We start from the raw sequence: 113,159 nt of genomic DNA, 5'->3' as shown, positions 1-113,159 counted from the left end.
GTCTGCGGCAGGATGCGCAGCAGATCCCCCATGGAAATCTTGCCGGTCTTCACCCCGAAGGTGAGGAACATGGTGTGGCCGGTGTAGAGCTCGGAGCCGGCGATGATGACCAGGGTCAGGGCGATGCCGAAGGTGGCCCCCATCACCAGCGGACGGATGCTCGGATCCACCAGGTTGCCCAGGGTGAAGATGAGGATGATGCCCAGGCCCACATAGGCCCCCGCCATGGCGGAGCTGAGCCAGAAGCCGAGCTTGTCGCTGCGCTCGAAACGGTTGATGCGGGCCGCGTTGACGGCGCACTTGTTGATGGTTTCGGTATACATCTTTGTTTCCTTCAAGAGGGCCGCCCGCGGGCAGCCCTGATATGCATGGTGTTAGACGGCAACCCAGACCTGCTGGTCGCGCACTTCAACGGGATAGCTCTGCACCGACATCGCAGGGTTGTCGAAACAGTGGCCGTCCCTCAGGCGAAAGCGCTGCTTCTTGAGCGGGCTGGCCACCCAGAGATCACCGTCGTGTTCGCAGATCAGGCCCCGCGACAGTACGTTGGCGGCGAAGAAGGGATCCCGGTTGTCGATGGCGAACACCTCGGCCGCCGCGCTCGGGCGGAACAGGGCGATCTGGCGCCCTTCAATGAGTGCGCACACACCGGTTCCCGGCATGATGTCGTTGAGTTGGCAGGCAAGTTTCATCATTTGGTTTCCACCTCGATCTGGTAGACGGGGATGCGCTCGGCCGGAGTGGCGGGTCTGTGCTGCGCGCGCTCGGCGACGAACTGGACGTCCGGGTCGCGCTTGTCGCTGTTGATGAAGTGGCTGAAGCGCTGCAACGCCTGCTCTTCGTTGAGGGTGCGCGACCATTCGCACTCGTAGCTGTCGATGAGGGTCTGGATATCGCGCTCCAGCGTCTCGGCCAGTCCCAGCTTGTCGTCGACGATCACTTCGCGCAGGTAGTCGACGCCCCCTTCCAGGTTGCCGAGCCAGACCGAGGTGCGCTGCAGTTTGTCGGCGCTGGTGACGTAAAACATCATAAAGCGGTCGATCAGCTTGATCAGGGTCTCGCGGTCGAGGTCAGACGCCAGCAGGTCGGCGTGGCGCGGTTTCATGCCGCCGTTGCCGCCGACATAGAGGTTCCAGCCCGCGTCGGTGGCGATGATGCCGACATCCTTGCCCTGTGCTTCCGCACATTCGCGGGTACAGCCGGAGACACCGAACTTCATCTTGTGGGGGGTGCGAATGCCCTTGTAGCGGTTCTCGAGGAAGACCCCGAGGCCGACGCTGTCCTGCACGCCGAAGCGGCACCAGGTGCTGCCAACGCAGGTCTTGGCCATGCGCAGCGCCTTGGCGTAGGCCTGACCGGTCTCGAAGCCCGCCGCCAGCAGCTTGCGCCAGATGGCGGGCAGATCATCCTTCTGGGCCCCGAACAGGCCGATGCGCTGGGCGCCGGTGATCTTGGTGTAGAGCTTGTAGTCGCGAGCCACTTCGGCCACCGCCAGCAGCCCTTCCGGGGTCACCTCGCCACCGGCCATGCGCGGGATGACGGAGTAGGTACCGTCCTTTTGCATGTTGCCGAGGAAGATGTCGTTGGTGTCCTGCAGTTGGGTGTTGAGCGGGCTCAGCACGTAGTCGTTCCAGCAGGAGGCGAGGATGGAGCCGACCGTCGGTTTGCACACCTCGCAGCCATGGCCCTGGCCATGTTTGGCCAGCAGCTCATCGAAGCTCTTGATCCCCTCCACCTTGACCAGGTGGAACAGCTCCTGACGGGAGTGGGGGAAGTGGGCGCAGAGGTGGTTGTTGACCTCGATGCCCTGTTTCACCAGTTCGGCGTTGAGCACCTGGCTGATGAGGGGCACGCAGCCGCCGCAGCCGGTACCGGCCTTGGTGTGCTGCTTGATGGCGGCGAGGGTGGTGTGACCCTCGGCGACGGCCTTGGCGATGTCGCCCTTGGAGACGTCGAAGCAGGAGCAGATCTGGGCGCTCTCTGGCAGGGCATCCACCCCCAGGGTCGGTTTGGCGCCGGCGTAGGCGGGCAGGATCAGGGTATCCGGGTGGCTCGGCAGCGGCAGGGCATTGAGCATCATCTGCAGCAGGTTGCCGTAATCCTCCACGTCACCCACCAGCACGGCACCGAGCAATCGGCTGTTGTCTTCGCTCACCACGATCTTCTTGTAGACGCCGGCCTGATCGTCCTGAAACACATAGCTGTGGCTGCCCGGGGTGCGCCCGTGGGCATCGCCGATGGAGCCGACGGAGACGCCGAGCAGCTTGAGCTTGGCGCTCATGTCAGCCCCTTCGAAGCGGCTATCGCCGCCCAGCAGATGGTCGACGGTGATCTGGGCCATCTTGTAGCCCGGTGCCACCAGGCCGAAGAAGCGGCCCTGCCAGGCGGCGCACTCGCCGATGGCGTAGATGTCGGGGTCGGAGGTGAGGCAGTGATCGTCGATGACGATGCCGCCGCGCTCGGCGATGGCCAGATCGCCGTAGCGGCCCAAAGTATCCTGTGGGCGGATGCCGGTGGAGAAGACCACCACGTCCACTTCCAGCTGGCTGCCGTCGGCGAAGGCGAGGCGGTGTTTCGCCTGTTCGCCGCCATGCATCAGGATCTCGCTGGTGCTCTTGCTGGTGTGCACCTGCACGCCCATGGATTCGATCTTGCGGCGCAGCAGCTGGCCGCCCTGGCCGTCGAGCTGCTCGGCCATCAGTACCGGGGCAAACTCCACCACATGGGTCTCGAGACCCAGTGCCTTGAGGGCGCCGGCGGCTTCCAGGCCAAGCAGGCCGCCCCCGATCACCACCCCGCTCTTGCCGCTCTTGGCCGCGCTGCGGATGGCTTTGAGATCCTCGATGGTGCGATAGACGAAGCATTCGTGGTGCTGACTGCCCTGAATGGGCGGCACCCAGGGGTAGGAGCCGGTGGCCAGCACCAGCTTGTCGTATTCGACCACGGTGCCCTTGTTGGAGTGCACTTCGCGGTTGGCCCTGTCGATTTTTTTCACCGCTTCGCCGAGCAGCAACCGGATGCCGTGCTTGTCGTAGAAACCGGGTTTGACGAGAGAGAGATCTTCGCTGGTGTGGTGGGAGAAGTAGGAGGAGAGATGGACGCGATCGTAGGCGGGGCGGGGTTCTGCACCGAAGACGGTGATCTCGTAGCGGCCCGGGTCGGCCCGCTCGATCAGCTCTTCGATGAAGCGGTGCCCCACCATGCCGTTGCCCACAACGACCAGTCTGACTTTGCTCATGATTGCCTCTAGTTTGGAGTAATAAAACATCATTCTGAGGCTAGGCTACCCAGTCAGCAGGGGCGGGCGATTGATGCAAATCAAGTGTCTATTTATATATCCCCTCAGGGGTAATTCCTGATAATTCAAAGCTATACATAAATAGGTATACCAGTGGTGCAATTGGTTATGGCGTGGGGATCGGAGCCACCGCTGCAGGGGCTGTCTGGCTGACTCTGCAAAGAAATGCCCGTACCGTCAAAAAGCGTGAAAAATTCCTTCATGGGATGACGGCAGCCATGGGTTGCCAGCAGAACCGGGGGGTCAGGGAAGGGGGCGGTAAGGCTCCTGGGCGCAGATATCGCGGATGAGGGTGCGCAGCCAGCGGTGGGCCGGGTCGGCATCCAGCCTGGGGTGCCAGAGCAGGGCGACCCGGATCGCTGGCAGCGCGAAGGGCAGGGGACGAACAACCAGATCCCCCAGCAGGGCGGCGCAGTGACGCTCAGGCACAGTGGCCACCAGATCGCTGCCGCGCACCAGCGCTAGCGCGGTGGCAAAGCCGGGCACCAGAGTGGCGACGGTGCGCGAGAGCCCCTGCTTGGCCAGCGCCTCATCGACCGGGCTGTGGGGTTGGCCACGGCGGGACACCAGCACGTGGCGCGCCCCGGCGTAGCGGCTGGCGGTCAGCGGGCTATCGCAGAGCGGATGACCGGGGGGCATTACGGCGACGAAGTGGTCCTGAAACAGGGCCTGGGTACGCAGCTCGGGCGCCGTGGTGGCGCTGATGACCCCGGTCTCGAAATCCAGCTCGCCGCTGCGCAAGGGGCCGCTCTCCTTGTCCGGCTTGGCCAGAAAGTGGAGCCGCACTCCGGGGGCCTCGGTGGCGAGTCGGTTCAGCAGGGCGGCGCCGAACAGTTCCACCAGCCCCTCGCTGGCGCGCAGGGTGAAGGTGCGCTCCAGCCGCGCCGGGTCGACCTCCTGCCGGGGGCTCAGCATGCTCTCTGCTTCCTGCACCAGCCGACCGACCTGCTCGCGCAGCAACTGGGCTCGAGGGGTCGGCACCAGGCCGCGGCCGGCCCGCACCAGCAGCGGGTCGCCGGTGGTCTCCCGCAATCTTGCCAGGGCCCGGCTCATGGCAGAGGGGCTCAAGCCCAGTCGTCTGGCGGCGCCCGCCACGCTACCTTCGTCCAGCAGGGCATCCAGGGTGATCAGCAGATTGAGGTCGGGAGTGCTCATGTGCATGCCTTCATCGGAGTGGGAGCAGAGGGGCCAGCTTCATCATACCCGAGAACGGGCACCCTCATATGGCGTCCGCTGCATTGATAAGCTGCAACTGGTGCGTCTTCCGCCTGCTCACCGGCCCCACTAGCCTTGTCGTCATCACCCCTATGTGGAGCCCGGCTCATGTCAACATCAACCCATTTCCCGCCCCTGGCGGCGCCTCGTCTCGGTCTGCTGGCGCTTGGCCTCGCCACCCTGTTGCCCATGCTGGCGGCCAGCATGGGCGGCATCTTGCTGCCGGCATTGGGGGCAGCCTTTCATCTGCCCTTCGCCGCCTTGCAATGGGTGTTGGTGGCTTACCTGCTGGGGCTCACCTGCCTGACGCTGGTGGCGGGCCGGCTGGGTGACAGGTTCGGTCGGCGTCGGTTGCTGCTCTGTGGCATGGGGGGCTTTGCGCTGGCCTCCCTGCTCTGCGCGCTGGCGCCGACCATCGGCTGGCTGATCGCCGCCCGGGCGCTGCAGGGGGCAAGTGCGGCCTGCATGCTGACGCTGTCGCTGGCCATGGTAGGGCAGCTGGTGTCACCGGCCAGACGGGGCTGGAGCATGGGATTGCTCGGCACCCTGTCTGCCTGCGGTACGGCGCTGGGACCCTCGCTTGGCGGCCTGCTGCTGGAGGTGGCGGGCTGGCAGGCTGCCTTCCTGGCGCTGCTATCCCTAGGCCTGCTGGCGCTGCTCTGTGCCCGTGCCGGCTTGCCCGATGACGGGGCGAGCGGGCAGGGGACACGACTCAACCTGGCCAGCCTGGGGTGGCTGCTGGTGACGCTGCTGGGCTACGGGCTGGCGCTCACTACGACAGGCGTCCCGGCCCTCTGGCTTGGGGGCGGGGCGCTGCTGGCCGCCGCCTGGCTGGTGCGCAGCGAACTGGGCTCCCCCGCTCCTCTGTTGCCGTTGGCGTTGCTGCGAACCCGGCGGCTGCGCGGCGCTCTGGCGGCCAGTGCGCTGGTGGCCGGGGTGATGGTGGCGACCCTGTTGATCGGCCCCTTCTATCTGCAGGGGGTATTCGGGCTCGGCCCGCTGACCAGCGGGCTGCTTATCTCGGGTGGACCCCTGCTGGCGGCATTGAGCGGGATGCCAGCCGGCTGGCTGGTGGACAGGACCGGCGCCATCACAGTGGTGCGACTGGGCTTGCTGGTGATGAGCGCTGCGGTGGTGCTGCTGGCCACCCTGGGCAGCGGCGGGGGCCCGGTGGGATACCTGCTGCCCGTGTTGCTGCTGACTGCTGGCTACGCCCTGTTCCAGACCGCCAACAACAGCCAGGTGATCGGTGCCGCTGACGAACAGACCCGTGGCGCCGTGGCCGGGTTGCTGACCCTGTCGCGCAATCTGGGCCAGCTGACGGGGGCGGCGGGGCTGGGGGCCCTGTTTGCCGCCCTGGCGGGAGGCGGCAATCCGACCGTCGCCAGTGCGAGCGAGCTGGCATTCGCCATGCGGGCCACCTTCGCCCTGACGGCTCTGCTGCTGATGAGCGCACTCTGGCTGGCGGGGAGAGGTGAAGGCTATGTGCCGGGCAATGCGACCCGGGAAGACTGCGAGCTGAGAGAGCGCTGAAAACGAAGACGCCTCCACAGGGGAGGCGTCTTGCTACGGGGTTGAGCAGGATATTAAACCGCTCAGATCCTCGTCTCCGATCAAGCTGTTACAGGATAAAGCGGCTCAGGTCCTCGTCTTCAATCAGCTTGCCGAGGTGGGCGTTGACGTAGTCGGTGTTGATGACAAAGGTCTCGCCGGACTTCTCGGAGGCGTCGTAGGAGATGTCTTCCATCAGTCGCTCCATCACGGTGTGCAGACGACGGGCGCCGATGTTCTCGGTGCGCTCGTTGACCTGCCAGGCCGCTTCGGCCAGACGGCGGATACCGTCCTGGGTGAACTCGATGTTGACCCCTTCGGTGGCCATCAGCGCCTTGTACTGATCGGTCAGGGAGGCGTTCGGCTCGGTCAGGATCCGCTCGAAGTCTTCGGTGGTCAGCGCGGTCAGCTCGACCCGGATCGGCAGACGACCCTGCAGCTCGGGGATGAGGTCGGACGGCTTGGCGATCTGGAAGGCGCCGGAGGCGACGAACAGGATGTGATCGGTCTTGACCATGCCGTGCTTGGTGTTGACGGTGCAGCCCTCGACCAGCGGCAGCAGGTCGCGCTGAACCCCTTCACGGGAAACGTCCGGGCCCGAGCTCTCGCCGCGCTTGCAGATCTTGTCGATCTCGTCGAGGAAGACGATGCCGTTGTTCTCGACCGAGGCGATGGCCTTCTGCTTCAGCTCTTCCGGGTTGACCAGGCGGGCCGCTTCCTCTTCGATCAGCGCCTTCATGGCCTCTTTGACCTTGATCTTGCGCTTCTTCTTCTGGTTCTGGCCCAGGTTCTGGAACAGCCCCTGCAGCTGGTTGGCCATCTCTTCCATGCCCGGCGGGGTCATGATCTCGACGCCCATCGGGGAGGCGGAGAGCTCCAGCTCGATCTCCTTGTCATCCAGCTGACCTTCCCGCAGTTTCTTGCGGAAGATCTGGCGGGTGTTGGAGTTGTCGGCTTTCTCTTCCTCGCCCCAGCTGTTGCGCGGGTTGGGCAGCAGGGCGTCGAGGATGCGCTCTTCGGCGGCCTCTTCGGCGCGGTATTTCATCTTCTCCATCTCGGTCTCGCGCACCAGCTTGATGGCGACATCGGTCAGGTCGCGGATGATGCTGTCCACTTCCTTGCCCACATAGCCCACTTCGGTGAACTTGGTCGCTTCGACCTTGATGAAGGGGGCGTTGGCCAGCTTGGCCAGACGACGGGCGATCTCGGTCTTGCCGACACCGGTCGGACCGATCATCAGGATGTTCTTCGGGGTCACCTCGTGGCGCATCTCCTCGGAGAGCTGCATCCGGCGCCAGCGGTTGCGCAGGGCCACGGCCACCGCACGCTTGGCATCGGCTTGACCAATGATGTGTCTGTCCAGCTCGTGGACGATTTCTCTCGGGGTCATCTCGGACATGATGGTGTTCCTGTATCCGGGGCGGGCAGGGCTCACCCCTTGGAAAATGGGGTTTGGCTGGCGGCCTTATTTGGCGGTGTAGTCCAGCACTTCGATGGTGTGGTTGCCGTTGGTGAACACACAGATGTCGCCCGCAATCTTGAGGGACTTCTCGACGATGCTCTTGGCATCCAGTTCGGTGTTCTCCAGCAGGGCGATGGCGGCGGACTGGGCGAAGTTGCCGCCGCTGCCGATGGCGATGAGATCGTGCTCCGGCTGCACCACGTCACCGTTGCCGGTGATGATGAAGGATTTGTGCTCGTCGGCGACGGCCAGCAGGGCCTCGAGGCGGCGCAGGGCGCGATCGGTGCGCCAGTCCTTGGCCAGCGCCACGGCGGCGCGCTCCAGGTTGCCCTGATGGGCCTGCAGTTTGGCTTCGAAGCGCTCGAGCAGGGTGAAGGCGTCGGCGGTGCCGCCGGCGAAACCAGCCAGTACCTTGCCGTTGTAGAGGCGATGAACCTTGCGGGCGTTGCCCTTCATGACGGTGTTGCCAAGGGAAACCTGGCCATCGCCACCGATGACGACCTGACCGTTGCGGCGAACTGAAACTATGGTAGTCACTTTACTTACCTCGCTTGAGCCGAATGACGGCCTGACTGTGCATGGCAAGAAAGATGGGGATGCCAAACCGGCTTTTCAAGCCTGCGGTGTGGCGAGACCAACGGGGCAGAAGAGGAGCGGTGGCAACTGGCACCAAAAGAAACAGGGCCGGGTGTTGCCACCCGGCCCTGTGGTATGAATGCTGCGATCACCCCTTCTTGGGGATGCAGCCGCTGATGCCTGAGCCCTGCAGCTTGCGGTTGGCCGCGTCGGCCGCCGCCTTGCCGCTGAAGGGGCCCACCATCACCTTGTAGACGGCGCCACCGGCCCCGTTGACCACCTGCAGGCTGGAGGAGAGCCCGGCGGTGAAGGCGATACGCGCCTTGAGGGATTCCGCGGAATCCTGCGAACGCAGGGCGGCGCACTGCATCATGTAGCGCCCGGTGTCGGCGGCCGCAGTCTGCGCAGACTGGGTCGCCGCCTGGGCCCTGGCGGCCTCGGCCCGTTCCCGCTCCAGTTCGGCGCGCAGCTCCCGTTCCATCCGATCCCGTTCTGCCTTGCGGTCGATCACCTGCTCCTGGGCACTGGCTACCGGCGCGCCGGTCGCCGGCTTGGCCGGTTGTACCGGTTGCGGCTTGTAGGGCTGCACCTGGCCGATGGGGGTTCCGGGCTGGGGAATATTGGTCGGCACCGGCTGCGGCAGCTTCTCCGGCTGCAGGGTCATGGTTTCCGCCGGCGGTGGCGGCAGCACGCCCGGCTGGGGGGGCGGCTCGACGATGTCGACCTGCTTGTTCTCCAGCCGTTCGATGTAGCTCCATTTCTCCTGCGGCAGGCCGTTGCTCTGGGCCTTGGGCTTGTTGGCTTTCACCTGCTCTTCAATGGTGGGGGCGTCGTTGCCCTTGCCACTGATCATGTAGAGGAAGCCGCCGAACCCCGCCAGCAACACCCCGGCCAGCAGGGCCGGGATAACAGGAAAGCGGCGAGGTGCCGCTTTCTTGGTGTTGCGACCACCCGCCCGACGTCGCGGGCGGCTGCCGACATAATCCCGGGTCGCCATCTATTACATGCGCTCCAGGGTGTGGATGCCCAGTACGCCCAGGCCCAGCTTGAGGACCTTGGCGGTGGCGGCGCACAGCAGCAGACGGCTCTGACGGGTCGCCTCGTCCACGCCATCCTTGTTGATCGGGCAGGCTTCGTAGAAGGTCATGAAGTTGCCGGACAGCTCGTACAGATAGGTACAGAGCAGGTGCGGCATGCCCTTGTCCGCCACGCCGTTGACCGCGTCGGAGAACTGGATCAGCTTCTGGGCCAGGGTCTCTTCCGCTTCTTCGTTCAGGACCACCTTGCCGCCCAGGGTGTCGGCATCGACGCCGGCCTTGCGGAAGATGGACTGGATACGGGTGTAGGCGTACTGCAGGTAGGGCGCGGTGTTGCCTTCAAAGGAGAGCATCAGATCCCAGTCGAAGATGTAGTCGGTAGTGCGGTTCTTGGAGAGATCCGCATACTTGACCGCACCCATGGCGATGGCGTGCACCACCTGGGCCTTCTCCTCGGCGGAGAGGTCGCTGTTGCGGCTCTCCAGCAGGGCGGCGGCGCGCTCTTCCGCCTCATTCAACAGATCGACCAGCTTGACGGTGCCGCCGGAGCGGGTCTTGTAGGGACGGCCATCCTTGCCCAGCATCATGCCGAAGGCGTGGTGCTCGAGGGGCACGGATTCCGGCACATAGCCCGCCTTGCGGGTGATGGTCCAGGCCTGCATCAGGTGCTGGTGCTGACGGGAGTCGATAAAGTACATCACCCGGTCGGCGCCCAGGGTCTCGTAACGATACTTGGCACAGGCGATGTCGGTGGTGGTATAGAGGAAGCCGCCATCGCTCTTCTGGATGATGACGCCCATGGGCTCGCCATCCTTGTTCTTGAACTCGTCCAGGAAGACGACGGTGGCGCCTTCACTCTCGACCGCCAGGCCGCGCGCTTTCAGATCGGCGACGATTTCCGGCAGCATGTCGTTGTACATGGACTCGCCCATGATGTCCTTGTTGGTCAGGGAGACATTCAGGCGGTCGTAGTTGCGCTGGTTCTGCTCCATGGTCATGTCGACCAGCTTCTTCCACATTGTGCGGCAGTACTCATCACCACCCTGCAGCTTGACCACGTAGTTGCGCGCGCGCTCGGCGAACGCTTCGTCTTCGTCGTAGTGACGCTTGGCCTGGGTGTAGAAGGCTTCCAGATCGCGCAGCTCCATGTCGGAGGCGTGCTCGTTGGCCATCTTCTCCAGATAGGCGATCAGCATGCCGAACTGGGTACCCCAGTCGCCGATGTGGTTGGCACGCACCACCTTGTGGCCCAGGAACTCGAGGGCACGGGCAGCCACGTCACCGAGGACGGTGGAGCGGATGTGATGCACCGCCATCTCTTTGGCCACGTTGGGGGCGGAGTAGTCCACCACCACTGTCTGCGGGGTTGGCAGCTTCACGTTGGCGTTGGCGGAGGTCACCATGGCCTCTACCTGACCGGCCAGCCAGCTCGGGTCGAAGAAGAAGTTGATGAAGCCGGGGCCGGCGATCTCGACCTTGGCGATCAGGTCGGAGGCGGGCAGGTGCTCGATGATGGCAGCGGCCAGCTCACGGGGATTCTTGCGGGCCGGTTTGGCCAGCAGCATGGCCAGGTTGGTGGCCAGGTCACCGTGAGCCTTCTCCTTGCATCGGTCTACTTGCACGCGGGCTTCCAGGTCCGCCGGCAGGATGCCCGCTGACTTGAGATTGGCTACCGTTTGTTCAAGTAGATGATGAATATGCTCTTTCATAACTGACCACCAAGGTTGCGCGTCGAAAAATGACTGATATATAAGGGCGTGAATTTTACCCGCATCGGCCCGAGAAAACTATAGGGATGACCCGCCGCTCGCGGTCGGGCGGATATTTCACTGCATTTGGCACCAGATCCCAGAATATTGGACGGAAATTACGGTGCTTATCCATTTCTACTGCATATTGAAGCGGCTTGTCCAGGCTATTTTCCCCTGATTGTTAAGGGGTTTTTTATTCCAACTCGTTCTGAATGATCTGCCCCGCCGCCCCGGTCGTATCAACAGGTACCTTTTACCGAGGAATCTGTCGATGAAACTGGCGCTGTTTCCCCTCTCGGCCCACCTGCTGCCCGGTGGCATCATGCCGCTGCGCATCTTCGAGCCCAGATATCAGCGCATGATCGCCGAGGCGGGAGAGCAGGGGTTTGCTATCTGCATGCTGGATCCCCGCCAGCCCGATGCGCTGCGCAACATGTACCCCATCGCCACCCGGGTACGGATCGTCGACTTCGATCAACTGCCGGACGGTCTGCTCGGCATCACGGTGCTCGGCATGGAACGGGTCAGGATCACCGATCTGTGGCAGGAGTCGGACGGCTTGCGGGTCGGGGATGTGCAGGTGCTCCCCCCCTGGCGCACCGGCCGGCTCAATGCCGACCAGCACTCGCTGGCCAGGGCGTTGCAGGAGGTGTTCAACGACTATCCGGAGTACGCGGCCCTCTACCGCAACCCGGACTGGGACGATGCCAGCTGGGTGGCCCAGCGCTGGCTGGAAGTGCTGCCCATCCCCGTTGAGCAGAAACAGTGGCTGGTGGCGGCGGAAGACAACCAGCCGGCGCTCTCCCTGCTGAGCGGATTGCTGGTCGCCAGCCACTGAGCCGTTTTTGATGGCTGCGCCGATGATCCTTTTGCCGCGCCGTACGTATTGGCACTCACCACCCTCTTCAAGGCATGGCGCAATGGCATATACTGGCCAATCACAATCGACCCCGTACAGGATATCGCCCCCCATGGATGACCCAGCCGGCGATCTCAAGTCCCTGCTCGTCAGGGTTGCCGAACATGGCGACAAGGCTGCCTTCGCCACCCTGTTCCAGCACTTCGCGCCGCGTATCCGCAGCTACGGGCTGCGCCACCTCGGCAGCGAGGCCAACGCCATGGAGCTGGTGCAGGAGACCATGCTGCTGGTCTGGCAGAAGGCCCGTCTCTACCACCCCGACAAGGGCGCCGCCACCACCTGGATCTACACCGTCATGCGCAACCAGGGCTTCGACATGCTGCGCCGGCGCCGCGCCAGCAAGGAAGAGCTCTGCGCCGAGGAGCTGTGGCCCATGCTGGAGTACAGGGCGGAAGAGGAGCACCTGAGCGGCGGCGAAGACGCGGTGCTGACCCGCCAGATGGCCCATTACCTCGGCACCCTGCCGGAACCACAGCAGCAGGTGGTGCGCGGCATCTACCTGCAGGAGCTCTCCCAGCAGGAGCTGGCAGACCGGCTCGGCGTGCCGCTCGGCACCATCAAATCCCGCCTCAGACTGGCGTTACAGAAATTGAAGGAACAAGTGGAGCAAGGCCATGATTAAAGCCCATCCCGTTCAGGCCATGTTGCGCGCCTTTGCCGCCGACGAACTGCCCCTGCCGCTGGCCGTCGGCGTCTCCGCCCACTGCGAGCTCTGCCCCGACTGTGCGGCCCGGCTGCGGGCCTGCGAAGAGGAGCTGGCCCGGCAATACCTGACCCCGGCCGAAGAGTGCGAGCCACTGCCGGCAGAGTTCGATGCCATGCTGGCCGGCATACTGCAACAGCCGATGGCCACTGCGGCCGCGTTGAGTCAGTCGGCGGTGGCCCGGCTCGAGCTGCAGGTGGCGGGCCAGTCGTATCGGTTGCCGCGGGTACTGGCCCGTCACCACGCCCCCAGCTGGCGCCACATCGGCGCCATCCGGCAGGTGAGCCTGCCGCTCGATGAGCAGGGGTCCCGTGCCAGCCTGCTGCACATAGAGGCGGGCGGCCGCATCCCTGAGCACACTCACAAGGGTTATGAGTTGACCCTGCTATTGGCCGGCACCATCGAAGATGGCGACACCCGCTATCAGGCGGGTGACTTCATCTGGCGCGATGCCAGCCACGCTCACAGTCCGCACACGCCGGACGGCTGCCTCTGCTACACGGTGCAGGATGCGCCGGTGCAGTTCACCAAGGGGTTGTCGCGGCTGCTCAACGGCATCAGCCATCGCCTCTACTGAGCCATGGCGGCAATAAAAAAGGGACCCTAGGGTCCCTTTTTGCATGGTGTCGCGGCCTGATCAGGCGACGAACACCAGATAGACGGCGAAGGCCACCACGAAGCGGTAGATGGCGAACGGGATGAAGTCGAGGCGACGGATCAGCGCCAGGAAGGTCTTGATGGCGATCATGGCCACCACGAAGGCGGTGATGAAGCCCACCGCGAACATGGGGAAGTCGGCCATGGAGAGCAGATCCCGGCTCTTGTAGAGATCCAGTCCGCTGGCCGCCACCATCATGGGCACCGCCAGGATGAAGGAGAACTCGGCCGCCGCCTGACGGCTGATCCCCATCAGCATGCCGCCGCTGATGGTGGCACCGGAGCGGGAGAAACCGGGCCAGAGCGCCAGGCACTGGAACAGACCGATGCCGAGCGCCTGCTTGTAGCTGATGTCGTCCAGGGTTTCGGAGCGCACTGCGGGGCGGAACTTCTCGGCGATGATCAGCAGGATGCCGCCGGCGACCAGGGCGTACATCACGGTCTGCGGGCCGAACAGATGAGCCTTGATCCAGCTGTGGATGGCGAGGCCGATGACGACGGCGGGCAGCATGCCGAGGATGATGTGCACCAGCGAGAGGGTGGCGTGTCCCTGCGCCGGCTTCTGGCCGAAGTGGATGCCGATGAGGCCAAACAGGCGGCGCCAGAACACGGCGACCACCGCCAGGATGGAGCCCATCTGGATCACTACTTCGAAGGTGGCAGCCTTGGGGCCGTCGAAGCCAAGCAGGTGGCCGACGATGATCATGTGGCCGGTGGAGGAGACGGGGAGGAACTCGGTCAGGCCCTCCACTATGCCCAGCACGAAGGCGACAAACAGGGCGTAAGACTCTGTCATGTTTCAGATCTCTTGATTATTGGTCCGGTTGAAGTCGGCCCCGAGCCGAGCCGGGGGCGACCAATGATGGAGGAAAATAGGGCAGGCAACCAGTGAATATTGTGTTGGCGCCAGGCCCCGCCGGCGGGATCGACGGCGAGGTCATTGGTTTTCATTCGGACCCTCATGGCGTTCGGCGCTCAGCGGCCCCGATCAGGCGGGACCCTGACCGGCCAGGATCCCCTCGATTTGCTGCAGCAGCGCCGCATCCAGCGGGGGCTGGGCCTGGGCCTCCACCGCGCTGACAATCTGCTGCGGGCTGCTGGCACCGATCAGGGCGCAGCTCACCACAGAGTCGCGCAGGACCCACTGCAGCGCCAGTTGTGACAGCGGTTGGCCCCGTTGCTGCGCCAGCGCATGCAGGGCCCGGATGGTGGCCAGCTTCTCGGCGGTGATCTGCTCGGGCTTGAGGAAGGGGCTGGCGCTGGCGGCGCGCGAATCCGCCGGAATGCCCGCCAGGTAGCGATCGCTCAGCAGTCCGCCCGCCAGCGGGGAGAAGGCGACCACCCCCATGCCGTGCTCGCGGCAGACCGGCAGGGTTTCAGCCTCGATGTCGCGCTGAAACAGGGAGTATTTGAGCTGGTTGACCAGACAGGGGGTGCCCAGCTCCGCCAGCCGGGCGGCGGCCTGCGCGGCGAGCGGGGCCGGGTAGTTGGAGAGACCGATGTAGAGCGCCTTGCCCTGACGCACCATCAGCGCCAGCGTCTGGCAGGTCTCCTCCAGCGGGGTGCGCGGATCCGGCCTGTGGTGATAGAAGATATCCACGTAGTCGAGGCCGAGCCGGCGCAGGCTCTGGTGCAGGCTGGCAAACAGGTATTTGGCGCTGCCGCCGTCGCCGTAGGGGCCATCCCACATGATGTATCCCGCCTTGCTAGCGATGATGAGCTCGTCCCGATAGGGCGCCAGGCTCCCTTTGAGCAGCTTGCCGAAGGTGAGCTCGGCCGACCCCGGCGGCGGCCCGTAGTTGTTGGCCAGATCGAAGTGGGTGATGCCCAGATCGAACGCCTGGTGCACCATGGCTTTTGCGGTGGCGGGATCGCACTCGGCGCCGAAGTTGTGCCAGAGCCCGAGAGCTATGCCGGGCAGGTGCAGGCCGTGGCGACCGGCGGGTCGATAGGGTTGGCGCTGATAGCGGTCGGGGGCGGCGAGGTAGTGATCATCCATAACGACTCCTTGCGTGGGATTGTTTGCGAGCAGAGGCGAGGGGTGACCCCGGTCCCTCTTCGCTCGGCATGTCTGCGCGGGAGAAGAGGGGGCCGGGGTCAGCTGGCGGCGATAAAGCGATAGCGGGTCTGGTGGCGATAGGTCTGCCCCGGCAGCAACCAGGGATCCCCCAGCTCGGGCCGGTTGGGGCTGTCCGGCAGTTGCTGGGCCTCCAGGCAGAAGCCGGCGTGATCCCGATGGAGCTGGCCATCGCGTGCCGGCGTATTGGCCAGCCAGTTGCCGCTGTAGAACTGCAGCGAGGGCTGGTTGGTGTAGACCTCCATGGCCAGCTGGCGATCCCCCGAGACCACCCGCGCCGCCCACTCGGCGCTCGGCCCGTTGAGCACAAAGGCGTGGTCATACCCCTTGGCCTGTTGCTGCTGGGGATGGCTCAGCCAATCTTGTCCGATCAGGCGCTCGTGGCGCAGATCGAACGGCCCCTCCACCGGTGCGATCGCGAGCGGCAGGCCGCTTTGGTCGGTGGGCAGGAAGCGGTCGGCGTTGAGGCGGATGAGGTGGTCACGCACATCGCCATCGCCGGCTTGTCCATCGAGATTGAAGTAGGTGTGGCTGGTGAGGCTGACCGGGGTCAATGCATCCGTGCTGGCGACGAAATCTACCACCAGATCGCACTGCTCCAGCCGGTACTCCAGCGTGACCCGCAGGTTGCCGGGAAAGCCCTGATCCCCCGCTCGGGAGAGCAGGGTCAGTCTGACCCGGTCCGCCTCCCGCTCCTTGATCTGCCAGTGCTGGCGATGAAACCCCGCCCGTCCGCCGTGCAGGCAGTGGGGGGGCTGGTTGGCATCCAGCGGCCAGCGCTGGCCATCGCGCAGCAGCTCCGCGTTGCCGATGCGGTTGGCAAAGCGTCCCGCCACCGCACCCAGCCACACCTGCTGAGCGGGATAGGCCTCATCGGCGCAGCCCAGCAGCACTTCACGGCGAGATCCCGCCACCGGCAGGGTGAGGGAGGTGAGGGTGGCGCCGAAGTCGAGGCCGCGCAGGCGCAGCCCCTCCTCGTTTTCCAGCTCGAACGGGATCATGGCGTCGTTCATAGTCTGCCTGCACCTGTGTTGCCGATCCGGCAGGCCTGCATCATAAATGGGCTCATAGTTTTCCCGCCCCCGCGCTGGCGCGGCAGACGTAGCTGTCGGCCTTGAGGCCGAAGCGGGCCGGGTACTCGGCATCGACCGCGGCGATCACCTCGGCCACTTTCTCTGGGCGCAGCAGGGCGACCACGCAGCCACCGAAGCCGCCGCCGGTCATCCGCACGCCGCCCTCGGTACCGATCCTGGCCTTGATGATCTCCACCAGACCGTCGATGGCGGGCACGGTGATTTCGAAGTCATCGCGCATGGCGGCGTGCGAGTCGGCCATCAGCTCGCCGAGGCGCATCAGATTCCCTTGCTCCAACGCATCGGCGGCGGCCAGGGTGCGGCTGTTGTCGCCCACCACGTGACGGGCGCGGCGGTAGCAGACCTCATCCAGCCCGGCCTTGCCCGCTTCCAGAGCCGCCAGATCGAGATCGCGCAGCGCCTTGACCCCGTAGTGACGGGCGGCTGCTTCGCACTGCTGGCGACGGGTGTTGTATTCGCTGTCCACCAGGCCGCGACGGACGTTGGAGTTGACGATCAGCACCGCCAGATCGGTGGGCATGGGGATGAGGCGGGTCTCCAGCGAACGGCAGTCGAGCAGCAGGGCGTGATCCTGTTTGCCGCTGGCGGAGATCATCTGGTCCATGATGCCGCAGTTGCAGCCGACGAACTGGTTCTCCGCCTGCTGGCCGTTGAGGGCAATCTCGGCCTGGCTGATGGTGAGCCCCAGCGCCTCCTTGAAGGCCTGGCCGATGGCCACCTCCAGCGAGGCGGAAGAGGAGAGGCCGGCCCCCTGCGGCACGTTGCCGGAGACCACCAGATTGAGGCCGCGCAGGGGATAGCCCCGCTCCTGCAGGTACTTCACCACCCCGCGGATGTAGTCGCTCCAGCGCTGGTCGGCATGATGATTGATGGGTTGGCCGAGATCGAACAGGTCGCGCTGGTTGCCGTAGTCGGCGGCGATCACGTGCACCAGGCTGTCATCGCGCAGGCCGATGGCGACGCAGGTCTCGTAGTCGATGGCGCAGGGCAGCACGAAGCCGTCGTTGTAGTCGGTGTGCTCGCCGATGAGGTTGACGCGGCCGGGGGCCCGCACCAGCAGGTCGGGTTGTTGCTCAAACTGCTCGGCAAACACGGCGCTGACGCGCTGGCTCGGGGTCATGGGGTCACCTCATTGGCTTTGTAATGAACGGGGGAAAGGGTACGCAGGCGCTCCGCGGCTTGCTCCGGAGTCAGGTCGCGCTGGGTCTCGGCCAGCATCTCGAAGCCCACCATGAATTTGCGCACCGTGGCGGAGCGCAGCAGGGGCGGATAGAAGTGGGCATGCAGTTGCCACGCCTCTGGGCAGTCGGAGCGGGGCGGTGCAAAGTGCCAGCCCATGGAGTAGGGGAAGCTGCACTCGAACAGGTTGTCGTAGCGGCTGGTGAGCTCCTTGAGCGCGATGGCCAGATCCTGCTGCAGCTCGGGGGTGAGGTCGAGCAGAGAGGGGACATGGCGTTTGGGCAGCAGCAGGGTTTCGAACGGCCAGGCCGCCCAGAAGGGCACTACCGCCAGCCAGTGTTCGGTCTCCACCACGATGCGGGAGCGATCCTGCAGCTCCCGCTCCACGTAGTCGACCAGCAGCGGGCGGCCGTGCTCCGCCAGCCAGGCGCGCTGGTGCTGCTCTTCGCGGGCAATCTCGTTGGGCAGGAAGTCGCTGCCCCACAGCTGACCGTGGGGATGCGGGTTGGAGCAGCCCATGACGGCGCCCTTGTTTTCAAACACCTGCACCCACTCCCACTGGGCCGATAGCTCGGCCACCTGCTCCATCCAGGTGGTGATCACCTTCTCGATGGCGGGCAGAGGCAGCTCGGGCAGGGTCTTGCCGTGATCCGGCGAGAAGCAGATGACCCGGCTGGTGCCGCGGGCGGCTTCCAGCTTGAGCAGGGGATCCTGCTCGCCACTGGCGGCCGGGGTGTCCTGCATCAGGGCAGCGAAGTCGTTGGTAAAGACGAAGGTGTCCCGATAGTCGGGATTCTGGTCGCCGGTGACGCGCTTGTTGCCGGCACAGAGGAAGCAGTCGGGGTCATGGGCCTGGCTCGGCGCCTGGCTCACCTTCTCGACCTGACCCTGCCAGGGGCGCTTGGCCCTGTGGGGGGAGACCAGCACGTATTGGCCGGTCAGCGGGTTGAAACGACGGTGGGGGTGATCAACCGGGTTGAACATCATCACTCCTCAAGCTCAATAAAAGAAACTGCGGGCAGTTGATGAGGGCGGGTGCGCCTCTCATCTGTGACCCTTCCCCCACAAGGGAGAAGGGAGCAAAACGGACATCACGCCTCGTACCCCTGCGGGTTGGCGGATTGCCAGCGCCAGCTGTCGGCGCACATGGCGGCCAGATCCCGCCGGGCACGCCAGCCCAGCTCGCGCTCGGCCCTGGCGGGATCGGCCCAGCATTCGGCGATGTCGCCGGGGCGTCTTGGTTCGATGCGGTAGGGCAAGGGGCGACCGCTGGCCGCCTCGAACGCTGCGACCATCTGCAGCACGCTCTGGCCCTGACCCGTGCCCAGGTTGTAGATGTGCACGCCACCCTTGCTGGCGCAGTGCTGCAGTGCCTTGACGTGACCCTCGGCAAGATCCATCACGTGGATGTAGTCGCGCACACCGGTGCCGTCGACGGTGGGGTAATCGTTACCAAAGATGGAAAGGCAGTCGCGCCGGCCGATGGCGACCTGGGTCAAAAACGGCATCAGGTTGTTGGGGATCCCCTGGGGATCTTCCCCCATGGTGCCCGACTCGTGGGCACCGACCGGGTTGAAGTAGCGCAGCAGGGTCATGCTCCAGTGCGGTTCGGCCCGCTGCAGATCCTCGAGGATCTCTTCGATGATCAGCTTGGATCGGCCGTAGGGATTGGTGGCGCTGCGCGGGAAATCTTCCCGAATGGGCGTGCTGGCCGGGTCACCGTAGACGGTGGCCGACGAGCTGAACACCAGGTTGTGGACGCCGGCCCGCTTCATCGCCTGCAGCAATACCAGGGTGCCGCTCAGGTTGTTCTCGTAGTAGTCGAGGGGGATGCGGGTGGACTCGCCGACAGCCTTGAGGGCGGCGAAGTGGGTCACGGCATCGATCCTTTGCTCGCTGAAGATGCGATCCAGCAGGAGCGGGTCACGGATGTCCCCCCGATAGAAGCGGGGCTCACGCCCGCTGATGGCGGCGATGCGGGCCAGTACGCCGGCCTTGCTGTTGCAGAGGTTGTCCACCACCACGGGCTCCATGCCGGCCGCCTGCAGTGCCAGGCAGGTGTGGCTGCCGATGTAACCGCAGCCGCCGGTGACCAGTACTTTCATCCTCATCTCCACGCTCAAAAAAAGCCTGTGAAGGAGTCTAGCCGAGGGGCTGGCGGGCAAACTGTGAACTGGCTAACAAATATGTGTAAACGATTACACTTGTTTTGGTGGTCATCATTTCAGCAATATGGTTTTTCCCCCTGTTATCAGTGACATTGCTCGGTATAATGGCCTAGTCCCGAACCGTGAAATAAGTGAAAACAGCATGAGTACCATCAAGGATGTCGCCCGTTTGGCCAACGTATCGGTGGCAACGGTTTCACGGGTGATGAACAACTCACCCAAGGCCAGCGCCGCCTCCCGCGAGGTGGTGTTGAAAGCCATGGCCGAACTGGGCTACACCCCCAATGCCAACGCACGGGCGCTGGTCAGCCAGACCTGCGACACCATGGGAGTGCTGGTGGGCGATGTGGCGGATCCCTTCTTCGGCGCCCTGGTCAAGGGGGTCGCCGCGGTGGCGGTGGAACAGGGGCTGCACCTGTTGATGGGTAATGGTTTTCACACGGCACGGCAGGAGCGCGAATCCATCGAGCTGCTGATCGGCAAGCGCTGCGAGGCGCTGGTGGTGCACAGCAAGGCGCTGAGCGACGAGGAGCTGATCGACTATGCGCTGAGGGTGCCCGGCATGGTGCTGATCAACCGCGACATCCCGGCACTCAAGGGGCGCTGCATTGCCCTCAACAACCGGCAGGGGGCTGCCACGGCGACCCGGCATCTGCTGGAGCTGGGCCACCGTCACATCGCCTTCCTGAGCTCCGATCACGCCATCGAGGATGCCATCCTGCGGCTGCAGGGCTATCAGGATGCGCTGGCCGAGGCGGGCGTGCGCGCCGACGCCGAGCTGGTGGAGAGCGGCATGCCCAACGAGGAGGGCGGCGAGCGGGCCATGCTCAACCTGCTGGCCAAGGGGCTGCCCATCACGGCCGTGGTGGCCTACAACGATGCCATGGCGGCGGGGGCCATCTCGGTGCTGGCGGACAACGGCCTCAAGGTGCCGGAGGAGGTGTCGGTGGTGGGTTTCGATGACATCATCTATGCCAGATACCTGCGCCCCAAGCTCTCCACCATGCGCTACCCGGTTGAACTGATGGCAGCGCAGGCGGCCAAGCTGGCCCTGCAGCTGGCAGCGGGGGAAAGCGAGGTGGTACAGAGCCGCATTTACACCCCGACTCTGATCAACCGCCACTCGGTGGCGCCCGTTCGAAGCTGATCCCTTTCATTTACCTCCGTTTATCGCTCCGGATCGCCGTTTTTGAGGCGCTCGATCCGGAGCCTTGGTCTTTTACCTGCATTTAGCGCATTTTTACCCTGTTTTACTTAACAAATTCAGTGTAATCGTTTACATCTGTGTGAGCGGGATCGCCGATCACCGGGCAAATCTCCCCTACACTGCATACGTTTTCGGCGTTCATGCAGGGAGAGAGACGAATGCTCAGGGAGATAGTGGCCCGTCAGGACTGGCAGACCCAGGCGATTACCGCAGTGAATCGGTTGCCCGCCCATACCCCCTTGTTCAGCTGGCGCAACGAAGCAGCTGCGCGGGATGATCACGCCTCGCCATCGTGCACCCCGCTGGATGGGGAGTGGCGTTTCTCCTTCTTCGCGGCGCCCGAGTTGGTGCCGGAGCAGTGGCTGGCACAGGATCTGGCCGATGCCTGTCCCATCCAGGTGCCGGGCAACTGGCAGCTGGATGCGGCCTACCCAGGGTTGCGGCCTGTCACCGACGTGCCCATCTACACCAACATCAAGTATCCCTTCCCGTGCGATCCACCGCGGGTGCCGGCCGAGAATCCCACCGGCTGCTATTCCCGCGAGTTCAGCGTGCCGGCCGACTGGCTTGCCAGCGGCCAGACCCGGATCATCTTCGACGGGGTGGACAGTGCTTTTCACCTCTTCTGCAACGGTCGCTGGGTCGGTTACTCCCAGGACAGCCGGCTGCCTGCCGAATTTGACCTGACCTCTTTCCTCTGTAGCGGTGACAACCGACTGGCAGTGCTGGTGCTGCGCTGGTCCGACGGCTCCTATCTGGAAGATCAGGACATGTGGCGCATGAGCGGCATCTTCCGCTCCGTCAGCCTGCTGCACAAACCGGCTCGTCATCTGGTGGATATCCGGGTAACGCCCGAGCTCGACGCCTGCTACCGGGGTGCCCGCCTCAAGATCGCATTGCAGGTAGCCAATGGGACCGGCCTGTCGGTGGAAATCAACCTCTATGACGGCAGCGAGCGGGTAGCGACCCTGCGCCAGCAAATCGGCACGCAAGCCATTGACGAGAAAGGGGCGTATGACGATCGCGCCGAGTGCTGGCTCGAGGTGGCGGCCCCGCGCAAATGGAGCGCAGAGACCCCCCATCTCTATCGCCTCACCCTGACCCTGCTGGACGAGCGGGGGGAGCCCATCGAGAGCGAAGCCTGTGACGTGGGCTTTCGGGCGGTGGAGATCCGTGGCGGTCTGCTGCGGGTCAACGGCCAGCCGCTGCTGATCCGTGGCGCCAACCGGCACGAGCATCACCCCGCAACGGGGCACGTGGTGACGCCCGCCGCCATCGAGCAGGATCTGCTGTTGATGAAGCAGCACAACTTCAACGCGGTGCGCTGTTCCCACTACCCCAATCACCCCGAGCTTTATCGGCTGTGCGACCGGCTCGGCCTCTATGTGGTGGACGAGGCGAACCTGGAGACCCACGGGATGACTCCCATGGGGCGCTTGGCGCGGGATCCCGCCTGGAGCAACGCCTTCCTAGAGCGGGTGACCCGCATGGTGGCCCGCGACTTCAACCACCCCAGCATCATCATCTGGTCCCTTGGCAACGAGTCGGGTTACGGCCCGGCCCACGATGCCATGTATGGCTGGGTCAAGGGGGCGGATCCGAGCCGCCCGGTGCAATACGAAGGGGGTGGTGCCGATACGCCGGCCACCGACATCATCTGCCCCATGTATGCCCGCACCCATCAGGAGCAGCCCTTCCCGGCGGTGCCCAAGTGGGCGCTGGCCAAGTGGATCGGCCTGCCGGAGGAGACCCGCCCACTGATCCTGTGTGAATACGCCCACGCCATGGGCAACAGCCTGGGGGGCTATGCCCACTACTGGCAGGCATTTCGCGATCACCCTCGGTTGCAGGGTGGCTTCGTCTGGGATTGGGTCGATCAGGGATTGGACAAGCTGACCGATGACGGCCGCCACTTCTGGGCCTATGGCGGTGATTTCGGCGATACCCCGAATGATCGCCAGTTCTGCTGCAACGGTCTGCTGTTCCCCGATCGCACGCCCCATCCGTCGCTGTTCGAGGCAAAACGGGCCCAACAGCCCTTCGTGCTGACCTTGCAACACCGCCAGCCGCTGACGGTCGAGATCCGCAGCGAATACCTGTTTCGCGAGACGGACAACGAGCGGCTGCAGTGGCGATTGTGCGAAGACGGCGTGGTGGTGAGCCAGGGTGAATGCCCACTCACCTTGGCACCGCAGGGCTGCGTGACGCTGACCCTGCTGGAGCAGTTGCCGGCCTTTGCGCCGGGGGCGCTCGCCTGGCTGGATCTCGCCATCGTGCAGCCCGCCGCCACGCCCTGGTCAGCGGCCGGTCACGAGGTGGCGCGCCAGCAATGCATGCTGCCTGCACCGCTTGCACTGCCCGCTACCCGCACGCCGGCCACCTTCATCGAGCTGGCGGATGGCTGGCAGATCCGGGCGGCCAACAGCGAGTGGCGGCTGGACAAGACCAGCGGCCGCATCTACAGCTGGCACAAGCTGGGGCGCGAGCAGCTGAAGGAGGCCATCGCCGATCACTTCTATCGGGCGCCGCTCGACAACGACATCGGCACCAGCGAGGCGGACCACGTCGAGCCCAACGCCTGGATTGCCCGCTGGCAGGCGGCCGGGCTCAATGAGTTGCAGCATCGCTGCCTCGAGCTGGTAGTGAGCCCTGACCAAGGGACTGTGACGGTGCGTCACGGCTACTTCGTCGGCGAGGCGCTCAAGCTGCTGACCCTCTGGCGTCACGCCTTCGATCAGGATGGTGCCATGCACCTCGCCATCGAGGTGGAGGTGGCAGCCGAGATGCCCTCTCTGCCGCGCATCGGCGCCCGGCTCTGGCTGGCCGACGAGGTGCTGGCGGCAGGGGAGGAGGTGAGCTGGCTGGGGCGCGGTTCGCACGAGAACTATCCGGATCGCCTGCTGGCTGCCGACCTCGGTCGCTGGCAGTCGTCGCTCGATGCGCTGCACACCGCGTATGTGTTCCCGACCGACAACGGGCTGCGCTGTGACACCCGTCAGCTGCGATTCGGCTCCGTCGAGGTCGAGGGGCTGTTTCATTTCAGCCTGAGCCGTTTCAGTCAGCAGCAGTTGGCCCTGGCTCGTCACCAGACCGATCTGGTGGCCGCAGGCGGGATCCATCTCTGTCTGGATGGTTTTCATATGGGCATTGGTGGTGATGACTCCTGGAGCCAGAGTGTACGACCGGAATATTGGCTGCAACCAGGCAGCTACTATTGGAACTGTGTTCTACGCTGAACCTGAGCGATTGCTTAACAAGAAAGAGCCCCGTTCAGAGCTGTAGTGTCTCCAATTAAATATAACCATATGATTTTTAATTGATTTATTGCTATGTAACAGAGTGTAAACGTTTTCATTTTGTTGTCATGATCACAGAACGGCATACAACAAACTGATTACATTAGGCTGGCGCCAGTTCACTTGGTGTACAGCATTCCCTACAAAAACAGATAGAGAGATCGGAGCATAACAATGAAAAAGATCACGACCATTGCCGCCGTACTGATGAGCCTGATGGCAGGAGCCACCGCCCATGCCGAAACCCGCATCGGGGTGACCGTCTACAAATACGACGACAACTTCATGGCGGTAGTGCGCAAGGCAATCGAGAAGGAAGCGGCGGCCAACCCGGGGGTGGAGCTGCTGATGAACGACTCCCAGAATGACCAGTCCAAGCAGAACGACCAGGTCGATGTGCTGCTGGCCAAGGGGGTGAAGGCGCTGGCCATCAACCTGGTTGACCCGGCAGCGGCCCCGGTCGTGATCGAGAAAGCCCGTGGCGAGGATGTGCCCGTGGTGTTCTACAACAAGGAGCCCAATGCCGCCGATCTGGCCAGCTATGACAAGGCCTACTACGTGGGTACCGATTCCAAGGAGTCTGGCATCATCCAGGGTCAGCTGATCGCCAAGCACTGGAAAGCCAACCCGGCTTGGGATCTGAACAAGGACGGCGTCATCCAGTACGTGCTGCTGAAGGGCGAGCCGGGTCACCCGGATGCCGAAGCCCGTACCACCTACGTCATCAAGACCCTGAACGATGGCGGCATCAAGACCGAGCAGCTGCACATGGATACCGGTATGTGGGATACCGCCATGGCCAAGGACAAGATGGACGCCTGGATCTCCGGCCCCAACGCCAACAAGATCGAAGTGGTCATCGCCAACAACGATGGCATGGCGATGGGCGCCGTGGAGTCGCTGAAGGCTCAGGGCAAGACCGCCATCCCGGTGTTCGGCGTGGATGCACTGCCTGAAGCGCTGGCGCTGGTCAAAAGCGGTGCCATGGCCGGTACCGTGCTGAACGATGCCGCCAACCAGGCCAAGGCGACCTACGAGCTGACCAAGAACCTGGCGGAAGGCAAAGCGGCTGGTGAAGGCACCAAGTGGAACATCGTCAACAAGGTCGTGCGTGTTCCCTACGTTGGCGTAGACGCAGACAACCTGTCCAAATTCGAATAATTCCCTCCTCCAGGGCAAGGGAGATCCCTTGCCCTTTTTTCAACCAGATGTGATGGCTGATATGACAACACAGCAACAATCAGAATGGCTGTTGGAGATGATTGGCGTCAGTAAGAGCTTTCCTGGCGTCAAGGCACTCGATAATGTCAATTTACGGGTCCGTCCTCATTCTGTGCATGCGTTGATGGGCGAGAACGGGGCAGGGAAATCGACACTGCTCAAGTGCTTGTTCGGCATTTACGAGAAGGATGAGGGCAAGATCTTCTTCAAGGGGCAGGAGATCAACTTCACCTCCTCCAAGGAGGCGCTGGAGAACGGTGTCTCCATGGTGCATCAGGAGCTGAACCTGGTATTGCAGCGCTCCGTGATGGACAACATGTGGCTCGGCCGCTATCCCACCAAGGGGCTGTTCGTCGACCATGGCAAGATGTATCAGGACACCAAGCATATCTTCGACGAGCTGGACATCGACATAGACCCGCGGGTCAAGGTCGGTACCCTCTCCGTCTCCCAGATGCAGATGATCGAGATCGCCAAGGCGTTCTCCTACGATGCCAAGATCGTCATCATGGACGAGCCCACCTCCTCGCTGACCGAGAAAGAGGTGAGCCACCTCTTCAAGATCATCAACAAGCTCAAGGAGAAGGGGTGCGGCATCGTCTACATCTCCCACAAGATGGAAGAGATCTTCCAGCTCTGTGACGAGATCACCATATTGCGGGATGGCCAGTGGGTGGCGACCCAGCCGCTCAAGGGCATGACCATGGATCAGATCATCGGCATGATGGTCGGTCGCGAGCTCACCCAGCGCTTCCCGGAGAAGACCAACCAGCCGAAAGAGGTGATCCTCGAGGTCGAGCACCTGACGGCGAAAAACCAGCCCTCCATCCAGGACATCACCTTCAACCTGCACAAGGGGGAGATCCTCGGGGTGGCCGGGTTGGTGGGGGCCAAGCGGACCGACATCGTCGAGACCCTGTTCGGCATTCGCGACCGCAGCGAGGGGTCCATCAAGCTGCACGGCAAAGAGGTGGCCAACCACAACGCCCACGAGGCGATCCGCAACGGCTTTGCGCTGGTGACCGAGGAGCGCCGCTCCACTGGCATCTATTCGCGCCTCGACATCGCCTTCAACTCCCTGATCGCCAACATGGACAACTACAAGGGCTCCATGGGGCTGCTCAGCGACAACAAGATGAAGAGCGACACCCAGTGGGTCATCGACTCCATGCGGGTCAAGACACCGACCCAGCAGACCCAGATCGGCTCCCTCTCGGGGGGCAACCAGCAGAAGGTGATCATCGGCCGCTGGCTGCTGACCCAGCCGGAGATCCTGATGCTGGACGAACCGACCCGCGGCATCGACGTGGGGGCCAAGTTCGAGATCTACCAGCTCATCCTGGAGCTGGCGAAGAAGGACAAGGGCATCATCATCATCTCGTCGGAAATGCCCGAACTGCTCGGCATCACGGATCGCATCATGGTGATGAGCAATGGCCGGGTCGCCGGGATCGTCAATACCAAAGAAACTGACCAGAGCGAGATACTGCGCCTGGCATCTCTGTACCTCTAGAGACAGGAAGACATTTATGGAGTCGGCTAAAAATTTCAATCTGATGCGGGCGCTCAAGGAGAACGGCATCTACGTGGTGCTGCTGGTGCTGCTCATGATCATCGTGATCAAGGAACCCTCCTTCCTGAGTCTCACCAACTTCAGCAACATCCTGACCCAGTCCTCGGTGCGGGTCATCATCGCGCTGGGGGTGGCAGGTATCATCATCACCCAGGGGACGGATCTGTCGGCCGGTCGTCAGGTCGGTCTGGCGGCGCTCATCGCTGCGACCATGCTGCAGGCGCTGACCAACGTCAACAAGGTGTTCCCAAGCCTGGGCGAAGTGCCCATCCCGGTGGTGATCCTGCTGGTGTGCGCAGTGGGTGCCCTGATAGGTCTGGTCAACGGCCTCATCGTCGCCTACCTGAACGTAACCCCGTTCATTACCACCCTGGGCACCATGATCATCGTCTACGGTATCAACTCCCTCTACTTTGACTCGGTAGGGGCTTCGCCGGTGGCCGGCTTCGATCCCCGTTTCTCGAGCTTCGCGCAGGGGTTCATCAAGCTGGGCGGGTTCAAGCTATCCTATCTGACCTTCTATGCCGCCATCGCCAGTGTCTTTGTCTGGGTGCTGTGGAACAAGACCCGCTTTGGCAAGAACATCTTCGCCATCGGCGGCAACCCGGAAGCGGCCAAGGTCTCCGGTGTCAACGTGGCGGTCAACCTGGTGATGATCTATGCGCTGGCGGGGGTCTTCTACGCCTTCGGCGGCATGCTGGAAGCGGGCCGGATCGGCAGCGCCACCAACAACCTGGGCTTCATGTACGAGCTCGATGCCATCGCCGCCTGCGTGGTCGGCGGGGTGTCGTTTGCGGGTGGCGTGGGTACCGTGGCCGGGGTGATCACCGGCGTGCTCATCTTCACGTTGATCAACTATGGTTTGACCTATATCGGCGTCAGCCCTTACTGGCAGTTCATCATCAAGGGCGGCATCATCATTCTGGCGGTGGCACTGGACTCCATGAAGTACGCCAAGAAGAAATAACGATTGGCAGGGAGGGCTGGCAGTGCCGGCCCTCTCTTCTGGAGGGATCCCATGCCATTCAAGGTCAAGATTTACGTCCTGTTGCTGCTGGCCATCCTGGTCACCATCGGCACCGCCTGGTTCAGCGTCAATCACTTCATCAGCGCCTACATCCGCACCCAGGCGACCAAGAACATCAACGAACAGATCTCTCTGGTCAAAGAGAAGCTGGCCGGTGACATCAATCAGAAAATTCTGCTGGCAGCCAACCTCAACTTCGGGGTGACCAACGTCAAGAAGACGCTGGAAGAGACCGGCTTTCACAACATCGTCAAGGTGATCGGCGACATGGCGTTCGACGTGAGCGGCGTCATCAACGACAGCAGTAAGGTCGATGCTCTGCGCAAACTTATCCCCGCCGCCAACAACCAGATCACCGTCAGTCCGCTGCAGCAGGTGGATGGCAAGCCCGTCATCTCGATTCTGGTGCCGCGCGGTGCCGACTCTGCCTACCTTTATTACCTCGACATGAGCGAGTTCAAGAACCTGCTGGCCAGCGTCAGTGGCGAAGGGCGCTACTTCTCGCTGGCTGACGGGCAGGGCAATGAGCTCTACAGCAGCAAGCCGCAGGGGGAGAGCGAAGCGCGCCCCAATTCGCTGGATATTCGCGGCAGCAGCTGGACCCTGACCGGCTACATCGATCTCGATTACATCCGCACCATGACCCAGGCACTTAACGGCCAGATCATCATGGCGCTGCTCGGGGTGGCCGTGGTGGTGATGGTGCTCGCCGTGCTGGCGCTCAATGTGGCCTATCGCCCGATTCTCTCGCTGCGGGATTTGGTGCAGGAGCTCTCTCGCGGCAGCGGTGACCTTACCCGCCGACTGGCGGTGACCAGCAAGGATGACCTCGGGCAGATCTCGGCCGGTATCAATAGTTTTATCGAGCGGCTGCAGGAGATGATGAACGAGGTACGGCAGGCCAGCGGCCAGCTCAATAGCGGCATTGCCGGATTGGCCAGCCAGACCGGTGCTGCCCAGTCCCTGCTGGCGGATCATGTGCGAGAGACCGAGCAGGTGGTGACTGCCATCAACGAGATGAGCCGCACCGCGGTTTCAGTTTCGGAGAGCGCGGCCAGCACGGCCCAGCTCACCGGTCAGAGCCAGCAACTGGCGAGCCAGTCCCGTCAGGTGGTCGATCAGGCCATGGCCAGCGTGATGGCGCTGGTAGATGAGGTGGAAACCACCGCCCGTTCCATCGAGGCCATGCAGCAGGATGTGCAGCAGATTGGCTCGGTGCTCGGGGTCATCGGCAGCATAGCCGAGCAGACCAATCTGCTGGCCCTCAATGCTGCCATAGAGGCCGCCCGCGCCGGCGAGCAGGGGCGTGGCTTTGCCGTGGTGGCTGACGAGGTGCGTTCACTCGCCGCCCGTACCCAGCAGAGTACGGCGGAGATCCAGACCATGCTGGCCAGCCTGCAGCAGGGGACCCGGACCGTGGTGAATGCCATGAGCAATACCAAGCAGAGTTGTCAGGGCGCCGCCGAGAACACCACTCGGGTCAACGAGTCACTGGATCTGATGGCGGGCGAGGTGGTGGAGATCAACGATCTCATCAGCCATATCGCCACGGCTGCGGAGCAGCAGAGCGCGGTAGCCGAGGAGATCAATCGCAACATGAGCGCCATTGCCGAGGTGATCCGCCAGCTGACCCACAACGGCGAGGCGACGGTGGCCAGTGCCGACTCGATGCAGCAGACCTATGACAGGTTGCGGGAGATTGTGGGGCACTTCCGGCTGGAATGAGTCGGTAGAAAGGTAGGTCGAGGTAAAAATGGCCAAAAAAGATGGGGGCGACTTGCGTCGCCCCCGATAGTCTTATCGCTCATATCCTTGAACGAAGTTGCTCCCTGCAATCCCTGACTATACCTCTTCCTTTAGGTTTCCCCTTCCCAATCCTTTGGGGTGTCCTTTAGCCATCATGGCCTGACGAGTCATCCGTTCCCGTCGCACTTTCTCCGTCCTGGGAGGTGTCCTTTACCACATCCTGTGGTGAGTCCATTTGCCCAACCCTGGCAGCCAGTCTTCCTGACCGACTTCATTGCGTCCGTGCAGGAGTAACTATAAGGATTTCATGGGGCGGGACAACGGCAGAGTGAAAAACGTTTTTACGCATCTCGTTACGAAGGAAACTTGTTTCAATATTTATCCTTTAATTTCATTGGTATAGGTATTTTTCGTTCATGTTTTACGATCTTATCTTCCGACTATCGCGGGATCTTTTCTGGCGCTTTACCTACATCGTCTATGGCGAATGTCTTACACCTTGTTCAACTGGGATTCAGAAAGGGGAAGCGAGCAGAGAAGGGCCATGCTGGCAACGAAGCATGGCTGGAGGAAGATAGCGTCAGTTGTGTGCCTGCAGTCGCTCATAGATGGTCTGGCGTTCTTCCGGGCTCAGGGAGGAGAAGTAGTGGGTAAACAACCGCAGCAGCAGAGATTTGTTCATGCCGTCCTGCTGGGTCAGGTTGCCAAGCTCATCGATGGCCGTGGTACTGAGCGAGAAGGTGGCTTTCTTGAAGCTGGGCTTGAGATGTTCACCGCTTTCGATGAAGGCGAGTGCGGTCAGAGCCTCGTCTCGATGCAGGGTCAGCTCCAGGCTGACGACCTTGGGCTTGCCCTTGGCATAGAAATCCGCGTCCTCGATGAACTCGTCTATGGTGAACTTCTTCTGGTGATGCAGATTGTGTTTCTTCTTCAGGTCGGCAAGTCCCATCTCATACCCCCAGCTCCAGAAACTCCTTGGCGATGGCGCGGATCTCTTCGGCAGACTTGCCATCCGGCTCTATCTCCATCACCGACAATCCCTTCTCCTCGCTGTCGTCGTAGACGTTGCGGCCATAGGTGATGGAATTGAGCACGTCGACACCGAAGGAAGAGCAGACCTCCTTGGCTTCCAGTATCCGCTTCGCCTGGTTGGGCAGGGCGGGGCATTGGGTCAGTACCACGGCAGCCCGCAAGGTCGGGTTGACCATCTTGCAGGTGGTGATGAGGTCTTCCATGTGCGGCAGAGTCTTGAGATCGCGGCGCTTGGGACGCAGCGGGATCAGGGCATGGGTGGCGACGGCCATGGTTGAACGCAGTGCCCGGTTGTCCTGGCCGCCACAGTCGACGATCAGGTAGTCATAGCGGTTCTTCAGGCTGAGCAGATCGTTGCGGATGTTGCCGTAGAGCTGGACGCAGTTTATCTGGGGCAGATCCGGATTGTCGTTGCGCTCCTGGATCCAGTCCGAGGTGGTGCGCTGCGGATCGCAGTCCACCAACAGTACTTCGCCGTGAAACTGGGTTCTGAGGTAGACCGCCAGATTCTGGGCCAGACAACTCTTGCCGCTCCCTCCTTTTTCACCACCGACCAGCAGGATCATGACCGTCTCCTATCCCTATGAAAAACAGCTGCATTGAGTATAGGAGGGGGTTGGGCCATGACAAGCCAGGAGGAGAAGACCTCCTCCCGGGGTTTCGCTCAGTAGTGCTGGCTGCCGCCATGCCACTGACACACGTAGGCGGGTACCAGCATCTGGGGGGCCTGATCGACATGGCACACCACCAATGGCATGGCAGGGGCACCCTCCGCATGCACCAGTGCCGGGGTCATGGGCAGCAGCAGAGTGGAAAGCAGCAGCAGTGACTTCATCTTCATGGCTATCTCCTTGGTGACATAACAGGTGTGATCCTGATCACTTTCTGAGTTAAGCCGAGCCGGCTTGTGGTGCAAGTTGCTGAAATAAATTCAACTAATGAAAAAAGTTTGAAAAAGCCCCAGCGCCGGCCAGTTGAAAATTGGCCGGCCAAGATGCGCAATTCGTGCATATCCATATAAGAGGTGAAGAGGCAACACTGCCTGTAGTCTGGCCCGGCAAGCGGAACAGACGCGATTCCATGATCTGGAACAACAAAAAGATTATTCAGCGCGGAGCCTGGCCGTGACTTTTTATTTGCTGCGAGCGCCTCGTAAAGAGCGCGGAAAATTCAAATATCTGCATATAAAATTCATTCTGTGTTGGTTGTGTTTTTATCTTCATGAAATTAAAGGTTTTTTGTTTTTACTTTTATCCCTTTGTAGATATTTGGCGTGAATGAAACAAGGTAAAATATGAAATATGTGCCGAAGAAAGTGCGTATTTAAACGGGATGGGTGAATGGGAGATTGTCAGTTCTGTTACCCCTATCAAAGAATAAACCGTGAATTTATTCAGTTCTGGGTGAATGTGATCAATGTCTAAGTTTATCGTGATTGGCAGGTCTAACCTCGGTCTCGAAAGGCAAGGGCAGGATAGAACACAAGCCGATTACCCTACATAAAGAATATCCCGCCTTAGCCACGAGCATGAATAGAAGGAATCTATTCAATCACTCGCAGGGACCACTGCTAGACGGAATATAATCATGAGCAAATTTTATGTAGGTTCTGAAGTTGGCCAATTGCGCCGTGTCATGTTGCACCGCCCCAACCTCAGTCTGAAGCGTCTGACTCCTTCCAACTGCCAGGATCTGTTGTTCGATGACGTCCTGTCCGTTGAACGTGCCGGTCAGGAGCACGACAAATTCGCTCAGGTACTGCGCGATCAGAATGTCGAAGTTTTCCTGCTGACCAATCTGCTGGCGGAAACCCTGGACGTGCCGGAAGCCAAAACCTGGCTGCTGCAACATCAGGTCTCCGACTATCGCCTCGGCACTTCTTTTGCCAACGACGTACGCTGCTTCCTGGCCGACATGCCGCACCGCGAGCTGGCCCGCATTCTCTCCGGTGGCCTGACCTACTCCGAGATGCCCTACAGCGGCGTCAACATGGTAGTGGGCATGCACGCACCGACCGACTTCATCATCGAGCCGCTGCCCAACCACCTCTTTACCCGTGATACCTCCTGCTGGGTCTATGGTGGCGTCTCCATCAACCCGATGGCCAAACCGGCCCGCCGTCGCGAAACCAACCACGTGAAGGCCATCTATCGCTGGCACCCGCAGTTTGCCGGTCAGGACTTCATCAAGTACTTCGGTGACGAGGATCGCGACTACGACAACTCCACCATCGAAGGGGGTGACGTACTGGTCATCGGTCGTGGCGCCGTGCTCATCGGCATGTCCGAGCGCACCACACCGCAAGGGGTCGAGCACCTGGCTCGCGGCCTGTTCAAGCACGGCCAGGCCAAACAGGTCATCGCCATGCAACTGCCGAAACACCGCAGCTGCATGCACCTGGATACCGTCATGACCCACATGGACATAGACACCTTCTCCGTCTATCCGGAAGTCATCCGCAAGGATGTGAACTGCTGGAGCCTGACTCCGGGCGGTGCCACCGGCATGAACATCAAGGAAGAGGGTTACTTCGTCACCGCCATCGAGAAGGCACTGGGTGTCGATCAGCTCAAGCTCATCACCACAGGTGGCGACACCTTCGAGGCCGAGCGCGAGCAGTGGAACGATGCCAATAACGTGCTGACCGTGCGCCCCGGCGTGGTGGTGGGTTACGAGCGCAATACCTACACCAACGAGAAGTACGACAAGGCCGGCATCACTGTGCTGCCCATCCCGGGTGAAGAGCTGGGACGTGGCCGCGGCGGCGCCCGCTGCATGAGCTGCCCGATGGAACGCGACGGCATCTAACAAGACGGCGTGGCGCCGGCAGATGCTGGCGCCACACAGCACCAAACTCGAGAGTAACACTCATGAAAAAACCAACTGTCGTCGTCGCCCTGGGGGGCAATGCCCTGCTCCGTCGTGGCGAGCCGCTCGAAGCAGATATCCAGCGCAAGAACATCGCCACCGCCGCCAAGACCATCGCCCTGATCGCTCAGGAGTACAACGTGGTGCTGGTGCATGGCAATGGCCCGCAAGTCGGCCTGCTGGCTCTGCAGAACAGCGCCTACACCAAGGTATCCCCCTATCCGCTGGATGTGCTGGGTGCCGAGTCTCAGGGCATGATCGGCTACATGCTGATCCAGGAGTTGAAGAACCTGATGCCGAGTCGCAACGTCACTGCGTTGCTGACCCAGGTGCAGGTTGACCCGCAAGATCCGGCCTTCGTCAATCCGACCAAATTCATCGGTCCCGTCTACGAAGAGGCTGAAGCCCGCGCCCTGGCTGCAGAGAAGCAGTGGGTGGTGAAGGCTGACGGCAAGTTCTTCCGCCGCGTGGTGCCGTCTCCGCTGCCCCAGCGCATCGTCGAAGGCGACGCCATCGAAACCCTGATCGCCCAGGGCCACCTCATCATCTGTACCGGTGGTGGCGGCATCCCGGTGACCTGGGATGGCCAGAGCCTGACCGGCATCGAAGCCGTCATCGACAAGGACATGTCTGCCGCCTACCTAGCCAAGCAGATCAAGGCCGACGCCCTGCTGATCCTGACCGATGCCGATGCCGTCTACCTGGACTGGGGCAAACCGACCCAGCGTCCGCTGCGGATCACCAGCCCGAACGAGCTGGCCGGCGTCAAGTTTGACGCAGGCTCCATGGGGCCGAAAGTCGAAGCCTCCTGCGAATTCGTCAAGGCGACCGGCGGCATGGTCGGCATAGGTGCACTGGACGATGGCCTGGCCATCCTCAAGGGCGAAGCCGGCACCAATATCGTCGCCACCCGTACCGTGAATGCGTAATTACCGACATCTGTACTGAGAATGCGTAGTCAACACTACTGCCTGAATTGGTCTGAAACAAATATAGAGAGAACTCATCATGGCTTTTAATCTGCGTAACCGTAACTTCCTGAAACTGCTGGACTTCACCCCGCGCGAAATCCAATACATGATCGATCTGGCCATCGACCTGAAGAAAGCCAAATACGGTGGCTATGAGCGCAAACACCTGACCGGCAAGAACATCGCCCTGATCTTCGAGAAGACCTCCACCCGTACCCGTTGTGCGTTTGAAGTGGCGGCCTTCGACCAGGGCGCCCAGGTCTCCTACCTCGGCCCGAGCGGTTCCCAGATCGGCCACAAGGAGTCCATGAAGGACACCGCCCGGGTGCTGGGCCGCATGTATGACGGCATTGAATACCGTGGCTATGGCCAGGAGATCGTCGAAGAGCTGGGTGCCCACGCCGGCGTCCCGGTCTGGAACGGCCTGACCAACGAATTCCACCCGACCCAGATCCTGGCCGACTTCATGACCATGCTGGAGCACGGCAAGGGCAAACGCCTGGATCAGATCAAGTTCGCCTACCTGGGGGACGCCCGCAACAACATGGGTAACTCCCTGATGGTCGGTGCCGCCAAGATGGGCATGGACATCCGCCTGGTCGCGCCGAAAGCCTTCTGGCCGGAAGAAGAGCTGGTTGCCAAGTGCCGCCTGATCGCCGAAGAGACTGGCGCACGCATCACCCTGACCGAAGATGTGAAAGAGGGTGTGCTGGGTACCGACTTCCTCTACACCGACGTCTGGGTTTCCATGGGTGAAGCGAAAGAAGCCTGGGATCAGCGCGTCAAACTGATGACCCCGTATCAGGTCAACATGGACGTCATCAACGCCACCAAGAACCCAGATGTGAAGTTCATGCACTGCCTGCCGGCGTTCCACAACGACGAGACCACCATGGGCAAGGAAGTGGCTGACAAATACGGCATGAAAGGCCTGGAAGTGACCGAGGACGTGTTCGAATCCGAGCACAGCATCGTGTTCGACGAGGCCGAAAACCGGATGCACACCATCAAGGCAGTGATGGTTGCTACGCTGGGCGACTAAGGTCGCAGTAGTGGTGCCGGGGGGCGACCCCCGGCTTTTCGACCATGTGACAGCGGCATAATACCTCCAACCCTACGACCCGCAGCCTGCATGGATACCACACCCACAGAAGGAAGCTGGACCATGACCAAATTCAAGTTCCCGTCAGCCTACACGATACTGTTCGTGCTGATCGCCCTGGTGGCCGCCCTGAGCTGGATAGTGCCGGCCGGCAAATACGAAATGACCATGAACGAAGCCCTCGGCAAGGAAGTGCCGGTGGCCGGTACCTACAAGCTGGTAGAGGGCAATCCCCAGGGGATCGTCGACGTGCTGCTGGCGCCGATCGATGGTCTCTACAACCATGACACCTACGAGGCAGGCGCCATCGACGTCTCCCTCTTCATCCTGATCATCGGTGGTTTTCTTGGCATAGTGACCAAGACCGGCGCCATCGATGCCGGTATCGAACGGGTGACCGACCGCCTGCGCGGCCGTGAAGAGTGGATGATCCCGATCCTGATGGCGCTGTTCGCCGCAGGGGGCACCATCTACGGCATGGCGGAAGAGTCCCTGCCGTTCTACACCCTGCTGGTGCCTGTGATGATGGCAGCCCGCTTCGACCCGGTCGTCGCCGCCGCCACCGTGCTGCTGGGGGCCGGTATCGGTACCCTGGGTTCCACCATCAACCCGTTCGCCACCGTGATCGCCGCCAACGCCGCCGGCATCTCCTTTACAGACGGTATCTGGCTGCGCGTCGCCATGCTGGTGGCCGGCTGGCTGCTCTGCGTGGCCTATGTGATGCGCTACGCCAAGATGGTGCGCAGCGACCCCAGCAAATCCCTGGTGGCTGACAAGTGGGAAGAGAACCGTGCCCACTTCCTCGGCAACAAGAGCGACCAGATGCTGGAGTTCACTCTTACTCGCAAGATAGTGCTGGGCATCTTCGTCGCCGCCTTCGCCGTGATGATCTACGGGGTGGCCGTGCTGGGCTGGTGGATGGCGCAGATCTCCGGCGTCTTCCTGGCTGCCGCCATCATAGTCGGCGTCATCTCCCGCATGAGCGAGGAGGAGCTGACCTCCAACTTCATCGACGGTGCCCGCGACCTGCTCGGCGTGGCCCTGATCATCGGTATCGCCCGCGGTATCGTGGTGGTGATGGACAACGGCATGATCACCCACACCATACTGCACAGCGCAGAAGGGATAGTGACCGGCCTCTCCACCGTGGTGTTCATCAACGTGATGTTCGTGCTGGAAGTGGTGCTCTCCTTCCTGGTGCCGTCCTCCTCCGGTCTGGCCGTGCTGACCATGCCGATCATGGCGCCGCTGGCCGACTTCGCCAACGTAGGTCGCGAGCTGGTGGTCACCGCTTATCAGTCAGCCTCCGGTCTGGTGAATCTGGTGACCCCGACCTCCGCCGTGGTCATGGGTGGCCTGGCCATCGCCAAGGTTCCCTATGTACGTTGGCTGAAATGGGTCGCCCCGCTGCTCGGCCTGCTGACCGTGCTGATCGTGGTCTGCCTGAGCCTGGGTGCCGTGCTGGCATAAACGCCGACAGACATAGCCGTAAAAACGGGAGCCACTGGCTCCCGTTTTTTATGGCCGACCACGAGGCGGGCCCAGACAGCGCACGGATGGGATAAAAAGCCGATTGGCAGACAGCAAAAAGGCGACCCTGGGTCGCCTTGCTGCATTGGGGGAGGGCTAGCGCGCCTGTTCCAGGGTGCGCACCACGGCGGCGTGGGCCTGACGGGTGCGGCTGATGTGGCGCGGGGCGACCAGCACCACGTCGTTGCCGGCGACGGCGCCCATGATCTCGGGATTGGCGTTGCGATCCAGCAGACGGGCCACCACGGTGGCGGCCCCTGGCGTGGTATGGATCAACACCATCTGCTGGTTGTGCACCACGGCGCGCACCATGTCGTGAATGGAGCGGGTGCTGCCGGCGGGTTCCAGCTGTTCGTCCACCAGGGTGTAGACCTTCTTGCCGTTGGCATTCTGCGCCTTGGCTACGCCGAGGCGGCGCAACAGGCGGGAGATGGTGGACTGGCTGATATCGGCAAAGCCGCGCTCCGACAGCTCGCGGCGGATCTCTTCCTGGGTGCTGTAGCAGTGCTGGCCGATGATCTGGCGACAGGCATCCAGCTGGGCCAGATCGGGCTCTTGGGCAACGGGACGGCTGAGGGTCTTGACCACGGCGAATTCCTTTGACGATGACCGACGCTAAACGCTCGATATCTGCCGCATTTGCTGAATATCAGCAAAAAATACTGGCAATCAATGCACTGGCAGGAAATGAGCGGGAATAGCTCTCTTTGGATGGCAAATTATAACCAACTGGTTATTTGGTGATGTGACAGGGGTCAAAAATGGGCCCCTTGGGGCCCACCTGGATATCTTTTTGAGTCTGGTTCTCAGTAGCGTTCGCTGACGATGTCCTGGGTGAAGGACTTCTCGCAGTATTTGCACTTCATCCGTACCGCGCCTTTCACCTCGCGCACCCGGAAGTAGCTCTCCACCGGCTCGTTGTGGGAGATGCAGTTGGAGTTGGGGCAGTGGAACACCCCGGCTATGAACTCCGGCAGCTTGAGCTGGTGTTTCTTCACCACTGCGAAGTCTTCGATGATGTTGACGGTTGCCTTGGGGGCGAACAGCGCCAGCTGGTTGGCTTGCTGCTCGGTCAGGCGGGTGTTCTCGATCTTGATGAGATCCTTTTTGCCGAGGGCGCCAGATTTGAGGTTGAAGCCGACGGTGATCCGCTCCTGGGTCTCTACCAGCTGGAACAGCTTGAGGATCTTGATGCCCTGGCCGGCGGGGACGTGGTCGATGACGGAGCCGTGACGGATGGCTTCGACTTGCAGTTGGTTCTTGTCAGACATGATGTTCCCCTTTCCGTTAGACAGTTTCGTTCAGTACCAGAGCCAGCAGTGCCTGGCGCGCATAGACCCCGTTCTCCGCCTGCTGGAAGTAGTAGGCGTGGGGCGTCTTGTCGACCGCGACGTCGATCTCGTCGACGCGGGGCAGGGGATGCAGGATCTTCATGGTGGGCTTGGCCCCTTCCAGGGTGGCCAGTTCCAGCACGAACTTGGCGGCCATGTGCTTGTACTCGGTCTCGTCGAAGCGCTCTTTCTGGACCCGGGTCATGTAGAGGATGTCGAGCTCAGGCATCACCTCTTCCATGGTTTCATGCACGCTGAACTGGATGCCCTTCTCTTCCAGCTCTTCGCAGATGTAGTCCGGCATCGCCAGCGCTTCCGGCGAGATGAAGAAGAAGCGGCAGTTGAACAGGCTGAGGGCCTGGGCCAGGGAGTGCACGGTGCGGCCGTACTTGAGGTCGCCGACGAAGGCGACGTTGAGGCCGTCCAGTTTGCCCTGGGTCTCACGGATGGAGAAGAGGTCGAGCAGGGTCTGGGTCGGATGCTGGTTGGAGCCGTCGCCGCCGTTGATGACCGGCACGCGGGAGAATTCGGAGGCGAGGCGGGCCGCCCCCTCTTTCGGATGACGCATCACCACCGCATCCGTGTAGGAGCCGATGATCTTGATGGAGTCGGCCAGGGTTTCACCCTTCTTGGCGCTGGTGTTGCCACCGTCGGCGAAGCCGATGATGTTGCCACCCAGGCGCTGCACCGCGGTCTCGAAGGAGAGGCGGGTGCGGGTAGAGGCTTCGAAGAAGCAGCTGGCGACCAGCTTGTCTTTCAGCAAGCGGGTGTCGGGTTCGGCCTTCAACCGTTGTGCGGTTGAGACTACCAGTTCCATTTCAGACCGGGTCAGGTCCGTGATGGAGATGACATGTTTCTTATAGAGTGGATTGGTCATCGTCTGCATTCCCTTTGACATCAATGAAGGTTTTTCGGGCACAAAAAAAAGCCCCTGAAACAGGGGCTTTTTTTTGAAAACAATTGGGGATCTGTGGGTCGGGAACCGGAAACAACGGGGCCGCTCTGGTGCGCTCCACCCGTCTGCAAGGCTGTTTTTTTCATCAAAAACTGCATCGTCCTGTCCTGACCTTTTTTCAAACCGGACAGATTATAGAGTCGCATTTTGAATTGTCAAAAATTTATTTCAAAGGCAAGATTTACGCAGAAAAACGTTTAAGTGCCGCGAACAGGTCGGCAAACCCACACCTGATGCTGGGGCTGCAGTGGCTCGTCATCATGCACCATGGCACGTAGATAGCCGAGCCTGTGGTGCCCTTCCAGCAGACAGTAGGGGTGGGGCAGGGGTTGTCCGTTCGGGTAGCTGTCCCCTGCCGTCGATGCCAGCACTATGATGGGTTCTGGCCAGCTCCCTTCGCGCAACATCCTCTCCCCGAGCCAGGAGCTGCGCACGTAGCGGTTGCTGCGCAACATCTCGCCCCAGCGTTCGATCACCTCCATATGGCGGGAGTCTATCTGGTCGATGATCCGTGCGGTGGGCCAGCTCTCGCATTCAAACTGATGGCGGGCGAGATCGATAAAGCTCCAGTTGGACTCAAAACCGCGCCAATGGCGATAAATCCACTGGATGAGCACATTTTCGGGAATGAAGGGCACCAGCGGGGCGACCCGCGCCAGATAGTCGGGCAGCGTCTCGGTTTTGTTTTCATCCCTGAAGTTGAGCGGTGCAAGTTGTTGCAGTAACCGGTAATTGAGCATGTGCAGCCCCCTTCTTGCCTGGCTCCAACTTTAACCCTACCCCCATTGCGGTCAGTTTCCTACCCAAACAAGGCTGTAAATACAGCAGGTTACCCATTGGAGCTGCATAAATTGGCGGGATCTGTTCGTCCTTTGCGCAATCGCACCGAAAGTGAGAAAAAAGCCTTTACCTTTGAAACCCGCTTTGTATACTACGCCTCGTTTGTTGCAGGGGCGTAGTTCCAATTGGTAGAACAGCGGTCTCCAAAACCGATGGTTGCGGGTTCGAGTCCTGCCGCCCCTGCCATTTTCAGAAAAGCCAGCTCATTGAGCTGGCTTTTCGCTTTTCCGGGCCTGCCACTCTCCTTTTGCACATCCCTTGTGCCGCCTGCTCTCCTGGCCTGGTTGCTCTCCCCATACCCGCCTATCCCAACCGCTAGTCGCTATTGCGCCACTCTGCCCTGTCGTTTCTGGCAATCGTGCTGCAGGGCCCCCTGTGCTACATAACAGGGTCGGTGCCCTGGCATGCCGCTGGCAGGTCGGCACTCAATGCTCAAGCCGTGGATTGTGGGCGTGAACATCAGCTGAGGAGAGCGAACCATGAACAAGGCAGTGGAAACCCGATTGAACAAGTCCCGACCCGGCGGCTGGATCCCCCAGGATGGGGCCCATGTCGAGCGCTGGATCCGGCGGATCAAGCACTACGTGAACCAGCAGCCGCGGGCGCTGGTCCCCCCCATCGCCGAGCTGCGGGATCTGGTCAATGCCGACCCGGCGCTGCATGCCCAGGCCGAGGCCATGTTCAAGGAGGCCTGGCGCCACAAGCACCAGACCCCGCTCGGTCAGCCTGAGGTGCGCTCGTTCGAGGAGTTCCTCGGCCTGCTCAACGGCATCATGACCACGGCACCCGAGGCCTATCAGGACATCCCCAGCCAGGAACCGTCCGGCCTCATCGGCTTTCCCATCAATGCCCTGCTCGACTGGCCCATGGCCACTCGCTCCGGCTACCAGTTTTTTGCCAATGCCCTGGTCAACCAGCAGTTCAAGAAGATCCTCGACTACTGGGCCCAGTTCCTGCAAAGCCCGGCTTCCCGCTATGTGCTGACCGAGCCGGTAAGCCGGCTGGATCGCGAGACCCTGGTGGTGCCCTGGCTCGGCAAGGCAGCCAAGGCCGAGATGGTGCAGGTGGCGAACGAAGCGGTCGGGGAGGGGCCCAACCCCACTCCGGGCAGTTTCGAGCAGATCTTCGAGTGCGAGCCGGCGGCCGATTACCACGGCTTCGGCTGCTGGGATGACTTCTTCACCCGGCGTTTTCGGGCCGGAGTGCGGCCGGTCTCGGCGCCAACGGATGACAATGTCATCGTCAACGCCTGCGAATCGGCGCCGCTGCAGGTGCGCAAGGAGGTGAGCCGCAGCGATCAGTTCTGGCTCAAGGGGCAGCCCTATTCGCTGGAGAACATGCTCGATTTTGACGATCTGGCCCCCCGTTTCGAAGGCGGCACCGTCTATCAGGCCTTCCTCAGCGCGCTCAGCTACCACCGCTGGCACAGCCCGGTGAGCGGCACCATCCGCAAGGTACGCGTCGTCAACGGCACCTACTATCTGGAGAACCAGTTCGAAGGCTTTGCCGACCCGCAGGGGGCGGATCCCAGCGCCCCCAACAACTCCCAGCCGTTCCTCACCTCGGTGGCGACCCGGGCACTCATCTTCATCGAGGCGGACAACCCCAAAATCGGCCTGATGTGCGTGGTACCGGTGGGGATGGCCGAGGTGTCGAGCTGCGAGATCACGGTGCAGGCGGGGGACAGGGTGAAGAAGGGGGATCAGCTCGGCATGTTCCACTTCGGCGGCTCCACCCACTGTCTGCTGTTCCGCCCCGGCGTCAGGCTGGAGTTCGACTTCCATGGCCAGACCCCAGGGCTGGATGCGACCAATATGCGGCTCAATACCGCCATCGCACGGGTCAAGTAGCCCTGCCGGGCAGAGTATGGGAGGCCGCCTGCGGGCGGCCTTGTTGCATTCAGGCCTGCTGCCGGAGAAGCAGATCCAGATAGGCGCCTTCTATCAGCCGGGAGGGTTCAACTCCAAGCTGCGCCATGATGTCGTTGGCTTCCTGCATCCCCGCCTCAAGCGGCTCGTCCTCCTCCAGCACCACCTCCAGTTCGAGAAAGTGACCGAGCCCCTGCACCCGATCGAGGTGGATCCGGGTTCTGCCGAGCAGCAACAGGGTGCGCTTCTTCTGCACCCTGCCGATCTGGCCACAGGCCAGGCTGAGGGTCTCCCGCAGGCGATCCGGTTCATGTGTCGTGGTCAGCTGATAGAAGCTCTCCTTGGGGCCTTGTTGATCGGCGCGGCGGTAGAAGATGAGCTCGCCGGCCGAGGGAGAAAAGGTTCGCAGCTTCAGACGACCGGCGTCACAGCGAAAGAAGGTGTCATCCTGCTCGATCTCGACGGGGCCCTGATCGGCGATGGCGAGTGCCTTGGGGAGCAGGTCATCTATCCGCTCTATGCTGGCTTTGATCTCGATATTTCGGGGCATGGCAGGCTTATCCATCAGGGTTTGAAGGAGTCCAACCTAGCACGGATTGCGTCCCTGCATAGCCATTTGTCGAGATGGATATCGGACGAAGAGTGGGTGGTTTTTCGTGAGCTGTGGCACAACCTGTTGCCGAGTCATGATAAATCGACAGGATTCACTAAAGTCTGTTCAGCATCTGGCCGATAGCCTTGATTAAACAAGGGTCTCTCCCTGGCCCGTCACAACAACAAGGATCCGTAGTCATGACACTTTCGTTGCGCGGCAAGCTGCTGGCCACCAGTCTGGGGGTGGTGCTGCTGATGGCCTCACTGCTCGGCATCGTTGCCTTTCACACCCTCAAATCCCGCACCATGAGCGCCATCCAGAGCGAGGCGGTCAACTATGGCCACGCCTACTCGGTCGCCATCGGCGACTGGATGGCGGATCGCAAGAACACGGTGCACGCGCTGGTGAACCTGATCGCCGACAATCCGCAGGCCGAGCTGGTGCCTCACCTGAAGCAGGCCTACACCTCGGGTGGCTTCGGGCTCACCTACTTTGGTTCCACCCAGGGGGTGATGACCCGCCAGGACCCCTCCCTCAACACCGGCAACTATGACCCGCGCGAGCGCCCCTGGTATCAGGACGCGGTGAAGGCGGGACAGCTCATCGTCACCGCCCCCTATGTCAGCGTCACCATGCAGAAGCTGGTGGTCACCCTCTCCGAGCCGGTGCTGCATCAGGGAGAGCTGGTCGGCGCCGTGGGGGCCAACCTGGCGCTCGACAAGCTGATCGACGAGGTGCTGGCGATGCAGGTGCAGGGGGATGGGTACGCCATGCTGCTCGACAGCAGCGGGCTCATCGTCGGCCACCCCAACAAGGAGCTGGCGCTCAAGCAGATTGGCGAGCTCTCTCCCGACCTGTCGGCGGCCACCTTCCAGCAGTGGGGCCGCGAGAACAACGAGCTGCACGCCGCCACCCTCGACGGGCGCGACGTGCTGCTGGCGGTACAGCCGGTGGCGGGCACCGACTGGCTGCTGGCCATGGTGATGTATCGCGACGTGCTGGAGGCGCCGCTCGCCTCCCTGCTGTGGCAGCTGGTGGGGCTGACCCTGGTGCTGATGCTGGTGTTCAGCGCCCTGCTCACCGCCATGTTCAAGTATCTGTTTGCCGATCTGGGTCGGGTCGCCGGCGCGCTGCACGACATCGCCCACGGCGAGGGGGACCTCACGGTCCACATCAACACCCGCAGCAAGGACGAGGTGGGTCAGCTGGCGGAGAGCTTCAACCAGTTCGTGGCGCGGCTGCACGGCATCGTCAGCCGCTTGCGTGACGTTACCGTCGAGCTGGCGGCCCAGTCCCGCGCCCAGGCGGCCGGGGCCCAGTCCCGCAGCCAGCGGGTGCGCCAGCAGCAGGACGAGATCGTCATGGTGGCCACCGCGGTGACCGAGATGGCCTCCGCCACCCAGGAGATCGCCGGCAACGCCGAGTTTGCCGCCACTACCTCGGGCGATGCGGTCAAGCTGGCGGTATCCGGCCAGTCGCAGGTCGGCCAGAGCCAGCGCAGCATCACCGGTCTGGCAGACGAAGTGGCCGACGCCAGCCAGATCATCGTGGAGCTGGATGCCCATGCCCAGAAGATCAGCGGCATTCTGGCCACCATCAGCGGCATCGCCGAGCAGACCAACCTGCTGGCCCTCAACGCCGCCATCGAGGCGGCCCGGGCCGGTGAGCAGGGTCGCGGCTTTGCGGTGGTGGCGGACGAGGTGCGGGTGCTGTCGCGCCGCACCCACGACTCCACCGACGAGATCCAGCAGATGATCGAGACCCTGCAGCAGACCACCCGCCGGGCGGTGGGCGGCATGGAGACCAGCCGCCAGCTGGCGGGGACCAGCGTGGAGGATGCGGAGTCCGCCAACCAGAGCCTGGCGCGGATCAACGAGGCGATCGGTTCCATCAGCGACATGGCGACCCAGATTGCGGCGGCGGCCGAAGAGCAGACCTCGGTCACCAGCGAGATCAGCCGCAACACCGAGAACATCCGCCACGTCTCCCAGGAGCTGGCCGAGCAGGCCAATCAGGAGGCTGCGCAGGCGGCCGAGCTGAAGGGACTGACCGAGCGGCTGGAGCAGGAGATTGGCCGCTTCCGGCTCTGATCCTCAGACAATCCTCCATGAAAAAGGGCAGCCCGCGGGCTGCCCTTGCTTATTTCACGACAGGCTCAGGGGGCTGCTTGACCCAGATCAGCTGATCGGTGGCAAAGCCCAGCCCCTTGGCCTTGGCGATCAGCGCATCCACTTTGGCCTTGGGCGGATTGGGGGAACGGGCGAGGATCCAGAGGTAGTCGTGGTTGTAGCTGGTCACCAGCGAGAGCTGATAGTCGGGATCCAGCTCGATGACGTTGTAGCCGCCGTAGAAGGGGCCGAAGAAGCTCACCTTGAGCCGTGCCTCGTCCGGCTTGTCGACAAAGTAGGCCTTGCCCTCGGCTTCGCGCCAGCTGCCGTCACTCTGCTTGCCGCGATTGAGCACCCTGACCCCGCCGTCGTCGCGCAGGCTGTAGGTGGCGCTCACCTGCTCCAGTCCGCGCTCGAAGCTATGGTCGAGGCGGGCGATCTCGTACCAGGTGCCGAGGTAGCGGTCGAGCTGGAAGCCGGTAACGGGGCGGATGCCGTCGGCGAGGCCGGTACAGGCCGTCAGCAGGCAGGCGGTGAGCAGGCAAAGCAGTGTACGCATGAACAATTCCTCTCTGGTTATCCCTCTATGATGCGCAGCTGGCCTTCCCGAAAGCGGGAGGCCTGATCCGTCGGCGTGCTGCCGAAGAAGCGTTTGTACTCCCGACTGAACTGGGAGTTGCTCTCGTAGCCGACCCTGGCCGCCGCCGTGCCCGCCTTGATGCCGTCGTGCAGCATCATCATCCGCGCCTTGTGGAGGCGAAACGACTTGATGTACTGCAGTGGCGAGGTGGCGGTGACCGCCTTGAAGTGGTGGTGGAAGGCGGAGACGCTCATGTTCACCTCCCGCGCCAGCTCCTCCATGGTCAGGTTGTCGGCGAAACGCTGCTCTATCATACGCAGCACCCGGGCAATCTGGCCCACATGGTTGTGGCGGTTGGCGAGCGCCTGCAACGCCGGGCCACCCCCCTCGTGCAGGGCGTAGAACAGCATCTCCCGCACCGTCTGCGGCCCCAGCACCCGGGCGTGATGGGGTTTGTCCATCAGGTCGATCAGCCGCTCGGCGGCGCAGAACATGGCCTCAGACAGGGGCACCGAATGCACGCCGCTCTTTTGCGGGGTGGGGGCGGGCAGGGCATCCCCAAGCTCCAGCAACAGCTCCTGCAGGGTCACCAGGTTGATCTCGAGGGAGAAGCCGATGAGGGGTTGCTCGGGGGAGGCGAAGCACTCGCACTCGCAGGGCAGCGGCAGGGTCATCAGCAGGTAGTGGTTGGGGTCGTAGCGAAACACCTGGTCCGCCAGATAGCCCACCTTGTGTCCCTGCAGGATCACTATCATCCGCGGCTGGTAGAGCACAGGGGTGCGGCCGTGGTATTCGGTGGTGTAGATGAGGCTCACCTGATCCACCGGCGAGGGAGTGATGCCGGGAGCGGTGACGTGGCGAGCCAGCTTGGCGGCGAGGTCGGTGTAGCGTGTCTGCATGGTATGCTCTTGGAGTCTGTTCTGGCTGCTTTGTAGAAATAGGCAAAGAACTAGCAGGATGTTGTCTTGATGGTATTGGTTGTCTGGAGAAAAATGCAATCACATTTTTGCGGCCTGGCCGCCAGAGACTAAAAAGGCAATGTCGATGAACAACTTCACCCTGCATACCCCGACCAAGATCCTGTTCGGCAAGGGCCAGGTCGCCCAGCTGCGTGAACAGCTGCCGCGCGATGCCCGCATCCTCATCACCTACGGTGGCGGCAGCGTGGTGCGCAGCGGCCTGCTGGCCCAGATCCGCAGCGAACTGGCCGGCATGACCCTGTTTGAATTCGGTGGCATCGAGCCCAACCCCACCTATGAAACCCTGATGGGGGCGGTCGAGCTGGCCCGCGCCGAGCGGGTCGACTTCCTGCTGGCTGTCGGCGGCGGCTCCGTGCTGGACGGCACCAAGTTCATCGCCGCGGCTGCCCATTATGATCCGGCCCGGGATCCCTGGCACATCCTCGAGACCGTGGGCAACGAAGTGCGCTCCGCCATCCCGCTCGGCGCCGTGCTGACCCTGCCGGCCACCGGTTCCGAGATGAACATGGGCGCCGTGGTGACCCGGCGCAGCAGCGGCGACAAGGTGCACTTCTTCTCGCCGTTCGTGATGCCGCGCTTTGCCGTGCTCGACCCCGTGCTCACCTACACCCTGCCGGCCCGTCAGGTGGCCAACGGGGTGGTGGATGCCTTCGTGCACATCCTGGAGCAGTACCTCACCTACCCGGTCAACGCCAAGGTGCAGGATCGCTTCGCCGAGGGCCTGCTGCTGACCCTGCTGGAAGAGGGCCCCAAGGCGCTGGTGGAACCGGAAAACTACGAGGTGCGCGCCAACATCATGTGGAGTGCCACCCTGGCGCTGAACGGCCTGATCGGAGCCGGTGTACCGCAGGACTGGGCCACCCACATGCTGGGCCACGAGATCACCGCCCTGCACGGCCTCGACCACGCCCAGACTCTGGCGGTGGTGCTGCCGGCCCTGCTGCAGGCCAAGCGCCAGCAGAAACACGCCAAGCTGCTGCAATACGCCGAGCGGGTGTGGGATCTGCGCAATGGCAGCGAGGCTGAGCGTATCGACGGCGCCATCGCCGCCACCCGCGACTTCTTCGAGCGGATGGGGATCAAGACCCGGCTGCGGGATTACGGCGTGGCGGACGCAGGAATTGATACCCTGCTCGGCAAGCTGGCGGAACACGGCATGACCGCCATCGGCGAGCACGGCGATATCGACCTGGTGCAGAGCCAGCATATTTATGAGGCGGCCTGGTAAGCCGGGCACACCGGCCAGTCACCATCGAAACGATTAAATAACAGGGGCCGGATCCGCCTATTTGGCGGGTAGACGGCCCCTTGTCTGTTACAAAACAGTTACTTTTTTCGTTTTCGGCCTGATATCTGTGATCCGTGCGGATTTCGTAAGAACAAAAAGCGCTAAGATAGAGGGCCGGTAAAACATTTTTTTTGACTGGTTGGATCACTTTTTCCAGCGCTTTTTACTGGTATAAGTCGCTAATTTGGTTTGTTTTTTTAAATCATGGTCCGGGACGGGCTGAATTCTGTACGCGCGCTGCCGGGACTGCGGTTGTAATAAAACTCCAAAATTTGATACTAATCACCTTCGCGCCTGAAAAGCGGGGGCCTGACCATGACAGGAGGTTGAGGTAAAGCCTACTGATTTTCATAACAAAGGGCCCGTGACCTGCACTTTGGTCATGTCTTGTTTCGCCAGAAATGCGACACTGGGCAGCGATTGTTTATTAACCATCAGGGAATAGTCATGCAGATTGGAATACCGAGAGAGAGTCTCGCCGGTGAGACCCGGGTCGCAGCGACCCCGGCCACCGTTGAGCAGCTGAAAAAGCTCGGCTTCGAGGTCGCTATCGAGGCCGGTGCCGGCCTGCTGGCCAGCTTCGATGATGCCGCCTTCGAGGCTGCCGGTGCCAGCGTGGTGCCGAGCGTCTGGCAAGCCGACCTCATCTTCAAGGTCAATGCGCCGACCGATGCCGAGATCGCACAAATTAAAGATGGTGCCACTCTGGTGAGCTTCATCTGGCCCGCCCAGAACCCTGAGCTGGTCAAGAAGCTGTCCGAGCGCAACATCAATGTGATGGCGATGGACATGGTGCCGCGGATCTCCCGTGCCCAGTCCCTCGATGCCCTCTCCTCCATGGCCAACATCGGTGGCTATCGCGCCGTCGTTGAAGCCGCGCACCAGTTTGGTCGCTTCTTCACCGGCCAGATCACTGCCGCCGGTAAAGTGCCGCCCGCCAAGGTGCTGGTGATCGGTGCCGGTGTCGCCGGTCTGGCCGCCATCGGTACTGCCGGTTCCCTCGGTGCCATCGTGCGTGCGTTCGATACCCGTCTGGAAGTGGCCGAGCAGATCGAGTCCATGGGTGGTGAATTCCTCAAGCTCGACTTCGGCGGCGAGGATGGTTCCTCCTCCGATGGTTATGCCAAGGTCATGAGCGAAGAGTTCATCGCGGCCGAGATGGCGCTGTTTGCCCAGCAGGCCAAGGAAGTGGACATCATCATCACCACCGCCCTGATCCCGGGCAAGCCGGCACCCAAGCTGATCACCAAAGAGATGGTGGACAGCATGAAGCCGGGTTCCGTCATCGTGGACATGGCTGCCCAGGCTGGCGGCAACTGCGAATACACGGTATCGGGTGAACTGCATGTCACCGACAACGGCGTCAAGGTGATCGGTTACACCGATCTGCCGGGTCGTCTGCCTGCCCAATCCTCCCAGCTCTACGGTACCAACCTGGTCAACCTGATGAAGCTGATGTGCAAGGAGAAGGACGGCAACGTCGCCATCGACTTCGAAGACGTGGTGCAGCGCAACATGACGGTGATCCAGGCCGGTGAAGTGACCTTCCCGCCGCCCGCCATCTCCGTCTCTGCCGCCCCGCAGAAGCCGGCCGCCGCCAAACCGGCTGCCAAGAAAGAAGAGGCCAAACCCTCCAACAAGAAGTTCGTGTTCGGTGCCCTCGGCATCGCCGCCTTCGGCTGGGTTGCTGCCGTGGCGCCTGCCGCGTTCCTCTCTCACTTCACCGTATTCATCCTGGCCTGTGTGGTCGGTTACTACGTGGTGTGGAACGTCTCTCACGCCCTGCACACGCCGCTGATGTCGGTCACCAATGCCATCTCCGGCATTATCGTGGTCGGTGCCCTGCTGCAGATTGGGCAAGGGTCGACCCTGGTCACCGCATTGGCCTTCATCGCCGTGCTGATTGCCAGTATCAACATCTTCGGCGGCTTCACCGTCACTCAGCGCATGCTGAAGATGTTCCGTAAGGATTAAGGGGGTTTAACGTGTCTCAAGGACTGGTAACAGCATCCTATATCGTTGCCGCCGTGCTCTTCATCCTCAGTCTCGCGGGACTGTCGAAGCAAGAGACGGCCAAACATGGCAACCTGTTCGGTATCGCGGGTATGGCCATCGCCCTGCTCGCCACCGTATTCAACCCGGAAACCAGTGGCGTTCACTGGATCATCCTGGCCATGGTGATCGGCGGTGCCATCGGCGTGCGTCTGGCGCTCAAGGTCGAGATGACCGAAATGCCCGAGCTGGTGGCTGTGCTGCACAGCTTCGTGGGTATGGCGGCCGTGCTGGTGGGCTTCAACAGCTTCATCGATCTGCACCCGTCTGCTCCGGCTGAAGTGGTGGTCTCTGTCGGTTCCAACCTGGATGCCACTCTGGCCGCGGCCCGCGCCGCCTTCGAACAGGCCAACAGCGTCGCCCAGGTCGAGCACCTGACCGGCGCCATGCTGAACATCCACCTGGTGGAAGTGTTCCTGGGCGTCTTCATCGGTGCGGTGACCTTCACCGGTTCCGTGGTGGCGTTTGGCAAGCTGCGTGGCCTGATCTCTTCCAAGCCGCTGATGCTGCCGCACCGCCACAAGCTGAACCTGCTGGCCGTGGTGGTCTCCATCGCGCTGATGATCCACTTCGTCAACGCAGGTGGCTCCACCTTCGCCCTGCTGGTGATGACCCTGATCGCCTTCGCCTTCGGCTGGCACCTGGTTGCCTCCATCGGCGGCGCCGACATGCCGGTGGTGGTCTCCATGCTGAACTCCTACTCCGGTTGGGCGGCGGCGGCGGCGGGCTTCATGCTCTCCAACGACCTGCTGATCGTCACCGGTGCCCTGGTGGGTTCTTCCGGTGCGATCCTCTCCTACATCATGTGCAAGGCGATGAACCGCTCCTTCATCTCCGTGATCGCCGGTGGCTTCGGCTCCGACGGTGTGGCCTCCACGGCCGACCAGGAGATGGGCGAATACCGCGAGACCAGCGCCGAAGACGTGGCCGAGCTGCTGAAAAACTCCAGCTCCGTCATCATCACCCCGGGCTACGGCATGGCGGTGGCACAGGCCCAGTATCCGGTGGCCGAGATCACCCAGAAGCTGCGTGACCGCGGCGTCAAGGTGCGCTTCGGTATCCACCCGGTTGCCGGTCGTCTGCCTGGCCACATGAACGTGCTGCTGGCGGAAGCGAAAGTCCCGTACGACATCGTGCTGGAAATGGACGAAATCAACGAAGACTTCAGCGATACCGACACCGTGCTGGTGATCGGTGCCAACGACACCGTCAACCCGGCCGCCATGGAAGATCCGGGCAGCCCCATCGCCGGCATGCCGGTGCTGGAAGTGTGGAAGGCGCAGAACGTCATCGGCTTCAAGCGTTCCATGAACACTGGCTATGCCGGTGTGCAGAACCCGCTGTTCTTCAAAGAGAACACCCAGATGCTGTTCGGCGATGCCAAGGCCAGCGTCGAGGCCATCCTGAAAGCGCTGTAAGCGCCGGAGAGGAAAGCAAAAAGGAGGCTGCGGCCTCCTTTTTTATTACTTACTTTTTGGTATATCCTCAGCCAATGCACAGAGGGAGAGCGCGGCATGGTGTGGCGGAAAGGATGGATCCTGTTTTGTCTCTGGTGGGGGAGCCTGGTGCAGGCCGCCGAGCCGCCGACCCTGACCCTGCTCACTGAACTGTGGCCGCCCTATGTGATGCGCCTCGACGACGGCAGTCTGGGCGGTGCCGATCTTGAGCTGGCCCGCACCGTGCTCAAACGGATGGGCTACCAGACCACGGTCAAGGTGCTGCCCTGGAAGCGGGTGCTGCAGGAGGCCAGGTTCCAGCGCGGCGATGCCGTGGTCGACGTCTTCTTCGAGGAGCGGCGGCTGGAGTGGCTGCACTATCCGGATGAACCCCTCTCCCAGAGCGGCGAAGTGATCTTCTTCCCCTTCAGCAAGCCTGTCGACTATCAGAGCCTGGAGAGCCTCAAGGGGCTGCGTATCGGCACCCAGGCCGATTACGCCTATGGCGAGCCCTTCCTGACCTCGACCCTGTTCACCCGGGTGCCCATGACCGGGGAGAGCAACATGATCAAGCAGCTGCACCTGATGATGGCGGGTCGGCTGGATGCGGTGGTGATGAACCAGATAGTGGGCCGTTACCTGCTCAAGGGGCAGGGGCTGCAGGATCAGGTCGGTCACAGCGAAAAGATGGTGACCGAGAGCAACCGCAACTTTCTCGCCTTTACCCACAGGCCCGGCAACGAACGGCTGGCCTATCAGTTCTCCCTCGCCCTCAAGGCCTTCAAGCAGACCCCCGAGTATCAGGCCCTGCTGACCCGCTACGGGCTCTGACCCCCTCTTGAACCGGCGGGACCGGGCCGCTATCGCCCTGTTGTGCGCCTGTTCACATTTTGTGGCACTTCACCGCCAGTGGGGCATAATGCCTGCGCAAAAAGCGAGTCGGCTCAATTTTATTTGAGTCCTATTGCTCTAGAGTTACCAAAAGTTGATCGGATTGCCCAGCGCCGCAGCGGCTCCGATCATAGGCGCGGCCCTCATTCGGCTGCCGCCAGCCCGGCATCTCCCGCCATACTGGTTATATGTCGCTCCGCCGTTGCACGGCGGGCCGGACAGCACAATACATGCCCCCATGCGGGCACCATGAACATGAGACACATCGCAATGAACGCACAATGGACCGACTTTATTACCCTGCTCAAGCGTGAAGTGGTGCCGGCCCTTGGCTGCACCGAGCCCATGTCGGTCGCCCTGGCGGCGGCCAACTGCCGCAAGCTGCTGGGGCAGGTGCCGACCCGCGTCAGCGTCTGGGTCAGCGGCAACCTGTTCAAGAACGGCATGGGGGTCGGGGTGCCGGGCACCGGCATGATAGGGCTGCCGGTGGCGGCCGCTGTCGGCATCACCGGCGGCAACCCGGATGCCGGGCTGGAGGTGCTCAAGACCCTCACGCCAGCTCAGGTTGAAGCCGCCAAGGCGCTGCTGCCCGCCATCAAGGTGGACGTGAAGGACGTGCCGGACGTGCTCTACGCCGAGGTGCTGGCAGAGGTGGAGGGCCACAGCGCCCGGGTGGTGATCTGTACCGACCACACCCGCATCATCCTGATGGAGCGCGATGGCGAGGTGCTGATGGCGCAGGACAGCGCCCCCGGTGTGCAGATCCAGGCCGCGCCTGCCAGCAAGCCCGCCATGACCCTGCGCGAGATCGTGGAGTTCGCCCTGCAGGTGCCGCTGGCCGAGATCGACTTCATCCGCGAGGCGGCCACTATGAACCAGGCGCTGGCGGACGAAGGGTTGCAGGGCTATGGCCTGCGTATCGGCAAGATCCTCACCGAGCAGGTGGAGCGCAAGCTGCTCTCCGATGACCTGATGACTCTGGCCATGCGCCTCTCTTCCGCCGCCTCCGACGCGCGGATGGATGGCGCCATGCTGCCCGCCATGTCCAATTCAGGCTCCGGCAACCAGGGCATTGCCGCCACCATGCCGGTGGTCGCCGCCGCCCGCTTCCTCAAGGCGAGCGACGAGCAGCTGACCCGGGCGCTGGTGATGAGCCACCTGGTCGCCATCTACATCAAGACCTACCAGAACAAGCTGTCGGCCCTCTGTGCCGCCAGCACTGCCGCCATGGGGGCGGGGGCCGCCATCACCTGGCTGCTGGGTGGTCAGTTCGAGCAAATTAGTCACTGCATCAACAACATGATTGGCGACGTTTCCGGTATCATCTGCGACGGTGCCGGCAGCGCCTGTTCCATGAAGGTCTCTACCTCCACCTCGGCGGCGGTGAAGTCCTCGCTGATGGCCATCAACAATCTGCGGGTCCCCCAGAGCGAAGGCATCGTCTCCGACGACGTGGATCAGACCATCGCCAACCTGGGCCGCCTCTCCAAGCAGGGGATGCTGGATACCGATATCGAGATCATCAACATCATGCGGGCCAAGCAACAAGGCAAGGCCGAGTGATGCAAGAGGGTGGCGCAGGCCACCCTCCGTTTTTCTGCCAGCTGGCGCCACCCCGGCCATACCGGGGGGCGCGCCGCCACGACGCGGCAGGTTTCAGGGAGGAGTGCGTACAGGGCACTCATCCGCACACTTCGGGCCTGGCCCGATCATTTTGGGGAATATCGTCATGACTCTTAGCGTTATAGGTAATCTGGCCATCCTGGCCATGTTGCTGCTGTTTCTCTATCGGTTGCAGCAGACCCACGTCAGCTTCACCCGCCGGGTCTTCTCGGGGCTGGGGCTGGGCATCCTGTTCGGCGCCGCCCTGCAGCTGCTCTACGGGGCCGGTTCCGACGTGCTGGTGCAGACCGGCGACTACCTGGATATCGTCGGCAGCGGCTACGTGAAGCTGCTGCAGATGATCATCATCCCGCTCATCATGGTCTCCATCATCGGGGCCATCCTCAAGCTCAACGGTGGCACCGCCCTTGGCAAGATCAGCGCCATGACCATTGGCGTGCTGATCTTCACCACCATGATTGCCGCCGGGGCGGGCATCCTGATGTCCAACCTGTTCGGCCTGACCGCCGAGGGGCTCACCGCCGGCGCCGCCGAAACCGCCCGCGGGGCGGCCTTGCAGACCACCCTCGGCAGCGTCGAGAGCATGTCCTTTGCCAAGATGGTGCTGGAGTTCATCCCGGCCAACCCCTTCCTCGACATGACGGGGGCGCGCAAGACCTCCACCATCGCCGTGGTGATCTTCTCCATCTTCATCGGCCTCTCCGCCACCGGCATCGCCCGCAAGAAGCCGGAGATCTTCGCGAGCTTCGGCCACTTCATGCAGGTGGCCCACGTCATCGTGATGCGGATGGTGACTCTAGTGCTGCGCCTGACCCCCTACGGTGTGCTGGCGCTGATGACCAAGGTGGTCTCCGGCTCCAACTACGCCGACATCATCAACCTGCTCAACTTCGTGCTGGCTTCCTACGGTGCCATCGCCATCATGTTCGCCGTGCACCTGCTGCTGGTGGCGCTGGTGGGCATCAACCCGGCCCGCTTCCTGAAGAAGATCATGCCGGTGCTGGCCTTTGCCTTCACCTCCCGGACCAGCGCGGGTTCCATCCCGATGAACGTGCAGACCCAGACCAAGGCGCTCGGCATTCCTGAGGGGATCGCCAACTTCGCCGCCTCGTTCGGTTCGACCATCGGCCAGAACGGCTGCGCCGGCATCTATCCGGCCATGCTGGCGGTCATGATTGCGCCGACCGTGGGGGTCAACCCCATGGATCCGGGCTTCATCATGACCCTGATCGCCATCATCACCGTCAGCTCCTTCGGGGTGGCCGGCATTGGTGGCGGCGCCACCTTCGCCGCCCTGATCGTGCTCTCCGCGCTGGACTTCCCGGTGGCGCTGGCCGGTCTGCTCATCTCCATCGAGCCGCTGATCGACATGGGCCGTACCGCACTGAATGTCTCCGGCTCCATCACCGCCGGTACCGTCACCAGCCGTCTGCTGGGGGAGACCGACATGGCGGTGTTCAACAGCGAGCAGGAAGTCTGTCTGGACGGTGAAGAGTCCACCATCTGATCCGCCGCGGGAGGGGATCCCTTCCGCCATCAACCACAGGGAGGGCATGCCCTCCCTGCGTCATTGACAGGAGCAAGTATGAGAATCGTGATTATCGGTGGCGAAGCTGCCGGCATGAGTGCGGCCGCCAAGGCGCGCCGACTGGCCAAAGAGGCTGAGATCGTGGTGTATGAGGCGTCCGAGGTGATCTCCTTCGGTGCCTGCGGTCTGCCCTATTTCGTCGGCGACGAGTTTCAGGAGCCCGGCTACATGGCCGAGTTCACCCCGGCGCAGTTCGCCGCCAAAGGGATCGAGGTCAAGACCGGCCACCGGGTGCTGAGCCTGGATGCCGCCGCCCAGACGCTGAAGGTCGAACATAACGGCGACACCTTCACCGATCGCTACGATCGGCTGATGATCGCCACCGGTGCCCGCGAAGTGATGCCGCCCATCCCGGGCCTGCAGCAGGAAAGGGTATTCAGCCTGCGCCGGATGGCCGATGGGCTGGCCCTCAAGGCCGCCGTGCAGGACAAGGCCAACACCCGTGCTGTTGTGATCGGCTCCGGCTTTATCGGGCTGGAGGTGGTCGAGGCGCTGGTCCATCAGGGCAAGGAGGTGCGCCTGATCGAGCTGGCGGAGCGGGTCATCCCGGAGGCGTTCGACAGCGAGATCACCCAGCATATCGAGACCGAGCTGCGTGAGCAGGGAGTCTCCCTCCATCTCGGCGAGCGGGTCGAAGCCCTGCTGGGAGAGGGCCGGGTGACCGGCGTGCGTACCAGCCATGGCGAGTACGAGGCCGACATCGTGGTGGTCTGCACCGGGGTCAAACCCAACACCGAGTTCCTGGCCGATACCGGTATCGAGCGGCTCGGCAACGGCGCTATCAAGGTGGACCGGCAGGGGCGCAGCTCGCTGGCCAATGTCTGGTCGGCTGGTGACTGTGCCAGCGTCTGGCACGGCGTGAAGCTGCAGCAGGTCTATGTGCCGCTCGCTACCATCGCCAACAAGCTGGGGCGCATGGTGGGCGAGAACCTGGCGGGGGCCGAGCAGATGTTCCCGGGCACCCTCGGTTCTGCCGCACTCAAGGTGCTGGGGCTGGAGGCGGGTCGTACCGGCCTCTCCGAGCAGGAGGCCAAGGCGATGGGCATCGACTATCGCACCGTGGTGATCAAGGACAAGTGCCACACCAACTACTGCCCGGGTCAGTCCGACATTCACGTCAAGCTGGTCTATGAGGCAGGCAGCAAGCGGCTGCTGGGGGGTCAGATCCTCGGGCGCAAGGGGGCGGTACACCGCATCGATGCGCTGGCGGTCGCCATCACCATGGGGGTGACCACCGAGCAGCTCGGCATGCTGGACTTTGCCTACGCGCCGCCCTTCTCCCGCACCTGGGATGTGCTCAACGTGGCAGGCAACGTCGCCAAGTAATACACGGCATGACTGATGTGCGCCGTCTTTCCCCATGCCGCCGGCACGGGGTGGTAAAGGGGCATGTCGTTCATGAACAGCGCCCATAAAAAAACCGGAGCCAAGGCTCCGGTTTTTCATTGTGCGGCAAGCGATCAGCTGCGACCGAGACGATTGTCCGGGTAGTTCTTGGCCAGCACTTCGCGGGCGTGCTGGGCCAGGGTCGGCATCTTCAGGGTGTCGTAGGAGTTGATCATGATCTCCAGCGCCTTCTCGGTTTCGGCCGTGTCGGGGTAGGTCTCGACGATCAGCTTGGCCCGGTTGGCGGCGGCGATCAGCGCATCACGCTTCACATAGTACTCGGCCACGCTCAGATCGTAGCGGGCGAGCCGGTTCTTCAGACCGATCATGCGGGCGCGGGCATCGGCGGCGTAGACGCTGTTGGGGTAGTTCTGCAACAGGGTCTTGAAATCCTGGAAGGCCTGACGGGCATAGGAGGGGTCTTTGTCGTCCCGATCGATGCCCAGGAAGTCCTGGAAGAAGTTGTAATCGCCGGCCATGTTGGTCAGACCGCGCATATAGAAGACGTAATCGATATTTTTATGCGCCGGGTTGAGGCGGATAAAACGGTCGATATTGGCGATCGCCTGGGCAGTGTCATCCTGCTTGTAGTAGGCGTAAATGAGGTCGAGCTGAACCTGGTTGGAGTAGGCACCGAAAGGATAGCGAGAATCCAGTGCTTCCAGTAACTCGATAGCATTCAGGTAGTTACCGGCATCCAGCTTGACGCGTGCTTTCTGGTACAGGGTCTCCGGCGGTTCGTCCGGTACCTTGGGTTTGGTGCTGGAACAGCCTGTGATCAAGGTAGCGACCAAGGCGAGTGACATCAGCAGGTGAGACTTCTTTCCCATCAACAACATCCGGTCCATTTCCACGAAATTGGCAAAGTATCCGTTATGCTTGGCTAAAAGAAAAGCTAGAATACCCGGATTATTTCGAATTGATACCCCCCGCTCAAGAGACCATACATGAGCCAGCATATTGAACTGACAGGCGAATTCCAGGATCACCAATTCGGGCAGCGACTCGACCAGGCCCTGGCCGAATTGTTTCCAGACTACTCCCGCACCCGCATCAAGGAGTGGATTTTACAGGACAGAGTGACCCTGGATGGTCAGGTTGCCAATACCCCGCGCGAGAAGGTGCTGGCCGGGCAGAAGGTGCATGTGGATGTCGAGCTGGAAGATGACACCCGCTTCGATGCGCAGGATATCGAGCTCAACATCGTTTACGAAGATGAACACATTCTGGTGATCGACAAGCCGGCCGGTCTGGTGGTTCACCCGGGCGCCGGTACACCCGATGGCACCATTCTCAACGCCCTGTTGCACCGCTACCCGGACATCGCCGAAGTGCCCCGCGCCGGTATCGTGCACCGTCTGGATAAAGACACCACGGGTCTGATGGTGGTCGCCAAGACAGTGCCGGCCCAGACCCATCTGGTGGAAGCGCTGCAGGCGCGCCAGATCACCCGTGAGTACGAAGCGATCGCCATCGGTCACATGACCGCCGGCGGCACCGTCGATGCCCCCATCGGCCGTCACCCGACCCAGCGTACCCACATGGCCGTGGTGCCCAATGGCCGTCCTTCCGTGACCCACTACCGGGTGCACGAGAAGTTCCGCGGTCACACCCGGCTGCGGTTGCGGCTGGAAACCGGTCGTACCCACCAGATCCGCGTGCACATGGCCCACATCAAGCACCCGCTGGTGGGTGATCCGGCCTACGGTGGTCGCCTGCGTCCGCTGCGCAACGCCATCCCCGAGCTGACCGAGGCCCTGCGCAACTTCCATCGCCAGGCGCTGCACGCCACCATGCTGCAGCTGGCTCACCCCATCACGGGTGAGGTGATGCAGTGGCACTCGCCCACGCCGCAGGACATGCTGGATCTGATGGAAGTGCTGCGGGCCGATACCCTGGCCAATCCGGACGATCTGGTCTGGAACTGATAATAAAGAGGGCACGCTTGCGACGATTCCTGCCGTAACCTGCCCTGCATGACTCGAAACGGGGCCCCTTGACTGGTTGCAGCCAAGGGGCCCCGTTTTCATATGAACGAAAGGAGCCACAGATGAAATGGATCGAACCCGACTGGCCGGCCCTGGCCAGGGTCAGAGCCCTGTCGACCACCCGTGACGGCGGCGTCAGCGAGGGGGTCTTTGCCGGCCTCAACCTGGGGGCCCACGTGGGGGACGAACCGGCCAGGGTCGAGACCAACCGGGCCCGGCTGCAGCAGGCGGCCGCCATCCCCGGCGCTCTCAACTGGCTCAATCAGGTGCACGGCACCGCGGTGCATCCCGTCAGCAGCGACTATGGCTGTGCACCGGATGCGGATGCCGCCTGCGCCCGAGACGCGGGGCAGGCCTGCATCGTGATGACTGCCGACTGCCTGCCTGTGCTGTTCTGCGATCGGGCCGGCACCGTGGTGGCCGCCGCTCACGCCGGCTGGCGCGGGCTGCAGGGGGGCGTGCTGGAGGCGAGCATCGCCGCCATGGGCTGCGAGCCGGGCGAGATCCTGGCCTGGCTTGGCCCGGCCATCGGCCCGCAGGCCTTCGAGGTGGGTGGCGAGGTGCGCGAGGCCTTTATGGCGGAGCAGGCTGCAGCAGAGGCAGCGTTTGTGCCTTCGCCCAACGAAGGCAAGTGGCTGGCGGATATCTACCAGCTGGCCCGCCTGCGCCTCGCCCGCGCCGGCGTCACCGCCGTATATGGCGGCGAGCACTGCACCTTCAGCGACAGCGAGCAGTTCTACTCTTATCGTCGCGACGGCCAGACCGGCCGCATGGCTTCCATCATCTGGCTGGCCGAATAAACACTGAGCGGCCCCTTGTTTGCCAAGGGGCCGTGATCCCCTCACGCCTGCATCTGCAGAAAAAATAACCAGTCTCACCCCTTGAAATAGCCCGTACGGGCCTCATCTTTCATCTCAGAAAGTTATGTTGTTTGCCGCGCAAGCGGCGTCTGCCTGTTTGAAGGGGGAGTGCAATGCGCCTCGATCGCCTGACCAGCAAATTCCAGATTGCTATTTCCGATGCCCAGTCTCTTGCGCTGGGTCGTGACCACCAATTCATCGAACCCGTTCATCTGATGACCGCCCTGGTCAATCAGGATGGCGGCTCCATCCGTCCGTTGCTCACTTTGACCGGGATGGATATCAATGCCCTGCGCTCCCGCCTCGGCGAGGAGCTGGATCGCCTGCCGCGCGTCAGCGGCGTGGAAGGGGACGTACAGCTCTCCAACGGCCTCGGACGCCTGCTCAACGTCTGTGACAAGCTGGCCCAGCAGCGCAAGGATCAGTTCATCTCCTCCGAACTGTTCGTGCTGGCGGCCCTCGACGAGAAGGGCACGCTGGGCGAGCTGCTGCGCGCTCAGGGGCTGACCAAAGAGAAACTCGAAGCGGCCATCGACAAGGTGCGTGGCGGCAAGAAGGTGGAGGATGCCAACGCCGAGGAGAATCGTCAGGCGCTGGAGAAGTACACCATCGATCTGACCGAGCGGGCCGAGATCGGCAAGCTTGACCCGGTGATCGGCCGGGATGACGAAATTCGCCGCACCATCCAGGTGCTGCAACGCCGTACCAAGAACAACCCGGTGCTGATCGGGGCTCCCGGCGTCGGCAAGACCGCCATCGTCGAAGGGCTGGCCCAGCGCATCATCAACGGCGAGGTGCCGGAGGGGCTCAAGAACAAGCGGGTGCTCTCCTTGGACATGGGGGCCCTGGTGGCCGGTGCCAAGTATCGCGGCGAGTTCGAGGAACGGCTCAAGGCGGTGCTGAACGACCTGGCCAAGGAGGAGGGCAACGTCATCCTCTTCATCGACGAGCTGCACACCATGGTCGGCGCCGGCAAGGGCGAGGGGGCCATGGACGCGGGCAACATGCTCAAACCAGCGCTGGCGCGGGGCGAACTGCACTGCGTCGGGGCTACCACCCTCGATGAATATCGCCAGTTCATCGAGAAGGATGCCGCGCTGGAGCGCCGCTTCCAGAAGGTGCTGGTGGAAGAGCCGAGTGTGGAGGATACCATCGCCATCCTGCGCGGCCTGAAGGAGCGTTACGAGCTGCACCACCACGTGCAGATCACCGACCCGGCCATCGTGGCGGCGGCCCAGCTGTCGCACCGCTACATCGCGGATCGTCAGCTGCCGGACAAGGCCATCGACCTCATCGACGAGGCGGCGGCCAGCATTCGGCTGCAGATCGACTCCAAGCCTGAGTCCCTCGACCGGCTCGAGCGGCGCATCATCCAGCTGAAGCTGGAGCAGCAGGCGCTGATGAAGGAGGATGACGACGCCAGCCGCAAACGGCTCGAGCTGATCAACCAGGAGATCGGTGAAAAAGATCGGGAATACAACGAGCTGGAAGAGGTGTGGAAGGCCGAGAAGGCCGCCCTCGCTGGCACCCAGCACATCAAGGCGGCGCTGGAGCAGGCCCGACAGGATCTCGACGTGGCGCGCCGCGCAGGGGACTTGGGCCGCATGTCCGAACTGCAGTACGGCCGCATTCCGGAGCTGGAGAAACAGCTGGATCTCGCTACCCAGGCCGAGATGCAGGAGACCAGCCTGCTGCGCAACCGGGTCACCGACGTGGAGATCGCGGACGTGCTGGCACGCTGGACCGGTATTCCGGTGGCCCGCATGCTGGAAGGGGAGCGCGAGAAGCTGCTGCGGATGGAAGATCAGCTGCACAGTCGGGTGATCGGCCAGGAGGAGGCGGTCGAGGCGGTCTCCAACGCCATTCGTCGCTCCCGTGCAGGTCTCTCCGATCCGAATCGCCCCATCGGCTCTTTCCTGTTCCTCGGGCCCACCGGGGTGGGCAAGACCGAGCTGTGCAAGGCGCTGGCCGAGTTCCTGTTCGATACCCAGGACGCCATGGTGCGGATCGACATGTCCGAGTTCATGGAGAAACACAGCGTGGCCCGTCTGGTGGGGGCGCCTCCCGGCTACGTGGGTTATGAAGAAGGCGGTTATCTGACCGAGGCGGTGCGCCGTCGCCCCTACTCGGTGATCCTGCTGGACGAGGTGGAGAAGGCCCACCCGGATGTGTTCAACATCCTGCTGCAGGTGCTGGATGACGGCCGGCTGACCGATGGTCAGGGTCGCACCGTGGATTTTCGCAATACCGTGGTCATCATGACCTCCAACCTGGGGTCGGATCTCATTCAGGAGCACCACTCCGAGAAGGATTACGACGAGATGAAGGCCATGTTGATGGAGGTGCTGGCACGCAGTTTCCGGCCGGAGTTCATCAACCGGATCGACGAGACAGTGGTGTTCCACCCGCTTGGCGAGGAGCACATCAAGTCTATCGCCCGCATCCAGCTCAAGAGCCTGATGAGCCGGCTGGAGGCCCAGGGCTACGAGGTGGAGGTGAGCGAAGCACTGCTGAACAAGCTGGTCCACGCCGGGTTCGACCCCGTCTACGGGGCGCGTCCCCTCAAGCGGGCGATCCAGCACAAGGTGGAGAACCCGCTGGCGCAGGCGCTGCTCTCCGGCCGCATCGTCCCCGGCAAGAAACTGCTGCTGGGGGCCGACAGCAACGGCCTGACCATGACCCAGTAACTGGATCGCAGATAAAAACGCAGGCCCCGAGCCTGCGTTTTTTTTGAGGGGTAATTGCATGCTCACCTTTTCCGTACTGGTGGATGACGATGTCCATCTGCCTGGCTGTCTGCCCGAGAAGGGGCTGTCGCTGCTGCTGGAGTGCGACGGCCTCAGGGTGCTGTTTGACAGCGGCCGTGGCCGGGCGCTGCGCCACAACGCCGCCGTGATGGGGATCGATCTCGCCTCGCTCACCCATGTGGTGCTCTCTCACGGTCACTACGACCATGTGGGCGGGGTAGGCTCGCTGCCCGTCTATCCGACTCCCATTCCTCTCATCGCCTGCCCGGACGTGTTCTGCGAGCGGGGCTACTTCCTGCCGCTTCCCTTCTGGCGGCGCAACCTCTATCGCCTGTCGGGAGTGCTGGAACGGGAGTCGCTGGCGGCCAGAGGCTTGCTCTCCCACTGCTCGGCCGAGCCGGTGTGGCTCTCGGAGCATCTGGTGTTCCTCGGCAGCATTGCGCAGCGCGAGCGGGCCGCCCCCTCGCTGCTTGGCTACATCATGCGGGACGGACGGGTGGAAAAAGACCTTATCAGCGACGACTCGGCGCTGGTCTACAAGAGCGAACAGGGGCTGATCGTCTTTATCGGCTGTGGTCACGCCGGGACCGAGAACATCATCGAGCGGGCGAGGGAGGTGTGTGGCGATGAGCGGATCCACGCCGTCATCGGCGGCCTGCACCTGAAGTTTTCCGGTCCGCAGCGGGCGGCGGCGCTTGGCGCCTATCTGCAGGAGGAGGCGGTGGAGAAACTGTTTGCCTGCCACTGCACCGGCAGCAGGAAAGCGGATCTGCCGCGCCAGTGCCAGATCGGAGCCGGTTTCGAATACCGGTTTTCGGCGTAAAAAAAACGGCAATCCGAAGATTGCCGGGAGGAATGTAGTGAAGCGACCTGACGTGGGTTGAGCGGGTCGCAGGGGCAAGCCCCCGATGGCGAAGCAAGGCCGCTGCCGGTCTTGCCTCTTACAGCCTGCCGGGGTTGCGCTCGCTCAACCCCGACGGCCACTTGCCTGTCGCCATGCCAGCGTGATGACGCCGGCATGGCCTTCATTCGTTACAGCATGCCTTGCACGGCGGCCTTCATCTCGGCCGGCCAGACACCGACCTGAACCTGACCTATGTGCTCTTTTTGCAGCAGCAGCATGGCCAGACGGGATTGACCGATGCCGCCGCCGATGGTTTGCGGCATCCGCGCTGCCAGCAGATCCTGGTGCCAGTCGTACTGCAGGCGATCCTCGTCACCTGTGATGGCGAGCTGGCGGCGCAGCGCCTCGGCGTCGACCCGGATCCCCATGGAGGAGATCTCGAAGCTGTCCTGCAGCACCGGGTTCCACACCAGGATGTCACCGTTCAGACCTGCCAGACCCAGCTCGCTGTGGCTGCTCCAGTCGTCGTAGTCCGGGGCGCGCACGTCGTGGCGCTCACCGTGGGAGAGGGCACCGCCGATACCGATCAGGAACACGGCACCCAGCTCCTTGGCGATGGCCCGCTCGCGCCCCTTGGCGTCGAGATCCGGGTAGCGGGTCAGCAGCTCTTCGCTGTGCACGAACTGGATTTCGGCCGGCAGGAAGGGGGTCAGCTCATGTTCGGCACAAACCGCGCGCTCGGTGGCCTTGATGGCGGCCCAGATGCCGCGCACCGTCTCCTGCAGGTAGGCCAGATCGCGGCGCTCGCTCGGCATCACCTTCTCCCAGTCCCACTGATCCACGTAGACGGAGTGGATGGGGGTGAGGCGATCCTCGTCCGGACGCAGTGCCTTCATGTGGGTGTAGATGCCTTCGCCCGGACCGAAGCCAAAGCGGCCCAGGGTCTGGCGCTTCCATTTGGCCAGTGAGTGCACCACTTCGTAGCTGTGCTGCGGCAGGGTCTTCACCTTGACCTGCACCGCATTCTCGTGGCCAGAGAGGTTGTCTTGAGTGCCATCACCGACCCGGCTCAGGATGGGGGCTTGTACCTCCATCAGACCCAGTTGCTGGGCGAGTTGGCGGGAGAACATCTCTTTGACGAAGCTGATCTGTTGCTGGCTGCGAATGTAGTGCTGTTTCATGCTGAATACCTGTCTTGAACCCGTTGGATGTGAGGATTCTTCAACAGAACGCCAGCCAAATTCAATATTCGATAATAGAAATAGGCTTTGTGTATTTTTTTCTTCAAAATATACGGGTGATTAATGATGAATCATCAAAGGGAGTGCAAAAAAGTGCCGGAAAATTATCGGATCGATAATCTCGATCAGGCCATCCTCACCGCCCTGATGGAGAATGCACGGCTGCCTTACGCCGAGCTGGCAAAACAACTGCTGGTCAGCCCGGGCACCATCCATGTGCGGGTGGAGAAGATGAAGCAGGCGGGCATCATCGAGGGAACGCGGGTGCAGGTGAACCCGAAGAAGCTGGGTTACGACGTCTGTTGCTTCATCGGGATCAACCTCAAGAGCGCCAAGGACTACCCGTCGGCGCTGGCCAAGCTGCAGGCGCTGGACGAGGTGGTGGAGGCCTACTACACCACGGGCCACTACAGCATCTTCATGAAGGTGATGACCCGCTCCATCGACGAGTTGCAGACCGTGCTGATCCACAAGATCCAGACCATCGACGAGATACAGTCCACCGAGACCCTGATCTCGCTGCAGAACCCGATCCTGCGGGATGTGAAGCCTTGAGCCGGGTTGCATGAGGGGGCAGCGAGACGCTTGTCTTGTTGCAGAACCCGAGCTTGCGGAATGTGAAGCCCTGACCGGCCAGTCAGGGTTCGATATAGGGGATGCCGTACTTGTCGTAGAGGGCCTTGAGCCGGCCATCGCGTTTCATGCGCAGCAGCTCGGCGTCATAAGCCGCCATCTGGGCCGGGGTATTCTGGTCGGCGCGGGCGCGGGCCCAGGTGTTGAAGTAGGGACTGCTCTTGAGCGGTTTGGGCAGGTAGTCGAGCTTGCCCTCCAGCCCCTCCTCCCTGATCTGGGCGAAGGCGGTGACCAGCGGCATGGGTACGGTATCGATCCGCCCGGCCAGCAGCTTGCGCAGCTGCAGCTGGTTCATGGTGATCTCCTGGAAGTGATAGGAGGGATCGGTGAGGGCGGCGGCCAGCTCGGGGGTATAGGAGAAATCCTTGGTCACCCCGATGCGCCAGGGTTTCAGGTCGGCCAGCGTCTCGTAGCGGATCTTCAGCAGGTCGGCCTTGCGCACGAAAAAGTGCCAGCTGTGGCGGATATGGGCCTGTTGGGGGTAGATGAGGTAGCGTTCCCGCTCCGCCTTGTAGGAGTGGGTCATCACCACATCGCAAACACCGGTTTCTGCGTTGCGGGTGAGACGGGCACCGGAATCGGCCAGCTCGATCTTGATGGGGATCTTGAGTCTGCCAAAGATGGCGGTGACGATGTCGACATCGAGCCCTCTGGGCTGCTGAGCGGCATCGAGGTATTTGAGCGGGGGTTCCATCGTGCCACAGACGATCAGCTCCCTGGCAAAGGGGCTGAGCGGGAACAGTAGCCAAAGCAGGTGGATTACACGCAAACTACCTCTCCTGAACCCATTTGAAGATTATTTGGCACCTGATACCAGTATATTGGGTTGCCCCTGATTCGTAGAGGCGACTGTATATGGCAAACCCTGAAATTGAAAGCGAGCTGGACGGCATCGACAGGCTGTCGGTCTGCCTCTATCGCCTTGGCTTGAGTCTGGCAGCCTTGCTGCTGCTGTGTCGAGGGGCAAGCTTGCTGATCGGGCAGGATTTTTTGACGCCGGCACAGTGGCTGACGGCGCTGGCCGTGGCCAGCGGGGTATGCGGCCTGTGCCTGCATGTCTATGACAAGCGCATTCGCTTCTTGCTGCAGGGGCTGGGCTGGGGCGCCCTGTTGCTCAGTGCGAGCGGGGCGCCGGATGTGCTGGTGCTGGGTGCGGCCCTGGCCACGCTGGCGGGGTTGGCCTTCAAGGAGCAGTTCTGCTTCGCCATTCCGGGGATCAGGGCGGTCCCCTTGCTGCTGCCTTTGCTATGGCTGCTGGAGCTGGCCGGCATCGGCTGGGCCGCCGCCCTGGTGGCGCTGGTGTGTGGCGCGCTGCTTTGCCTGCTCGCGCTGGCCAAGTGGCGGATGCCCCTGCACTTCGATATCGGCGACAAGGGGCGTTACCAGATTTAGGTGGGCAGGCAGGCCTTCATCTGCGCGTTGAGGGCCTGCATCACCTGCCGGCGGCTGATGATGCCTATTACCCGATTGCCCTCCAGCACCGGATAGACCTTGGGTTTGGCCTCGGTCATCTGGCGGGCCAGCTCCAGTATGCTGTCGTCCGGGCTGACCGAGAGCGGGGCCCGGTTCATCAGATCCTCCACCCGGGTGCGGGTATCGCAGTGGTAGCTGCCGGTGAGCAGGCTCGGGATGCAATCCTGCTCGGAGAGAAACCCGATCAGCCGTTGCTGCGGGTCCAGCACCGGCAGGCCGCTCAGGCCGGCGTCATGCAGTCGGTCCAGCGCCTCGGCCAGGCCGAGCTGCGGGGTGAGGGAGTGGGTCAGACGGCTCATGTGATCGCGGATCTGCAACATGGAAGTGGCTCCGTAAGGTGATGATGGGGCCACTATGCCCGCCGGATGGCGGCAACGGCCAATGGCTTGTGCCGTGGGGATCGATAGGCATTCCTGCGGATAAGAGAGGAGGGATTATGCGTGCATTGGTGACAGGATGTGGCCGTCGGCTCGGTTTCTATCTGTGCGAACAGCTGGTGGCGGCAGGCTGGCAGGTAACCGGCAGCTATCGCAGCGAGCGACCCGAGCTGGCGCGGTTGCGGGCGCTGGGGGTGACGCTGGTGCAGGCCGACTTCAACCGGGAGCAAGAGGTGGGCCGGCTCATCGAGGTGCTGGCCTCCCAGCCGGATCTGGCGCTGGTGATCCACAACGCCTCGGCCTTTGAGCCGCAGGCGAGCGAGCCGGCGGCCCAGCTGGCCCAGTTTGATCAATTCTACCGGGTGCACATGGCGGCCCCCTTCCAGCTCAACCGGGGGCTGGCCCCTCAGCTGGCGCGCCATCCCAACGCCAGCATCATCCACATCACCGACATCTATATCCATGCCCCGGCGCCCCAGTTCGCCAGCTATGTGGCCACTAAGGCGGGGGCCCATTCGCTCGCCATGAGCTTTGCCCGCGAGCTGGCGCCGGCCATCCGGGTCAACACCATAGAGCCTGGCCCCATTCTGTTTCTCGACGAGCATGGGGATGAGTGGCGTGAACAGGTGCTGGCGAAGACGCCGCTGGCGCGGGAAGGGGGGCTGGCGCCCATCTGGCAGGCGGTGCAGTTGCTGATGCAGAACGACTACATGACCGGGGCCAGCATCCGGGTGGATGGTGGCCGCGGTCTGGCCGTTATCTAGCCATCAACAGGGGATGGCCATGTCGCGCTGCAGGGCAACGGGGGACAGGCCGACCTGCCCCTCCTCGATCACCTTGCCCGCCATCAGCCGGGTGTGCAGCGGCAGGGTCACCTTGGGGTCGTGCACCTCTCCTTTGCCGTAGAGTTCTGCCAACAGCTCGTCGAGATAGGCGTCAACCCGTGCGGCGGAGAAGTCGTCGTCCTCGCTGCTGGCCAGGATGTCGATGTCCAGCGGGCGGTCCCGCACCTTGCAGTGCGGATCGCTGCGATCCCGGCCGTGGGCCAGCTCCATGGCGACGAAGTGTGCCTTGAGTCGGGGCTGAGCCAGCTCGCTCTCGGCGACAAACAGGCAGTTGAGAAAGTCATGGCTTGAATGCATGCCGACCGGCTTGGTCTGGATCACCGAACTGAGCCGCAGGCGGCCAAAGTGGGCAAGCAGCTCGGCGACCGCCTGGCCGACATGCTGGTGGGGGTCAAGATTCGACCCTATGCTACACAGATAGAACATGTCATCAGTCCTTTGATAGGGCTCATCTGAAATTCTTACACAGCTCACGGTTATCGGCTTAACTATGCATTAACATCGATTCGTCTGTTGTGATCAGGCTCTATCATCTTGGCAAGAAAGGAGATTTGCATGAGTGTGGAACTGAAATGGGCACTGCTGACCGCCTCGGGTGCGTTGGCCATGATCCTGATTATCTGTGTGGTATCCGTGGGTCTGGCATGACCCCGGATAGAGAGCATGAACCGGCCCTTTGGCCGGTTTTGCTTTTTGGGGGAGTGCGGATATGCTGACCCACCCCAGATGAAGTGAGACCGCACAAGATGACCAAGGTACGCCCACGCTCCCTGCTGCAAGTGGTATTGATGGGGTTCGTCCTGGTGTTGATGCCGCTGGGCGGCATGATCTGGCATGACAGCCAGGCCCTCGACCACCTCAGCCAGTTGACCAGCGACGAGCTGGAGCGGGCGGTGCGCGATACCCGCCGGGCTACTCTGCTGACCACCCAGGCCATCGATCTTGAGCGCACCCTGCGCCGTTATGCGGTGCTCGGGGATGAGCGCATCCTGACCAGCTACCAGCAGCAGCTGGCGAGCTACCGCGACCAGCTGGCCGCCCACCAGAGTTCCATTCCTGACGCCGAGGCCTATGGCGGCATCGAGCAGGCCCTCGTCTGGCTCGACAGCCTGCAGGATCTTCCCCGGGCCAAGGCCGAATCCAACAGTCCCAAGTTTGACGAGTTCAACGAGGCCAACCAGCAGCTCGAGATCATCACTCGCAGTCAGGTAGACGATCACGTCAGCAAGGTGCGGGCCACCATCGCTGCCCTGATGACCGAGATCTGGTGGGTCAGCGGCTTCGTGGCGGTGCTCAGCCTGCTGCTGGTATTGCTGTTTACCTACCTGATCATCCACCCCGTGCGTCAGATTGAGTCGCGGATCTTGAGTCTGGGGGCCGGTGTGGAGCCGGACAAGCGGCCGGTGGACGGGCCGGCCGAACTGGTGCTGCTGGGGGAGCGGATCGGCTGGCTGCACGACAAACTGAAGGAGCTGGAGCAGCAGAAATACCAGTTCCTGCGCCACGTTTCCCACGAGCTGAAGACCCCGCTGGCGGTGCTGCGGGAGGGGGCGGATCTGCTCTCCGAGCAGCTTGTAGGGCCGCTCACCCAGGATCAGCAGGAGATCTGCCAGATGCTGGAGGAGAACAGCCGGCGCCTGCAGACCCTGATCGAGCGGCTGCTCGATTTCAACCGGCTCAGCCAGCAGGAGGTGTTCACTTTGACGCCGGTGGCACTGGCGCCCCTGCTGTCAGAATTATCTGCAGAATACCGGCTGGCGCTGGAATCCAAACAAATCAGTGTACACTTGCCGACCGATCCGATCACGCTGAAAGCGGAGCCATATCGCTTGCGGCTGATCCTCGATAATCTGTTCTCCAATGCGGTCAGCTACGGCGCCAAGGGAGGGCAGATCTGGATCCGTGCCGGGCAGGATGGCAACGGCAGCTGGCTGGAGGTGGCCAACGAGGGGCCCGCCATTCCCGTGGCCGAACGGGAGCGGATCTTCGAACCCTTCGAGCAGGGCAGTATTGTGCGCCAGGGCTTGCTGAAAGGCTCCGGAATGGGGCTCTCCATCGCCCGGGAATCGGCGATGAGCCTTGGCGGCGAGTTGGTATTGGTTGAAGATGAACAGGCGGATGTCTGTTTCCGGTTGACGTTGAAGTGAAGCCCAAGATGAAACAATGTGTTGTTCCGGTATTGATGATGAGCCTGCTCACAGGCTGTTCCCTGCTGCCAGCGCGTGACCCGGCGGCGTCGCCGGATCTTGCCCTCGCCAAGCGGATGGAGTTTGCCAACAAGGAGATGCAGGTGCGCCTGCAATACTCGGACTGGCTGCTGGCCAGCCATGCCCAGCAACGGGCCCAGGAGCGCCAGCGCCTCAAGGGGGCTACCGACCTCGAGAGCCGGGTCAGCCTGGCCATGGTCAACACCCACCCGTCCGAATCGGTGGCAAGCCGGCGAGCCGGTCTGGACAAGCTCAAGAGCCTGCTGCCCGAGCTCGGCCTGGATGCCCAGGCCTTCCTGCGCAGCTGGATTGCCCTCGGCGAGGAGCTGCTGGCCCGTGACAGCCGACGCGACGATCAGAGTCAGGAGGTGCAGCGTCTGCGCCGCCAGATCGAGCAGCTCTCCGCCATCGATGAACAGCTCAATCAGCGCAAGCTGAATGGCAACGGCGAGGCGCTGAAATGAGTCGCATCCTGCTGGTTGATGATGATGCCAGCCTGCTCAAGCTGATGAGCATGCGTCTGCGCAGCCAGGGTTATGAGGTGGATACCGCCGACAGCGCCGAAGGGGCGCTGGACCGGTTGCGTCAGCAACGGGCCGATCTGGTGCTGAGCGACTTGCGCATGGCCGGCATGGACGGGCTGGCGCTGTTCGAGCGGATCCAGTCCCAGTGGCTGGGGCTGCCGGTCATCATCATGACCGCCCACGGCACCATTCCCGATGCCATTCAGGCGACCCGCTCCGGGGTATTCAGTTTTCTGACCAAGCCCATCGACAAGGACGAGCTGTTCGCCACCATAGAGCATGCGCTGAGCCTGACGCGCCCAAAGCAGCGCCAGGAGTGGCAGTCGCTGATCCTGACCCGCAACCCGCAGATGGAGCAGTTGCTGATCCAGGCCAGCAGCATCGCCACCATGGAGGTGCCGGTGCTGATCATGGGCCCTTCCGGTTCCGGCAAGGGGGTGATGACTCAGGCGCTGCACCAGGCCAGCAGTCGGCGTGATCAGCCGCTGTATGTGATCAACTGTGCCGCGCTGCCCTGGGCTGCGCTGGATCTGCAGCTGTTCGGCGAGGATGGCCAGTCCGGCCTGTTTGAGCAGGCCAAGGGGGCGACCCTGTTTCTCGACGAGATAGGGGACCTGTCGGAGTCGCTGCAGGCCAAGCTGCTGCAGGTATTGCAGGAGTACGGCCAGGGCACGCCTGAGGTGCGGGTCATCAGCTCCAGCCATCAGGATCTGGTGGCGGCGATGGAGGAGGGGCGCTTTCGGGAAGATCTCTTCTATCGGCTCAACGTGGCCAACATCACACTGCCGCCCCTCAGTGCCCGCAGCGAGGATATCCCCTTGCTGGCCAGGCAGGCGCTGGACGAGTATCGCAGCCGCCATGGCGAGTGCGCCGCCCTCGGCTTCTCGCCGGAGGCGCTGGCGCTGCTGGCGGCGGCGGCCTGGCCCGGCAACGTGCGCCAGCTCTACAGTGTGGTGGAGCAGCTGGCCAGCCTCTGCTGCAGCCCGGTGATCGGTGCCGCCATGGTGGAGTCTGCCCTGAGTGGCGGCAGTGGCGGCATCCCCTCGTTCAACGAGGCGCGGGCCGAGTTCGAAAAGGAGTATCTGATCCGGCTGCTGCGCACCACCGAGGGCAATGTGACCCTGGCGGCCAGCATGGCGGGCAGAAACCGCACCGACTTCTACAAGCTGTTGAACCGGCACGGCATAGAAGCGGCGAACTTCAAGTCGAAGGGATAAATGACAGAGGGGCGGCCCGTCGATGACGGGCCGCCCCTCTGGTTTCAGACCGAATCGGTCACGTTAGGCCGGCTCAAGCCGGGTCGGTGACGCCAGCCGTGGCGTGGGTTTTCTGGGTTTTATGGGAGAGCCACAGGCCGCTCGCCTTCATCAGGTAGCCAAACAGCGCACCTATCACCAGCGATGGCAGGATCAGTCGCCACTCTCCCGCCGCTCCGAAGGTGGCACAGCAACCGGCGAAGGTGCCGGGAATGTAGGAGAGCCACTGCTGCCTGGCCTGCACGCACATCAGGGTCGCCACCACCCCGGTCATCAGGTAACCCGCCACCCCGGCGCCCCACCAGGCGTCGCCATGGATCAGCAGCAGGGCCCACAGCATGCCGCTGGCATTGCACAGCAGGGTCTGCAGCAGCGCCTTGTAGCCGCCGCTGGAGGCAAAATAACTGGTGCAGCCGAGGAAGCCGACCCAGGAGATGAGGCCGAGGGTGACGGCGACCCAGCCCCAGACGGCGGAGAGGATCCCGGTCGTGATGGCGATGGCGATCAATGGGCTCATGGCGTGACTCTTCAGTAGTGAAATCCGGAAAAAGGGGAGCCTACCCCGCGCAGGGGGGGCGGCAAGCAGGGGCGGAATTGTGTGTGATCTGCATCACTCATTTCAACTCAGGAATACGCTTGCGCTCGCGAAAAAAATTCATGGTGAGGCGGTCGTGTCTGCACCATAGTTAGAGGCCCTGTCCTGCTCATGGAGTGAGTCTGATGGTGCCAAATGTGATCGTTCCCCTGCTGGTGTTCGTAGTGCTGTTTCTGGTCGGAACCATGGCCAAGGCACTGCCCCTCTATCAGTTCATGTAATTTTCCGTGAAATAAAACTCGGCCGGGGCGGGTCTTATGATTGTAACCCTCATCGCCCCGGGAGTTTTTCCATGTTGCTCAAGCGCCGCTCTGCCCATCACCTCACCGAACAGGATGTCACGCCGGAAGCCGTCTATCAGGATCGTCGCCTGATCCTGAAAGGGCTGGGGCTCGGCGCCGCCACCCTGGCGTTGCCGACCCAGGCCGGGGTGCTCGATCTCTTCTCTGGCGACAAGCCGGCACCGGTCGCCACCCGGGCGCTCAACATCCACGCCGCTGCCAGGCCGGAGGGGCTGATCCTCACGCCGGAGGAGAAGGCCACCACCCACAACAACTTCTACGAGCTGGGCACCGACAAGGGGGATCCGGCCCGCAACGGCCACTACCTCAAGCCCGAGCCCTGGACCCTGAAGGTGGAAGGGGAGGTGGCCAAGCCGTTTACCCTGGATGTGTGGGATCTCATCAACAAGAGCCCGCTCGAGGAGCGTATCTACCGGCTGCGCTGCGTGGAGGCCTGGTCCATGGTGCTGCCCTGGAGCGGCATCGCGCTGGCGGACCTCATTCGCCGGGCCGAGCCCACCAGCCGCGCCAGGTTTGTAGCCTTCGAGACCCTTTATGATCCGGAGCAGCTGCCCGGTCAGGCTTCCCGCTCCCTCGGCGGCGGCATCGACTATCCCTATGTCGAGGGGCTGCGCATCGACGAGGCGATGCATCCGCTCTCCTTCCTGGCGATGGGGCTCTACGGCAAGGCGCTGCCAGCCCAGAACGGCGCGCCGATCCGGCTGGTGGTGCCCTGGAAGTACGGCTTCAAGAGCATCAAGAGCATCGTCTCCATCCGGCTGGTGGAGGAGATGCCACCCACTACCTGGAACCTGCTGGCCCCCAACGAATACGGCTTCTACGCCAACGTCAATCCAGCGGTGGATCACCCGCGCTGGAGCCAGGCCAGCGAGCGCTTCATCGGCGAGGGGGGCATCTTCGGCGCCAAGCGCCAGCCGACCCTGATGTTCAATGGCTATGCCGACGAGGTGGCCTCGCTCTATCAGGGGATGGATCTGAGAAAATGGTATTGAAACTGACGCTCTGCCCGAACGGTGTCTTGCCCCCTTCTCCCCTTGTGGGAGAAGGGTTGGGGATGAGGGGTGGGAAAAACATAACGGGAACTGCGATATGACGCCGAGACTGAAAACAGCCCATATCAACGGCTTGCGCCTGCTGGTACACCTTGCCTCGCTGGGGTTTCTGCTCTGGCTGCTGGTGGCCGTGCCCGGCGGTCTGCTGGGAGGGGATCCGGTACAGGGGCTGACCCACTATCTGGGCAAGGGGGCGCTCAATCTGCTGTTGCTCACCCTGCTGGTGTCGCCGCTGGCCAAACGCTGGCGGCAGGGGCAGCTCATCAAGCTGCGCCGCCCGCTCGGGCTCTGGTGCGCCGCCTGGGCCGGTCTGCACTTTATGGTCTGGCTGGGGCTGGATCTGCAGTTTGACTGGCGGCTGATTGGCGGCGAGCTGGTCAAGCGCAGCTACATAGTGGTGGGGATGGTGGCGCTGCTGTTGCTGCTGGCGCTCAGCCTCACCTCGATCCCGGCCCTGCTGCGGCGCATGGGGCCGGCCTGGCAGAAGCTGCACAACTGGATCTACGCGGTGGCCCTGCTGGTGCCGGTGCACTACTGGTGGTCGCTCAAGAGCGGCTGGCAGGAGCCCCTCATCTACCTGTTGCTGGCCTGTGCCCTGCTGGTGCCACGCCGCGACAAGCTGCTGCGCCCCTGGCGCCGGCTTCGGCCACAGAAACTGAGGGAGGCATGAGGTCTTAAGTACGCCGCCCCGACAACCCGCAATAAAAAAGAGGCCTAGTCGGCCTCTTTTTTGATGTCACCCGTATGGGCGTCGACCAGGAGTCGCACCCGCTGCCCCTGGGCATCCAGGGTTTCCACCTCGAATTTGTCCCCTTCCAGCTCCACTTCCCGAATGTCGTGATACCCTTGGGCCACCAGCAGCTTGACCAGCCCGGCCATGTCGAGACGGCTCTCGACCGCCCAGCCGAGGGTGGCGAAGAGGCAAAGGATCAGCAGGAAACTGCGTCGGATCATATTCATTCCGGATTCATGGCTGGCAGACTATAAACGGCATTATGTTAGGTTTTGGGAGATGAATCATCCATGAATAGAGCCCTGTCTCTGCTTGGGTTGCTGCTGCCGGCACTGGCACAGGCGGCCACGCCGAACGAGGCCTTGCTGCAGCAGGCGGTCAGCGAGGGACGGGTGCGCCCCTTTCATGAGGTGATGGAGGTGGCTTCCCGCTTGCCGGTACGGGTGCTGCGGGTCGATTTGGGGGAGGAGGACGGCATCTGGCTGTACGAACTCAAGCTGATCGACAGCGAGAACAGCGTCATCAAGGTGGGCTATCGGGCCGACAACCTGGAGATGGTGTGGCTCAAGGGCCACCATCTGGAGCGGCTGTTCGAACCGCGCCCGCCCCCGGAAGAGGAGTGATGGAGTGAGTCCGCGAACGCGCCGCCACCCGGTTCGTTCCCCAACCGCCGCCGGTACCGGCACCACCCTGCTTTGGATACCCATTTATGCGAATTCTGATAGTTGAAGATGAGAAGACCCTGGCGGGCCAGCTGGCGGAACAGCTGCGCCTGTCCGGTTTCGTGACCGACCTCTGCCACGACGGCAACGAGGCCGGCTTTCTCGGCGAGACCGAGCCCTACGACGCCATCATTCTGGATCTCGGTCTGCCGGGCCGCGATGGCTTGAGCGTGCTGAAGGAGTGGCGCAGCAAGGGGATCGACACCCCGGTACTGGTGCTGACCGCCCGTGGCCAGCTGCACGAGAAGATCGAGGGGCTCAACGCCGGGGCCGACGACTACCTCACCAAGCCGTTCCAGGTGGCCGAGCTGGTGGCCCGGGTCCATGCTCTGGTACGGCGGGCGGCGGGCAATGCCAGCTCGATTCTGGAGATCGGCGGGGTGCGGCTCGACATGGCGGCCTCCCAGGTGTGGTACGAAGGCACCCCCATCAAGCTCACCGCCCACGAGTTCCGGGTGCTCGGCTATCTGATGCAGCACAGGGGCAAGGTGGTGTCGCGCAGCGAGCTGATCGACCACATCTACGCCCAGGATTTCGACCGCGACTCCAATACGGTGGAGGTGTTCATCGGCCGGATCCGCAAGAAGACCCACGCCGATCTCATCGAGACGGTGCGCGGCCTCGGCTACCGGATCAACGAATGAGCCGGCACTTGATGCCCTCTTATACCGGAGCGGCTGAATGAGGCTGGTGCGCACCCTGCGCGGGCGGCTGGTGGTCATCGCCATGGTCTGGTGCGGCCTGTTCCTGTTTGCCACCGGCTTCAGCCTGCAGACCATGATGCGCAACTACTGGCAGGAGGCGGAGGCCGACGGCCTGCGCCTGCAGCTCTACGATCTGCTCTCCCGCCTCGAGATCCAGCCGGATGGTCTGCCGGTGGTCACCGAACCCATGGCCGATCCCCGCTTTCGCCAGCCCTACTCCGGTTACTACTGGCAACTGGAGCTGGGGGAGAGCGTGGTCAGCCGCTCCCGCTCCCTGTGGGATGTGCACCTCGACGTGCACGGCCTGAAGTCGGCCTTCGGTGATCCGGATCTCTTCGTCGGCAAGGGGCCCAACAAGGAGCCACTGCTGATCATGACCCGTACCGTGCTGCTGCCCGGTTCGGATCGGGTGTTCACCCTGGTGATGGCCAAGGACAGCAGCGCCCTGACCCAGACCCTGAAGAAGACCCGCATCAGCCTGTTCCTCGGCCTCGGCTTTGCCGCGACCGGGCTGGTGCTCGGCTTCATGTTCCAGATCGTCTACGGCCTGCGGCCGCTGCACCTGTTGCGGCGCGAATTGAGCCGGGTCCATCAGGGCCATCAGGAGGGGTTCCGGCTGCGCTATCCGCTGGAGATCCAGCCGCTGGTGGAGGACATCAACCGGCTGCTGCACCACTACGGCGAGCTGTTGCAGCGGGCCCGCTCCCACACCGGCAACCTGGCCCACGCCCTCAAGACGCCGCTCAGCATCATGCGCAACCAGGTGGCCCAGCTGCCGCCGGAGGATCAGGCCGCCCTCGGCGAGCAGCTCGATCAGATCCAGCGCCACATCGACTACCACCTCGGCAAGGCGCGGGTGACCGGCGCCGCCAAGATCCTCGGGGTGTCGACCCCGGTGCGGGCGCGGGTGGAGTACATCTGCCGCGCCTTCTCCCGCCTCTATCCGGGCCGGGAAGTGGACCTGCAGGTGCCGGCCACCCTGGCGGTCGGGGTGGAGGAGCAGGACTTCGACGAGATGGTGGGCAACCTGCTGGAGAACGCCTTCAAGTGGTCGGCCGGCCGGCTGCGCATCTCCAGCGCCGAGCTGGGGGGCTGGATCACCCTGCGCATCGAGGATGACGGCCCCGGCATGAGCGAGGATCAGATCGCCAAGGCGGTGCTGCGCGGGGTGCGCCTCGACGAGAAGGTGCCGGGCTCGGGCCTGGGTCTCAACATCGTCTCCGATCTGGCGGAAGCTTACCGCGGCAGCCTCATCATGGGGCGCGCCGAACTGGGCGGGCTGGCGGCTTCCCTCTCGCTGCCCAAGGTGGCAAGAGTGGAGAGCTAGGCATAAGATATGGCACCTGTTTTAGCCTGAGGAAGAGAACCATGACCGATGATCCATGGGCACTGTGTCATCTCGACGATTCGTTCGATGCCTCCGTGCTGGGCACCAAGGGGGCCCAGATCCAGTGGTTTGAGGATCGCGACAGCCTGATTGCCTTCCTGCTGGAAGATTTTGTCGACCTGCTGGCTGACGTGGGCGAGCTGGATGAGGATCAGACCGAGCGGGCGCGCGAACGCTTCACCCTGCTGGTGGAGCAGAGCTTTGACGATCGCGGCCTGATGGACGCCATCAACGATCTCGCCTCCGGCCTGCGCCGCATCGCCTGGCTGGGGCCGCTCTCCGAGCTGGCCGAGCTGAGCGATGACTTCGCCTCCGGCCTGCGCCGCTATTTCTGGAGCCAGTACGACGGGGATGAAGATGACCCAGATGCTTGGGTGCCGGAAGAACTTTGGCCTCAGCTGGTGGAGTGTGCGGAAGAGTACATGGTTGAGGGTGACTTCTGATTCTGAGCCTTTGTCCGCGCTCTGGCCGCAAGGCGGGTGGAGTGTGCACAAGAGTACAGGGTGGAAGGGGACTTCTAAGCCACCTTGTCCGCGCTCTGGCTGCAAAGAGGGTTGTGTGTGCACAAGAGTAGATGGTTGAGGGTGACTTCTGATTCCGAGTCACACCACAAACCGCGATAAGAAAACGGCGCCTTGATGGCGCCGTTTTTGTTGCTCAGTCGTCTGCTCAGGCGTTGGCCGGCACCGCGTGGGCAGTGTTGACCGGGGCCGGGCCCTGGTACTTCTCGATCTGCAGCTGGGCCATGTGACCACAGTTGCCCTGCGCCAGGCTGGAGGTGCCCTCGTCGAAGGTGAGGCAGTTGACGTTGCCGTTCTTGCACAGGCTTCCCGCCTCGCCCGGTGTGGCAGGATCGAACCAGGCCCCTTCGCACACCCGCACCACCCCCGGACGGATATCGGTCGAGAGCAGGGCCCCCACCAGGATCTGGCCGCGGTCGTTGAAGGCCCGCACCAGATCGCCGTCCTGGATGCCGCGCGCCTTGGCGTCGTCCGGGTGGATCAGGATCGCCTCGCGGTCGGCGATGGCGAACTTGTCCCGCAGCGGGGTGTTGTCGAGCTGGGAGTGCAGCCGCTGGGTTGGGTGGGAGGTGTTGAGCGACAGCGGATAGCGGGTCGCCTCCTTGCTCTTGATCCACTCCTTGGGCTCATACCACTTGGGATGGCCAGCGCAGTCGGCATAACCCATGCCGGCCACCGTGCTGGAGAAGATCTCGATCTTGCCGGACGGGGTGCCGAGCGGGTTGAGCAGCGGGTTCTCACGGAAATCGGCGTGACGGATCCACTGGCGATTCGCCTCGGGCACCGGGAAGCGGATGTAGTTGTTGGACTCCCAGAACATGTTGAACGGTGGCAGCGCCACCCGGGCGCCGCGGGCCTGGGCGGCCATGCCGTCGTACATCTGCTTGAGCCACAGCATCTCGTCCTTGCCTTCGGTGTACTGCTCCTGCAGGCCCAGCTTGGCGGCCACGTCGCGGAATATGTCGAAGTCGTTGCGCGCCTCGAACTGGGGCGGCACGCACTGGTGCATCGGGAAGACGTAGCGCTGGGAGTAGTCGCCGCCCATCTCCAGATCGTTGCGCTCGTAGCTGGTGGTGGCCGGCAGGACGATGTCGGCGTGCTTGGCGGTGGCGGTCCAGTAGGGCTCGTGCACGATCACGGTCTGCGGCTTGCGCCAGGCCTTGACCAGGTTGTTGGTGTCCTGGTGGTGGTGGAAGGGGTTGCCGCCCGCCACGTAGACCAGCTTGATGTCCGGGTAGGTCACCTTGCGGCCGTTGAAGTCGATGGTCTTGCCGGGGTTGGCCAGACAGTCGGCGATGCGGGCCACCGGGATCGGCGCCGGCCCGTTCTTCGGTGCATTGCCGGCGGAGATGCCCGCCAGGATGCCGCCCTTGGCGGTGGGGCTGCCACCGGAAGAGTAGTGGTAGCTGAAGCCGTAACCGCCGCCCGGCAGGCCGATCTGGCCCAGCATAGCGGCCAGGGTGACCAGCATCCAGTTGGGTTGCTCGCCGTGCTGCTGCCGCTGCATGCCCCAGCCCGCCATGATCATGGTGCGCTTGGACGCCATGTCGAGGGCCAGTTGGCGGATCACCTTGGCATCGACGCCGCAGATGGAGCTTGCCCACTCGGCGCTCTTCGGCTGGCCGTCTTCCTTGCCGAGCAGATAGGTGAGGAACTTGTCGAAGCCGGTGGTGTAGCGGTCGAGGAAGGCTTGATCGTGCTTCTGCTCGCTGTAGAGGGTGTGGGCCACCCCCAGCATCATGGCCACGTCTGTGTAGGCGTTCGGTGCAATCCACTCGGCCCCGGCCAGCTTGGCGGTTTCGTTGTAGACAGGGTCGATGCTGATGATGCGGGTGCCTTTATCTTTCAGCGCCTTGAAGCCGGCCTGACCCTCGTGATCCGGCATGTTCCAGCTGTTCTTCAGGGTGACCTGGGCGTTGACCCCCCACAGCACCACCAGTTCGGCGTGCTCGATGACGTTGGGCCAGGCGGTCTGCTGCTCATACACCTCGATGGAACCCATCACGTGGGACATGATCACCTGGGCGGCGCCGGCGGAGTAGTCGCCGGCATAGCCGGTGAAGCCGCCCGCCAGGTTCATCAGGCGGTGCAGCAGGGTGCGGCTGTTGTGGAACATGCCGACGCTCTTCCAGCCGTAGGAACCGGCGTGGATCGCCTGCGGGCCGAAGTCGCTCTGCACCCGGCCTATCTCGCCGGCCACCAGGGCGATGGCCTTCTCCCAGCTCACCCGCACCCACTCGTCGGCGCCGCGCAGCTCGGGCTTTGCCCCCGGGCCCTGCTCCAGCCAGCTCTTGCGCACCATGGGGTACTTGATGCGGTTCTTGGCGTGGACCTGGAACGGCGCCATGTCGATCAGATCGTTCGGCGCCGGATCATCGGCCACCGGCTGGACCCGTACCATGCGGCCCTCTTCGACGATGGCCTCGAAGGCCCCCCAGTGGGCGCCGGTCAGGATGCCTTTCTGGGCGGGCACCAGGGTCGGGAACTGTTCAAGTGCCGTGCTGATGGCCTTGGCCAGCGCGCTTTTCGGGAAGACGCCGGCCAGCAGCGGCAGGGCGGCGCAGGCGCCGAGCCCCTTGAGCAGATTGCGGCGGGAGAGATTTGTTTGCTTATCGGTAAAAAAAGTCATGACGATTTCCTCTGTGCCAGCCTTAGTGCGCCGCGTTCATGTCACTGGCATGTTTCTGGACGTATTGGGTCAACATGCGTGCCTGTTCCGGGGTCAGGGAGGTGCGTGATTCCATCCCCTTGATGACGCCGATCCACTGGTTGGCGTTGAAGTGATCCAGTGCGGTGAGGCCGTGGCAGCCGGTACAGTTGTTGGACATCAGGGTGGAGGCGTACTGCCACAGCTTGCCCTGATCGCCGATGAGCTGGCTCTGATCCACCCAAGCGGTCAGGCTGACCTGATGCCAGGTGAGGTTGGTGGCGCTGTCGGTTTCGCTCTTGCCGGTGGTGAGCTGCGCCTTGGCCTTGTCGCCGAGCAGGGTGCTCAGGATGCGCTTGCCGGGGGCGGCGTAGAACACCTCGCTCACCCCGTCCTGCTGCCAGCCGTCGATGCGCACCTGGGCGCGGCCGTTGTCGTTGGCCAGCACTTCCACCTGGGTGGAGGGCATCAGGGTGCCTTCGTCGGTCTTGGCGCCGGCATCCAGATAGAGCGGGGTGGTGGCGATGGCGTAACGGGTGGTGACGTTGGCCGGGGTCTGGGCGGCAGCTTGCGCCAGCTCGCTGGCACCGGCGGCGGCCAGGCCGCTCATGTCGGGCATGATGTGGGCGACGCCGCGGTGGCAGTCGATGCAGGTCTGGCCCTCCTTGATGGCGACCGGGTGCTCGGCGCGGGCGTTGGGGCGCTGGGCCAGGATGTCCATGGCTGCGTAGCTGTGGCAGCTGCGGCAGGTGGCGGAATCGTTGGCCTTCAGCTCGTCCCACACCGACTGCGCCATGCGCAGCTTGTGGGCCTCGTATTTCTCCGGCGTGTCGAGGGTGCCGATCGCCTCGTGATAGATGTCTTTCACGGCGCGGATCTTGGTCCACAGATAGGAGGTGGGATCACCCGGAATGTGGCAGTCGGCGCACTCGGCGCGGATGCCCTTCACGTTCTGGAAGTGGACGCTGCCCTGATACTCGGCCAGCGGGGTCTGCATGGAGTGGCAGGAGACGCAGAACTCGGTGGAACTGGTCTTGTGCATGACGGTCACCGTGACCCCCAGCGCTGCAACGCCCAAGAGGGCTCCGAGCAGCAGTAGCCAGAACCAGGTTTTTCTCAACAGTTTTCCAAGCATGACGGCGTTTTCCTACGTTCAAATATTACCAATATAGTAGTATCCATGGAGAGGTAGTTGATTGACCTCTATCATGATTTATATTTTGTATTGTTATTTTAAATGCAATTATTATTTTGTTATTTATCATTTAACTGAATTTAATTTAACACCCTGCGATTTTACCGTCTTTTCGCTCCTCGTTTGAGGCGTAATTGATGCCGCTGCACCACTTTCTCTCCACTTTTTATCGTTGGGCCATGACTCCCTGCTCCCTTCTCTTGCCTGTGCAGCAGCCTGTCGTCTCGCGCCAGGCAGGGGCTTGGGCTTTGCCCTGGGCCCGGTATATACTGTTCGCATATACAGTGTTCAGGTGTTTGCCATGCGACTCTTTATCGCCGAGAAGCCCAGTCTGGGGCGCGCCATTGCCGACGTGCTGCCCAAGCCCCACAAGAAGGGGGAGGGCTTCATCGAAACCGCGCAGGGGGATGTGGTGACCTGGTGCATCGGCCACCTGCTGGAACAGGCCGAGCCCGATGCCTACGATGCCGCTTACAAGCAGTGGCGCATGGAATCCCTTCCCATCATCCCGAGCCAGTGGCAACTGGTGGCCAAGCCGAAGACCAAGACCCAGCTCACCGTCATCAAGCGCCTGCTCAAGCAGGCCGACTGCGTGGTCAACGCCGGTGACCCGGACCGGGAGGGGCAACTGCTGGTGGACGAGGTGATCGATTTTCTCGGCTATGGCAAAACCCGACCGGTGCTGCGCTGCCTCATCAGCGATCTCAACCCGCCGGCGGTGCGCCGCGCCCTCGACAAGCTCAGAGACAACAAGGAGTTCGTGCCGCTGGCGGTGTCGGCGCTGGCCCGCAGCCGGGCCGACTGGCTCTACGGCATCAACATGACCCGCGCCTATACCCTGCTTGGTCGCAAGGGGGGTTGCAGCGAGCTGCTCTCGGTCGGCCGGGTACAGACACCGCTGCTGGGGCTGGTGGTACGGCGGGATCTCGAGATCGAGGCCTTCGTGCCCAAACCCTTCTTCGAGGTGCTGGCCCATCTACAGACCGAATGCAACGAGCGTTTCAGCGCCAAGTGGCTGCCTTCCGAGGCCTGTCTGCCCTGGCAGGACGAGGAGGGGCGGGTGCTCAACCGGGCGCTGGCCGCCAAGGTGGTGGAGCGGATCCATGGCCAGAGCGCACTGGTGGAAGAGGTGGAGGAGCAGGCCCGCAAGCAGGCGGCGCCGCTGCCCTACAACCTCTCCAGCCTGCAGATCGATGCCGCCAAGCGGTTCGGCATGGATGCCAAGCGGGTGCTGGATGTCTGCCAGAGCCTCTATGAACGGCACAAGCTCATCACCTACCCCAGATCCGACAGCCGCCATCTGCCGAGCGAGCACTTCAACCGGGCCGGCCAGGTGCGGGAGGCCATCGCCAGCACGGCGCCGGCGCTGGCCAGGGCGGTAAGCGAAGCGGACGGCAAGATCCGCAGCAAGGCGTGGAACGACAGCAAGGTGGATGCCCACCACGCCATCATCCCCACCGAGAAGCACGGCAACGAGGGGAGCCTGAGTGGCGATGAAGCCAGGCTGTATGGCCTGATTGCCCGCCAGTATCTGCTGCAGTTCTACCCGCCGTTCGAGTACAACGACAGCAAGGTGCTGCTGCGCATCGCCGGCGGGCAGTTTCAGGCCAAGGCGCGGCGGATCCTCAAGGCGGGCTGGAAGGCGCTGCTGGGGGTGGAGGAAGATGACGAGGAGGAGGCGGGAACCCTGCCTGCCCTGCGTCAGGGCGAGCAGCTTCTGTGCGAGCAGGGGGAGTTGCTGGAGAAGATGACCCAGCCCCCCAAGTCGTTTACCGATGCCACCCTGCTGGCCGCCATGACCGGCATCGCCCGCTACGTGCAGGCTCCCGAGATCCGCAAGACCCTGCGCGAAACCGACGGCCTCGGCACCGAGGCGACCCGGGCCGGCATCATCGACCTGCTGTTCAAGCGCCGCTTTCTGGTGCGTCAAGGCAAGAGCATCAAGGCGACCCCGACCGGGCGGGCATTGATCCAGGCCCTGCCGGCCACGGCCACCACCCCGGACATGACGGCGCTGTGGGAGCAGCACCTCGGCCGGATTGCCGAGCGACAGGCGAGCTATCAGCAGTTCATGGGGCCGCTCACCGAGCAGCTGAACGGTTTGATCGACGGCGCCAGACAGGATTCGGGGGCCAGCTTCAGCGCCTTGCCCAAGGCGGCGCCCGGGGCCGACAAGCGTCGCTTCACCAAACGCAAGCGCAGCCCGGCGAGTGGTGGCACAACAGGGGCAGGCAAGCGGGGGAGCAAGCGGCCAGCCAGGGCCGCCTGATAAAAAAACGCCCCTTCCGGGGCGCAAAAAGGCATTGTCGTCAGGCGTCGGCCAGTCTGGCGCGACTCAAATTCAGGTAGTGCCAGGCAACGCCGAGCAGCACCAGATCCTTGAAAATGAAGAACTCGGTGACCGGCACCCCGTCGACCAGCTTCCAGACGCCCGGCAGGGTCAGCAGAAAGCTGAGGGTCACGAGGAAGGTCAGGATGGCCCCCAGGCTGCTCCAGTAGCCCAGACGTGGCCGCCACAGGCCGGCAATCAGGCCGCCGGCGATCAGGATCTCGACCAGCCCGATCAGATTGGAGGCGGCCTGCTCCGAGAGCACGGCATAGAGCCAGCTCATCAGCGGGTGGCTTGCCACCAGCGGCCGGATGGCCGCCGCCTCGGTCGGCGTGAACTTGAACACGCCGATCCAGAGCAGGGTCAGTACCACCCCCGTGAGGGCGATCAGAAAACCTCGGTCATGACGTTCCATTTCTGCTCCTCTGTCATGGGGTGAGCGTGACGGGCGGAAAGTCGATGTCGGTTTCCGCCAGATGATTGCCGTAGTTGGTCAGGGTATTGATGACCACCTGCCCCAGCACCTCCATCATCAGCTCATCATCCACGCCCGCCGCCCGGGCGGCGGCCAGTTGCGCATCGCTGATGACGCCGCGCTGGGTGACCAGGGCGACCGCTAGCTGCAACAGGGCGTGATCGAGCGGATCCGTCGCCTGAGCGAGACGGGCAGCCCGGATGGCGCCGTCATCGAAACCGGCCCGGCCAGCCAGCAGGGTGTGGGCCGACAGGCAGTACTGGCAGGCGTTGGCCTGACCGATGGCCAGTGCCAGCAGCTCCCGCTGGCGGGCGCTGAGCCGCCCCTTGCCCAGCGCGTCGGCAAAGCCGAGCAGACCGTTGAGCAGGGCCGGTGAGTGGGCCAGGGTTGCGTAGAGGTTGGGGACCATGCCCAGGCTGCTTTTCAGGGCGGCGAAGGTGGGGGCGGCTGCCGGTTTGGGCTGCACGACGGCGTGAATGCGACTCATGATGTGCTCCTGTTTGGGTTGGGTACGGGAGACACTATGCCGGTTTTAATGGTACGGTTTATCACCCAGAGTCCATCATTGACTACCAGGCGTCTCAAATATGGATCCACTCTCGATACTGCTGGCCCATGCCGCTCCCCAGGCCAGTCTCTTTTTCGCCGGCAACCTGTGTCAGCACTCTCACAGCAGCGACTATCCCGCCGGCGGCCATCTGCACCTGTTGCGCCGTGGCGAACTGCTGCTGCGCGAAGAGGGGGGGGAACCCCTGTTGCTGATCGAGCCGACCCTGATCCTCTACGCCAGGGGGCAGGCTCACAGGCTCGAACCCCGCCAGCTGGCGGGCTGCGACCTGGTGTGTGCCAGCGTGTCGTTCGGGCCGGCAGGAGACTCACCACTGCAGCTGGCGTTGCCGGATACCTTGGTGCTGCCGCTGCAGACGATCCCGGCCATTGCGCCGGTACTGACCCTGCTGTTCGAGGAGGCCTTCGCCGAGCGTTACGGTCAGCCGCCGATCCTCTCCCGTCTGCTGGAGGTGCTGCTGATCCTCTTGCTGCGTCATCTGGTGGAACAGGGGCTCTGCCGGCAGGGGATGTTGGCCGGCCTCTCCGACCCGCGGCTGGCTCGGGCCATCGCGGTCATGCATCAGCGCGGGGACGAGCCCTGGACGGTGGCGACCCTGGCGCGGGAGGCGGGCATGTCGCGCGCCCGCTTCGCCGCTCATTTTCAGGCGCTGACCGGGCAGACGCCGCTGGACTATCTGACGCGCTGGCGGATGGTGTTGGCCAGTCAGCAGCTGCTGGCGGGGGAGTCCATTACCCAGGTGGCGTTGGGGGCGGGTTACAGCGGGGGCACCGCCTTCGGGCGGGCGTTCGAGCGGGAGTTTGGCATGAGCCCGGGGCGCTGGCTCAAGGCGCGGCAGCGCGAGTGACCGGGGCCGCGACGGGCCCCGGTGTCATCAGCCGGTGTAGACGGTCTCTTCCGGGTACTTGATGCGGGTTTCGACCGGGCGAGCCAGCATGAAGGCCAGAGTCAGCGGGCCGAGACGGCCACAGATCATCACCAGCACCAGGATGAGCTTGCCAGGCTCGCTCAGGGTGGCGGTGATGCCAGTGGAGAGCCCCACGGTGGCAAACGCCGAGATGGTCTCGAACATGATCTTGTCGAAGGGCTGCTGCTCGGTGAGCATCAGCAGGAACATGGCCAGCATCAGCACCATGGTGCTGACCATGATGATGGCCAGCGATCGGGTCACTATCTGGGACGAGAGGGTGCGGCCAAAGGCGGTGACGTGGGGGCGCTTGGTCAGAAACGCCTTGGTCGCCAGTAGCACCACCGCGAAGGTGGTCACCTTGATACCGCCACCGGTGGAGGTGGCACCCGCCCCGATGAACATCAGCATCATCAGGAACAACAGGGCGGCCGGGGTCATCAGGCCGATGTCGATGGTGTTGAAACCCGCGGTACGGGCGCTGGCAGACTGGAAGAAGGCCGCCAGCCACTGGCCACCGAAGGAGACCTTGCCGAGGGTGCCCGGGTTGTTGTGTTCCAGCAGCCAGAACATCAGGGTTCCCAGCAGCAGCAGGCCCGGGGTCATGATCAGCATCAGCTTGCTGTGCAGCTTGAGCTTGCGCCAGCGGCGGTTGCGCACCAGATCGACGATGACGGTAAAGCCGATCCCGCCGAGGATCAGCAGACCGGCGATGGTCAGGCTGATGACGGGGTCGTCTCTGTAGTCCATGAGATTGTTGGCAAACAGCGAGAAGCCGGCGTTGTTGAAGGCCGATACCGCGTGGAAGAAGCTGACGTAGAGGCCGCGCTCCCACCCCATCTCGGGCACCCAGCGGATGGCCATCAGAGCGGTGCCGATGAGCTGGGCGATGAAGGCGAACAGCACGATGCGCTTCACCAGCTGGATGATGTTGACCGAGCCCTCCTGGCCCAGTGCCTCCTTGGCCAGCACCTGCTGGCGCAGGCCGACCCGTTTGCTGAACATGGCGATGAGCAGCAGGGTCATGGTCATCTGGCCCAGGCCGCCAATCTCCATCAGCATCAGCAGGAAGATCTGCCCCTGCAGGGTGAAGGCAGTGCCGGTGTCCACCACCCCGAGCCCGGTCACGCTGATGGCCGAGGTGGCGGTGAACAAGGCATTGATGAAGCTCACCTGGCCGTTGTGGCTGGAAGGCTGCACCAGAAACAGGGTGCCGATCAGCAGGATGACCAGAAAACTGCCGAGGATCAGCTTGGCTTCACTCCAGCGGGACTCATCTTCCCGCTGCAGAGCAAAGGCGTAGCTGCTGCGCCAGCGGGTCATAGGGTTTCCAGCCAGTGGTCGATGGCGTGCTTGTTGCCGGCCAGGATCAGGATGTCACCCAGCTGCAGCTCCATCTTGCCGGTCAGCACATTGTGCAGGGTTTCGCCACGCTTGATGGCGAGCAGCTGGAATTCGCTCTGCTGCAGCAGATGGAAGTCGCTGAGGGCCCGACCGTTCAACTGCAGGCCGATGACGAACTCGGTCAGCACCATGTCGTGACCCAGCTCCAGATAGTCGAACAGCCGGTTATCCAGCATGCTCTGGGCGACCCGGCGACCCATGTCCCACTCCGGATTGATCACCTTGTCGGCACCCACCTTCTGCAGGATCTTGGCGTGGAACTTGTCGCGCGCCTTGACCCAGACCTTCTTCACCCCTGCCTCCTTGAGGACAAGGGTGGTGAGTATGCTGGTCTCGAGGTTGTCACCGATGGCGACGAAGACGATGTCGAAGTCGGCCAGGCCCAGTTCGGCGACGGTGGCCTCGTCGGTGGCGTCGGCCACGATGACGTGGTTGCAGAGGGTGGCGATCTGGCGGGTCTTGCTCTCGTCGATGTCAATCGCCAGCACCTCGGCATCCTGGCGCTGCAGCTCTTCACACAACGCGCTGCCAAACAGCCCCAGGCCGATGACGGCAAATTGGTTGTTCATGAGTACTTCCTCAAGAGTCGGAGCGGGATACTCTACTCCAGCTATATGAGTCCGAAAAGAGGGCGGGATTTTTCGTCCGGCGGCAATATAAGGTAGACTGCCCGCTTGCCATTGTCGGAACACGCAGATGAAACTCACCCCGCACGCCTCCCTGTTGACGCTCAACACCCTCGCCCTCGATGCCCACTGCCACTGGCTGGCCGAAGTGGAGCAAACCGACGACCTGCCACAGCTGGTTGCCAACGCCGAGCTGGCCGGCTTGCCGCGGCTGGTGCTGGGCGGTGGCAGCAACGTGCTGTTTTGCGATGACTTCGCCGGGGTGGTGGTGCTCAACCGGCTCAAGGGGATAGCGCTGCAGGACGAGGGGGATCATTGGCTGCTGCACGTGGCCGCCGGCGAGAACTGGCACGAGCTGGTGTGCCACACCCTGCAGCAGGGTTGGTACGGTCTCGAAAACCTGGCGCTCATCCCCGGCACGGTCGGGGCGGCACCGGTGCAGAACATCGGCGCCTACGGGGTCGAGCTGGCCGGCGTCTGTGCCTACGTCGAGGCGTTCAACTGGCAGAGCGGAGAGATAGAGCGCATCGCCGCGGCCGACTGCCGCTTCGGCTATCGCGACAGCATCTTCAAGCATGAGTATCAGGACAGCCATTTCATCACCGCGGTCGGTCTGCGACTGGCCAAGGCCTGGCAGCCAAGCCAGGGCTATGGTCCGCTGGCCGCACTGGGCGAACAGCCCTCGGCACAGGCCATCTTCGACACCGTCTGCGCCACCCGTATGGCCAAGCTGCCGGATCCGGCCGTGCTCGGCAACGTGGGTAGCTTCTTCAAGAATCCGGTGGTGCCTGCCGCGCTGGCGGCGTCGCTCAAGCTGAAATATCCCCAGATGCCGCTCTATCCGGCGGGTGAAGGGCTGGCCAAGCTGGCGGCGGGCTGGCTCATCGAGCAGTGCGGCCTCAAGGGTTTTGCCATCGGCCGTGCCGCCGTCCATCAGGAGCAGGCGCTGGTGCTGGTCAATCTGGGCGGCGCCAGCGCCATGGAGCTGATCGCGCTGGCGGCTCACGTACGCGACAGCGTGGAGCAGAAATTCGGGGTGGTGCTGGAGCACGAGGTGCGCTTCATGGGCCGCCGTGGTGAAACTTGGCTCGACGAGGTACTGGCATGACCCTGACTCCCATCCGGCAAACCCTGATCTCTCTGCTCAGCGACGGGCAATTCCACTCCGGTGAGCAGCTTGGCGAGCAGCTCGGCATCAGTCGGGCGGCGGTCAGCAAGCACATGGCGGCGCTCAAGGAGCTGGGACTGGATCTCTTCAGCCTGACCGGCAAGGGGTACCGGCTGGCGGTGCCGATGGCGCTCTATGACGAAGAGCAGCTGCAGGCGCTGGCGCCCATGGCACCGGTGCACTGCTTCCCGGTCATCGACTCCACCAACCAGTACCTGCTGGAGCGGGTCAACCAGCTGCAGTCGGGCGAGAGCTGCCTGGCCGAGTGCCAGACCGCCGGGCGCGGCCGGCGCGGCAAGCCCTGGGTTTCTCCCTTCGGCTGCCAGCTGATCTTGAGCATGTACTGGCGGCTGGAGCAGGGCATGGCGGCCGCCATGGGGCTGAGTCTGGCGGTCGGGGTGGCCGTGGTGCAGGCGCTGGAGTCCCTCGGTTATCCGGGCGTTGAGCTCAAGTGGCCCAACGATCTCTACTATCAGGGCCGCAAGCTGGCGGGGATCCTGGTGGAGATGAGCGGTAGTGCCGGCGCCAGCTGCCACCTGGTGATCGGGGTCGGCCTCAACCTGGCGATGCCGAACCGGGAGGCGGAGCGGATCGATCAGGCCTGGTCCGAATTGCGCCACATCCAGCCGGAACTGGTGGATCGCAATCTGCTGGCCGGCCGGGTGATTGAACATCTGCAGCAGGCCATGCTCACCTTCGAACAGGAGGGGCTCGCCAGCTTCGTGGCGGACTGGAACCGACTCGACCATTTCGCCGGCCGGCCGGTACGACTGCTGATGGGCGAGCAGGAGATCCGCGGCGTGGCACGCGGCATAGATGATCGCGGTGCGCTGCGGCTGGAGACGGAGGAGGGGATCAAGTTCTATCTGGGCGGGGAGATCTCCCTGCGTCGGGGCGACTGATGACGGCGCTGACCGCCACCCAATGAAGAGGGGGCCTTGCGGGCCCCCTCTTCATTGATGCGTGAGCTGCCGCCGTTACTTGCGCAGCTTGATCTGCTCGATGGCGTGCTCGTTGCCCTTGGTCAGGATCAGGTTGGCCCGCTCCCGGGTAGGCAGGATGTTCTCTTTCAAATTCAGATAGTTGATGTCTTGCCAGATGTTGCTGGCGATCTTGGTCGCCTCGCTCTCGGCCAGCTTGGCGTAGTGGTGGAAGTAGGAGTCCGGATCCGAGAAGGCGCCGCTGCGAAACTTGAGGAAACGCTCGATATACCAGGTGCGCAGCAGTTCGGCGTCGGCATCCACATAGATGGAGAAGTCGACGAAGTCCGATACGAAGACGCGGTGCGGATCCTGCGGGTAGTCCATGCCGCTTTGCAGCACATTGAGCCCTTCCAGGATCAGGATGTCCGGTTGCTCCACTACCTTCTTCTCATCCGGAATGATGTCGTAGATGAGGTGGGAGTAGACGGGGGCCTCGACCTTCTCGTGGCCGGCGCGGATGTTGGCGACAAACTCCACCAGATGGCGGATGTCGTAGGACTCCGGGAACCCCTTGCGGCGCATCAGGCCGCGCTCTTCCAGCACCTTGTTGGGGTAGAGAAAGCCGTCGGTGGTGACCAGCTCCACCCGCGGGTGCTCCGGCCAGCGCTCCAGCAGCGCCTGCATGATGCGCGCCGTGGTGCTCTTGCCGCCTGCCACACTGCCGGCGATGCTGATGATGTAGGTGCCCTTGCCGCGAGACTGACCGAGGAACTGTTCCAGCACCCGGCTGCGGCGCTGCTTGGCCTTGACGTAGAGATTGAGCAGACGGGAGAGGGGTAGATAGATCTCTTCCACCTCCTGCAATGACACCTTCTCGTTGATCCCGCGCAGGGTCTGCAGATCGTGCTCGGTCAGGGTCAAAGGGACCGAGTCGCGCAATAACGCCCATTGTTCGCGGGTGAATTGCAGATAGGGGTTATGCTCTGTCGTCATGGTGTCGTCACTGTTTCTTGGGCAGGGCGACCATACACCAAGGGGGGCGGGAGCGACAAGAGAAGCGACGGTTTCGAGCGGAGAGTGAGTCCTTTTTTGCCTGGTTCCTGGCAATAATGCACATTTTGCAAGGCGCAATGGTTGCATCCCCAAAATCCTTACCATAAAATGCGCGACGCTTAGATGTCTGTCGTCTATTTGCCCAGCAAAAGCGATAAATCAACGGGTGCAAGCAGAATTACCGTTGTGACATTGACGTAACGGAGGGGTTCCCGAGCGGCCAAAGGGATCAGACTGTAAATCTGACGGCTCTGCCTTCGAAGGTTCGAATCCTTCTCCCTCCACCATATTTCTCTGCGGTTTGAGTTCTTTGGGTTAGAGAAATGCGGGCATCGTATAATGGCTATTACCTCAGCCTTCCAAGCTGATGATGCGGGTTCGATTCCCGCTGCCCGCTCCAAGATGCTGATTGGCTCAGGCGATAGCAGAGTCACACCCTAGGGTGAGTTCGGCAATCGAACCAGCCTGTCAGCACCAGCCTCTCTTCCCCACCAGATTCAAATCCATCATATAAACTGTTCTGTGGTTAGCTTGCCACCGCGTACTCAGCGTTAGTTTAGAGGGACGATCATGTCTAAAGAAAAATTTGAGCGTAATAAACCGCACGTTAACGTGGGTACCATCGGCCACGTTGACCACGGTAAAACCACCCTGACCGCCGCCATCACCAACGTGCTGGCCAAGCACTTCGGTGGTAAAGCTTTCGCCTTCGACCAGATCGACAAGGCGCCGGAAGAGCGTGAGCGTGGTATCACCATCAACACCTCCCACGTAGAATACGACACCGCTACCCGTCACTACGCCCACGTAGACTGCCCGGGTCACGCCGACTACGTTAAAAACATGATCACCGGTGCTGCCCAGATGGACGGCGCGATCCTGGTAGTAGCAGCGACTGACGGCCCGATGCCGCAGACTCGTGAGCACATCCTGCTGGGTCGTCAGGTAGGCGTTCCGTACATCATCGTGTTCATGAACAAGTGCGACATGGTAGATGACGAAGAGCTGCTGGAACTGGTCGAGATGGAAGTTCGCGAACTGCTGTCCGAGTACGACTTCCCGGGTGATGACCTGCCGGTAGTACGTGGTTCCGCACTGAAAGCGCTGGAAGGCGAAGCTCAGTGGGAAGAGAAGATCCTGGAACTGGCTGGCCACCTGGACACCTACATTCCGGAGCCGGAGCGCGCAATTGACCAGCCGTTCCTGATGCCGATCGAAGACGTATTCTCCATCGCAGGCCGTGGTACCGTAGTAACCGGTCGTGTAGAGCGCGGTATCGTTAAAGTTGGTGAAGAAGTGGAAATCGTTGGTATCAAAGATACCACCAAGACCACTTGTACCGGCGTTGAAATGTTCCGCAAACTGCTGGACGAAGGTCGTGCAGGTGAGAACGTTGGCGCGCTGCTGCGTGGCGTGAAGCGTGAAGACGTAGAGCGTGGTCAGGTACTGGCCAAGCCGGGCACCATCAAGCCGCACACCAAGTTTGAATCTGAAGTGTACGTGCTGTCCAAAGAAGAAGGTGGTCGTCACACCCCGTTCTTCAAAGGCTACCGTCCGCAGTTCTACTTCCGTACTACCGACGTGACCGGTACCATCGAACTGCCGGAAGGCGTAGAGATGGTCATGCCGGGCGACAACATCAAGATGGTTGTTACCCTGATTGCGCCGATCGCAATGGACGACGGCCTGCGTTTCGCCATCCGTGAAGGTGGCCGTACCGTAGGTGCTGGTGTTGTAGCTAAAGTTATCGCTTAATCTTTGGCTTACATAAATAAAGCAAAGCCCCTATAATAGGGGCTTTCTTATGCAGGGGCGTAGTTCGAATTGGTAGAACAGCGGTCTCCAAAACCGATGGTTGCGGGTTCGAGTCCTGCCGCCCCTGCCATATACCTCGTCTCGTACGGGGCTTTTGTGTCTTTGGTTACGTCAGATACAGGTGGGTTGTATGAGTGTTAGTTCTGAGAGCCAGGGCGGAAGCAAGGATACCCTGCTTTGGGGCCTGGTTTTCATTATCCTGGCGGCCGCTGTAGTGGGTAATTACCTGCTCAACGATGTTGTCGCTGCCGTCCGCGCCCTGGGTGTGGTCGTTGTCATTGCTGCTGCCGGTGCAGTAGCCCTGCAAACCACCAAGGGAAAGGCAACACTGGCATTTGCCCGTGAGTCTCGCCTGGAAGTACGCAAGGTCGTATGGCCGACCCGTCAGGAAGCCATTCAGACAACCCTGATTGTGCTGGCGGTGACTGCCGTGATGGGGCTGCTGCTGTTCGTACTGGACGGTGCCCTGGTCTGGTTGGTCAACCTGATTACCGGTGTGTAAGGATAAGCCATGACTGAACAACGTGAACAGCGTATGAGATGGTATGTCGTGCAGGCGTTTTCCGGCTATGAAGGCCGTGTCGCCAAATCCCTGCGTGAACATATCAAGATGCATGGCATGGAAGACATGTTCGGTGAAGTGCTGGTCCCGACCGAAGAAGTGGTCGAGATGCGTGCTGGCCAGAAGCGCAAGAGTGAGCGCAAGTTTTTCCCGGGCTACGTCCTGGTTCAGATGATCATGGATGAAACCACATGGCACCTGGTACGCAACGTACCGCGCGTCATGGGCTTCATCGGTGGCACCTCTGATCGTCCTGCTCCTATCTCTGATAAGGAAGCGGATGCCATCCTCAATCGTCTGCAAGATGCCCACGACAAGCCGCGTCCGAAAACCCTGTTTGAACCGGGTGAGATGGTGCGGGTTGCCGATGGTCCGTTCGCCGATTTCAACGGTACCGTTGAAGAGGTGGACTACGAAAAGAGCCGCGTGAAGGTCTCCGTACTGATCTTCGGCCGTTCTACTCCGGTAGAGCTGGATTTTGGTCAGGTCGAAAAAGGCTGATTAAACTCTGTTCGTTAACGGTTGTCAGGGGCAGCGAATGTCATTATAATTCGCTGCCCCTTTATTAGTTGGGGAGCCGTTTGCAGGAGCATGTCTCCGAGGCGTTAGAACCCATTTCTGAGGTATTTTTGTAATGGCTAAGAAAGTCACAGCTTATATCAAGCTGCAAGTTAAGGCTGGCAGTGCTAACCCCAGCCCTCCCGTTGGTCCTGCTCTGGGTCAGCACGGTGTTAACATCATGGAATTCTGTAAAGCGTTCAACGCTCGTACAGAGAAGCTGGAAAAAGGTTCTCCGACTCCGGTCGTGATCACCGTTTACAGCGACCGTTCCTTCACCTTCGAAACCAAGACTCCGCCCGCTTCCTTCCTGCTGAAGAAAGCTGCTGGTATCCAGTCTGGTTCCGCCAAGCCGAACAAGGACAAGGTTGGTAAGGTGACTGTTGCCCAGCTGCAAGAAATCGCCAAGACCAAAGAGCCGGATATGACCGGTGCCGATCTGGATGCAAAAGTACGTTGCATCGCCGGCTCCGCTCGTTCCATGGGCCTGGTAGTGGAGGAGTAAGACAATGGCTAAACTGTCCAAGCGTATGCGCGTTATTCGCGAAAAAGTTGACGGTACCAAAGAGTACTCCATCAACGAAGCCATTGCCCTGCTGAAAGAACTGGCTACCGCCAAGTTCGTTGAAAGCGTTGACGTTGCCGTTAACCTGGGTATCGATGCTCGTAAATCTGACCAGAACGTACGTGGTGCTACTGTACTGCCGCACGGTACCGGTCGTGATGTACGCGTAGCCGTGTTCACCCAAGGTGCCAACGCCGAAGCCGCCAAAGCTGCCGGTGCTGAGCTGGTTGGCATGGATGACCTGGCCGATCTGGTCAAGAAAGGCGAAATGAACTTCGACGTCGTGATCGCATCCCCGGATGCCATGCGCGTTGTTGGTCAACTGGGTCAAATCCTGGGCCCGCGCGGCCTGATGCCGAACCCGAAAGTTGGTACTGTAACCCCGAACGTAGCTGAAGCCGTCAAGAACGCTAAGGCTGGTCAGGTTCGTTACCGTAACGACAAGAACGGTATCATTCACACTACCCTGGGCAAAGTTTCCTTCAACGAAGTTCAGTTGAAAGAGAACTTGGAAGCTCTGCTGGTTGCCTTGAAAAAGGCCAAGCCGTCCTCCGCCAAGGGTCAGTACATCAAGAAGGTAAGCATCTCCACCACTATGGGTGCCGGTGTTGCCGTAGACCAAGCTACTCTGGAAGCTCAGGCCTAATTGATGGATTTTACAAGGCGCAAAATTTAATCTATAATTTTGCGCCTTGATTGGTTGGGGGCTTCGACCTCCGTCCAAGACCGCAGGAGGCCGCTTGGCCTTAATACTTCCTGCGTAGACGGTGCCGGAAACCCAGCGAGAAAGATTCTTTCTCTTCTGGAATCCTGCTACCGCATCGTTCCCCTCTGTTGTAAAGGTAGGGGGGATGTGTCAGTACTGGGTCAATTGACCCGGATTCAATCCAGGAGTTAAGCCAATGGCATTGGGACTCGAAGACAAAAAGGCAATTGTTGCTGAAGTCAACGAAGCTGCCAAAGGCGCTCTTTCTGCAGTGATTGCCGATTCTCGCGGCGTGACTGTAGACAAGATGACCGTCCTGCGTAAAACCGCTCGTGAAGCTGGTGTGTACATGCGCGTTGTGCGTAACACCCTGCTGCGTCGCGCGGTAGAAGGTACCGAATACGAGTGCCTGAACGACGCATTTACCGGTCCTACCTTGATTGCTTTCTCTAACGAACACCCGGGCGCTGCAGCTCGTCTGTTCAAAGAGTTTGCCAAAGCGAACCAAAAGTTCGAAATCAAGGCTGGCGCTTTTAACGGTGAGTTTATCGCCGCAGCACAAATTGATCGTCTGGCCACGCTGCCGACTTACGAAGAAGCAATTGCGAAGCTGATGGCTACCATGAAGGAAGCCTCTGCTGGCAAGCTGGTTCGTACTATCGCTGCTGTTCGCGACCAGAAACAAGCTGCTGCTTGATTCTCGCCTATCTAGGCTGTTTGAGTTTATTCAACATCAGGAATTTTTGTCATGTCTATCACTAAAGACCAAATCATCGAAGCCGTTGCTTCCATGTCCGTAATGGAAGTTGTTGAGCTGATCGAAGCTATGGAAGAGAAGTTCGGTGTTTCTGCCGCTGCTGCCGTAATGGCCGGCCCGGCTGCTGCTGAAGCAGTAGAAGAGAAGACCGAGTTCGACGTAGTTCTGACTGCTGCTGGCGCCAACAAAGTTGCCGTTATCAAAGCCGTTCGTGGCGCTACCGGTCTGGGCCTGAAAGAAGCCAAAGATCTGGTAGAAGCTGCCCCGGCTAACTTGAAGGAAGGCGTGTCCAAGGACGAAGCTGAAGCTCTGAAGAAAGAGCTGGAAGCTGCCGGTGCTTCTGTTGAGATCAAATAATCTGCATTTATGTAGATTAGCCTGATAAAACAGGCTAGGGCTGGTGAATTTTTGTTCACCAGCCTTTTTGCGCTGTAGACTGAGAGCATTTCACACCGTTTACGACTCTCGGTGCACCAGCAATCCGGACTGTTTTCTTTCGTCCGGGCCAACACAAAACGGTGTTGAGACAGAGCTGTCCCGTGGGACAGAGTGGGTCACTTATCAGCGAGCTGAGGAACCCTATGGTTTACTCTTATACCGAAAAAAAACGCATTCGTAAGGACTTCGGTAAGCGAGACCAGGTACTGGACACGCCTTATCTGTTGTCCATTCAGCTGGACTCCTTCAAGCAGTTCATCGAGGCTGACCCGGAAGGTGAATATGGCCTAGAGGCCGCTTTCCGTAGCGTTTTCCCGATCACCAGTTACTCCGGTAGTGCTGAGCTTCAGTATGTCAGCTATCGCCTGGGTGAGCCGGTATTTGACGTAAAAGAATGCCAGATCCGTGGAGTGACCTACTCCGCGCCGCTGCGTGTCAAGCTTCGTATGGTTCTGTACGACCGTGAAGCAGCTGCCGGCACCGTCAAAGACATCAAGGAACAAGAAGTATACATGGGCGAAATTCCGCTCATGACCGAAAACGGCACCTTTGTCATCAATGGTACCGAGCGGGTAATCGTCTCCCAGCTGCACCGCAGCCCGGGCGTCTTCTTCGACCACGATAAAGGCAAAACACATTCATCCGGTAAGGTGTTGTATAACGCTCGCGTTATTCCCTACCGTGGCTCCTGGCTGGACTTCGAGTTCGATGCGAAAGACAACCTGTTTGTCCGTATCGACCGTCGTCGCAAACTGCCGGCATCCATTATTCTGCGTGCCCTGGATTTCAGTTCCGAACAGATTCTGGCCACCTTCTTCGAGACCATCGGTTTCGAAGTCAAAGATGGCAAGCTGATGATGGATCTGGTGCCGGAGCGCCTGCGTGGTGAAACTGCGACCTTTGACATCGTGGCCAATGGCGCCGTGGTGGTTGAGACCGGTCGTCGAGTGACTGCGCGTCACATCCGTCAGTTGGAAAAAGATTCCGTTACCCAGATTGAGGTACCGGTTGAGTATGTTGTTGGCAAAGTTGCTGCCAAGGACTACGCACATCCGCAAACTGGCGAGATGGTAGTGACTGCCAACCAGGCGCTGAGCCTGGAAGCGGTAGCCAATCTCTCCCAAGCTGGCTTCAAGCACTTCGAGGTTCTGTTCACCAACGAACTGGACCACGGTGCCTACATGTCCGAGACCCTGCGTATCGACTCCAGCTCCAGCCGCCTGGAAGCCCTGGTCGAAATCTATCGCATGATGCGTCCGGGTGAGCCGCCGACTCGCGAAGCCGCAGAGCAGCTGTTCGAGAACCTGTTCTTCTCTTCCGAGCGTTACGATCTGTCTACCGTAGGTCGGATGAAGTTCAACCGCCGTCTGGCTCGTGAAGACGAGACCGGCGTGGGCACTCTGACCAAAGACGACATCGTCGATGTGATGAAGCGCCTGATCGACATCCGTAACGGTAACGACGAAGTGGACGATATCGACCACCTGGGTAACCGTCGTATCCGTTCTGTCGGTGAAATGGCCGAGAACCAGTTCCGTGTCGGTCTGGTACGTGTCGAGCGTGCGGTCAAGGAGCGTCTCTCCCTGGGCGACCTGGACACCCTGATGCCGCAGGATCTGATCAACGCCAAGCCGATCTCCGCCGCAGTCAAAGAGTTCTTTGGTTCCAGCCAGCTGTCCCAGTTCATGGACCAGAACAACCCGCTGTCCGAAGTGACCCACAAGCGCCGTATCTCCGCGCTGGGCCCGGGCGGTTTGACTCGTGAGCGTGCCGGCTTTGAAGTTCGAGACGTACACCCGACCCACTACGGTCGTCTGTGCCCCATCGAGACTCCTGAAGGTCCGAACATCGGTCTGATCAACTCCTTGTCCGTGTACTCTCGTACCAACGAGTACGGTTTCCTCGAGACCCCGTACCGCAAGGTCATTGACGGTGTGATCACCGACGAAGTGGACTATCTGTCTGCTATTGAAGAAGGCAAGTACGTGATCGCACAGGCTAACGCCGCGACCACTGAAGATGGCCGTCTGAAAGATGAATTGATCCCGTGCCGTCACAAAGGTGAATCCACCTTTATGAACGCCGACCAGATCCAGTATATGGACGTGAGCCCGCAACAGATCGTCTCTGTGGCAGCGGCCCTGATCCCGTTCCTGGAACACGATGACGCGAACCGCGCATTGATGGGTTCAAACATGCAACGTCAGGCTGTACCGACTCTGCGCGCCGACAAGCCGCTGGTTGGTACCGGTATGGAACGCGCTGTGGCCGTTGACTCCGGTGTTACCGTAGTGGCCAAGCGTGGCGGCATGATCGACTACGTCGATGCCTCCCGTATCGTTATCAAGGTCAACGAAGATGAGCTGCTGCCTGGCGAAGCCGGCATCGACATCTACAGCCTGACCAAATACACCCGTTCTAACCAGAACACCTGTATCAACCAGCGTCCGTGCGTGATGTTGGGCGAGCCGGTAATGGCGGGCGACGTACTGGCTGACGGTCCGTCCACCGACCTGGGTGAACTGGCGCTGGGTCAGAACCTGCGCGTCGCGTTCATGCCGTGGAACGGTTACAACTTCGAAGACTCGATCCTGGTGAATGAGCGTGTTGTTCAGGAAGATCGCCTGACCACCATCCATATCCAGGAACTGGCCTGTATCTCCCGTGACACCAAGCTGGGTCCGGAAGAGATCACTGCCGACATCCCGAACGTGGGTGAAGCCGCTCTGTCCAAGCTGGACGAGTCCGGTATCGTCTACGTGGGTGCGGAAGTGAAGGGCGGCGACATTCTGGTCGGCAAGGTGACTCCGAAAGGTGAGACCCAGCTGACTCCGGAAGAGAAGCTGCTGCGCGCCATCTTCGGTGAGAAGGCGTCCGACGTGAAGGACTCTTCCCTGCGTGTGCCGAACGGTGTGTACGGTACCGTGGTTGACGTGCAGGTCTTTACCCGCGATGGCGTGGAAAAAGACAAGCGCGCCAAAGAAATCGAAGAGATGCAGCTGAAGGAAGCGAAGAAGGACTTGACCGAAGAGTTCAAGATCCTGGAAGACGGCATTTTCGGCCGCTCCCGCAACCTGCTGCTGGCCGCCGGTTACAGCGAAGACCGTCTGAACAAGCTCGATCGCTCCAAGTGGTTTGAACTGGCCATCGAAGATGAAGCCAAGCAAATCGAGCTGGAACAGATCGCTGAACAGCACGTTGAGCTGAAGGCCGAGTTCGACAAGAAATTCGAGAACAAGCGTCGCAAGATCATCCAGGGCGATGACCTGGCGCCGGGCGTACTGAAGATCGTCAAGGTCTATCTGGCCGTCAAGCGTCGCATCCAGCCGGGTGACAAGATGGCGGGTCGTCACGGTAACAAGGGTGTTATCTCCAAGATCTGTCCGGTCGAGGATATGCCCCATGACGAGTACGGCCGTCCGGTCGACATCGTTCTGAACCCGTTGGGCGTACCGTCCCGTATGAACATCGGTCAGATCCTCGAAGTGCACCTGGGCCTCGCGGCCAAGGGTATCGGCGAGAAGATCGACCGCATGGTCAAGGAACAGCGCGAACTGCACGAGATGCGTGACTTCCTGCAACAGGTCTATGACCTGGGCGAGAAAGACACCCAGCAAGTGAACGTGGCCGAGCTGTCCGACGACGACGTACGTACCCTGGTCGGTAACCTGCGCAAGGGTCTGCCGGTGGCAACGCCGGTATTTGATGGCGCCAAAGAGCGTGAAATCAAGGCCCTGCTGAAGCTGGCCGACCTGCCGGAATCCGGTCAGATCGCCCTGTTCGACGGTCGTACCGGTAACGCCTTCGAGCGTAAGGTCACCGTGGGTTACATGTACATGCTGAAGCTGAACCACCTGGTAGACGACAAGATGCACGCGCGTTCTACCGGCTCCTACAGCCTGGTTACCCAGCAGCCGCTGGGTGGTAAGGCGCAGTTCGGTGGTCAGCGTTTCGGTGAGATGGAAGTGTGGGCCCTGGAGGCTTACGGTGCGGCATATACCCTGCAGGAGATGCTGACCGTCAAGTCTGACGATGTGAATGGCCGTACCAAGATGTACAAGAACATCGTGGATGGCGACCACCGTATGGAGCCGGGCATGCCCGAATCCTTCAACGTATTGCTGAAGGAAATCCGCTCTCTGGGTATCAACATCGAGCTGGACGAAGAGTAAGAGCTCGCTCTTATTGTTCGAGAATTGACGTGGGCGCCCCGAGAGGGGCGCCGAGGTTAGACTCCTGACAGGGGAAACACGTGAAAGACTTACTCAAGTTTTTGAAGGCTCAGACCAAGACCGAAGAGTTTGACAGTATCAAGATCGGTCTGGCCTCTCCTGACATGATCCGCTCCTGGTCATTCGGTGAGGTCAAAAAGCCTGAGACCATCAACTACCGGACTTTCAAGCCGGAGCGTGATGGTCTGTTCTGCGCCCGTATCTTCGGACCGGTGAAGGACTACGAGTGTCTGTGCGGCAAGTACAAGCGCCTGAAACACCGTGGTGTGATCTGTGAGAAGTGCGGCGTAGAAGTGACCCAGACCAAGGTCCGTCGTGAGCGTATGGGCCACATCGAGCTGGCCAGCCCGACTGCCCACATCTGGTTCCTGAAGTCCCTGCCGTCCCGTATCGGCCTGCTGCTGGACATGACCCTGCGTGACATCGAGCGCGTGCTGTATTTCGAATCCTATGTAGTGATCGAACCCGGCATGACCAACCTCGAGCGCAGCCAGATGCTGTCCGAAGAGCAGTACCTGGACGCACTGGAAGAGTGGGGTGACGAATTCGACGCCAAGATGGGCGCCGAAGCAATCCTGGCATTGCTGCGCGCCATCGATCTGGAAGGCGAAGTGCGCACCATGCGCGAAGAGCTGGATCAGACCAACTCCGAGACCAAGCGCAAGAAGACCACCAAGCGTCTGAAGCTGATGGAAGCCTTCCTGCAGTCCGGCAACAAGCCGGAGTGGATGATCATGACAGTGCTGCCTGTGCTGCCGCCGGACCTGCGTCCGCTGGTACCGCTGGACGGCGGCCGTTTCGCGACCTCCGATCTGAACGATCTGTACCGTCGCGTGATCAACCGTAACAACCGTCTGAAGCGTCTGCTGGATCTGGCTGCACCGGACATCATCGTGCGCAACGAAAAGCGCATGCTGCAAGAGTCCGTGGATGCCCTGCTGGACAACGGCCGTCGTGGCCGTGCCATTACCGGCTCCAACAAGCGCCCGCTGAAATCCCTGGCCGACATGATCAAGGGTAAGCAAGGTCGTTTCCGTCAGAACCTGCTCGGTAAGCGTGTCGACTACTCCGGTCGTTCCGTTATCACCGTAGGTCCGACCCTGCGCCTGCATCAGTGCGGTCTGCCGAAGAAGATGGCGCTGGAACTGTTCAAGCCCTTCATCTATGGCAAGCTGGAAACTCGCGGCCTGGCGACCACCATCAAGGCCGCCAAGAAGATGGTTGAGCGCGAAGAAGCTGTTGTCTGGGACATCCTGGACGAAGTGATCCGCGAACACCCGGTCCTGCTGAACCGTGCACCGACTCTGCACCGTCTGGGTATCCAGGCGTTCGAGCCGACCCTGATCGAAGGCAAGGCCATCCAGCTGCACCCGCTCGTCTGTGCCGCCTATAACGCGGACTTCGACGGTGACCAGATGGCGGTCCACGTACCGCTGACCCTGGAAGCCCAGCTGGAAGCGCGCGCGCTGATGATGTCCACCAACAACATCCTGTCGCCTGCCTCCGGTGAGCCGATCATCGTTCCGTCTCAGGACGTGGTCTTGGGTCTGTACTACATGACCCGTGCCCGTATCGCCGCCAAGGGCGAAGGTATGGTGCTGTCCGGTCCGAAAGAGGCCGAGAAGGTCTACCGTGCCGGCCTGGCCGACCTGCATGCGCGCGTCAAGTGCCGCATCACCGAGTACGTGAAGAACGAAGCCGGTGAACTGGTTGCCAAGACCGAGATGAAGAACACCACCGTTGGTCGTGCGATCCTGAGCCTGATCCTGCCGAAAGGCATGGAATACGCCCTGATCGACGAGCCGAAGGTGCTGACTGCCGCCGAACAGGCTGATCTGGATGCCAACCCGCAGAACTGGATCAAGTGCGTCTCCAACAAGGCGCTGGGCAAGAAGCTGATCTCTCGTCTGCTGAACACCTGCTATCGCAAGCAGGGCCTGAAGGACACCGTTATCTTCGCTGACCAGCTGATGTATACCGGTTTCCACTACGCGGCCCTGTCCGGTGCGTCCGTTGGTATCGATGACATGGTCATCCCGGATGCCAAGAAGGACATCATCGCTTCTGCCGAAGCCGAAGTCGCCGAGATCCAGGACCAGTTCCTGTCCGGTCTGGTGACCGCGGGCGAACGTTACAACAAGGTTATCGATATCTGGGCCAGCGCCAACGAGCGTGTATCCAAGGCCATGATGGAGAACTTGTCCAAAGAGCGTAACGTCAACTCGCTGGGTGAAGAAGAAGAGCAAGCCTCGTTCAACAGCATCTTCATGATGGCCGACTCCGGTGCGCGGGGTTCCGCAGCCCAGATTCGTCAGCTGGCCGGTATGCGTGGCCTGATGGCCAAGCCGGATGGCTCCATCATCGAGACGCCGATCGTGGCGAACTTCCGCGAAGGTCTGAACGTACTGCAGTACTTCATCTCCACTCACGGTGCTCGTAAGGGTCTGGCGGATACCGCACTGAAGACTGCGAACTCCGGTTACCTGACTCGTCGTCTGGTAGACGTGGCACAGGACATGGTGATCACCGAGGACGATTGCGGCACTACCGAAGGTCTGTGGATGACTCCGCTGATCGAGGGTGGCGACGTGGTCGAGCCGCTGCGTGAGCGCGTGCTGGGCCGTGTGGTTGCCGATGACGTGATCAAGCCGGGTACCGAAGACGAAGTGCTGGTAGCACGCAACACCCTGCTCGACGAGCAGCTGTGTGACCTGCTGGAGCGCAACTCCGTCGACCGCGTGAAGGTACGTTCTGCCATCACCTGTGAGACCGACTTCGGTAACTGTGCTCACTGCTACGGCCGTGATCTGGCCCGTGGTCACCTGGTTAACAAGGGTGAGGCTGTCGGTGTTATCGCCGCCCAGTCCATCGGTGAACCGGGTACCCAGCTGACGATGCGTACCTTCCACATCGGTGGTGCCGCATCCCGTGCCGCTGCCGAGAGCAGCATCCAGGTCAAGAACACCGGTAGTATCAAGCTGCAGAACGCCAAGTTCGTTCACAACAGCGACGACAAACTGGTTATCACCTCTCGTTCTACCGAACTGACCATCATGGACGAGATGGGCCGTACCAAGGAAAGCCACAAGCTGCCTTACGGTGCCGTGCTGGAAGTGAAGGATGGCCAGGCCGTGAGCGCCGGTGAAACCGTCGCCAACTGGGATCCGCACACTCACCCGATCATCACCGAAGTGGCGGGTCGCCTGCACTTCGAACACATGATCGACGGCGTGACCATTACTCGTCAGACCGACGAGCTGACCGGTCTCTCCTCCATCGTCGTGCTGGACGTCAACGAGCGTCCGAGCGCCGGTAAAGAGATGCGTCCGACCGTGAAACTGGTCGACCTGAACGGCAAGGACGTGATGATCCCGGGTACCGATGTAGCCGCCCAGTACTTCCTGCCGGGCAAGGCGATCGTGAACTTGGAAGATGGTGCCAACGTGGGCGTGGGTGACGCGGTAGCGCGTATCCCGCAAGAGTCCGGCGGTACCAAGGACATCACCGGTGGTCTGCCGCGCGTTGCGGATCTGTTCGAAGCACGTCAACCGAAAGAGCCGGCCATCCTGGCCGAGATCTCCGGTACCATCTCCTTCGGGAAAGAGACCAAGGGCAAACGCCGTCTGGTCATCACCCCGACCGATGGTGGCGACGTCTACGAGGAGATGATTCCGAAGTGGCGTAACCTGAACGTGTTCGAAGGTGAAAAAGTTGAGAAGGGTGAAGTGCTGGCGGACGGTCCTGAGTCTGCTCACGATATCCTGCGTCTGCGCGGTATCAGCCCGGTCGCCAACTACATCGCCAACGAAGTGCAGGACGTTTACCGTCTGCAAGGCGTTAAGATCAACGACAAGCACATCGAAGTCATCGTTCGTCAGATGCTGCGCAAGTGCGAGATCCTGACTGCTGGCGACACCGACCTGATCGAAGGCGAACAGGTTGAAGTTGCTCGCGTGAAGATTGCCAACCGTAAGCTGGTTGCTGAGGGCAAGACCCCGGCCACCTACCGTCACATCCTGATGGGTATTACCAAGGCATCTCTGAGCACCGAGTCCTTCATCTCCGCGGCTTCCTTCCAGGAAACCACCCGCGTTCTGACCGAAGCTGCCGTTGGCGGCAAGCGCGACGAACTGCGTGGCCTGAAAGAGAACGTGATCGTGGGTCGTCTGATCCCGGCTGGTACCGGCTTTGCCTACCACCACAGCCGGATCAACCAGCGTGCCGCAGCCGCTCGTGCCGTTGCCGCACCGCAGGTGACTGCCGATGAAGCTCAGCAAAACCTGGCGGATCTGCTCAACGCAGCCGGCAGCTTTGACGAAGAGTAATCTTCTGCTGCAGTGATTGAAAAAGGGCCCCTTTATGGGGCCCTTTTTATTGGCTGTTTTCTCGGCAAAGCCTGATGCCACGCGGATATTCGGATGATCCAGAGCAAGGTTGCGGAGTAAAAAATCAAAAAAAGTTGACATTGAACCCTCGCAACTGAAAACTCGGGAAAGTTGAATGGGTATTACAGGGGTAGAACATGACTGTCGGTATCGAGGAAGTGATGCTTCCCGAAGAGCAACTGATCGGTCGCACTTTTACAGACGAAGACAGGGAATTGTTGCGCTCATACGATGGGCTTATCGACGGCTTGGCTGAGCTGTTCGGCAAGCACTGTGAAGTGGTGCTCCACTCCCTGGAAAATCTGCACGAGTCCGTGATCAAGATTGCCAACGGGTTCAATACGGGACGTAATGAGGGGGCCCCCATTACCGATCTCGCGCTGCGTATGCTCAAGGACATAGAGAATACCGGCCAGGATTACACCCAGAGCTATTTTGCTCGCAGCCGCACCGGCGCCCTGATGAAGTCGAGCACCATCGCCATCAGGAATAGTGACAGGCAGGTGATCGGCCTTATCTGCATCAACCTGCACATCAATGCGCCTTTTCACGAGTTTGTCGCCGAATTCTTCCCGACGCCGCAACAAGTCGAGCGTCAGTCGCCGGAGACCTTTGCCAACAGTGTGGAAGAGCTGGTTGCCCAGACGGTGGACAATACCATCGACGAAATCAACCGCGATCCGACCGTTGCCAACAATGCCAAAAACAGGTTTATCGTGACCCAGTTGTTCGAGAAGGGCATATTTGATATTAAGGACTCGATCAACCTGGTCGCCGACAAACTGAATATTTCCAAACACACCGTTTATCTGTACATCCGACAGCGCAAGCAGGGTGAAGACGAAAACGAATAAGCGCCATAGAAGGGGATAGACAAGAATGGCTAAAGAAGTTATTGCAACCGACAAGGCTCCTGCCGCAATTGGTCCATATGTTCAGGCCACCAAACTGGGCGAGCTGGTCTTCACCTCAGGGCAGATCCCGCTCGATCCGGCCACCATGGAGATCGTGGCTGGCGGCATCGAGGCTCAGGCCGAGCAGGTTATGAAGAACTTGGTTGCAGTATTGAAGGCAGCGGGTGCCGACACCAGCAAGGTGCTGAAGACCACCTGTTTCCTCAGCGACATGAACAACTTTGTTGCCTTCAACCAGGTTTATGCCCGTTACTTCGGTGAATCGGCCCCGGCTCGCTCCTGTGTGGAAGTGGCGCGCCTGCCCAAGGACGTGTTGGTTGAAGTCGAAGCCATCGCTTACGTCTGATCCAAGGCGGTACGAAGAGCCCCTCCCAGGAGGGGCTTTTTCGTATTTGGCGTAGAATGGGCTGATACATGCGCAGGAGTCCGGATATGAGTCTCAATTTCGCCTTGCTGGTGACGGGGCCGGCCTATGGTACCCAGTCGGCCAGCACGGCCTATCGCTTTGCCCTGAGCGTCATCGAACAGGGTCATCGACTGTCTCACCTGTTTTTCTATCAGGATGGGGTCTGCAACGGCAACGGTCTGCATGCTCCCGCCTCCGATGAGAGCAACCTGGTCGCCCTGTGGCGCGAGCTCGCCATCCAGCAGGGGATCCGTATCGACGTGTGCGTGGCGGCGGCCATGCGTCGTGGTGTACTGGATGAGCAGGAAGCCAAGGGGATGGGCAGAGCGCAGTTCAATCTGGAAGTGCCCTTTTGCCTGAGCGGGTTGGGCCAGCTGGCGGAAGCCAGTCTGACCGCCGATCGCTTTGTCCAGTTCTAGGGGGAAGCATGCACAAGATAGCGTTCATTTGCCGGCGCGGGCCTCATGGTACTGCGGCTGGCCGGGAAGGTCTCGACGCCCTGCTGGCCACCTCTGCCATGACGGAGTCGCTGGCGCTGTTTCTCATCGAGGACGGCGTGCTGCAACTGCTCAAGGACCAGCAGCCGCAGGCCATCTTGCAGCGTCACTATGCGCCGACCTTCAAGATGCTCGAGCTGTACGACATCGAGGAGGTCTATGTGTGCACCGACTCGCTGACGGAGCGGGGGCTGACCCCCGAGGATCTGCTGATCCCGGTGACCGGTCTCTCCCGATCCGACATTCGTCGCCAGTGGGGCGACTGCAGTACCCACATCTGTTTTTGAGGTAGCCATGATACAGCTGATACTGACGTCTCCCTTCCAGAGCCGGGAGCTGGAGCAGGCTCTGGCCTATCGCCAGCCGGAGGATGTGTTGGTGCTGATGCAGGACGCCGTCGTCGCGGCAACGGCCCCGTTGTGGAGCGAACGGCTGACAGGCGTGCCGCTCTATGTGATGCGGGAGGACCTGCAGGCGAGGGGGTTGCAGTCACGGATCGGGATGGATCTGGAGATGGCCGACCTGGTCGCGCTGATCGCCGAAAAAGGCTCGCCGCAGACCTGGGGTGGCTAGAAACTGTTTTTATAAAATAATTTCAGTGACTTACCGTGCCTTTACACACATTCTGCCGTGCCTTTCCCGACACGGATTGTATAAATCTTGACTCCCTTGACAACAGGGCATAAAATTTCGCGTCCCCGTATCTGCGGGGAGGATTTTTCACATGTTTATGAAGTCATTATCAGGAGCCTTTTGATGGCAACTATTAACCAGTTGGTTCGCAAGCCACGCATCAAGCTCGTTGTGAAAAGCAACGTGCCGGCGCTGGAAGCGTGCCCTCAGAAGCGTGGCGTGTGCACTCGTGTATACACCACCACCCCGAAGAAGCCTAACTCTGCACTGCGTAAAGTGTGCCGTGTACGTCTGACCAACGGCTTCGAAGTCACCTCCTACATCGGCGGTGAAGGTCACAACCTGCAAGAGCACTCTGTTGTTCTGATCCGTGGCGGTCGTGTAAAAGACTTGCCAGGTGTTCGTTACCACACCGTTCGTGGTGCGTTGGACTGTGCCGGTGTTAAAGACCGTAAGCAGGCTCGCTCCAAGTATGGCGTGAAGCGTCCGAAAGCTTAATGGTTCTCCGTTAAGTAAGGCCAAACGTTAATTCGTTTCTAGTTAGATAACTTTCTAGTTTTGGGTAACCCCTGAAGTTACGGAGAATTTGAAATGCCAAGACGTCGTGTTGTTGGTCAGCGTAAAATCCTGCCGGATCCCAAGTTCGGATCAGAGCTGCTGGCTAAATTCGTCAACGTAGTAATGGTTGACGGTAAGAAATCTGTTTCCGAAGCCATCGTATATGGCGCGCTGGACATCATTGCCACCAAGACTGGCAAAGAGCACCTGGCCGTATTCGAAGAAGCCCTGGACAACATTCGTCCGGCCGTCGAGGTTAAATCTCGTCGTGTCGGTGGTGCAACCTATCAGGTACCGGTAGAAGTTCGTCCGGTTCGTCGCAATGCCCTGGCAATGCGCTGGTTGGTTGATGCCGCTCGTAAACGTGGTGAAAAATCAATGGCTCAGCGTTTGGCTGGCGAGCTGCTGGATGCCGCTGACAATAAGGGTTCGTCTGTCAAGAAACGTGAAGACGTTCACCGTATGGCTGAAGCGAACAAGGCCTTCGCTCACTTCCGCTGGTAATCCGCTTGCGCAGGGTCTTTTGGCTCTGCGCACCTTCAATTATCTGGGGACAAGTGCCCTAGTAAGAGGATGACAATGGCTCGTACAACCCCCATTGAGCGTTATCGTAATATCGGTATCTCCGCTCACATCGACGCCGGTAAGACTACTACTACCGAGCGCGTTCTGTTTTACACCGGTGTAAGTCACAAGATCGGTGAAGTTCACGATGGCGCCGCCACCATGGACTGGATGGAACAGGAACAAGAGCGTGGTATCACCATCACCTCCGCCGCGACCACCGCTTTCTGGTCCGGTATGGGTAAACAGTTCCAACCGCACCGTATCAACATCATCGATACTCCGGGCCACGTTGACTTTACTATCGAAGTAGAGCGTTCCATGCGTGTTCTGGATGGCGCCGTGATGGTGTACTGTGCCGTAGGTGGCGTACAGCCCCAGTCTGAAACCGTATGGCGTCAGGCTAACAAGTACAAGGTTCCCCGTATCGCGTTCGTCAACAAGATGGACCGTACCGGTGCCAACTTCCTGCGCTGCGTTGAGCACATCAAGACCCGTCTGAAAGGTAACCCGGTTCCGCTGCAACTGAACATCGGTTCAGAAGAGAACTTCAAGGGCGTTATCGACCTGGTCAAGATGAAAGCCATCAACTGGAGCGAAGCTGACCAGGGCGTTTCCTTCGATTACGAAGACGTGCCGGCCGAGCTGCTGGAACAGGCGCAAGAAATGCGCATGAACCTGGTTGAAGCCGCTGCTGAAGCGTCTGAAGACCTGATGGAAAAATACCTGGGTGGTGAAGAACTGACCGAGGAAGAGATCAAGAAAGCTCTTCGTCAGCGCGTTCTGAACAACGAAATCATCCTGGTTACCTGTGGCTCCGCGTTCAAGAACAAGGGCGTACAGGCCATGCTGGATGCCGTGATCGAGTATCTGCCGGCACCGACTGACGTTGCTGCGATCGACGGTCTGAAGCTGGATGGCGAGACCAAAGACGAGCGTCACGCTTCCGATGACGAGCCGTTCTCTGCTCTGGCGTTCAAGATTGCTACCGACCCGTTCGTGGGCAACCTGACCTTCTTCCGCGTTTACTCCGGTGTGGTTAACTCCGGTGACTCCGTGCTGAACTCCGTTAAAGAGAAGCGCGAGCGTTTTGGCCGTATCGTTCAGATGCACGCCAACAAGCGTGAAGAGATCAAAGAAGTTCGTGCAGGCGACATCGCTGCTGCCATCGGCCTGAAGGACGTCACCACCGGTGATACCCTGTGTGACGAGAACGCTCCGATCATCCTGGAGCGTATGGAATTCCCAGAGCCGGTAATCTCCATCGCCGTTGAGCCGAAATCCAAGGCCGACCAGGAGAAGATGGGTCTGGCACTGGGCCGTCTGGCTCAGGAAGATCCGTCCTTCCGCGTATGGACCGACGAAGAGTCTGGCCAAACCATCATCGCCGGTATGGGTGAGCTGCACCTGGACATCATCGTTGACCGTATGCGTCGCGAGTTCAAGGTAGAAGCGAACGTAGGTAAGCCGCAGGTTGCCTACCGTGAAACCATTCGTAACACCGTCAAGGATATCGAAGGTAAGCACGCCAAGCAGTCCGGTGGTCGTGGTCAGTACGGTCACGTCGTTATCGACATGTACCCGCTGGAAGAAGGCAAAGCCTACGAGTTCGTCAACGACATCAAGGGTGGCGTCATTCCGGGCGAATTCATCCCGGGTGTTGACAAGGGTATCCGCGAGCAGCTGAAGTCCGGCCCGCTGGCAGGCTATCCGGTAATGGATCTGGGCGTGCGTCTGCACTTCGGTTCTTACCACGATGTCGACTCTTCCGAACTGGCGTTCAAGATCGCTGCTTCTCTGGCGTTCAAGGCTGGCTTCATGAAGGCCAACCCGGTACTGCTCGAGCCGATCATGAAGGTCGAAGTCGAGACTCCGGAAGACTACATGGGCGACGTTATCGGTGACCTGAACCGTCGTCGCGGCCTGATCGAAGGCATGGAAGATGGCCCGTCCGGCAAGATCGTACGTGCTCTGGTGCCGCTGGCCGAAATGTTCGGTTACGCCACCTCCCTGCGTTCTGCTACCCAGGGTCGTGCTTCCTACGCCATGGAATTCGCCAAGTATCACGATGCCCCGACCAACGTCGCCCAGGCCGTGATCGAAGAGCGCAAATCCAAGTAATTTAAGATTCCCCGCCTACGACGGTAGGCGGGTTTAACCTAGAAGGACTACGTCGTGTCTAAAGAAAAATTTGAGCGTAATAAACCGCACGTAAACGTCGGCACCATCGGCCACGTTGACCACGGTAAAACCACCCTGACCGCCGCCATCACCAACGTGCTGGCCAAGCACTTCGGTGGTAAAGCTTTCGCCTTCGACCAGATCGACAAGGCGCCGGAAGAGCGTGAGCGTGGTATCACCATCAACACCTCCCACGTAGAATACGACACCGCTACCCGTCACTACGCTCACGTAGACTGCCCGGGTCACGCCGACTACGTTAAAAACATGATCACCGGTGCTGCCCAGATGGACGGCGCGATCCTGGTAGTAGCAGCGACTGACGGCCCGATGCCGCAGACTCGTGAGCACATCCTGCTGGGTCGTCAGGTAGGCGTTCCGTACATCATCGTGTTCATGAACAAGTGTGACATGGTAGATGACGAAGAGCTGCTGGAACTGGTCGAGATGGAAGTTCGCGAACTGCTGTCCGAGTACGACTTCCCGGGTGATGACCTGCCGGTAGTACGTGGTTCCGCACTGAAAGCGCTGGAAGGCGAAGCTCAGTGGGAAGAGAAGATCCTGGAACTGGCTGGCCACCTGGACACCTACATTCCGGAGCCGGAGCGCGCAATTGACCAGCCGTTCCTGATGCCGATCGAAGACGTATTCTCCATCGCAGGCCGTGGTACCGTAGTAACCGGTCGTGTAGAGCGCGGTATCGTTAAAGTTGGTGAAGAAGTGGAAATCGTGGGTATCAAAGATACCACCAAGACCACCTGTACCGGCGTTGAAATGTTCCGCAAACTGCTGGACGAAGGTCGTGCAGGTGAGAACGTTGGCGCGCTGCTGCGTGGCGTGAAGCGTGAAGACGTAGAGCGTGGTCAGGTACTGGCCAAGCCGGGCACCATCAAGCCGCACACCAAGTTCGAATCTGAAGTGTACGTACTGTCCAAAGAAGAAGGTGGTCGTCACACCCCGTTCTTCAAAGGCTACCGTCCGCAGTTCTACTTCCGTACTACCGACGTGACCGGTACCATCGAACTGCCGGAAGGCGTAGAGATGGTAATGCCGGGCGACAACATCAAGATGGTTGTTACCCTGATTGCTCCGATCGCGATGGACGACGGCCTGCGTTTCGCCATCCGTGAAGGTGGCCGTACCGTAGGTGCTGGTGTTGTAGCTAAAGTTATTGCTTAATCGATACTTTATATGCACACATGAAAGGGGTGGCTTCGGCCACCCCTTTTACTTTTGGGGCTTTAAATGGCCTGTGAGATACTTTTGCGAAATCATTAATAGAGGTAGCTGCTGTGAGTAAACCCGCCATTTTTCTGGATCGCGATGGTGTCATCAACAAGGACACGGGTTATGTCAGCCAGGTTGATGACTTCCATTTTCTGCCCGGGGTGATTGAGGCCATGCAATTGCTGAAGAAAAAGGGCTATTTGCTGGTCGTGGTGACCAACCAATCCGGCATCGCCCGTGGCTACTTCACTGAAGATGACTTCATGAACCTGACCGAGTGGATGGATTGGTCCCTGGCCGATCGCGATGTGGATCTCGATGGCATCTACTTCTGCCCCCATCACCCGGACCACGGTGCCCCCTGCGACTGCCGCAAACCCGAACCGGGTATGCTGTTGCTTGCCCAGCGGGAGCTCGGTATCGATATGAGCCGCTCTTATATGGTGGGTGACAAACCTTCGGACCTGAAAGCCGCCATCAATGCCAAGGTCGGTCACAAGGTCATGGTCAGAACAGGCAAGCCGATTACTGATGCGGGGATTGAGCTGGCCGATGCCATCTACGACAACCTGCATGATTTTGCCGTTGCAGCACCTGTCGCAGGCTGATTTCGCTGGATTCAGATGCTTTTTGGTGGCTTTGTGAGCGGTTGAACGATGAAAGCCATCTTTTTGCAATTATCCTCTTGCCAGAACGAATTCACTCCCTATAATGCGCCTCCATCGACACGGCAAGCGGCAACGCAAAGCCTGAGTCGGTAGCCTCGAAAAGCCTTTGCAAATAAGGCTTGACTCGAGAAGGCGGTTGAGTAGAATGCCACTCCCGCAGCAGCCAAAAGCTGCGTCGCTCTTTAACAATTTGAATCAAGCAATCTGTGTGGGCACTCACAGCATCGAGCATCAAAAACAATTTTTGATTTTCAATGTCTGATGAAGTGACCAAAGCAACTTTTAAGTTGCAGCAGTTAATTCAGCAATTCATTGAGCCGCTTTTCGAAGCAACCAAACTTAAATTGAAGAGTTTGATCATGGCTCAGATTGAACGCTGGCGGCAGGCCTAACACATGCAAGTCGA

Annotated in this window: 101 protein-coding genes, 4 tRNA genes and 1 rRNA gene (1 of these 106 running past the window's edge); 68 read left to right on the top strand and 38 right to left on the bottom strand. The window is 61.5% G+C overall.

The features are described from left to right. The 4 genes from nirC to G5134_RS06795 all read right to left on the bottom strand — a co-directional run. Window positions 1–323: the start of a nitrite transporter NirC gene (gene nirC / locus G5134_RS06810; RefSeq protein WP_065018490.1), read on the bottom strand. 490 nt of this gene lie to the left of the window's left edge; 323 of the gene's 813 nt are visible here — the first part of the coding sequence; the start codon lies at window positions 321–323; its stop codon lies beyond the left edge, outside the window. A gap of 51 nt (window positions 324–374) precedes the next feature. Further along, window positions 375–692 (bottom strand): nitrite reductase small subunit NirD, encoded by a 318-nt coding sequence (nirD, locus tag G5134_RS06805; protein ID WP_065018491.1) that lies wholly within the window; start codon window positions 690–692, stop codon window positions 375–377. Beyond that, the gene (gene nirB, locus G5134_RS06800) at window positions 692–3,238 is read right to left on the bottom strand and encodes a nitrite reductase large subunit NirB (protein WP_421231928.1); all 2,547 of its coding nucleotides are present in this window, start codon (window positions 3,236–3,238) and stop codon (window positions 692–694) included. The genes nirD and nirB overlap by 1 nt, the downstream gene beginning before the upstream one ends. A 303-nt stretch (window positions 3,239–3,541) precedes the next feature. Then, window positions 3,542–4,453 (bottom strand): LysR family transcriptional regulator, encoded by a 912-nt coding sequence (locus G5134_RS06795; RefSeq protein WP_195879423.1) that lies wholly within the window; start codon window positions 4,451–4,453, stop codon window positions 3,542–3,544. A 168-nt stretch (window positions 4,454–4,621) separates the two neighbouring features. On the opposite strand from G5134_RS06795, the gene G5134_RS06790 reads away from it, so the two are divergent. After that, window positions 4,622–6,046, top strand: a complete 1,425-nt coding sequence (locus G5134_RS06790; RefSeq protein WP_195879422.1) for an MFS transporter — start codon at window positions 4,622–4,624, stop codon at window positions 6,044–6,046. Window positions 6,047–6,134: 88 nt separating this feature from the next. Here the strand turns inward: G5134_RS06790 and hslU are convergent, their stop codons facing one another. The 4 genes from hslU to argS all read right to left on the bottom strand — a co-directional run bounded on the left by hslU (window position 6,135) and on the right by argS (window position 10,848). Next, window positions 6,135–7,463 (bottom strand): HslU--HslV peptidase ATPase subunit, encoded by a 1,329-nt coding sequence (hslU, locus tag G5134_RS06785; protein ID WP_005306542.1) that lies wholly within the window; start codon window positions 7,461–7,463, stop codon window positions 6,135–6,137. A 66-nt stretch (window positions 7,464–7,529) separates the two neighbouring features. After that, the gene (gene hslV, locus G5134_RS06780) at window positions 7,530–8,063 is read right to left on the bottom strand and encodes an ATP-dependent protease subunit HslV (RefSeq protein ID WP_017779534.1); all 534 of its coding nucleotides are present in this window, start codon (window positions 8,061–8,063) and stop codon (window positions 7,530–7,532) included. Between the two features lie 187 nt (window positions 8,064–8,250). Then, window positions 8,251–9,099: an SPOR domain-containing protein gene (locus G5134_RS06775; protein WP_195879420.1), complete on the bottom strand. Its 849-nt coding sequence runs from the start codon at window positions 9,097–9,099 to the stop codon at window positions 8,251–8,253. 3 nt (window positions 9,100–9,102) lie between these two features. Further along, on the bottom strand, window positions 9,103–10,848 hold the full coding sequence (gene argS / locus G5134_RS06770; RefSeq protein WP_017764841.1) for an arginine--tRNA ligase: 1,746 nt from the start codon (window positions 10,846–10,848) through the stop codon (window positions 9,103–9,105). 313 nt (window positions 10,849–11,161) lie between these two features. Between argS and G5134_RS06765 the strand changes: the two genes are divergently transcribed. The 3 genes from G5134_RS06765 to G5134_RS06755 all read left to right on the top strand — a co-directional run bounded on the left by G5134_RS06765 (window position 11,162) and on the right by G5134_RS06755 (window position 13,089). Then, a complete protein-coding gene (locus tag G5134_RS06765; protein WP_411587465.1) occupies window positions 11,162–11,728 on the top strand; it encodes an LON peptidase substrate-binding domain-containing protein in 567 nt (188 codons plus the stop codon). A 133-nt stretch (window positions 11,729–11,861) separates the two neighbouring features. Beyond that, window positions 11,862–12,431, top strand: coding sequence for a sigma-70 family RNA polymerase sigma factor (locus G5134_RS06760; protein ID WP_010635791.1), 570 nt, complete (start codon window positions 11,862–11,864; stop codon window positions 12,429–12,431). After that, on the top strand, window positions 12,424–13,089 hold the full coding sequence (locus tag G5134_RS06755) for a ChrR family anti-sigma-E factor (protein WP_065018496.1): 666 nt from the start codon (window positions 12,424–12,426) through the stop codon (window positions 13,087–13,089). The genes G5134_RS06760 and G5134_RS06755 overlap by 8 nt, the downstream gene beginning before the upstream one ends. A gap of 60 nt (window positions 13,090–13,149) precedes the next feature. Here the strand turns inward: G5134_RS06755 and bacA are convergent, their stop codons facing one another. The 6 genes from bacA to galE form a co-directional block, all read right to left on the bottom strand. Next, the gene (gene bacA, locus G5134_RS06750; RefSeq protein WP_065018497.1) at window positions 13,150–13,965 is read right to left on the bottom strand and encodes an undecaprenyl-diphosphate phosphatase; all 816 of its coding nucleotides are present in this window, start codon (window positions 13,963–13,965) and stop codon (window positions 13,150–13,152) included. 192 nt (window positions 13,966–14,157) lie between these two features. After that, the gene (locus tag G5134_RS06745; protein WP_065018498.1) at window positions 14,158–15,168 is read right to left on the bottom strand and encodes an aldo/keto reductase; all 1,011 of its coding nucleotides are present in this window, start codon (window positions 15,166–15,168) and stop codon (window positions 14,158–14,160) included. Window positions 15,169–15,266: 98 nt separating this feature from the next. Continuing rightward, window positions 15,267–16,259, bottom strand: coding sequence for a galactose-1-epimerase (gene galM / locus G5134_RS06740; RefSeq protein WP_065018499.1), 993 nt, complete (start codon window positions 16,257–16,259; stop codon window positions 15,267–15,269). Window positions 16,260–16,311: 52 nt separating this feature from the next. Beyond that, complete coding sequence (gene galK / locus G5134_RS06735) at window positions 16,312–17,460, bottom strand: galactokinase (protein ID WP_017784182.1); 1,149 nt, start codon at window positions 17,458–17,460, stop codon at window positions 16,312–16,314. Then, a complete protein-coding gene (locus G5134_RS06730) occupies window positions 17,457–18,503 on the bottom strand; it encodes a UDP-glucose--hexose-1-phosphate uridylyltransferase (RefSeq protein ID WP_065018501.1) in 1,047 nt (348 codons plus the stop codon). Before G5134_RS06730 ends, galK begins: the two co-directional genes overlap by 4 nt. A gap of 107 nt (window positions 18,504–18,610) precedes the next feature. After that, window positions 18,611–19,624 carry a UDP-glucose 4-epimerase GalE gene (gene galE, locus G5134_RS06725; RefSeq protein WP_065018502.1) on the bottom strand — a complete coding sequence of 338 codons (1,014 nt, stop codon included), beginning with the start codon at window positions 19,622–19,624 and terminating at the stop codon, window positions 18,611–18,613. 205 nt (window positions 19,625–19,829) lie between these two features. On the opposite strand from galE, the gene G5134_RS06720 reads away from it, so the two are divergent. From G5134_RS06720 to G5134_RS06695, 6 genes are all read left to right on the top strand, one after another. Continuing rightward, the gene (locus G5134_RS06720) at window positions 19,830–20,834 is read left to right on the top strand and encodes a substrate-binding domain-containing protein (RefSeq protein ID WP_195879413.1); all 1,005 of its coding nucleotides are present in this window, start codon (window positions 19,830–19,832) and stop codon (window positions 20,832–20,834) included. A gap of 218 nt (window positions 20,835–21,052) precedes the next feature. Continuing rightward, the gene (locus tag G5134_RS06715; RefSeq protein ID WP_065018503.1) at window positions 21,053–24,130 is read left to right on the top strand and encodes a beta-galactosidase; all 3,078 of its coding nucleotides are present in this window, start codon (window positions 21,053–21,055) and stop codon (window positions 24,128–24,130) included. Between the two features lie 234 nt (window positions 24,131–24,364). Continuing rightward, the gene (gene mglB, locus G5134_RS06710) at window positions 24,365–25,351 is read left to right on the top strand and encodes a galactose/glucose ABC transporter substrate-binding protein MglB (RefSeq protein WP_065018504.1); all 987 of its coding nucleotides are present in this window, start codon (window positions 24,365–24,367) and stop codon (window positions 25,349–25,351) included. Window positions 25,352–25,403: 52 nt separating this feature from the next. Next, window positions 25,404–26,924 carry a galactose/methyl galactoside ABC transporter ATP-binding protein MglA gene (gene mglA / locus G5134_RS06705; protein ID WP_017781206.1) on the top strand — a complete coding sequence of 507 codons (1,521 nt, stop codon included), beginning with the start codon at window positions 25,404–25,406 and terminating at the stop codon, window positions 26,922–26,924. Between the two features lie 16 nt (window positions 26,925–26,940). Then, on the top strand, window positions 26,941–27,951 hold the full coding sequence (gene mglC, locus G5134_RS06700; RefSeq protein WP_005306488.1) for a galactose/methyl galactoside ABC transporter permease MglC: 1,011 nt from the start codon (window positions 26,941–26,943) through the stop codon (window positions 27,949–27,951). Between the two features lie 51 nt (window positions 27,952–28,002). Continuing rightward, window positions 28,003–29,736: a methyl-accepting chemotaxis protein gene (locus G5134_RS06695; protein WP_065018505.1), complete on the top strand. Its 1,734-nt coding sequence runs from the start codon at window positions 28,003–28,005 to the stop codon at window positions 29,734–29,736. 601 nt (window positions 29,737–30,337) lie between these two features. On the opposite strand, the gene G5134_RS06690 is transcribed toward G5134_RS06695, so the two are convergent. The 3 genes from G5134_RS06690 to G5134_RS06680 form a co-directional block, all read right to left on the bottom strand. Beyond that, window positions 30,338–30,706: a hypothetical protein gene (locus tag G5134_RS06690; RefSeq protein ID WP_005306483.1), complete on the bottom strand. Its 369-nt coding sequence runs from the start codon at window positions 30,704–30,706 to the stop codon at window positions 30,338–30,340. Between the two features lies 1 nt (window position 30,707). Then, window positions 30,708–31,355 carry an AAA family ATPase gene (locus G5134_RS06685; RefSeq protein ID WP_005306480.1) on the bottom strand — a complete coding sequence of 216 codons (648 nt, stop codon included), beginning with the start codon at window positions 31,353–31,355 and terminating at the stop codon, window positions 30,708–30,710. Window positions 31,356–31,453: 98 nt separating this feature from the next. After that, entirely contained in the window at window positions 31,454–31,630 is a 177-nt protein-coding gene (locus tag G5134_RS06680; RefSeq protein WP_010635804.1) for a hypothetical protein, read from the bottom strand. Between the two features lie 746 nt (window positions 31,631–32,376). Here G5134_RS06680 and arcA point away from each other — a divergent pair. From arcA to G5134_RS06660, 4 genes are all read left to right on the top strand, one after another. Then, window positions 32,377–33,597: an arginine deiminase gene (arcA, locus tag G5134_RS06675; RefSeq protein WP_017764826.1), complete on the top strand. Its 1,221-nt coding sequence runs from the start codon at window positions 32,377–32,379 to the stop codon at window positions 33,595–33,597. Window positions 33,598–33,659: 62 nt separating this feature from the next. Further along, window positions 33,660–34,586 (top strand): carbamate kinase, encoded by a 927-nt coding sequence (arcC, locus tag G5134_RS06670; protein WP_065018506.1) that lies wholly within the window; start codon window positions 33,660–33,662, stop codon window positions 34,584–34,586. A gap of 79 nt (window positions 34,587–34,665) precedes the next feature. After that, on the top strand, window positions 34,666–35,670 hold the full coding sequence (argF, locus tag G5134_RS06665; protein WP_005306471.1) for an ornithine carbamoyltransferase: 1,005 nt from the start codon (window positions 34,666–34,668) through the stop codon (window positions 35,668–35,670). Between the two features lie 123 nt (window positions 35,671–35,793). Next, the gene (locus G5134_RS06660) at window positions 35,794–37,200 is read left to right on the top strand and encodes a YfcC family protein (RefSeq protein WP_005306469.1); all 1,407 of its coding nucleotides are present in this window, start codon (window positions 35,794–35,796) and stop codon (window positions 37,198–37,200) included. Window positions 37,201–37,356: 156 nt separating this feature from the next. On the opposite strand, the gene G5134_RS06655 is transcribed toward G5134_RS06660, so the two are convergent. The 4 genes from G5134_RS06655 to G5134_RS06640 all read right to left on the bottom strand — a co-directional run bounded on the left by G5134_RS06655 (window position 37,357) and on the right by G5134_RS06640 (window position 40,286). Continuing rightward, window positions 37,357–37,848, bottom strand: coding sequence for an arginine repressor (locus G5134_RS06655; protein WP_005306467.1), 492 nt, complete (start codon window positions 37,846–37,848; stop codon window positions 37,357–37,359). Window positions 37,849–38,066: 218 nt separating this feature from the next. Beyond that, the gene (gene pyrI, locus G5134_RS06650) at window positions 38,067–38,531 is read right to left on the bottom strand and encodes an aspartate carbamoyltransferase regulatory subunit (protein ID WP_005306465.1); all 465 of its coding nucleotides are present in this window, start codon (window positions 38,529–38,531) and stop codon (window positions 38,067–38,069) included. 16 nt (window positions 38,532–38,547) lie between these two features. Next, window positions 38,548–39,468: an aspartate carbamoyltransferase gene (gene pyrB / locus G5134_RS06645; protein ID WP_005306463.1), complete on the bottom strand. Its 921-nt coding sequence runs from the start codon at window positions 39,466–39,468 to the stop codon at window positions 38,548–38,550. Window positions 39,469–39,743: 275 nt separating this feature from the next. After that, window positions 39,744–40,286, bottom strand: coding sequence for a hypothetical protein (locus tag G5134_RS06640; protein WP_065018507.1), 543 nt, complete (start codon window positions 40,284–40,286; stop codon window positions 39,744–39,746). A 209-nt stretch (window positions 40,287–40,495) separates the two neighbouring features. Here G5134_RS06640 and G5134_RS06635 point away from each other — a divergent pair. Next, window positions 40,496–40,572, top strand: a tRNA-Trp gene (locus tag G5134_RS06635). 293 nt (window positions 40,573–40,865) lie between these two features. Continuing rightward, window positions 40,866–42,236, top strand: coding sequence for a phosphatidylserine decarboxylase family protein (locus G5134_RS06630; RefSeq protein ID WP_017781202.1), 1,371 nt, complete (start codon window positions 40,866–40,868; stop codon window positions 42,234–42,236). 49 nt (window positions 42,237–42,285) lie between these two features. Here G5134_RS06630 and G5134_RS06625 read toward each other — a convergent pair whose 3' ends face one another. Further along, a complete protein-coding gene (locus G5134_RS06625) occupies window positions 42,286–42,804 on the bottom strand; it encodes a class IV adenylate cyclase (RefSeq protein WP_195879408.1) in 519 nt (172 codons plus the stop codon). A 242-nt stretch (window positions 42,805–43,046) separates the two neighbouring features. On the opposite strand from G5134_RS06625, the gene G5134_RS06620 reads away from it, so the two are divergent. After that, on the top strand, window positions 43,047–44,939 hold the full coding sequence (locus G5134_RS06620) for a methyl-accepting chemotaxis protein (RefSeq protein ID WP_195879407.1): 1,893 nt from the start codon (window positions 43,047–43,049) through the stop codon (window positions 44,937–44,939). Between the two features lie 49 nt (window positions 44,940–44,988). Here the strand turns inward: G5134_RS06620 and G5134_RS06615 are convergent, their stop codons facing one another. Together G5134_RS06615 and G5134_RS06610 are read right to left on the bottom strand one after the other, a co-directional pair. Continuing rightward, window positions 44,989–45,516, bottom strand: a complete 528-nt coding sequence (locus G5134_RS06615; protein ID WP_195879406.1) for a lipocalin family protein — start codon at window positions 45,514–45,516, stop codon at window positions 44,989–44,991. A 17-nt stretch (window positions 45,517–45,533) separates the two neighbouring features. Beyond that, window positions 45,534–46,436 (bottom strand): AraC family transcriptional regulator, encoded by a 903-nt coding sequence (locus G5134_RS06610; RefSeq protein WP_195879405.1) that lies wholly within the window; start codon window positions 46,434–46,436, stop codon window positions 45,534–45,536. Window positions 46,437–46,581: 145 nt separating this feature from the next. Between G5134_RS06610 and yqhD the strand changes: the two genes are divergently transcribed. From yqhD to G5134_RS06575, 7 genes are all read left to right on the top strand, one after another. Then, window positions 46,582–47,745, top strand: a complete 1,164-nt coding sequence (gene yqhD / locus G5134_RS06605; RefSeq protein ID WP_408840134.1) for an alcohol dehydrogenase — start codon at window positions 46,582–46,584, stop codon at window positions 47,743–47,745. 507 nt (window positions 47,746–48,252) lie between these two features. Further along, window positions 48,253–49,779: a Re/Si-specific NAD(P)(+) transhydrogenase subunit alpha gene (pntA, locus tag G5134_RS06600; RefSeq protein ID WP_010635814.1), complete on the top strand. Its 1,527-nt coding sequence runs from the start codon at window positions 48,253–48,255 to the stop codon at window positions 49,777–49,779. Window positions 49,780–49,790: 11 nt separating this feature from the next. Then, window positions 49,791–51,275: a Re/Si-specific NAD(P)(+) transhydrogenase subunit beta gene (gene pntB / locus G5134_RS06595; protein WP_005306445.1), complete on the top strand. Its 1,485-nt coding sequence runs from the start codon at window positions 49,791–49,793 to the stop codon at window positions 51,273–51,275. Window positions 51,276–51,371: 96 nt separating this feature from the next. Next, the gene (locus G5134_RS06590) at window positions 51,372–52,124 is read left to right on the top strand and encodes a substrate-binding periplasmic protein (RefSeq protein WP_421231927.1); all 753 of its coding nucleotides are present in this window, start codon (window positions 51,372–51,374) and stop codon (window positions 52,122–52,124) included. 315 nt (window positions 52,125–52,439) lie between these two features. Continuing rightward, window positions 52,440–53,747, top strand: coding sequence for a serine dehydratase subunit alpha family protein (locus G5134_RS06585; protein WP_408840133.1), 1,308 nt, complete (start codon window positions 52,440–52,442; stop codon window positions 53,745–53,747). Between the two features lie 166 nt (window positions 53,748–53,913). Further along, entirely contained in the window at window positions 53,914–55,314 is a 1,401-nt protein-coding gene (locus tag G5134_RS06580; protein ID WP_017779299.1) for an L-cystine transporter, read from the top strand. Window positions 55,315–55,392: 78 nt separating this feature from the next. Continuing rightward, the gene (locus G5134_RS06575; protein WP_208200318.1) at window positions 55,393–56,721 is read left to right on the top strand and encodes a CoA-disulfide reductase; all 1,329 of its coding nucleotides are present in this window, start codon (window positions 55,393–55,395) and stop codon (window positions 56,719–56,721) included. A gap of 134 nt (window positions 56,722–56,855) precedes the next feature. Here G5134_RS06575 and G5134_RS06570 read toward each other — a convergent pair whose 3' ends face one another. Next, window positions 56,856–57,611, bottom strand: a complete 756-nt coding sequence (locus tag G5134_RS06570; RefSeq protein WP_005306434.1) for an outer membrane protein assembly factor BamD — start codon at window positions 57,609–57,611, stop codon at window positions 56,856–56,858. 117 nt (window positions 57,612–57,728) lie between these two features. On the opposite strand from G5134_RS06570, the gene rluD reads away from it, so the two are divergent. From rluD to G5134_RS06550, 4 genes are all read left to right on the top strand, one after another. Continuing rightward, the gene (gene rluD, locus G5134_RS06565; RefSeq protein ID WP_010635820.1) at window positions 57,729–58,709 is read left to right on the top strand and encodes a 23S rRNA pseudouridine(1911/1915/1917) synthase RluD; all 981 of its coding nucleotides are present in this window, start codon (window positions 57,729–57,731) and stop codon (window positions 58,707–58,709) included. A gap of 122 nt (window positions 58,710–58,831) precedes the next feature. Then, a complete protein-coding gene (gene pgeF / locus G5134_RS06560; RefSeq protein WP_421163929.1) occupies window positions 58,832–59,569 on the top strand; it encodes a peptidoglycan editing factor PgeF in 738 nt (245 codons plus the stop codon). 173 nt (window positions 59,570–59,742) lie between these two features. Further along, entirely contained in the window at window positions 59,743–62,316 is a 2,574-nt protein-coding gene (gene clpB, locus G5134_RS06555) for an ATP-dependent chaperone ClpB (protein WP_421231926.1), read from the top strand. 58 nt (window positions 62,317–62,374) lie between these two features. Continuing rightward, entirely contained in the window at window positions 62,375–63,199 is an 825-nt protein-coding gene (locus tag G5134_RS06550; RefSeq protein ID WP_065018516.1) for an MBL fold metallo-hydrolase, read from the top strand. A 209-nt stretch (window positions 63,200–63,408) separates the two neighbouring features. Here G5134_RS06550 and asnA read toward each other — a convergent pair whose 3' ends face one another. After that, window positions 63,409–64,401, bottom strand: coding sequence for an aspartate--ammonia ligase (asnA, locus tag G5134_RS06545; RefSeq protein WP_010635824.1), 993 nt, complete (start codon window positions 64,399–64,401; stop codon window positions 63,409–63,411). Between the two features lie 153 nt (window positions 64,402–64,554). Here asnA and asnC point away from each other — a divergent pair, with 153 nt between their 5' ends. Beyond that, window positions 64,555–65,016 (top strand): transcriptional regulator AsnC, encoded by a 462-nt coding sequence (asnC, locus tag G5134_RS06540; protein ID WP_005306422.1) that lies wholly within the window; start codon window positions 64,555–64,557, stop codon window positions 65,014–65,016. Window positions 65,017–65,098: 82 nt separating this feature from the next. Here asnC and G5134_RS06535 read toward each other — a convergent pair whose 3' ends face one another. Further along, window positions 65,099–65,863 carry a substrate-binding periplasmic protein gene (locus G5134_RS06535; protein ID WP_124250285.1) on the bottom strand — a complete coding sequence of 255 codons (765 nt, stop codon included), beginning with the start codon at window positions 65,861–65,863 and terminating at the stop codon, window positions 65,099–65,101. Window positions 65,864–65,949: 86 nt separating this feature from the next. Between G5134_RS06535 and G5134_RS06530 the strand changes: the two genes are divergently transcribed. Continuing rightward, complete coding sequence (locus G5134_RS06530; RefSeq protein ID WP_005306418.1) at window positions 65,950–66,486, top strand: DUF2301 domain-containing membrane protein; 537 nt, start codon at window positions 65,950–65,952, stop codon at window positions 66,484–66,486. Here G5134_RS06530 and G5134_RS06525 read toward each other — a convergent pair. Next, a complete protein-coding gene (locus G5134_RS06525; protein WP_065018518.1) occupies window positions 66,483–66,887 on the bottom strand; it encodes a CBS domain-containing protein in 405 nt (134 codons plus the stop codon). The two genes, G5134_RS06530 and G5134_RS06525, sit on opposite strands and share 4 nt — an antisense overlap. A gap of 116 nt (window positions 66,888–67,003) precedes the next feature. Here G5134_RS06525 and G5134_RS06520 point away from each other — a divergent pair, with 116 nt between their 5' ends. Further along, window positions 67,004–67,708 (top strand): SDR family oxidoreductase, encoded by a 705-nt coding sequence (locus G5134_RS06520; protein WP_017779306.1) that lies wholly within the window; start codon window positions 67,004–67,006, stop codon window positions 67,706–67,708. A 3-nt stretch (window positions 67,709–67,711) separates the two neighbouring features. On the opposite strand, the gene G5134_RS06515 is transcribed toward G5134_RS06520, so the two are convergent. Beyond that, complete coding sequence (locus tag G5134_RS06515) at window positions 67,712–68,215, bottom strand: 2-amino-4-hydroxy-6-hydroxymethyldihydropteridine diphosphokinase (protein WP_195879394.1); 504 nt, start codon at window positions 68,213–68,215, stop codon at window positions 67,712–67,714. Window positions 68,216–68,344: 129 nt separating this feature from the next. Between G5134_RS06515 and G5134_RS06510 the strand changes: the two genes are divergently transcribed. The 4 genes from G5134_RS06510 (at window position 68,345) to G5134_RS06495 (ending at window position 71,737) form a co-directional block, all read left to right on the top strand. Beyond that, window positions 68,345–68,437, top strand: a complete 93-nt coding sequence (locus tag G5134_RS06510) for a YnhF family membrane protein (RefSeq protein ID WP_005306410.1) — start codon at window positions 68,345–68,347, stop codon at window positions 68,435–68,437. Window positions 68,438–68,535: 98 nt separating this feature from the next. After that, window positions 68,536–69,936, top strand: a complete 1,401-nt coding sequence (locus G5134_RS06505) for a sensor histidine kinase (protein WP_065018519.1) — start codon at window positions 68,536–68,538, stop codon at window positions 69,934–69,936. Window positions 69,937–69,944: 8 nt separating this feature from the next. After that, a complete protein-coding gene (locus tag G5134_RS06500; protein ID WP_017764803.1) occupies window positions 69,945–70,460 on the top strand; it encodes a hypothetical protein in 516 nt (171 codons plus the stop codon). Then, entirely contained in the window at window positions 70,457–71,737 is a 1,281-nt protein-coding gene (locus tag G5134_RS06495; RefSeq protein ID WP_065018520.1) for a sigma 54-interacting transcriptional regulator, read from the top strand. Before G5134_RS06500 ends, G5134_RS06495 begins: the two co-directional genes overlap by 4 nt. Before the next feature lie 73 nt (window positions 71,738–71,810). On the opposite strand, the gene G5134_RS06490 is transcribed toward G5134_RS06495, so the two are convergent. After that, window positions 71,811–72,293, bottom strand: a complete 483-nt coding sequence (locus tag G5134_RS06490; RefSeq protein WP_010635831.1) for a DUF1097 domain-containing protein — start codon at window positions 72,291–72,293, stop codon at window positions 71,811–71,813. Window positions 72,294–72,663: 370 nt separating this feature from the next. Between G5134_RS06490 and msrP the strand changes: the two genes are divergently transcribed. Both msrP and G5134_RS06480 read left to right on the top strand, forming a co-directional pair. Next, window positions 72,664–73,665: a protein-methionine-sulfoxide reductase catalytic subunit MsrP gene (msrP, locus tag G5134_RS06485; RefSeq protein ID WP_065018521.1), complete on the top strand. Its 1,002-nt coding sequence runs from the start codon at window positions 72,664–72,666 to the stop codon at window positions 73,663–73,665. Between the two features lie 97 nt (window positions 73,666–73,762). Further along, window positions 73,763–74,395 carry a protein-methionine-sulfoxide reductase heme-binding subunit MsrQ gene (locus G5134_RS06480; RefSeq protein ID WP_065018522.1) on the top strand — a complete coding sequence of 211 codons (633 nt, stop codon included), beginning with the start codon at window positions 73,763–73,765 and terminating at the stop codon, window positions 74,393–74,395. Between the two features lie 44 nt (window positions 74,396–74,439). On the opposite strand, the gene G5134_RS06475 is transcribed toward G5134_RS06480, so the two are convergent. Beyond that, window positions 74,440–74,685 carry a PepSY domain-containing protein gene (locus tag G5134_RS06475; RefSeq protein WP_017764800.1) on the bottom strand — a complete coding sequence of 82 codons (246 nt, stop codon included), beginning with the start codon at window positions 74,683–74,685 and terminating at the stop codon, window positions 74,440–74,442. Window positions 74,686–74,748: 63 nt separating this feature from the next. Between G5134_RS06475 and G5134_RS06470 the strand changes: the two genes are divergently transcribed. From G5134_RS06470 to G5134_RS06455, 4 genes are all read left to right on the top strand, one after another. Then, window positions 74,749–75,081 (top strand): PepSY domain-containing protein, encoded by a 333-nt coding sequence (locus G5134_RS06470; RefSeq protein WP_011707718.1) that lies wholly within the window; start codon window positions 74,749–74,751, stop codon window positions 75,079–75,081. An 86-nt stretch (window positions 75,082–75,167) separates the two neighbouring features. After that, on the top strand, window positions 75,168–75,824 hold the full coding sequence (locus tag G5134_RS06465) for a response regulator transcription factor (RefSeq protein ID WP_005306366.1): 657 nt from the start codon (window positions 75,168–75,170) through the stop codon (window positions 75,822–75,824). Window positions 75,825–75,861: 37 nt separating this feature from the next. Beyond that, the gene (locus G5134_RS06460) at window positions 75,862–77,211 is read left to right on the top strand and encodes a sensor histidine kinase (RefSeq protein WP_005306363.1); all 1,350 of its coding nucleotides are present in this window, start codon (window positions 75,862–75,864) and stop codon (window positions 77,209–77,211) included. A gap of 41 nt (window positions 77,212–77,252) precedes the next feature. Further along, entirely contained in the window at window positions 77,253–77,714 is a 462-nt protein-coding gene (locus tag G5134_RS06455; RefSeq protein WP_010635837.1) for a hypothetical protein, read from the top strand. A gap of 226 nt (window positions 77,715–77,940) precedes the next feature. Here the strand turns inward: G5134_RS06455 and torA are convergent, their stop codons facing one another. Beyond that, window positions 77,941–80,421 carry a trimethylamine-N-oxide reductase TorA gene (gene torA, locus G5134_RS06450; protein ID WP_065018523.1) on the bottom strand — a complete coding sequence of 827 codons (2,481 nt, stop codon included), beginning with the start codon at window positions 80,419–80,421 and terminating at the stop codon, window positions 77,941–77,943. 22 nt (window positions 80,422–80,443) lie between these two features. Further along, a complete protein-coding gene (locus G5134_RS06445) occupies window positions 80,444–81,574 on the bottom strand; it encodes a NapC/NirT family cytochrome c (RefSeq protein ID WP_017764798.1) in 1,131 nt (376 codons plus the stop codon). 361 nt (window positions 81,575–81,935) lie between these two features. Between G5134_RS06445 and G5134_RS06440 the strand changes: the two genes are divergently transcribed. Continuing rightward, the gene (locus G5134_RS06440; RefSeq protein ID WP_065018524.1) at window positions 81,936–83,903 is read left to right on the top strand and encodes a DNA topoisomerase III; all 1,968 of its coding nucleotides are present in this window, start codon (window positions 81,936–81,938) and stop codon (window positions 83,901–83,903) included. A gap of 40 nt (window positions 83,904–83,943) precedes the next feature. Here G5134_RS06440 and G5134_RS06435 read toward each other — a convergent pair whose 3' ends face one another. Together G5134_RS06435 and G5134_RS06430 are read right to left on the bottom strand one after the other, a co-directional pair. After that, on the bottom strand, window positions 83,944–84,378 hold the full coding sequence (locus G5134_RS06435; protein ID WP_065018525.1) for a DUF417 family protein: 435 nt from the start codon (window positions 84,376–84,378) through the stop codon (window positions 83,944–83,946). A 13-nt stretch (window positions 84,379–84,391) separates the two neighbouring features. Further along, window positions 84,392–84,925, bottom strand: coding sequence for a carboxymuconolactone decarboxylase family protein (locus tag G5134_RS06430; protein WP_054543658.1), 534 nt, complete (start codon window positions 84,923–84,925; stop codon window positions 84,392–84,394). Window positions 84,926–85,025: 100 nt separating this feature from the next. Here G5134_RS06430 and G5134_RS06425 point away from each other — a divergent pair, with 100 nt between their 5' ends. Continuing rightward, window positions 85,026–85,853, top strand: coding sequence for an AraC family transcriptional regulator (locus tag G5134_RS06425; protein WP_017764795.1), 828 nt, complete (start codon window positions 85,026–85,028; stop codon window positions 85,851–85,853). A gap of 27 nt (window positions 85,854–85,880) precedes the next feature. Here the strand turns inward: G5134_RS06425 and G5134_RS06420 are convergent, their stop codons facing one another. Further along, the gene (locus G5134_RS06420) at window positions 85,881–87,236 is read right to left on the bottom strand and encodes a TrkH family potassium uptake protein (protein ID WP_017764794.1); all 1,356 of its coding nucleotides are present in this window, start codon (window positions 87,234–87,236) and stop codon (window positions 85,881–85,883) included. After that, window positions 87,233–87,886: a potassium channel family protein gene (locus G5134_RS06415; protein ID WP_005306338.1), complete on the bottom strand. Its 654-nt coding sequence runs from the start codon at window positions 87,884–87,886 to the stop codon at window positions 87,233–87,235. The genes G5134_RS06420 and G5134_RS06415 overlap by 4 nt, the downstream gene beginning before the upstream one ends. Before the next feature lie 127 nt (window positions 87,887–88,013). Between G5134_RS06415 and murB the strand changes: the two genes are divergently transcribed. Together murB and birA are read left to right on the top strand one after the other, a co-directional pair. Continuing rightward, on the top strand, window positions 88,014–89,051 hold the full coding sequence (murB, locus tag G5134_RS06410; RefSeq protein ID WP_065018526.1) for a UDP-N-acetylmuramate dehydrogenase: 1,038 nt from the start codon (window positions 88,014–88,016) through the stop codon (window positions 89,049–89,051). Beyond that, entirely contained in the window at window positions 89,048–90,013 is a 966-nt protein-coding gene (gene birA / locus G5134_RS06405; RefSeq protein WP_065018527.1) for a bifunctional biotin--[acetyl-CoA-carboxylase] ligase/biotin operon repressor BirA, read from the top strand. The genes murB and birA overlap by 4 nt, the downstream gene beginning before the upstream one ends. Before the next feature lie 75 nt (window positions 90,014–90,088). Here the strand turns inward: birA and coaA are convergent, their stop codons facing one another. Then, a complete protein-coding gene (gene coaA / locus G5134_RS06400; RefSeq protein ID WP_005306328.1) occupies window positions 90,089–91,027 on the bottom strand; it encodes a type I pantothenate kinase in 939 nt (312 codons plus the stop codon). Between the two features lie 262 nt (window positions 91,028–91,289). On the opposite strand from coaA, the gene G5134_RS06395 reads away from it, so the two are divergent. The 23 genes from G5134_RS06395 to G5134_RS06285 form a co-directional block, all read left to right on the top strand. Then, window positions 91,290–91,374, top strand: a tRNA-Tyr gene (locus tag G5134_RS06395). 38 nt (window positions 91,375–91,412) lie between these two features. Beyond that, window positions 91,413–91,487, top strand: a tRNA-Gly gene (locus G5134_RS06390). 170 nt (window positions 91,488–91,657) lie between these two features. Continuing rightward, window positions 91,658–92,842 carry an elongation factor Tu gene (gene tuf, locus G5134_RS06385; RefSeq protein WP_005306325.1) on the top strand — a complete coding sequence of 395 codons (1,185 nt, stop codon included), beginning with the start codon at window positions 91,658–91,660 and terminating at the stop codon, window positions 92,840–92,842. A 53-nt stretch (window positions 92,843–92,895) separates the two neighbouring features. After that, window positions 92,896–92,972, top strand: a tRNA-Trp gene (locus tag G5134_RS06380). A 60-nt stretch (window positions 92,973–93,032) separates the two neighbouring features. Further along, the gene (gene secE, locus G5134_RS06375; protein ID WP_005306322.1) at window positions 93,033–93,404 is read left to right on the top strand and encodes a preprotein translocase subunit SecE; all 372 of its coding nucleotides are present in this window, start codon (window positions 93,033–93,035) and stop codon (window positions 93,402–93,404) included. Between the two features lie 33 nt (window positions 93,405–93,437). Next, window positions 93,438–93,965 (top strand): transcription termination/antitermination protein NusG, encoded by a 528-nt coding sequence (gene nusG / locus G5134_RS06370; protein WP_019840195.1) that lies wholly within the window; start codon window positions 93,438–93,440, stop codon window positions 93,963–93,965. A gap of 133 nt (window positions 93,966–94,098) precedes the next feature. Continuing rightward, entirely contained in the window at window positions 94,099–94,527 is a 429-nt protein-coding gene (gene rplK / locus G5134_RS06365; protein WP_005306313.1) for a 50S ribosomal protein L11, read from the top strand. A gap of 4 nt (window positions 94,528–94,531) precedes the next feature. Then, window positions 94,532–95,233 (top strand): 50S ribosomal protein L1, encoded by a 702-nt coding sequence (gene rplA / locus G5134_RS06360; RefSeq protein WP_005306309.1) that lies wholly within the window; start codon window positions 94,532–94,534, stop codon window positions 95,231–95,233. Between the two features lie 256 nt (window positions 95,234–95,489). Continuing rightward, the gene (gene rplJ / locus G5134_RS06355) at window positions 95,490–95,990 is read left to right on the top strand and encodes a 50S ribosomal protein L10 (protein ID WP_005306307.1); all 501 of its coding nucleotides are present in this window, start codon (window positions 95,490–95,492) and stop codon (window positions 95,988–95,990) included. Window positions 95,991–96,041: 51 nt separating this feature from the next. Then, entirely contained in the window at window positions 96,042–96,407 is a 366-nt protein-coding gene (gene rplL, locus G5134_RS06350; RefSeq protein WP_005306304.1) for a 50S ribosomal protein L7/L12, read from the top strand. A 224-nt stretch (window positions 96,408–96,631) separates the two neighbouring features. After that, the gene (rpoB, locus tag G5134_RS06345) at window positions 96,632–100,660 is read left to right on the top strand and encodes a DNA-directed RNA polymerase subunit beta (protein WP_010635847.1); all 4,029 of its coding nucleotides are present in this window, start codon (window positions 96,632–96,634) and stop codon (window positions 100,658–100,660) included. An 80-nt stretch (window positions 100,661–100,740) separates the two neighbouring features. Then, the gene (rpoC, locus tag G5134_RS06340) at window positions 100,741–105,045 is read left to right on the top strand and encodes a DNA-directed RNA polymerase subunit beta' (RefSeq protein ID WP_005306298.1); all 4,305 of its coding nucleotides are present in this window, start codon (window positions 100,741–100,743) and stop codon (window positions 105,043–105,045) included. 197 nt (window positions 105,046–105,242) lie between these two features. Continuing rightward, window positions 105,243–105,959 (top strand): helix-turn-helix transcriptional regulator, encoded by a 717-nt coding sequence (locus G5134_RS06335; RefSeq protein WP_010635848.1) that lies wholly within the window; start codon window positions 105,243–105,245, stop codon window positions 105,957–105,959. A gap of 25 nt (window positions 105,960–105,984) precedes the next feature. Continuing rightward, a complete protein-coding gene (locus G5134_RS06330) occupies window positions 105,985–106,365 on the top strand; it encodes a RidA family protein (protein ID WP_005306289.1) in 381 nt (126 codons plus the stop codon). Between the two features lie 86 nt (window positions 106,366–106,451). Next, entirely contained in the window at window positions 106,452–106,844 is a 393-nt protein-coding gene (tusD, locus tag G5134_RS06325) for a sulfurtransferase complex subunit TusD (protein WP_065018528.1), read from the top strand. Window positions 106,845–106,852: 8 nt separating this feature from the next. Further along, window positions 106,853–107,209 carry a sulfurtransferase complex subunit TusC gene (tusC, locus tag G5134_RS06320; protein WP_065018529.1) on the top strand — a complete coding sequence of 119 codons (357 nt, stop codon included), beginning with the start codon at window positions 106,853–106,855 and terminating at the stop codon, window positions 107,207–107,209. Window positions 107,210–107,216: 7 nt separating this feature from the next. Continuing rightward, window positions 107,217–107,495, top strand: coding sequence for a sulfurtransferase complex subunit TusB (gene tusB, locus G5134_RS06315; RefSeq protein ID WP_017788704.1), 279 nt, complete (start codon window positions 107,217–107,219; stop codon window positions 107,493–107,495). A gap of 183 nt (window positions 107,496–107,678) precedes the next feature. Next, window positions 107,679–108,053 (top strand): 30S ribosomal protein S12, encoded by a 375-nt coding sequence (rpsL, locus tag G5134_RS06310; protein WP_005306278.1) that lies wholly within the window; start codon window positions 107,679–107,681, stop codon window positions 108,051–108,053. A gap of 93 nt (window positions 108,054–108,146) precedes the next feature. After that, window positions 108,147–108,617, top strand: a complete 471-nt coding sequence (gene rpsG, locus G5134_RS06305) for a 30S ribosomal protein S7 (protein WP_005306266.1) — start codon at window positions 108,147–108,149, stop codon at window positions 108,615–108,617. Window positions 108,618–108,692: 75 nt separating this feature from the next. Beyond that, on the top strand, window positions 108,693–110,798 hold the full coding sequence (fusA, locus tag G5134_RS06300) for an elongation factor G (RefSeq protein WP_005306261.1): 2,106 nt from the start codon (window positions 108,693–108,695) through the stop codon (window positions 110,796–110,798). A gap of 54 nt (window positions 110,799–110,852) precedes the next feature. Further along, the gene (tuf, locus tag G5134_RS06295; protein ID WP_005306325.1) at window positions 110,853–112,037 is read left to right on the top strand and encodes an elongation factor Tu; all 1,185 of its coding nucleotides are present in this window, start codon (window positions 110,853–110,855) and stop codon (window positions 112,035–112,037) included. 113 nt (window positions 112,038–112,150) lie between these two features. Continuing rightward, window positions 112,151–112,693, top strand: coding sequence for a D-glycero-beta-D-manno-heptose 1,7-bisphosphate 7-phosphatase (gene gmhB / locus G5134_RS06290; RefSeq protein ID WP_010635852.1), 543 nt, complete (start codon window positions 112,151–112,153; stop codon window positions 112,691–112,693). 401 nt (window positions 112,694–113,094) lie between these two features. After that, window positions 113,095–113,159: ribosomal RNA gene (locus G5134_RS06285) — 16S ribosomal RNA — on the top strand; the annotation flags it as partial.

Source organism: Aeromonas sp. 600276, assembly GCF_049175815.1.
Taxonomy (GTDB): domain Bacteria; phylum Pseudomonadota; class Gammaproteobacteria; order Enterobacterales; family Aeromonadaceae; genus Aeromonas; species Aeromonas dhakensis.
The sequence above is the reverse complement of the archived record's forward strand: the minus strand, read 5'-3'. Positions and strand labels throughout refer to the sequence as shown.

What these genes read in the sequence shown, in the direction of transcription:
- mglA (WP_017781206.1), top strand. Translation starts at nt 25,404, where the DNA reads ATGGCTGATATGACAACACAGCAACAATCAGAATGGCTGTTGGAGATG.
- G5134_RS06515 (WP_195879394.1), bottom strand. Translation starts at nt 68,215, where the DNA reads ATGTTCTATCTGTGTAGCATAGGGTCGAATCTTGACCCCCACCAGCAT.
- G5134_RS06445 (WP_017764798.1), bottom strand. Translation starts at nt 81,574, where the DNA reads ATGCTTGGAAAACTGTTGAGAAAAACCTGGTTCTGGCTACTGCTGCTC.
- hslU (WP_005306542.1), bottom strand. Translation starts at nt 7,463, where the DNA reads ATGTCCGAGATGACCCCGAGAGAAATCGTCCACGAGCTGGACAGACAC.
- G5134_RS06760 (WP_010635791.1), top strand. Translation starts at nt 11,862, where the DNA reads ATGGATGACCCAGCCGGCGATCTCAAGTCCCTGCTCGTCAGGGTTGCC.
- yqhD (WP_408840134.1), top strand. Translation starts at nt 46,582, where the DNA reads ATGAACAACTTCACCCTGCATACCCCGACCAAGATCCTGTTCGGCAAG.
- G5134_RS06765 (WP_411587465.1), top strand. Translation starts at nt 11,162, where the DNA reads ATGAAACTGGCGCTGTTTCCCCTCTCGGCCCACCTGCTGCCCGGTGGC.
- rpsL (WP_005306278.1), top strand. Translation starts at nt 107,679, where the DNA reads ATGGCAACTATTAACCAGTTGGTTCGCAAGCCACGCATCAAGCTCGTT.
- rplJ (WP_005306307.1), top strand. Translation starts at nt 95,490, where the DNA reads ATGGCATTGGGACTCGAAGACAAAAAGGCAATTGTTGCTGAAGTCAAC.
- G5134_RS06475 (WP_017764800.1), bottom strand. Translation starts at nt 74,685, where the DNA reads ATGAATATGATCCGACGCAGTTTCCTGCTGATCCTTTGCCTCTTCGCC.
- bacA (WP_065018497.1), bottom strand. Translation starts at nt 13,965, where the DNA reads ATGACAGAGTCTTACGCCCTGTTTGTCGCCTTCGTGCTGGGCATAGTG.
- G5134_RS06585 (WP_408840133.1), top strand. Translation starts at nt 52,440, where the DNA reads ATGAGACACATCGCAATGAACGCACAATGGACCGACTTTATTACCCTG.
- G5134_RS06330 (WP_005306289.1), top strand. Translation starts at nt 105,985, where the DNA reads ATGGCTAAAGAAGTTATTGCAACCGACAAGGCTCCTGCCGCAATTGGT.
- G5134_RS06420 (WP_017764794.1), bottom strand. Translation starts at nt 87,236, where the DNA reads ATGACCCGCTGGCGCAGCAGCTACGCCTTTGCTCTGCAGCGGGAAGAT.
- G5134_RS06490 (WP_010635831.1), bottom strand. Translation starts at nt 72,293, where the DNA reads ATGAGCCCATTGATCGCCATCGCCATCACGACCGGGATCCTCTCCGCC.
- G5134_RS06640 (WP_065018507.1), bottom strand. Translation starts at nt 40,286, where the DNA reads ATGCTCAATTACCGGTTACTGCAACAACTTGCACCGCTCAACTTCAGG.
- G5134_RS06755 (WP_065018496.1), top strand. Translation starts at nt 12,424, where the DNA reads ATGATTAAAGCCCATCCCGTTCAGGCCATGTTGCGCGCCTTTGCCGCC.
- nusG (WP_019840195.1), top strand. Translation starts at nt 93,438, where the DNA reads ATGAGATGGTATGTCGTGCAGGCGTTTTCCGGCTATGAAGGCCGTGTC.
- rplA (WP_005306309.1), top strand. Translation starts at nt 94,532, where the DNA reads ATGGCTAAACTGTCCAAGCGTATGCGCGTTATTCGCGAAAAAGTTGAC.
- G5134_RS06680 (WP_010635804.1), bottom strand. Translation starts at nt 31,630, where the DNA reads ATGAAGATGAAGTCACTGCTGCTGCTTTCCACTCTGCTGCTGCCCATG.
- G5134_RS06550 (WP_065018516.1), top strand. Translation starts at nt 62,375, where the DNA reads ATGCTCACCTTTTCCGTACTGGTGGATGACGATGTCCATCTGCCTGGC.
- G5134_RS06730 (WP_065018501.1), bottom strand. Translation starts at nt 18,503, where the DNA reads ATGTTCAACCCGGTTGATCACCCCCACCGTCGTTTCAACCCGCTGACC.
- G5134_RS06455 (WP_010635837.1), top strand. Translation starts at nt 77,253, where the DNA reads ATGACCGATGATCCATGGGCACTGTGTCATCTCGACGATTCGTTCGAT.
- G5134_RS06430 (WP_054543658.1), bottom strand. Translation starts at nt 84,925, where the DNA reads ATGAGTCGCATTCACGCCGTCGTGCAGCCCAAACCGGCAGCCGCCCCC.
- G5134_RS06610 (WP_195879405.1), bottom strand. Translation starts at nt 46,436, where the DNA reads ATGCAGACACGCTACACCGACCTCGCCGCCAAGCTGGCTCGCCACGTC.
- rluD (WP_010635820.1), top strand. Translation starts at nt 57,729, where the DNA reads ATGAGCCAGCATATTGAACTGACAGGCGAATTCCAGGATCACCAATTC.
- tusC (WP_065018529.1), top strand. Translation starts at nt 106,853, where the DNA reads ATGCACAAGATAGCGTTCATTTGCCGGCGCGGGCCTCATGGTACTGCG.
- G5134_RS06460 (WP_005306363.1), top strand. Translation starts at nt 75,862, where the DNA reads ATGAGGCTGGTGCGCACCCTGCGCGGGCGGCTGGTGGTCATCGCCATG.
- coaA (WP_005306328.1), bottom strand. Translation starts at nt 91,027, where the DNA reads ATGACGACAGAGCATAACCCCTATCTGCAATTCACCCGCGAACAATGG.
- tuf (WP_005306325.1), top strand. Translation starts at nt 91,658, where the DNA reads ATGTCTAAAGAAAAATTTGAGCGTAATAAACCGCACGTTAACGTGGGT.
- G5134_RS06660 (WP_005306469.1), top strand. Translation starts at nt 35,794, where the DNA reads ATGACCAAATTCAAGTTCCCGTCAGCCTACACGATACTGTTCGTGCTG.
- arcA (WP_017764826.1), top strand. Translation starts at nt 32,377, where the DNA reads ATGAGCAAATTTTATGTAGGTTCTGAAGTTGGCCAATTGCGCCGTGTC.
- G5134_RS06795 (WP_195879423.1), bottom strand. Translation starts at nt 4,453, where the DNA reads ATGAGCACTCCCGACCTCAATCTGCTGATCACCCTGGATGCCCTGCTG.
- G5134_RS06465 (WP_005306366.1), top strand. Translation starts at nt 75,168, where the DNA reads ATGCGAATTCTGATAGTTGAAGATGAGAAGACCCTGGCGGGCCAGCTG.
- G5134_RS06590 (WP_421231927.1), top strand. Translation starts at nt 51,372, where the DNA reads ATGGTGTGGCGGAAAGGATGGATCCTGTTTTGTCTCTGGTGGGGGAGC.
- G5134_RS06690 (WP_005306483.1), bottom strand. Translation starts at nt 30,706, where the DNA reads ATGGGACTTGCCGACCTGAAGAAGAAACACAATCTGCATCACCAGAAG.
- G5134_RS06625 (WP_195879408.1), bottom strand. Translation starts at nt 42,804, where the DNA reads ATGCCCCGAAATATCGAGATCAAAGCCAGCATAGAGCGGATAGATGAC.
- pyrB (WP_005306463.1), bottom strand. Translation starts at nt 39,468, where the DNA reads ATGACCAATCCACTCTATAAGAAACATGTCATCTCCATCACGGACCTG.
- tusB (WP_017788704.1), top strand. Translation starts at nt 107,217, where the DNA reads ATGATACAGCTGATACTGACGTCTCCCTTCCAGAGCCGGGAGCTGGAG.
- G5134_RS06620 (WP_195879407.1), top strand. Translation starts at nt 43,047, where the DNA reads ATGACACTTTCGTTGCGCGGCAAGCTGCTGGCCACCAGTCTGGGGGTG.
- G5134_RS06510 (WP_005306410.1), top strand. Translation starts at nt 68,345, where the DNA reads ATGAGTGTGGAACTGAAATGGGCACTGCTGACCGCCTCGGGTGCGTTG.
- clpB (WP_421231926.1), top strand. Translation starts at nt 59,743, where the DNA reads ATGCGCCTCGATCGCCTGACCAGCAAATTCCAGATTGCTATTTCCGAT.
- G5134_RS06525 (WP_065018518.1), bottom strand. Translation starts at nt 66,887, where the DNA reads ATGTTGCAGATCCGCGATCACATGAGCCGTCTGACCCACTCCCTCACC.
- G5134_RS06790 (WP_195879422.1), top strand. Translation starts at nt 4,622, where the DNA reads ATGTCAACATCAACCCATTTCCCGCCCCTGGCGGCGCCTCGTCTCGGT.
- nirB (WP_421231928.1), bottom strand. Translation starts at nt 3,238, where the DNA reads ATGAGCAAAGTCAGACTGGTCGTTGTGGGCAACGGCATGGTGGGGCAC.
- G5134_RS06415 (WP_005306338.1), bottom strand. Translation starts at nt 87,886, where the DNA reads ATGAACAACCAATTTGCCGTCATCGGCCTGGGGCTGTTTGGCAGCGCG.
- G5134_RS06530 (WP_005306418.1), top strand. Translation starts at nt 65,950, where the DNA reads ATGGCAAACCCTGAAATTGAAAGCGAGCTGGACGGCATCGACAGGCTG.
- G5134_RS06480 (WP_065018522.1), top strand. Translation starts at nt 73,763, where the DNA reads ATGACGCCGAGACTGAAAACAGCCCATATCAACGGCTTGCGCCTGCTG.
- birA (WP_065018527.1), top strand. Translation starts at nt 89,048, where the DNA reads ATGACCCTGACTCCCATCCGGCAAACCCTGATCTCTCTGCTCAGCGAC.
- secE (WP_005306322.1), top strand. Translation starts at nt 93,033, where the DNA reads ATGAGTGTTAGTTCTGAGAGCCAGGGCGGAAGCAAGGATACCCTGCTT.
- G5134_RS06695 (WP_065018505.1), top strand. Translation starts at nt 28,003, where the DNA reads ATGCCATTCAAGGTCAAGATTTACGTCCTGTTGCTGCTGGCCATCCTG.
- G5134_RS06745 (WP_065018498.1), bottom strand. Translation starts at nt 15,168, where the DNA reads ATGGATGATCACTACCTCGCCGCCCCCGACCGCTATCAGCGCCAACCC.
- G5134_RS06505 (WP_065018519.1), top strand. Translation starts at nt 68,536, where the DNA reads ATGACCAAGGTACGCCCACGCTCCCTGCTGCAAGTGGTATTGATGGGG.
- G5134_RS06715 (WP_065018503.1), top strand. Translation starts at nt 21,053, where the DNA reads ATGCTCAGGGAGATAGTGGCCCGTCAGGACTGGCAGACCCAGGCGATT.
- G5134_RS06630 (WP_017781202.1), top strand. Translation starts at nt 40,866, where the DNA reads ATGAACAAGGCAGTGGAAACCCGATTGAACAAGTCCCGACCCGGCGGC.
- rplK (WP_005306313.1), top strand. Translation starts at nt 94,099, where the DNA reads ATGGCTAAGAAAGTCACAGCTTATATCAAGCTGCAAGTTAAGGCTGGC.
- G5134_RS06775 (WP_195879420.1), bottom strand. Translation starts at nt 9,099, where the DNA reads ATGGCGACCCGGGATTATGTCGGCAGCCGCCCGCGACGTCGGGCGGGT.
- G5134_RS06615 (WP_195879406.1), bottom strand. Translation starts at nt 45,516, where the DNA reads ATGCGTACACTGCTTTGCCTGCTCACCGCCTGCCTGCTGACGGCCTGT.
- G5134_RS06575 (WP_208200318.1), top strand. Translation starts at nt 55,393, where the DNA reads ATGAGAATCGTGATTATCGGTGGCGAAGCTGCCGGCATGAGTGCGGCC.
- mglC (WP_005306488.1), top strand. Translation starts at nt 26,941, where the DNA reads ATGGAGTCGGCTAAAAATTTCAATCTGATGCGGGCGCTCAAGGAGAAC.
- msrP (WP_065018521.1), top strand. Translation starts at nt 72,664, where the DNA reads ATGTTGCTCAAGCGCCGCTCTGCCCATCACCTCACCGAACAGGATGTC.
- pntA (WP_010635814.1), top strand. Translation starts at nt 48,253, where the DNA reads ATGCAGATTGGAATACCGAGAGAGAGTCTCGCCGGTGAGACCCGGGTC.
- galM (WP_065018499.1), bottom strand. Translation starts at nt 16,259, where the DNA reads ATGAACGACGCCATGATCCCGTTCGAGCTGGAAAACGAGGAGGGGCTG.
- galK (WP_017784182.1), bottom strand. Translation starts at nt 17,460, where the DNA reads ATGACCCCGAGCCAGCGCGTCAGCGCCGTGTTTGCCGAGCAGTTTGAG.
- arcC (WP_065018506.1), top strand. Translation starts at nt 33,660, where the DNA reads ATGAAAAAACCAACTGTCGTCGTCGCCCTGGGGGGCAATGCCCTGCTC.
- G5134_RS06440 (WP_065018524.1), top strand. Translation starts at nt 81,936, where the DNA reads ATGCGACTCTTTATCGCCGAGAAGCCCAGTCTGGGGCGCGCCATTGCC.
- murB (WP_065018526.1), top strand. Translation starts at nt 88,014, where the DNA reads ATGAAACTCACCCCGCACGCCTCCCTGTTGACGCTCAACACCCTCGCC.
- argS (WP_017764841.1), bottom strand. Translation starts at nt 10,848, where the DNA reads ATGAAAGAGCATATTCATCATCTACTTGAACAAACGGTAGCCAATCTC.
- galE (WP_065018502.1), bottom strand. Translation starts at nt 19,624, where the DNA reads ATGAAAGTACTGGTCACCGGCGGCTGCGGTTACATCGGCAGCCACACC.
- G5134_RS06580 (WP_017779299.1), top strand. Translation starts at nt 53,914, where the DNA reads ATGACTCTTAGCGTTATAGGTAATCTGGCCATCCTGGCCATGTTGCTG.
- rplL (WP_005306304.1), top strand. Translation starts at nt 96,042, where the DNA reads ATGTCTATCACTAAAGACCAAATCATCGAAGCCGTTGCTTCCATGTCC.
- G5134_RS06520 (WP_017779306.1), top strand. Translation starts at nt 67,004, where the DNA reads ATGCGTGCATTGGTGACAGGATGTGGCCGTCGGCTCGGTTTCTATCTG.
- G5134_RS06495 (WP_065018520.1), top strand. Translation starts at nt 70,457, where the DNA reads ATGAGTCGCATCCTGCTGGTTGATGATGATGCCAGCCTGCTCAAGCTG.
- G5134_RS06425 (WP_017764795.1), top strand. Translation starts at nt 85,026, where the DNA reads ATGGATCCACTCTCGATACTGCTGGCCCATGCCGCTCCCCAGGCCAGT.
- G5134_RS06335 (WP_010635848.1), top strand. Translation starts at nt 105,243, where the DNA reads ATGACTGTCGGTATCGAGGAAGTGATGCTTCCCGAAGAGCAACTGATC.
- G5134_RS06570 (WP_005306434.1), bottom strand. Translation starts at nt 57,611, where the DNA reads ATGGGAAAGAAGTCTCACCTGCTGATGTCACTCGCCTTGGTCGCTACC.
- rpoB (WP_010635847.1), top strand. Translation starts at nt 96,632, where the DNA reads ATGGTTTACTCTTATACCGAAAAAAAACGCATTCGTAAGGACTTCGGT.
- rpsG (WP_005306266.1), top strand. Translation starts at nt 108,147, where the DNA reads ATGCCAAGACGTCGTGTTGTTGGTCAGCGTAAAATCCTGCCGGATCCC.
- pgeF (WP_421163929.1), top strand. Translation starts at nt 58,832, where the DNA reads ATGAAATGGATCGAACCCGACTGGCCGGCCCTGGCCAGGGTCAGAGCC.
- G5134_RS06685 (WP_005306480.1), bottom strand. Translation starts at nt 31,355, where the DNA reads ATGATCCTGCTGGTCGGTGGTGAAAAAGGAGGGAGCGGCAAGAGTTGT.
- G5134_RS06720 (WP_195879413.1), top strand. Translation starts at nt 19,830, where the DNA reads ATGAGTACCATCAAGGATGTCGCCCGTTTGGCCAACGTATCGGTGGCA.
- tusD (WP_065018528.1), top strand. Translation starts at nt 106,452, where the DNA reads ATGAGTCTCAATTTCGCCTTGCTGGTGACGGGGCCGGCCTATGGTACC.
- torA (WP_065018523.1), bottom strand. Translation starts at nt 80,421, where the DNA reads ATGACTTTTTTTACCGATAAGCAAACAAATCTCTCCCGCCGCAATCTG.
- G5134_RS06435 (WP_065018525.1), bottom strand. Translation starts at nt 84,378, where the DNA reads ATGGAACGTCATGACCGAGGTTTTCTGATCGCCCTCACGGGGGTGGTA.
- fusA (WP_005306261.1), top strand. Translation starts at nt 108,693, where the DNA reads ATGGCTCGTACAACCCCCATTGAGCGTTATCGTAATATCGGTATCTCC.
- G5134_RS06470 (WP_011707718.1), top strand. Translation starts at nt 74,749, where the DNA reads ATGAATAGAGCCCTGTCTCTGCTTGGGTTGCTGCTGCCGGCACTGGCA.
- argF (WP_005306471.1), top strand. Translation starts at nt 34,666, where the DNA reads ATGGCTTTTAATCTGCGTAACCGTAACTTCCTGAAACTGCTGGACTTC.
- nirD (WP_065018491.1), bottom strand. Translation starts at nt 692, where the DNA reads ATGAAACTTGCCTGCCAACTCAACGACATCATGCCGGGAACCGGTGTG.
- G5134_RS06500 (WP_017764803.1), top strand. Translation starts at nt 69,945, where the DNA reads ATGAAACAATGTGTTGTTCCGGTATTGATGATGAGCCTGCTCACAGGC.
- mglB (WP_065018504.1), top strand. Translation starts at nt 24,365, where the DNA reads ATGAAAAAGATCACGACCATTGCCGCCGTACTGATGAGCCTGATGGCA.
- asnA (WP_010635824.1), bottom strand. Translation starts at nt 64,401, where the DNA reads ATGAAACAGCACTACATTCGCAGCCAGCAACAGATCAGCTTCGTCAAA.
- pyrI (WP_005306465.1), bottom strand. Translation starts at nt 38,531, where the DNA reads ATGTCTGACAAGAACCAACTGCAAGTCGAAGCCATCCGTCACGGCTCC.